The sequence below is a fragment of the Cupriavidus sp. USMAA2-4 genome, from assembly GCF_001854305.1.
Taxonomy (GTDB): domain Bacteria; phylum Pseudomonadota; class Gammaproteobacteria; order Burkholderiales; family Burkholderiaceae; genus Cupriavidus; species Cupriavidus malaysiensis.
In genome coordinates this window covers 3,505,155-3,613,017 of the sequence record NZ_CP017749.1, presented here as the reverse complement: position 1 = coordinate 3,613,017, position 107,863 = coordinate 3,505,155, and the positions used below count along the sequence as shown (strand labels likewise).

The 107,863-nt window shown below is 70.3% G+C and carries 118 protein-coding genes and 1 tRNA gene (2 of these 119 only partly in view); 89 read left to right on the top strand and 30 right to left on the bottom strand.

The window, feature by feature from the left end:
* Nucleotides 1-72: the start of a hypothetical protein gene (locus BKK79_RS35840; RefSeq protein ID WP_071040236.1), read on the bottom strand. It extends 291 nt beyond the left edge of the window; the window shows 72 of its 363 coding nt (coding positions 1-72); it begins with the start codon at nt 70-72; its stop codon lies beyond the left edge, outside the window.
* Nucleotides 73-285: 213 nt separating this feature from the next.
* Here BKK79_RS35840 and BKK79_RS35835 point away from each other — a divergent pair, with 213 nt between their 5' ends.
* From BKK79_RS35835 to BKK79_RS35735, 23 genes are all read left to right on the top strand, one after another.
* Complete coding sequence (locus BKK79_RS35835; RefSeq protein ID WP_071040235.1) at nt 286-696, top strand: hypothetical protein; 411 nt, start codon at nt 286-288, stop codon at nt 694-696.
* Nucleotides 647-2,197: a phage terminase large subunit gene (terL, locus tag BKK79_RS35830; protein WP_071040234.1), complete on the top strand. Its 1,551-nt coding sequence runs from the start codon at nt 647-649 to the stop codon at nt 2,195-2,197. Before BKK79_RS35835 ends, terL begins: the two co-directional genes overlap by 50 nt.
* 21 nt (nt 2,198-2,218) lie before the next feature.
* Nucleotides 2,219-3,664, top strand: a complete 1,446-nt coding sequence (locus BKK79_RS35825) for a DUF1073 domain-containing protein (protein ID WP_071040233.1) — start codon at nt 2,219-2,221, stop codon at nt 3,662-3,664.
* Nucleotides 3,661-4,398, top strand: a complete 738-nt coding sequence (locus BKK79_RS35820) for a phage head morphogenesis protein (protein ID WP_071040232.1) — start codon at nt 3,661-3,663, stop codon at nt 4,396-4,398. The genes BKK79_RS35825 and BKK79_RS35820 overlap by 4 nt, the downstream gene beginning before the upstream one ends.
* Before the next feature lie 16 nt (nt 4,399-4,414).
* Nucleotides 4,415-4,924 (top strand): hypothetical protein, encoded by a 510-nt coding sequence (locus BKK79_RS35815; RefSeq protein ID WP_232346406.1) that lies wholly within the window; start codon nt 4,415-4,417, stop codon nt 4,922-4,924.
* A 223-nt stretch (nt 4,925-5,147) separates the two neighbouring features.
* Nucleotides 5,148-6,530, top strand: a complete 1,383-nt coding sequence (locus BKK79_RS35810) for a DUF2213 domain-containing protein (protein ID WP_232346405.1) — start codon at nt 5,148-5,150, stop codon at nt 6,528-6,530.
* 9 nt (nt 6,531-6,539) lie between these two features.
* Entirely contained in the window at nt 6,540-7,046 is a 507-nt protein-coding gene (locus BKK79_RS35805; protein ID WP_071040229.1) for a structural cement protein Gp24, read from the top strand.
* A 68-nt stretch (nt 7,047-7,114) separates the two neighbouring features.
* The gene (locus BKK79_RS35800; protein WP_071040228.1) at nt 7,115-8,203 is read left to right on the top strand and encodes a DUF2184 domain-containing protein; all 1,089 of its coding nucleotides are present in this window, start codon (nt 7,115-7,117) and stop codon (nt 8,201-8,203) included.
* 1 nt (nt 8,204) lies between these two features.
* On the top strand, nt 8,205-8,666 hold the full coding sequence (locus BKK79_RS35795) for an STY1053 family phage-associated protein (RefSeq protein WP_071040227.1): 462 nt from the start codon (nt 8,205-8,207) through the stop codon (nt 8,664-8,666).
* A gap of 39 nt (nt 8,667-8,705) precedes the next feature.
* Nucleotides 8,706-9,089 carry a DUF4054 domain-containing protein gene (locus tag BKK79_RS35790; RefSeq protein ID WP_071040226.1) on the top strand — a complete coding sequence of 128 codons (384 nt, stop codon included), beginning with the start codon at nt 8,706-8,708 and terminating at the stop codon, nt 9,087-9,089.
* 8 nt (nt 9,090-9,097) lie between these two features.
* Complete coding sequence (locus BKK79_RS35785; RefSeq protein WP_232346404.1) at nt 9,098-9,619, top strand: hypothetical protein; 522 nt, start codon at nt 9,098-9,100, stop codon at nt 9,617-9,619.
* A 141-nt stretch (nt 9,620-9,760) separates the two neighbouring features.
* Nucleotides 9,761-10,120, top strand: a complete 360-nt coding sequence (locus BKK79_RS35780; RefSeq protein WP_071040224.1) for a hypothetical protein — start codon at nt 9,761-9,763, stop codon at nt 10,118-10,120.
* Nucleotides 10,117-10,929 (top strand): hypothetical protein, encoded by an 813-nt coding sequence (locus BKK79_RS35775; RefSeq protein WP_157128608.1) that lies wholly within the window; start codon nt 10,117-10,119, stop codon nt 10,927-10,929. The genes BKK79_RS35780 and BKK79_RS35775 overlap by 4 nt, the downstream gene beginning before the upstream one ends.
* The gene (locus tag BKK79_RS40840) at nt 10,926-11,084 is read left to right on the top strand and encodes a hypothetical protein (protein ID WP_157128607.1); all 159 of its coding nucleotides are present in this window, start codon (nt 10,926-10,928) and stop codon (nt 11,082-11,084) included. Before BKK79_RS35775 ends, BKK79_RS40840 begins: the two co-directional genes overlap by 4 nt.
* A 6-nt stretch (nt 11,085-11,090) precedes the next feature.
* Nucleotides 11,091-11,462: a hypothetical protein gene (locus tag BKK79_RS35770; RefSeq protein WP_071040222.1), complete on the top strand. Its 372-nt coding sequence runs from the start codon at nt 11,091-11,093 to the stop codon at nt 11,460-11,462.
* 3 nt (nt 11,463-11,465) lie between these two features.
* Entirely contained in the window at nt 11,466-12,047 is a 582-nt protein-coding gene (locus tag BKK79_RS35765) for a phage neck terminator protein (RefSeq protein WP_071040221.1), read from the top strand.
* A 61-nt stretch (nt 12,048-12,108) separates the two neighbouring features.
* On the top strand, nt 12,109-13,926 hold the full coding sequence (locus tag BKK79_RS35760; protein WP_071040220.1) for a DUF3383 domain-containing protein: 1,818 nt from the start codon (nt 12,109-12,111) through the stop codon (nt 13,924-13,926).
* An 8-nt stretch (nt 13,927-13,934) separates the two neighbouring features.
* Complete coding sequence (locus BKK79_RS35755) at nt 13,935-14,375, top strand: phage structural protein (RefSeq protein WP_071040219.1); 441 nt, start codon at nt 13,935-13,937, stop codon at nt 14,373-14,375.
* 2 nt (nt 14,376-14,377) lie between these two features.
* Nucleotides 14,378-14,896 (top strand): phage tail assembly chaperone, encoded by a 519-nt coding sequence (locus BKK79_RS40835; protein WP_071040218.1) that lies wholly within the window; start codon nt 14,378-14,380, stop codon nt 14,894-14,896.
* Nucleotides 14,854-15,009, top strand: coding sequence for a DUF6889 family protein (locus BKK79_RS42425; RefSeq protein WP_442873312.1), 156 nt, complete (start codon nt 14,854-14,856; stop codon nt 15,007-15,009). The genes BKK79_RS40835 and BKK79_RS42425 overlap by 43 nt, the downstream gene beginning before the upstream one ends.
* On the top strand, nt 14,999-16,753 hold the full coding sequence (locus BKK79_RS35745; protein WP_071040217.1) for a hypothetical protein: 1,755 nt from the start codon (nt 14,999-15,001) through the stop codon (nt 16,751-16,753). The genes BKK79_RS42425 and BKK79_RS35745 overlap by 11 nt, the downstream gene beginning before the upstream one ends.
* Nucleotides 16,750-17,334: a phage baseplate protein gene (locus BKK79_RS35740; RefSeq protein ID WP_071040216.1), complete on the top strand. Its 585-nt coding sequence runs from the start codon at nt 16,750-16,752 to the stop codon at nt 17,332-17,334. Before BKK79_RS35745 ends, BKK79_RS35740 begins: the two co-directional genes overlap by 4 nt.
* Nucleotides 17,331-17,642, top strand: coding sequence for a phage baseplate plug family protein (locus BKK79_RS35735; RefSeq protein WP_071040215.1), 312 nt, complete (start codon nt 17,331-17,333; stop codon nt 17,640-17,642). The genes BKK79_RS35740 and BKK79_RS35735 overlap by 4 nt, the downstream gene beginning before the upstream one ends.
* Here BKK79_RS35735 and BKK79_RS42420 read toward each other — a convergent pair.
* Both BKK79_RS42420 and BKK79_RS35730 read right to left on the bottom strand, forming a co-directional pair.
* Nucleotides 17,639-17,926, bottom strand: coding sequence for a phage minor head protein (locus BKK79_RS42420; RefSeq protein WP_198173377.1), 288 nt, complete (start codon nt 17,924-17,926; stop codon nt 17,639-17,641). The two genes, BKK79_RS35735 and BKK79_RS42420, sit on opposite strands and share 4 nt — an antisense overlap.
* Before the next feature lie 211 nt (nt 17,927-18,137).
* Nucleotides 18,138-18,413, bottom strand: a complete 276-nt coding sequence (locus tag BKK79_RS35730) for an Arc family DNA-binding protein (RefSeq protein WP_084085592.1) — start codon at nt 18,411-18,413, stop codon at nt 18,138-18,140.
* 96 nt (nt 18,414-18,509) lie between these two features.
* Here BKK79_RS35730 and BKK79_RS39670 point away from each other — a divergent pair, with 96 nt between their 5' ends.
* From BKK79_RS39670 to BKK79_RS35715, 5 genes are all read left to right on the top strand, one after another.
* Nucleotides 18,510-18,677, top strand: coding sequence for an Arc family DNA-binding protein (locus BKK79_RS39670; protein WP_084085590.1), 168 nt, complete (start codon nt 18,510-18,512; stop codon nt 18,675-18,677).
* Between the two features lie 169 nt (nt 18,678-18,846).
* Nucleotides 18,847-19,014 carry a hypothetical protein gene (locus BKK79_RS40830; protein WP_157128606.1) on the top strand — a complete coding sequence of 56 codons (168 nt, stop codon included), beginning with the start codon at nt 18,847-18,849 and terminating at the stop codon, nt 19,012-19,014.
* Nucleotides 19,015-19,177: 163 nt separating this feature from the next.
* The gene (locus BKK79_RS35725; RefSeq protein ID WP_071040213.1) at nt 19,178-19,747 is read left to right on the top strand and encodes a hypothetical protein; all 570 of its coding nucleotides are present in this window, start codon (nt 19,178-19,180) and stop codon (nt 19,745-19,747) included.
* Nucleotides 19,748-19,794: 47 nt separating this feature from the next.
* Nucleotides 19,795-20,217 (top strand): hypothetical protein, encoded by a 423-nt coding sequence (locus BKK79_RS35720; protein WP_198173376.1) that lies wholly within the window; start codon nt 19,795-19,797, stop codon nt 20,215-20,217.
* Between the two features lie 361 nt (nt 20,218-20,578).
* Complete coding sequence (locus BKK79_RS35715; protein WP_071040212.1) at nt 20,579-21,559, top strand: phage protein; 981 nt, start codon at nt 20,579-20,581, stop codon at nt 21,557-21,559.
* Here the strand turns inward: BKK79_RS35715 and BKK79_RS35710 are convergent.
* The gene (locus BKK79_RS35710; protein ID WP_071040211.1) at nt 21,556-21,936 is read right to left on the bottom strand and encodes a hypothetical protein; all 381 of its coding nucleotides are present in this window, start codon (nt 21,934-21,936) and stop codon (nt 21,556-21,558) included. The two genes, BKK79_RS35715 and BKK79_RS35710, sit on opposite strands and share 4 nt — an antisense overlap.
* A gap of 12 nt (nt 21,937-21,948) precedes the next feature.
* Here BKK79_RS35710 and BKK79_RS35705 point away from each other — a divergent pair, with 12 nt between their 5' ends.
* The 14 genes from BKK79_RS35705 (at nt 21,949) to BKK79_RS35640 (ending at nt 30,919) form a co-directional block, all read left to right on the top strand.
* A complete protein-coding gene (locus BKK79_RS35705; protein WP_071040210.1) occupies nt 21,949-22,674 on the top strand; it encodes a Gp138 family membrane-puncturing spike protein in 726 nt (241 codons plus the stop codon).
* Between the two features lie 8 nt (nt 22,675-22,682).
* Nucleotides 22,683-23,033, top strand: coding sequence for a hypothetical protein (locus BKK79_RS35700; RefSeq protein ID WP_071040209.1), 351 nt, complete (start codon nt 22,683-22,685; stop codon nt 23,031-23,033).
* Nucleotides 23,033-24,214, top strand: coding sequence for a baseplate J/gp47 family protein (locus BKK79_RS35695; protein WP_071040208.1), 1,182 nt, complete (start codon nt 23,033-23,035; stop codon nt 24,212-24,214). Before BKK79_RS35700 ends, BKK79_RS35695 begins: the two co-directional genes overlap by 1 nt.
* A gap of 1 nt (nt 24,215) precedes the next feature.
* Nucleotides 24,216-24,875, top strand: a complete 660-nt coding sequence (locus BKK79_RS35690; RefSeq protein ID WP_071040207.1) for a DUF2612 domain-containing protein — start codon at nt 24,216-24,218, stop codon at nt 24,873-24,875.
* 56 nt (nt 24,876-24,931) lie between these two features.
* Complete coding sequence (locus BKK79_RS41790; RefSeq protein WP_232346403.1) at nt 24,932-26,311, top strand: hypothetical protein; 1,380 nt, start codon at nt 24,932-24,934, stop codon at nt 26,309-26,311.
* Nucleotides 26,312-26,320: 9 nt separating this feature from the next.
* Complete coding sequence (locus BKK79_RS35680) at nt 26,321-26,503, top strand: hypothetical protein (RefSeq protein ID WP_071040206.1); 183 nt, start codon at nt 26,321-26,323, stop codon at nt 26,501-26,503.
* A gap of 84 nt (nt 26,504-26,587) precedes the next feature.
* Nucleotides 26,588-27,019: a hypothetical protein gene (locus BKK79_RS35675; RefSeq protein ID WP_071040205.1), complete on the top strand. Its 432-nt coding sequence runs from the start codon at nt 26,588-26,590 to the stop codon at nt 27,017-27,019.
* Nucleotides 27,016-27,513, top strand: coding sequence for a lysozyme (locus BKK79_RS35670; RefSeq protein WP_071040204.1), 498 nt, complete (start codon nt 27,016-27,018; stop codon nt 27,511-27,513). Before BKK79_RS35675 ends, BKK79_RS35670 begins: the two co-directional genes overlap by 4 nt.
* 59 nt (nt 27,514-27,572) lie before the next feature.
* The gene (locus BKK79_RS35665) at nt 27,573-27,959 is read left to right on the top strand and encodes a hypothetical protein (protein ID WP_071040203.1); all 387 of its coding nucleotides are present in this window, start codon (nt 27,573-27,575) and stop codon (nt 27,957-27,959) included.
* A gap of 15 nt (nt 27,960-27,974) precedes the next feature.
* Complete coding sequence (locus BKK79_RS35660) at nt 27,975-29,417, top strand: GDSL-type esterase/lipase family protein (protein ID WP_071040202.1); 1,443 nt, start codon at nt 27,975-27,977, stop codon at nt 29,415-29,417.
* Between the two features lie 61 nt (nt 29,418-29,478).
* Entirely contained in the window at nt 29,479-29,829 is a 351-nt protein-coding gene (locus tag BKK79_RS35655; protein ID WP_071040201.1) for an HNH endonuclease, read from the top strand.
* Nucleotides 29,826-30,026, top strand: a complete 201-nt coding sequence (locus BKK79_RS35650; protein WP_071040200.1) for a hypothetical protein — start codon at nt 29,826-29,828, stop codon at nt 30,024-30,026. Before BKK79_RS35655 ends, BKK79_RS35650 begins: the two co-directional genes overlap by 4 nt.
* Nucleotides 30,027-30,077: 51 nt before the next feature.
* The gene (locus BKK79_RS35645) at nt 30,078-30,542 is read left to right on the top strand and encodes a hypothetical protein (RefSeq protein ID WP_071040199.1); all 465 of its coding nucleotides are present in this window, start codon (nt 30,078-30,080) and stop codon (nt 30,540-30,542) included.
* Entirely contained in the window at nt 30,539-30,919 is a 381-nt protein-coding gene (locus BKK79_RS35640) for a DUF1353 domain-containing protein (RefSeq protein WP_084085574.1), read from the top strand. Before BKK79_RS35645 ends, BKK79_RS35640 begins: the two co-directional genes overlap by 4 nt.
* Here the strand turns inward: BKK79_RS35640 and BKK79_RS35635 are convergent.
* The 9 genes from BKK79_RS35635 to BKK79_RS35595 form a co-directional block, all read right to left on the bottom strand.
* Nucleotides 30,916-31,287 (bottom strand): hypothetical protein, encoded by a 372-nt coding sequence (locus tag BKK79_RS35635; RefSeq protein ID WP_071040198.1) that lies wholly within the window; start codon nt 31,285-31,287, stop codon nt 30,916-30,918. The two genes, BKK79_RS35640 and BKK79_RS35635, sit on opposite strands and share 4 nt — an antisense overlap.
* Nucleotides 31,288-31,476: 189 nt before the next feature.
* Nucleotides 31,477-31,572 (bottom strand) — tRNA-Sec (locus tag BKK79_RS40825).
* Nucleotides 31,573-33,540 carry a selenocysteine-specific translation elongation factor gene (selB, locus tag BKK79_RS35630; protein ID WP_071040197.1) on the bottom strand — a complete coding sequence of 656 codons (1,968 nt, stop codon included), beginning with the start codon at nt 33,538-33,540 and terminating at the stop codon, nt 31,573-31,575. It lies immediately after the preceding tRNA gene.
* Nucleotides 33,537-34,967 (bottom strand): L-seryl-tRNA(Sec) selenium transferase, encoded by a 1,431-nt coding sequence (selA, locus tag BKK79_RS35625; RefSeq protein WP_071040196.1) that lies wholly within the window; start codon nt 34,965-34,967, stop codon nt 33,537-33,539. Before selA ends, selB begins: the two co-directional genes overlap by 4 nt.
* Nucleotides 34,957-35,898 carry a formate dehydrogenase accessory protein FdhE gene (gene fdhE, locus BKK79_RS35620; protein ID WP_071019106.1) on the bottom strand — a complete coding sequence of 314 codons (942 nt, stop codon included), beginning with the start codon at nt 35,896-35,898 and terminating at the stop codon, nt 34,957-34,959. Before fdhE ends, selA begins: the two co-directional genes overlap by 11 nt.
* A gap of 54 nt (nt 35,899-35,952) precedes the next feature.
* Nucleotides 35,953-36,594 (bottom strand): formate dehydrogenase subunit gamma, encoded by a 642-nt coding sequence (locus tag BKK79_RS35615; protein ID WP_071019108.1) that lies wholly within the window; start codon nt 36,592-36,594, stop codon nt 35,953-35,955.
* The gene (gene fdxH / locus BKK79_RS35610; RefSeq protein ID WP_071019109.1) at nt 36,581-37,525 is read right to left on the bottom strand and encodes a formate dehydrogenase subunit beta; all 945 of its coding nucleotides are present in this window, start codon (nt 37,523-37,525) and stop codon (nt 36,581-36,583) included. Before fdxH ends, BKK79_RS35615 begins: the two co-directional genes overlap by 14 nt.
* Nucleotides 37,526-37,535: 10 nt before the next feature.
* Nucleotides 37,536-40,604 (bottom strand): formate dehydrogenase-N subunit alpha, encoded by a 3,069-nt coding sequence (gene fdnG / locus BKK79_RS35605; protein ID WP_156811456.1) that lies wholly within the window; start codon nt 40,602-40,604, stop codon nt 37,536-37,538.
* A 154-nt stretch (nt 40,605-40,758) separates the two neighbouring features.
* The gene (locus tag BKK79_RS35595; RefSeq protein ID WP_071040195.1) at nt 40,759-42,099 is read right to left on the bottom strand and encodes an aminotransferase-like domain-containing protein; all 1,341 of its coding nucleotides are present in this window, start codon (nt 42,097-42,099) and stop codon (nt 40,759-40,761) included.
* Nucleotides 42,100-42,226: 127 nt separating this feature from the next.
* Here BKK79_RS35595 and BKK79_RS35590 point away from each other — a divergent pair, with 127 nt between their 5' ends.
* Nucleotides 42,227-42,871 carry a LysE family translocator gene (locus BKK79_RS35590; RefSeq protein WP_071040194.1) on the top strand — a complete coding sequence of 215 codons (645 nt, stop codon included), beginning with the start codon at nt 42,227-42,229 and terminating at the stop codon, nt 42,869-42,871.
* A 115-nt stretch (nt 42,872-42,986) separates the two neighbouring features.
* Nucleotides 42,987-43,322, top strand: coding sequence for an antibiotic biosynthesis monooxygenase family protein (locus tag BKK79_RS35585; RefSeq protein WP_071019119.1), 336 nt, complete (start codon nt 42,987-42,989; stop codon nt 43,320-43,322).
* A 53-nt stretch (nt 43,323-43,375) separates the two neighbouring features.
* Here BKK79_RS35585 and BKK79_RS35580 read toward each other — a convergent pair whose 3' ends face one another.
* Nucleotides 43,376-44,398: a tripartite tricarboxylate transporter substrate binding protein gene (locus BKK79_RS35580; protein ID WP_071040193.1), complete on the bottom strand. Its 1,023-nt coding sequence runs from the start codon at nt 44,396-44,398 to the stop codon at nt 43,376-43,378.
* Between the two features lie 252 nt (nt 44,399-44,650).
* Here BKK79_RS35580 and BKK79_RS35575 point away from each other — a divergent pair, with 252 nt between their 5' ends.
* The 3 genes from BKK79_RS35575 (at nt 44,651) to BKK79_RS35565 (ending at nt 48,118) form a co-directional block, all read left to right on the top strand.
* Nucleotides 44,651-46,447, top strand: coding sequence for an IlvD/Edd family dehydratase (locus tag BKK79_RS35575; protein ID WP_071040192.1), 1,797 nt, complete (start codon nt 44,651-44,653; stop codon nt 46,445-46,447).
* A gap of 3 nt (nt 46,448-46,450) precedes the next feature.
* Entirely contained in the window at nt 46,451-47,170 is a 720-nt protein-coding gene (locus BKK79_RS35570) for a GntR family transcriptional regulator (protein WP_071019125.1), read from the top strand.
* A gap of 114 nt (nt 47,171-47,284) precedes the next feature.
* Nucleotides 47,285-48,118 carry a ProQ/FinO family protein gene (locus BKK79_RS35565; protein WP_071040191.1) on the top strand — a complete coding sequence of 278 codons (834 nt, stop codon included), beginning with the start codon at nt 47,285-47,287 and terminating at the stop codon, nt 48,116-48,118.
* A 145-nt stretch (nt 48,119-48,263) separates the two neighbouring features.
* Here the strand turns inward: BKK79_RS35565 and BKK79_RS35560 are convergent, their stop codons facing one another.
* Nucleotides 48,264-49,190 (bottom strand): DMT family transporter, encoded by a 927-nt coding sequence (locus tag BKK79_RS35560; protein ID WP_071019129.1) that lies wholly within the window; start codon nt 49,188-49,190, stop codon nt 48,264-48,266.
* Nucleotides 49,191-49,477: 287 nt separating this feature from the next.
* Here BKK79_RS35560 and BKK79_RS35555 point away from each other — a divergent pair, with 287 nt between their 5' ends.
* The gene (locus tag BKK79_RS35555; protein WP_071022398.1) at nt 49,478-50,413 is read left to right on the top strand and encodes a LysR family transcriptional regulator; all 936 of its coding nucleotides are present in this window, start codon (nt 49,478-49,480) and stop codon (nt 50,411-50,413) included.
* A gap of 86 nt (nt 50,414-50,499) precedes the next feature.
* On the opposite strand, the gene dinB is transcribed toward BKK79_RS35555, so the two are convergent.
* Together dinB and BKK79_RS35545 are read right to left on the bottom strand one after the other, a co-directional pair.
* The gene (dinB, locus tag BKK79_RS35550; protein WP_071019130.1) at nt 50,500-51,672 is read right to left on the bottom strand and encodes a DNA polymerase IV; all 1,173 of its coding nucleotides are present in this window, start codon (nt 51,670-51,672) and stop codon (nt 50,500-50,502) included.
* Nucleotides 51,673-51,827: 155 nt separating this feature from the next.
* The gene (locus BKK79_RS35545; RefSeq protein WP_071040190.1) at nt 51,828-52,640 is read right to left on the bottom strand and encodes a GntR family transcriptional regulator; all 813 of its coding nucleotides are present in this window, start codon (nt 52,638-52,640) and stop codon (nt 51,828-51,830) included.
* A gap of 198 nt (nt 52,641-52,838) precedes the next feature.
* On the opposite strand from BKK79_RS35545, the gene BKK79_RS35540 reads away from it, so the two are divergent.
* From BKK79_RS35540 to BKK79_RS35510, 7 genes are all read left to right on the top strand, one after another.
* The gene (locus BKK79_RS35540; protein ID WP_084085572.1) at nt 52,839-53,753 is read left to right on the top strand and encodes an isocitrate lyase/PEP mutase family protein; all 915 of its coding nucleotides are present in this window, start codon (nt 52,839-52,841) and stop codon (nt 53,751-53,753) included.
* Nucleotides 53,750-55,147: a 3-isopropylmalate dehydratase large subunit gene (locus tag BKK79_RS35535; RefSeq protein WP_071040189.1), complete on the top strand. Its 1,398-nt coding sequence runs from the start codon at nt 53,750-53,752 to the stop codon at nt 55,145-55,147. Before BKK79_RS35540 ends, BKK79_RS35535 begins: the two co-directional genes overlap by 4 nt.
* Before the next feature lie 2 nt (nt 55,148-55,149).
* Entirely contained in the window at nt 55,150-55,845 is a 696-nt protein-coding gene (leuD, locus tag BKK79_RS35530; RefSeq protein WP_084085715.1) for a 3-isopropylmalate dehydratase small subunit, read from the top strand.
* Nucleotides 55,842-56,456: a YbhB/YbcL family Raf kinase inhibitor-like protein gene (locus BKK79_RS35525; protein WP_083384465.1), complete on the top strand. Its 615-nt coding sequence runs from the start codon at nt 55,842-55,844 to the stop codon at nt 56,454-56,456. The genes leuD and BKK79_RS35525 overlap by 4 nt, the downstream gene beginning before the upstream one ends.
* An 83-nt stretch (nt 56,457-56,539) precedes the next feature.
* Nucleotides 56,540-57,544, top strand: a complete 1,005-nt coding sequence (locus tag BKK79_RS35520) for a tripartite tricarboxylate transporter substrate binding protein (protein WP_071019136.1) — start codon at nt 56,540-56,542, stop codon at nt 57,542-57,544.
* A 155-nt stretch (nt 57,545-57,699) separates the two neighbouring features.
* Entirely contained in the window at nt 57,700-59,169 is a 1,470-nt protein-coding gene (locus BKK79_RS35515) for an MmgE/PrpD family protein (protein WP_083384466.1), read from the top strand.
* 14 nt (nt 59,170-59,183) lie between these two features.
* Nucleotides 59,184-60,179 (top strand): tripartite tricarboxylate transporter substrate binding protein, encoded by a 996-nt coding sequence (locus BKK79_RS35510; protein ID WP_157128604.1) that lies wholly within the window; start codon nt 59,184-59,186, stop codon nt 60,177-60,179.
* A gap of 67 nt (nt 60,180-60,246) precedes the next feature.
* Here the strand turns inward: BKK79_RS35510 and BKK79_RS35505 are convergent, their stop codons facing one another.
* From BKK79_RS35505 to BKK79_RS35495, 3 genes are all read right to left on the bottom strand, one after another.
* Nucleotides 60,247-61,836 carry a benzoate-CoA ligase family protein gene (locus tag BKK79_RS35505; RefSeq protein WP_071040187.1) on the bottom strand — a complete coding sequence of 530 codons (1,590 nt, stop codon included), beginning with the start codon at nt 61,834-61,836 and terminating at the stop codon, nt 60,247-60,249.
* A 125-nt stretch (nt 61,837-61,961) separates the two neighbouring features.
* Nucleotides 61,962-63,518, bottom strand: a complete 1,557-nt coding sequence (locus tag BKK79_RS35500; RefSeq protein WP_071040186.1) for a 3,4-dehydroadipyl-CoA semialdehyde dehydrogenase — start codon at nt 63,516-63,518, stop codon at nt 61,962-61,964.
* 19 nt (nt 63,519-63,537) lie between these two features.
* Nucleotides 63,538-64,005, bottom strand: a complete 468-nt coding sequence (locus BKK79_RS35495) for a DUF4863 family protein (RefSeq protein WP_071040185.1) — start codon at nt 64,003-64,005, stop codon at nt 63,538-63,540.
* 100 nt (nt 64,006-64,105) lie between these two features.
* Between BKK79_RS35495 and BKK79_RS35490 the strand changes: the two genes are divergently transcribed.
* The 4 genes from BKK79_RS35490 to boxA all read left to right on the top strand — a co-directional run bounded on the left by BKK79_RS35490 (nt 64,106) and on the right by boxA (nt 69,946).
* Nucleotides 64,106-65,212, top strand: a complete 1,107-nt coding sequence (locus BKK79_RS35490; protein ID WP_232346402.1) for a helix-turn-helix transcriptional regulator — start codon at nt 64,106-64,108, stop codon at nt 65,210-65,212.
* A gap of 152 nt (nt 65,213-65,364) precedes the next feature.
* On the top strand, nt 65,365-67,023 hold the full coding sequence (gene boxC, locus BKK79_RS35485) for a 2,3-epoxybenzoyl-CoA dihydrolase (protein ID WP_071040184.1): 1,659 nt from the start codon (nt 65,365-65,367) through the stop codon (nt 67,021-67,023).
* Nucleotides 67,024-67,131: 108 nt separating this feature from the next.
* Nucleotides 67,132-68,559: a benzoyl-CoA 2,3-epoxidase subunit BoxB gene (gene boxB / locus BKK79_RS35480; RefSeq protein WP_071019147.1), complete on the top strand. Its 1,428-nt coding sequence runs from the start codon at nt 67,132-67,134 to the stop codon at nt 68,557-68,559.
* Between the two features lie 106 nt (nt 68,560-68,665).
* Nucleotides 68,666-69,946 (top strand): benzoyl-CoA 2,3-epoxidase subunit BoxA, encoded by a 1,281-nt coding sequence (gene boxA, locus BKK79_RS35475; RefSeq protein ID WP_071040183.1) that lies wholly within the window; start codon nt 68,666-68,668, stop codon nt 69,944-69,946.
* Between the two features lie 394 nt (nt 69,947-70,340).
* On the opposite strand, the gene BKK79_RS35470 is transcribed toward boxA, so the two are convergent.
* Nucleotides 70,341-71,858: an MFS transporter gene (locus tag BKK79_RS35470; RefSeq protein ID WP_071040182.1), complete on the bottom strand. Its 1,518-nt coding sequence runs from the start codon at nt 71,856-71,858 to the stop codon at nt 70,341-70,343.
* 170 nt (nt 71,859-72,028) lie between these two features.
* Between BKK79_RS35470 and BKK79_RS35465 the strand changes: the two genes are divergently transcribed.
* Nucleotides 72,029-72,493, top strand: a complete 465-nt coding sequence (locus BKK79_RS35465; protein WP_071040181.1) for a hypothetical protein — start codon at nt 72,029-72,031, stop codon at nt 72,491-72,493.
* A 75-nt stretch (nt 72,494-72,568) separates the two neighbouring features.
* Here the strand turns inward: BKK79_RS35465 and BKK79_RS35460 are convergent, their stop codons facing one another.
* The gene (locus BKK79_RS35460) at nt 72,569-73,498 is read right to left on the bottom strand and encodes a hypothetical protein (RefSeq protein WP_084085570.1); all 930 of its coding nucleotides are present in this window, start codon (nt 73,496-73,498) and stop codon (nt 72,569-72,571) included.
* Nucleotides 73,495-73,803: a hypothetical protein gene (locus BKK79_RS35455; RefSeq protein ID WP_231908099.1), complete on the bottom strand. Its 309-nt coding sequence runs from the start codon at nt 73,801-73,803 to the stop codon at nt 73,495-73,497. The genes BKK79_RS35460 and BKK79_RS35455 overlap by 4 nt, the downstream gene beginning before the upstream one ends.
* Nucleotides 73,804-74,269: 466 nt before the next feature.
* Here BKK79_RS35455 and BKK79_RS35450 point away from each other — a divergent pair, with 466 nt between their 5' ends.
* The gene (locus tag BKK79_RS35450; protein ID WP_071040180.1) at nt 74,270-75,037 is read left to right on the top strand and encodes a LuxR family transcriptional regulator; all 768 of its coding nucleotides are present in this window, start codon (nt 74,270-74,272) and stop codon (nt 75,035-75,037) included.
* Between the two features lie 194 nt (nt 75,038-75,231).
* Nucleotides 75,232-76,860 carry a hypothetical protein gene (locus tag BKK79_RS35445; RefSeq protein ID WP_071040179.1) on the top strand — a complete coding sequence of 543 codons (1,629 nt, stop codon included), beginning with the start codon at nt 75,232-75,234 and terminating at the stop codon, nt 76,858-76,860.
* Between the two features lie 133 nt (nt 76,861-76,993).
* Here the strand turns inward: BKK79_RS35445 and BKK79_RS35440 are convergent, their stop codons facing one another.
* Complete coding sequence (locus tag BKK79_RS35440) at nt 76,994-78,067, bottom strand: hypothetical protein (protein ID WP_157128603.1); 1,074 nt, start codon at nt 78,065-78,067, stop codon at nt 76,994-76,996.
* On the bottom strand, nt 78,064-78,834 hold the full coding sequence (locus BKK79_RS35435) for a hypothetical protein (RefSeq protein ID WP_071040177.1): 771 nt from the start codon (nt 78,832-78,834) through the stop codon (nt 78,064-78,066). Before BKK79_RS35435 ends, BKK79_RS35440 begins: the two co-directional genes overlap by 4 nt.
* Before the next feature lie 59 nt (nt 78,835-78,893).
* Here BKK79_RS35435 and BKK79_RS35430 point away from each other — a divergent pair, with 59 nt between their 5' ends.
* From BKK79_RS35430 to BKK79_RS40820, 3 genes are all read left to right on the top strand, one after another.
* Nucleotides 78,894-80,594 carry a caspase family protein gene (locus BKK79_RS35430; RefSeq protein WP_071040176.1) on the top strand — a complete coding sequence of 567 codons (1,701 nt, stop codon included), beginning with the start codon at nt 78,894-78,896 and terminating at the stop codon, nt 80,592-80,594.
* Nucleotides 80,595-80,808: 214 nt separating this feature from the next.
* Nucleotides 80,809-81,603, top strand: a complete 795-nt coding sequence (locus BKK79_RS35425) for a hypothetical protein (RefSeq protein ID WP_071019165.1) — start codon at nt 80,809-80,811, stop codon at nt 81,601-81,603.
* Nucleotides 81,604-81,760: 157 nt separating this feature from the next.
* Entirely contained in the window at nt 81,761-82,606 is an 846-nt protein-coding gene (locus tag BKK79_RS40820) for a DUF4852 domain-containing protein (RefSeq protein ID WP_071040175.1), read from the top strand.
* A gap of 185 nt (nt 82,607-82,791) precedes the next feature.
* Here the strand turns inward: BKK79_RS40820 and BKK79_RS35415 are convergent, their stop codons facing one another.
* The 4 genes from BKK79_RS35415 to BKK79_RS35400 are packed head-to-tail and all read right to left on the bottom strand — an operon-like array spanning nt 82,792 to nt 86,617.
* Nucleotides 82,792-83,823, bottom strand: coding sequence for a substrate-binding periplasmic protein (locus BKK79_RS35415; protein ID WP_071040174.1), 1,032 nt, complete (start codon nt 83,821-83,823; stop codon nt 82,792-82,794).
* Complete coding sequence (locus tag BKK79_RS35410; RefSeq protein WP_071019170.1) at nt 83,816-84,604, bottom strand: ABC transporter permease; 789 nt, start codon at nt 84,602-84,604, stop codon at nt 83,816-83,818. Before BKK79_RS35410 ends, BKK79_RS35415 begins: the two co-directional genes overlap by 8 nt.
* Nucleotides 84,601-85,533 (bottom strand): ABC transporter ATP-binding protein, encoded by a 933-nt coding sequence (locus BKK79_RS35405; RefSeq protein ID WP_232346401.1) that lies wholly within the window; start codon nt 85,531-85,533, stop codon nt 84,601-84,603. Before BKK79_RS35405 ends, BKK79_RS35410 begins: the two co-directional genes overlap by 4 nt.
* Nucleotides 85,534-85,543: 10 nt before the next feature.
* Nucleotides 85,544-86,617 (bottom strand): ABC transporter substrate-binding protein, encoded by a 1,074-nt coding sequence (locus tag BKK79_RS35400; protein WP_071019172.1) that lies wholly within the window; start codon nt 86,615-86,617, stop codon nt 85,544-85,546.
* 352 nt (nt 86,618-86,969) lie between these two features.
* On the opposite strand from BKK79_RS35400, the gene BKK79_RS35395 reads away from it, so the two are divergent.
* The 24 genes from BKK79_RS35395 (at nt 86,970) to BKK79_RS35280 (ending at nt 107,368) form a co-directional block, all read left to right on the top strand.
* Nucleotides 86,970-87,293, top strand: coding sequence for an ArsR/SmtB family transcription factor (locus tag BKK79_RS35395; protein WP_071040574.1), 324 nt, complete (start codon nt 86,970-86,972; stop codon nt 87,291-87,293).
* Between the two features lie 46 nt (nt 87,294-87,339).
* The gene (locus BKK79_RS35390) at nt 87,340-87,774 is read left to right on the top strand and encodes a YeeE/YedE family protein (RefSeq protein WP_071019176.1); all 435 of its coding nucleotides are present in this window, start codon (nt 87,340-87,342) and stop codon (nt 87,772-87,774) included.
* A 1-nt stretch (nt 87,775) separates the two neighbouring features.
* Nucleotides 87,776-88,231 carry a DUF6691 family protein gene (locus tag BKK79_RS35385; protein ID WP_071019178.1) on the top strand — a complete coding sequence of 152 codons (456 nt, stop codon included), beginning with the start codon at nt 87,776-87,778 and terminating at the stop codon, nt 88,229-88,231.
* Between the two features lie 80 nt (nt 88,232-88,311).
* A complete protein-coding gene (locus tag BKK79_RS35380; protein ID WP_071040173.1) occupies nt 88,312-89,136 on the top strand; it encodes a c-type cytochrome in 825 nt (274 codons plus the stop codon).
* A gap of 309 nt (nt 89,137-89,445) precedes the next feature.
* On the top strand, nt 89,446-89,763 hold the full coding sequence (locus BKK79_RS35375) for a high-potential iron-sulfur protein (RefSeq protein WP_071019182.1): 318 nt from the start codon (nt 89,446-89,448) through the stop codon (nt 89,761-89,763).
* Between the two features lie 977 nt (nt 89,764-90,740).
* Complete coding sequence (locus BKK79_RS35370; RefSeq protein WP_071040172.1) at nt 90,741-91,496, top strand: beta-ketoacyl synthase chain length factor; 756 nt, start codon at nt 90,741-90,743, stop codon at nt 91,494-91,496.
* Nucleotides 91,489-92,265: a lysophospholipid acyltransferase family protein gene (locus BKK79_RS35365; protein ID WP_071040171.1), complete on the top strand. Its 777-nt coding sequence runs from the start codon at nt 91,489-91,491 to the stop codon at nt 92,263-92,265. Before BKK79_RS35370 ends, BKK79_RS35365 begins: the two co-directional genes overlap by 8 nt.
* Nucleotides 92,252-92,521, top strand: a complete 270-nt coding sequence (locus tag BKK79_RS35360) for a phosphopantetheine-binding protein (protein ID WP_071019187.1) — start codon at nt 92,252-92,254, stop codon at nt 92,519-92,521. Before BKK79_RS35365 ends, BKK79_RS35360 begins: the two co-directional genes overlap by 14 nt.
* 39 nt (nt 92,522-92,560) lie before the next feature.
* Nucleotides 92,561-92,818 carry an acyl carrier protein gene (locus BKK79_RS35355; RefSeq protein ID WP_071019189.1) on the top strand — a complete coding sequence of 86 codons (258 nt, stop codon included), beginning with the start codon at nt 92,561-92,563 and terminating at the stop codon, nt 92,816-92,818.
* 56 nt (nt 92,819-92,874) lie between these two features.
* Complete coding sequence (locus BKK79_RS35350) at nt 92,875-93,420, top strand: hypothetical protein (RefSeq protein ID WP_071040170.1); 546 nt, start codon at nt 92,875-92,877, stop codon at nt 93,418-93,420.
* Nucleotides 93,413-95,170: an AMP-binding protein gene (locus BKK79_RS35345; protein WP_071040169.1), complete on the top strand. Its 1,758-nt coding sequence runs from the start codon at nt 93,413-93,415 to the stop codon at nt 95,168-95,170. Before BKK79_RS35350 ends, BKK79_RS35345 begins: the two co-directional genes overlap by 8 nt.
* Nucleotides 95,163-95,945 carry a glycosyltransferase family 2 protein gene (locus BKK79_RS35340; protein WP_071040168.1) on the top strand — a complete coding sequence of 261 codons (783 nt, stop codon included), beginning with the start codon at nt 95,163-95,165 and terminating at the stop codon, nt 95,943-95,945. Before BKK79_RS35345 ends, BKK79_RS35340 begins: the two co-directional genes overlap by 8 nt.
* Nucleotides 95,942-96,943, top strand: a complete 1,002-nt coding sequence (locus BKK79_RS35335; protein WP_083384775.1) for an LpxL/LpxP family acyltransferase — start codon at nt 95,942-95,944, stop codon at nt 96,941-96,943. The genes BKK79_RS35340 and BKK79_RS35335 overlap by 4 nt, the downstream gene beginning before the upstream one ends.
* Nucleotides 96,940-97,356 carry an acyl-CoA thioesterase gene (locus BKK79_RS35330; protein ID WP_071019196.1) on the top strand — a complete coding sequence of 139 codons (417 nt, stop codon included), beginning with the start codon at nt 96,940-96,942 and terminating at the stop codon, nt 97,354-97,356. Before BKK79_RS35335 ends, BKK79_RS35330 begins: the two co-directional genes overlap by 4 nt.
* A complete protein-coding gene (locus BKK79_RS35325; protein WP_071040167.1) occupies nt 97,353-98,006 on the top strand; it encodes an outer membrane lipoprotein carrier protein LolA in 654 nt (217 codons plus the stop codon). The genes BKK79_RS35330 and BKK79_RS35325 overlap by 4 nt, the downstream gene beginning before the upstream one ends.
* Nucleotides 97,999-100,377, top strand: a complete 2,379-nt coding sequence (locus BKK79_RS35320) for an MMPL family transporter (protein ID WP_071040166.1) — start codon at nt 97,999-98,001, stop codon at nt 100,375-100,377. The genes BKK79_RS35325 and BKK79_RS35320 overlap by 8 nt, the downstream gene beginning before the upstream one ends.
* Nucleotides 100,378-100,412: 35 nt before the next feature.
* Nucleotides 100,413-101,651, top strand: coding sequence for an NAD(P)/FAD-dependent oxidoreductase (locus tag BKK79_RS35315; RefSeq protein WP_071040165.1), 1,239 nt, complete (start codon nt 100,413-100,415; stop codon nt 101,649-101,651).
* Nucleotides 101,639-102,319, top strand: coding sequence for a DUF3261 domain-containing protein (locus BKK79_RS35310; protein ID WP_071040164.1), 681 nt, complete (start codon nt 101,639-101,641; stop codon nt 102,317-102,319). Before BKK79_RS35315 ends, BKK79_RS35310 begins: the two co-directional genes overlap by 13 nt.
* A complete protein-coding gene (locus tag BKK79_RS35305) occupies nt 102,316-103,509 on the top strand; it encodes a beta-ketoacyl-ACP synthase (protein ID WP_071019205.1) in 1,194 nt (397 codons plus the stop codon). Before BKK79_RS35310 ends, BKK79_RS35305 begins: the two co-directional genes overlap by 4 nt.
* 20 nt (nt 103,510-103,529) lie before the next feature.
* The gene (locus tag BKK79_RS35300) at nt 103,530-104,096 is read left to right on the top strand and encodes a hotdog family protein (protein WP_232346400.1); all 567 of its coding nucleotides are present in this window, start codon (nt 103,530-103,532) and stop codon (nt 104,094-104,096) included.
* A gap of 5 nt (nt 104,097-104,101) precedes the next feature.
* Complete coding sequence (gene fabG, locus BKK79_RS35295) at nt 104,102-104,833, top strand: 3-oxoacyl-ACP reductase FabG (protein WP_071019208.1); 732 nt, start codon at nt 104,102-104,104, stop codon at nt 104,831-104,833.
* A complete protein-coding gene (locus tag BKK79_RS35290) occupies nt 104,830-106,059 on the top strand; it encodes a beta-ketoacyl-ACP synthase (protein WP_071019209.1) in 1,230 nt (409 codons plus the stop codon). Before fabG ends, BKK79_RS35290 begins: the two co-directional genes overlap by 4 nt.
* 65 nt (nt 106,060-106,124) lie before the next feature.
* Complete coding sequence (locus tag BKK79_RS35285) at nt 106,125-106,574, top strand: excinuclease ATPase subunit (protein WP_071040163.1); 450 nt, start codon at nt 106,125-106,127, stop codon at nt 106,572-106,574.
* A gap of 53 nt (nt 106,575-106,627) precedes the next feature.
* Complete coding sequence (locus BKK79_RS35280; RefSeq protein ID WP_232346399.1) at nt 106,628-107,368, top strand: 4'-phosphopantetheinyl transferase family protein; 741 nt, start codon at nt 106,628-106,630, stop codon at nt 107,366-107,368.
* Nucleotides 107,369-107,436: 68 nt separating this feature from the next.
* Here the strand turns inward: BKK79_RS35280 and BKK79_RS35275 are convergent, their stop codons facing one another.
* Nucleotides 107,437-107,863, bottom strand: the 3' portion of a protein-coding gene (locus tag BKK79_RS35275; protein WP_071019218.1) for an IclR family transcriptional regulator. The gene runs 323 nt beyond the window's last position; the window shows 427 of its 750 coding nt (coding positions 324-750); its start codon lies off the right edge, out of view; the stop codon is at nt 107,437-107,439.

Here is a 107,863-nt window from a genome sequence, read left to right as displayed (position 1 = left end):
TCCCAGGCCGTTGACGTATGCCGCGTGTTTGAGGCAATCAAGCTGCCAGGTCCAGTATTGGTCGAGCAACACGCAGGATGCCTCCAGCGAAGTGGCTGCGTCTTCAGCCTTATTGCCTCTGGACGCATCGAGCCACTTTGACGGCAGCTTGCGCAGGGAGGTGTTACTCGGACGTCTGAGCGGTCGTGGTCGTATTGCCATGGTCTCCTCGCAGTGAATACCGGATTCTTCGGCAGGAGGTGGGAAGTCATGCACCCGCCAGAAGTCGGGTAAGGAAAAATCGACATGGCAGGACGTAAGCCCTTCGAGCCGACGGCGGAAGACCGCAGGCTGGTCAAGGCCATGGCCAGCTATGGGGTGCCGCATGAAGCGATCGCTGTGCACGTCATCAATCCGTCGACCGGCAAGCCGATCGACGAGAAATCACTCCGCAAGCACCTGCGCGCGGAACTGGATGCGGGCAACGCCGCCTCGAAGGCTCTGGTTGCTCAGACCGTGTTCCGGCATGCGACCGGTAAGGGACCAGGTGCGGCGTCCGCAGCAATCTTCCTGGCCAAGGTACGCCTCGGCTGGAAGGAGCCGCCCCAGGGCGTCGAGCTGACCGGCAAGGACGGCGGACCGGTCGAACAACGCACCACCGTCGTCGATGAAAAACAGGTCGCAGCCGCCGTCGCCAAGCTCGAGGACGACTATTGACCCTGCGGTCGAGCGCGCCGTCCTGAAGGCGAAGTGCGAGCGCGATCACCTGTTTTTCAGCCGGTACTTCTTCAAGCACCGGCAAGGCATCAAGTTCCGGGTCAACTGGCACCACGTCCTGATTGCGGACACGGTCCAGCGCGTGATCGACGGCGAGCTGAAGAACGTCGTCATCAACGTGCCGCCGGGCTCGTCGAAGACGGAGCTGGTGGCGATCAACCTGATCGCCAGGGGCCTGGCAGTGAACCCGCGCGCGCGGTTCCTGCACATCTCGTACTCGGACGACCTGGCGCTGCTGAACAGCGAGACGGCGCGCGAGATCGTCCAGTCGGACGAGTACCAGGCTCTCTGGCCGCTGACCATCGCGGCAGACGCCAAGTCGAAGAAGCGCTGGAACGTCGTTTCCGAGGGCAAGAAAGCGGGCGGCGTGTACGCGGTCTCGCTCGGCGGCCAGATCACGGGCTTCCGCGCGGGCCACATGGCGGAGGGGTGGCAGGGCGCCATCATCATCGACGACCCGCTGAAGGTCGAGGACGCCTACAGCAAGACGAATCGCGACAAGGCGAACCGCAAGCTGCTGTCGACGGTGAAGAGCCGGAAGGCCAACCCGGACACGCCGATCATCGTGATCATGCAGCGGCTGGCCGAGGAAGACCCGACGGGCTTTATCAAGGCCGGCAAGGTGCCGGGCGACTGGGAGTTCATCGAGATCCCGGCGCTGATCACCGATGAGTATGTCGATCGGCTGCCCGAGCGCGTGCGCGCGCTGGTCGAGCGCGGTGAGACGGACGACGCGGGCCGGTTTAGCTACTGGCCGTACAAGGAGCCGCTCGACGACCTGCTGGCCAGCGAGAAGGCTGACCGCTACGTCTTCAGCGGCCAGTACATGCAGCGCCCGAGCCCGCTGGGCGGCGGGATCATCCAGAGCGGCAAGTTCCAGCGCTACCGCGTGCTGCCGCAGCTGCGCCATCGCCACATCTACGGCGACACGGCGCAGAAGACGGCCGAGCGCAACGACTACAGCGTCTTCGAATGCTGGGGGCTCGGCTACGACAACCGCCTTTACCTGCTGGACCTGATCCGCGGGAAGTGGACGGCGCCGCAGCTCAAGCAGCAGGCGATCGACTTCTGGAACAAGCACCTGGCCGCCGGCAGTGACGCGAACCTGGGTGCGCTGCGGCAGATGTACGTCGAGGACAAGGCGAGCGGTACCGGCCTGATCCAGGATATCCAGGACGAGGGGCGATTCCCGATCGAGGGCATCCCGCGCTCGACCGACAAGCTCACGCGCGTCATGGACGTGGTGAGCTGGATCGATTCCGGCTTCGTCTGCATTCCAGAAGAGGCGCCGTGGGCCAGCGATTTCACGACTGAGTGCGATGCGTTCACCGCGGACGACACGCACATGCACGACGACCAGATCGATCCGATGGTCGACGCGATCAACGACATGCTCGGCGCTGCCCGGGGCCTTTCGGTCTGGGAGAAGCTGGCCGGGTAGCAACGACAGGACGTTTCCCCCATGGCGCGAAAGAACCGGCCCACCTCCCGCCAGCAGCCGGCCGCGCAGCGCACGAACGATTCGTTCGCGAACTTCCAGGCCCGGCTGGGCTGGGGCGCCGAGAACCAGTCGTCCGCGTCTCAGTACACGCTGACCTACCAGAGCCGAAACCGGATCTGGCTGGAAGCCGCGTATCGCGGTTCCTGGATCGTCGGCGCCGCGGTGGATGCGATCCCCGAGGACATGACCCGCAAGGGCATCGAGATGTCCGGCCTGGACCCGGCCGACATCAACAAGATCGAGCGCGACATGACGCGCCTGGCGATCTGGGAATCGCTGTGCGACAACGGGAAGTGGGCCCAGCTCTACGGCGGCTCGATCGCGGTCATGCTGATCGAGGGCCAGGATATGGCGAAGCCCCTGCGCGCCGAAGGGCTCACGAAGGGCCAGTTCAAGGGGCTCGCCGTGCTCGACCGCTGGATGATCGCGCCGCCCGTCGGCGAGGTCGTGAAGGAACTCGGGCCGGATCTCGGCAAGCCCGAGTACTACGACGTCATCGCCGAGTCGGCCGGGCTGCCGCGGGGGCGCATCCACCATTCCCGCGTGCTGCGGATGGATGGCAAGGAGCTGCCGCACTTCCAGCGCATCAGCGAGAACGGGTGGGGCCTGTCGGTGCTCGAGCCGATGTGGGATCGGCTGATCGCGTTCGACAGCGCGACGGTCGGCGTCGGCCAGCTGGTCTACAAAGCTCACCTGCGCGTCATCAGCATCGAGAACCTGCGCGAGATTGTCGCCATGGGCGGCCCGGCGCTGTCCGGCCTGAAGGCGCAGATCGAGTTCACGCGGCTGGCGCAGACGAACGAGGGCATGACCGTCCTCGATGCGAAGGACAAGTTCGAGACGCATCAGTACACCTTCAGCGGCCTGTCGGACGTGCTGATCCAGTTCGCGCAGCAGCTCAGCGGCGCCACCGGCATTCCGCTCACGCGCCTGTTCGGCCAGGCCCCACAGGGCCTGAACGCCACGGGCGAAGGCGAGATGAAGCAGTACCACGAGAAGGTGCACGGGCGGCAGGAACGCTCGCTGCGCAACCCGATGCACCGGCTGCTGGCGGTGATGTCGATGTCGTCGCTCGGCCGGCCGCTGCCGGAAGACTTTGCCTTCGAGTTCCGCAGCCTGCAGGAGATGTCGGAGAAGGAGAAGTCCGAGATCGGCGAGAAGACGACGAATTCCGTCGCCACGGCGGTCGACGCGAACCTGCTCAGCCGCAGCGGCGGCATGAAGGAGCTGAAGGCATCCGCGCCGAACACCGGCATGTTCGGCAGCATCACCGACGAGCAGATCGCCGAGGCCGAGCAGCAGGAGCGGGACGTGCCGCCGCCCGGGCCAGAGCTGGCGTTGCCCGACGTGGGTGCACTGGCGAACACCAAGGACTCGTTCCTTCGCCGATTCTTCACGAAGCGATGATCTTCACCCTCGACCGCAAGCGCAAAGGCAACCCGGTCAACACGCGCGGCGCAGAGAAGCGCTACGGCTCGGCGCTGAAGAAGGTCGCGGCGCAGGTGGGCACGATCATCCAGCCGTTCACGCCCGGCGACCTCAGCCAGGTGCCGACGATCGAGCGCCTGCTGAACGCCTACGCCGACATGCTGCAGCAGTGGGCGACGATGACCGCCAGCAACATGCTGATGGACGTCGCGCTGCGGGATGAGCAGAACTGGAAGGTGCTGGCCCGCGACATGGGCCGGTCGCTGCGGGACGAGATCCGGAACGCGCCTACGGGCGAGGTCATGCGCCAGTTGCTGGCCGAGCAGGTCGACCTGATCCAGAGCATCCCCCGCGAGGCTGCGGTGCGGGTGCACCGGCTCACGCTGGAAGGCATCGAGAACAGCAGCCGGGCCAGCGCGATCGCGGCCGAGATCATGCGCTCGGAAGAGGTCTCCGCGAGCCGGGCGCTGCTGATCGCGCGGACAGAGGTCACGCGCACCGCGACCACGCTGACGCAGGCCCGCGCCACGCACGTCGGGTCGAAGGGATACATCTGGCGCACGGCTGGCGACGGTGACGTGCGGAAGTCCCATCGGGAGATGAACAGCGAGTTCGTCCCCTGGGATGAGCCGCCAGAGCTAGACGGCATGACCGGCCACGCCGGCTGCCTGCCGAATTGCCGGTGCTACGCCGACCCGGTACTGCCGGACTGAATTGATGCGACGGAATTTGCATATCCACATCCACGTGCGTGATGCACAGTGGGAGGAAGAGAAGCACCCGCGCGCCAAGAACGGCCAGTTCGGTGCTGGCGGCGCCGGCGGCGCGCAGGCTGCGAGCGGCGAGCATGCGGTCACGGTCCGCGGCGACGAACTTGGCGACTACACCAGCATGAAGGAGCTGCGGCAGAAGGCGCTGGCACACGCCGAGCAGTTCATCGGGAAGTCGTTCAGCAACCGCGCGACGGGCAACAAGATCCTGGTGACCAAAGCCGGCGTGAAGCACACGGTCTCTGGCGCATCGGACGTGCTGGTGCGCACGGTCCCGGCGATTCCGGCTTTGCTCGAGGAAGCGAAGTTGGTGGCGTCGGCCCCGGACAAGCGCGGGGACGTGAACATCCTGGCGGTGGAGACCTACGAGGCGCCGGTCATGATCGACGGCCAGGCCCACAGGGCGATCTTGACCGTGAAGAAGTACTCGGATGGCCGTCGCTACTACGACCACGGGCTCGTGAAATGAAAAGAGACCGGCGTTTAAGTAAGGTACCTCGCACGCTGCCAGGGCGGGATGGTTTGAACCTCCGTCGGTCTCAGCGGCGATTATAGCGCCGATCTCGCGCCGCGTTTATCTGTGTCGAATCAAGCACTTACCAGCCCGCCCAGCGCGGGCTTTTTTGCGTCTGACCATGACCGCTCCATGCCAATGCGGCCGCTGCCGGCCGAAGACCGCCACCCAGGACGCCGTGAGCGCCTCGGGCTTCTTCACGTCCCAGCAGCTGGGCCCCAAGCAGTCGTTCACGCCTGAAGGCTTCCTGCTGTGCGAAGAGGTGCCGATCGCGCGCATCGGCACGCAGGACTACGCCGAGTTCGAGCTGCCGGGCCTGGTGGGCAAGGACGGCGTGATCGTGGTCGAGCGCACGGCCGACGTCGTGTTCAGCCCGGAGACGATCGCCAGCTTCGCCGGGAAGCCCGTCACGATCAACCACCCGTCGGATGGCGTGACACCGGACAACTGGTCTGCGGTGGCCAAGGGAACTGCCCACAACATCCGGCGCGGCGCCGGCGCGCTGAGCGACTTCCTGCTGGCCGACCTGCTGATCACCGACAAGGGCGCCATTAATGAAGTGCGCACCGGCCAGCTGCTCGAGGTGAGCTGCGGCTACGACTCCGATTACGAGCAAATCGCGCCTGGGCGGGCGCGGCAGGTGACGGTGATGGGAAACCACGTCGCGCTTGTGAAGAACGCCCGCTGTGGCCCCAGTTGTTCGATTGGGGATAGCAAAGCCAACCTGACTGGAGAAAGCGATATGGCAACCAAGAAGAAGCCGGCGCCGTCGAGCCTGCTCGACAAGCTGCGCAAGGCCTTCATGACTCGCGACTCGGAGGCCTTCGAGGCCGCCGCCAACGAGATGACGGGCGACGAAGACGAGTCCGGCGAGCAGCACATCCACATTCACATGCCTGGTGCCGCCGGCGCGGAAGGCGCCACCGTCAAAGACGGCGGGGAGGGCGCTGGCGGTGGTGCCGGTGCCGGCGGCGGCGCTGAGCCCATGGACAAGGTGCTGGGCGCGATCGCCGAACTGGGCGAGGCGGTCAAGGCCATCGGCGACCGCGTCGCGAAGCTCGAAGCCGGCGGCACGGCCACCGGAGACGGAGACGGTGATGGCGAGGATGGCGACGGTGATGGCGACGGGGAAGACGATGGCGCCGGCGAAGGTGGCAAAGGGGCCAAGCCGACCGCCGACAGCGCCGGCCTGCGCGACGAGTTCCAGGACGCGCTCTCGCGCGCCGAGATCCTGGCCCCGGGCGTCCGGCTACCGACCTACGACTCGAAGTCGGACCGCAAGAAGACCGCCGACTCGATCTGCGTGCTGCGCCGCCGCGCGCTGCGCGCCTCGCTGGCGAACGAGAACGCCGACCTGGTCCAATCCGTGACCGGCGGCGCCGACGTCTCTAAGCTGACCTGCGACGCCGCCAAGGTGGTGTTCAACGCGGCGTCCGAGCTCGTCAAGCAGCGCAACAAGATCGCCCTCCAGTCCCGCACCGGCGATGGCCATGGCCAGCAGCCGGCGGAGAAGAAGGACATCAACCAGATCCACGCGGAATTCTGGAAAACCCGGAAGTAAGGAGCCGACATGCCCTCGTTGCAAGCCTATACCTATCGCATGCCGGCGGGCTTCGCCGGTGACCTGCAGCGCGCCGAAGTGGCGACTGTCGAAACGCAGCAGATCGACTCGTCCGCCCCGCCCACTGCCTTCGGCGTCGCCGTGAAGCTGGTGAGCGGCAAGGTGCAGCCGATCAACAGCGGCTCGGACACCGCCGCCGCGGTGTACGGCGTCAACCTGCGCGCCTACCCGATCCAGACCAACGGCAGCGACCCGCTGGGCACCTCGACGCCGCCCGTGGCCGGTCTGACCGACATCCTCAAGCGCGGCTACGTCAACGTGCAACTGAACGGTGCGACTGCCGCGGCGAAGGGCGGCACCGTCTACGTGCGCGTGGCCAATGCCAGCGCCGGCAAGCCGATCGGCGGCTTCGAGGCGGCGGCCGACGGCGCCAACACCGTCGCGATGCCGGCCAGCTGGTACTTCACGGGGCCGGCCGACGCCTACAGCATCACCGAGATCGCGATCAACATCTGATCCTTGGCGCCGGACGGCGCATCAACCAGCCCCGCCGAGGCGGGGTTCTGTTTTTCCGGAGCCAACACATGGATATGTCCGAACTGAAGCACCTGCAGCGCGTCGCCGCGGCAGGCAGCCGCAGCGAGATCGCCGATGCGACTCGCCGCCTGATCCGTGCGCGCACGCACGACGGCATGATGACCTACGACCAGGCCACCATCGACTCGACCGGCGTGTTCCTCGTCGGCCAGCTCGAACGCCTGGACCCGACGCTGAACGAGCCCCTGGTCGAGTACACCTGGTCGCGCGACGTCTACATCCGCCCCGACGTGTCGGCGGCCGACGAGATCGCGTCGTTCACCAACTCGGCCTTCGGCATGAGCGGTGGCATCAACCCGAACGGCCTCAACTGGATCTCGAACGAGGGCAACGCGCTCGCCGGCCCATCGGTCGACATCGGCAAGACGCCGCAGCCGCTGCGCCTGTGGGGTGCCGAGGTCAAGTACACGGTGCACGAACTGGTGAAATCGCAGCGGCTCGGGATGCCGATCGACGCGCAGAAGGTCGAGGCCATGAACCTGAAGCGGAACATGGACATCGACCAGATCGTCTACTACGGCGACTCGCAGCTTGGCTTCACCGGCCTGGTCAACTCCAATTCGGCAGTCGGCAGCGTCTCCAACGTCGGCAACGGCATCGGCGGCACGCCGCAGTGGACGACCAAGACGCCGAGCGAGATCCTGAAGGACGTCAACGAGCTGCTGACCTCTGCCTGGCAGGCCTCCGGCTGGAAGGTGAAGCCGAACCGCCTGATGCTGCCGCCGGCCCAGCTCGGCTATGTCGCGTCGCAGCCGGTCAACACCGCCGCCCAGAAGTCGATTCTGACCTACATCCTCGAGAACAACATCTGCACGCAGCAAGGCGTGCCGCTGGAGATCCTCGAGCTGAAGTGGCTGATCGGCGCCGGCGTCGGCGGCACCCAGGGCCAGCTGGGCACGGTCGACCGCATGGTCGCGTACAACAACGACAAGAAGTACGTGCAGTACCCGATGACGGACCTGCAGCGCACGCCGCTCGAGTACCGCTCGCTGTTCCAGATCACGACCTACTGGAGCCGCCTCGGCCAGATCGAGTGGCGCTATGGCGTGACGGCGGCCTACCGCGACGGGATCTGACATGCCGAAGATCTACATCAAGACCCCGTTCACGCTCACCCACGACGACGGCGCCAAGGTGCATTTCGTCGTCGGTGAGCAGGAAGTCGACCAGGCCCTCGCGGATCACTGGTACGTCAAGGCGCATACCGGCGAGAAGCCGGTAGCCGGGGCGCCGGCGTCGGCCGAGGGCGCCCCCGCGGGCCCCACCGAGGCCGACGGCCTGGCCGAGCACCGCGCGGCGCTCGACGCTGCCGCCCAGGCTCTGGCCAGCCGCGAGCAGGAACTCGACCAGCGCACGGCCGACCTGGCCGCCCGCGATGCGGCGCTCGCCGCGCGCGAGCGTGCCGTCGCCGACCGGGAAGACGCGGCCGACGAGCGCGACGTCACGCTGCTGAACCGTGAGAAGGCGATCGCCGAGCGCGAGCAGGCAGCCGAGAAGGCCACGGCGGAAGCGCCGAAGGCGTCGAAGCAGTCGAAATGAGGGGTATGATGCCCCGAGAGGGGCATCGCCATTCCTGCCATGACACCTGAACAGTTCCGCGCCGACTTCCCGGAGTTCTCCGACACGACGAAGTACCCGAACACGCTCATCCAGATGTGGCTGACCGTGGCGACGTCGCTGGTGAATCCCGTCCGCTGGATGGAACTCACCAATCTGGGGTTGGCGCTCGTCACGGCCCACCACCTGGTGCTGGCGCAGCGGGACGGCGCCACGGCCGACGTGGGCGGCACGCCCGGCGAGGTCAAGGGGCCGACGTCGTCCAAGTCGGTCGACAAGGTGTCGGTCTCCTACGACACGGGCGCCGTGGCGCTGTCGGACGCCGGGTTCTGGAATATGACGTCGTATGGCATCCGGTTCCTCAACTTCGCACGCATGATGGGCGCCGGGGGGCTGCAGCTATGACCGTCAAGATGACCGTCGACAAGCTCGGCGCGGTCATCAAGGCGATCAGCCAGTTGGCCACCAAGGAGGTGCTCGTCGGCGTGCCGCAGGCGAATGCCGAGCGGGACGACGACCAGCCCATCAGCAACGCGGCGATCGGCTACCTGATGGAAACCGGTTCGCCGGCGAACAACATCCAGGCGCGCCCGCACCTGGTGCCCGGCATCCAGGACGTCCAGGACGATGTCGCTCGCCGGCTGCGCAAGGCCGCGACCGCCGCGCTGACCGGCTCGCCGAGCGGTGTCAACGCCGCGCTGAACGCCGCCGGTATGGTCGGACAGCGGGGCGTGCGCGCCAAAATCACCGATGGGCCGTTCTTGCCGCTGGCCGAGTCGACGCTGCGTGCACGCGCGCGGCGTGGCCGGAAGGGCGCTGCGAAGGAACTGGCCAGCCGCGCCGCCGGCAACACCCCGGACAACGCGAACGCGAAGCCGCTGATCGACAGCGGTCAGTACAGGCAGGCCATCACGTACGTGGTCCGCCAGAAGTAACCCGTCACCACTGAAACCTGAGGGCCGCCGCGTGCGGCCCTTTTCCATTGGGCGTTTCCCCGCCGGTCAGCCTCGATCGGCCCCTCGGCCAGTCTCTGGACTGCCGCAGCCACCCCGCACCCCTGATTCCCGAGGACTCAAATGCAACGCTTGATCAATGGCGATCTCGTGGAGGTCAGCGCAGGCCTGAGCTTCTACCCGAGCGGCGCCACGCAGAACCCGCCGACCGCCGGCGCGGCGCTGGCCGTGACCGCCGCGGTCCAGCAGATCAGCCTGCCGGCCACGCTCACGCGCGCCGCGACGGTGCGCATCGTCAACTACGGCACGCAGCCGATCGCCTTCGCGTACGGCACTGCGCCGGGGCTGACCATGGCAAACGGCGTCTTCATGATTCCCAATACGGTCGAGACGTTCTATCTGCCGGCCGGGACGTCGAAGCTCAGCCTGATCGCGCCGGGGCCTGGCTCGACGGTGTATGTCAGCGTGGGGGACGCGCAATGACGATGCGAGCTGCGGTAACCAGCGCCGTTCCAACGGTAGGCCTCGCGGGCGGCGCTATCCAGACCGCCGCTTACACCTGGGCCGCCGGCGACCTGGGCAACTGCCTGATCCTCAACCCGGCCTCCGCCATCTCGCAGGCCCTGCCTACCCCCACGGGGTCGTCCGGCAACTTCGCGAACGGCTGGAACGCCAGCGTGGAGAATGTCTCGGGCAGCGTGGTGACGCTGACCGCGCCCTCGGGCGTGAGCCTGGACGGCGTGAGCAACGGGTCGGTCACGCTCTACCCGAACACCGGGTGTCGATTCTTCACGGACGGCACGAACTGGTACACGACTCGCGGCCTGTCGAACGGCGGCGGCGTTGGACTGAAGGCGCCGGGCGTCCTGTACACATCGTCTGCGGCCAGCACCTTGACGGGAACCACGTCGCAGACGGTCATGGCGACGGTGGTGATACCAGCCAATGCGATCGCTGATGGCGGCAAGTTGGAGGTCGACGGGATCGTGAGTGCAAACACGAGCCCGGCGGGTACACGGCAGTTCACGCTGGCGCTCAACGGCATTTCGTGCCTGACCACGACGCTCGCGACTACAGCATTTGGGTCGTTCCCCTACATGGAGTTCTACCGGCGCGGCACTTCCATGGTGCACGCTACATCCATCGTGCCGGCGACATCCATCACCGCAGGCCTGCAGACGCGCGCCGTAGACCCGACGCAAGCGATCACCCTGACTATGCTCATGCAGTTGGCCAACGCAGCGGACAGCATCACGCTGGACGCTATGACCGTTAAGGTGTTGAACAAATGATTACCGTGCCAGTCGTGATCGTTCAAACCGATTCCGGACCGGTCATCGCGCCGGCCTCGCCGCTTCCAGACAACCGGATCTACACGGTCTGCGACGGCGTGAACTACACCGTCTACGAGCCGGGCGACACCGTGCCGGCGCAGGCGCAGGGGTAATCGACCATGCCGCTACTCGACGTCTCCGATGTCCTGCTGGACCCGGACTTCCTCGACACCACGCTGATCGTGACCCGCAACGCGCAGACGGTGGGCAGTGACGGCATCGCAGTCGACACGCCGATGACCGGCCCCTTCTACGGCGTGGTCACCAGCATGGGCGGCGCCGTCCTGCAGCGCGTGGCGGAAGGCGCACGGATCACCGACACGATCACCATCCACACGCAATTCCAGCTGATCCCGGGCCAGGAAGGGTTCGACGCCGATATGGTGACGTGGTCCGGCCGGCAATGGACGGTGACCAACGTGAACAGCTACAGCTCGTACGGCCGTGGCTTCATCGCCGCGACGTGCACGCTGAAGAAGCTCGCAGGGTGACCCATGAACGACAGTTCCACTGGCGGCTACCTCTCGCCGGCAGCGGTGTCGCCGCCGCTGGAGGATGCCGAACTCGACGCGGTGTTCCAGCAGATGGTCGTCGGCATCACCGGACTGCCCGGCAACATGGTTCGCCCGCGCTGGCAACCGACGGTGCCGAAGCAGCCCGAGCCGTCGGTCAACTGGTGCGCGCTCGGCATCACGGTGCAGACGTCGGACGCCGGCCCGGCGATCTCGCATGATCCGGCCGGCGAGGGTAGCGACACCTCGGTGCGCCATCAGGAGATCGACGTCCTGGCGTCGTTCTACGGCCCCAACGCCAAGCAGTACGCGCAGCAGCTGGTGGACGGCCTCGGCATCCCGCAGAACCTCGAACAGCTCAAGGCCAACGACATGCAGTCGGTCGCTGAGGGCTCGATCCGCGGCGCGCCGGATCTGCTCAGCGAGCAGTGGGTTCGGCGCTATGACGTCGTGCTGAGCTTCCGCCGCAAGATCACGCGCACCTACGCCGTGCTGAACGTCAAGTCCGCCGGTGTGGAGGTGCAGACGCCCACCACCACGGCGCCAGTCAGCGTCACCCCGTAATTCCCGATTCACCCCTTCGACAAGCCCGCCGCGCGCGGGCTTTCTGCATTTGGAGCGGTCCATGCCGAATACTCTGCCGGTCTCGCGGCTTATCAACGTCACGATCAACATGTCGCCGCAGGCGGCCCAGGGCGCGAATCTGAACACGGGCCTCGTGATGGGCGCGTCTTCGGTCATCGACCCGGGCGAGCGGTTCCGGGCCTATGCGTCCGCCGCGGCCGTCGGCACCGACTTCGGTCTGAGTGCGCCGGAATACCAAGCGGCCGCGCTGTACTTCAACCAGACCCCTCAGCCGCAATCGCTGCTGGTGGGCCGCTGGGCGAAGACCGCCACGTCGGCCAAGCTCAAGGGCGGCTTGCTGGCCGCTGCCGCCCAGGCCATGGCGAACTGGACCGTCATCTCGAACGGCGGGTTCAACGTCACGGTCGACGGCACCCTCAAGACCGTCACCGGGCTGGATTTCACCGCGCAGACGAACCTGAACGGCGTGGCGTCCGTGATTTCGACCGCCCTCGGCGCGGCCGCCAGCTGCGTCTGGAACGCGAACTACAGCCGCTTCGAGGTCACCAGCGCGTCGGCCGGCGCCGGCACGGCCGCCGGCGGCACCATCACGCTGACGGGCAATCCGGCCGCCAACGACACGGTTACCATCGGTGGCACGGTCGTCACCTTCGTGAGCGCCAACCCGACCGCCAACCAGGTGCTGCTGGGCACGACCGCCGCGCAGACCGCCGCCAACCTGCAGGCCTTCCTGCAGGCGTCCGCCGACGTCAACCTCAGCAAGGCGCGGTACTCGACGACGCTGGGCGTGGTGACGGTCACCTACGGCGCGCTGGGCACCGCCGGAAACAGCTTCACCCTGGCCAAGTCCTCGACGAACATCACCCTGTCCGGCGCGACGCTGTCCGGCGGCGTGAACGCCTCGACGATCACCTACGCCACGTCGCCGGCAGTGGGCACCGACGTCTCGGCGCTGCTGGGGCTGACCACCGGCGTCGCGTCGGCGCCGGTCAACGGCGTGGCCGCCGAGCAGCCGGTCGACGCGGTGAACGCCATGGTGACCAACTTCGGCCGCCAGTTCCTGGGCATCACGTTCGCCGACACCACGGTCACCAACACGCAGCATCTGGCGGTGGCCGCCTTCGTGGAGGCCGACCAGGCCCACCTGTATGCGGTGACCTCGCAGGAAGCCGCGGCGGTCGACCCGACGCAGACCTCGGACATCGGCTACCTGCTCAAGCAGCTCGGCTACAAGTACAGCTTCCCGCAGTGGTCGAGCACCAGCCCGTACGCGGCCGCGTCGCTGCTGGGCCGTCTGTTGACCGTGAACTTCAACGGCAACCGGACGACCATCACCCTGATGTACAAGACCGAGCCGGGGGTGGTGGCCGAGTCGCTGAACACGACCCAGGCCAACGCCCTGGACGCCAAGAACTACAACTACTACGTCAACTACGACAACAGCACCGCGATCATCCAGAACGGCGTCACGCCGAGCGGGATCTTCATCGACTCGATCTACAACGCGATCTGGTTCCGCAACCGGGTGCAGACCGACCTGTACAACGCGCTGTACACCAGCCCGACGAAGATCCCGCAGACCGATGCTGGCAACCAGGTGCTGGCCACGACCATCGAGTCGTCGTGCGCCGCCGCAGTGAACAACGGCTATCTGGCGGCGGGGGTCTGGAACCAGGCCGGTTTCGGCGCCCTGAACCAGGGCGACACGCTGTCGAAGGGCTACTACGTCTACACGCCGCCGATCTCGTCCCAGTCGACGTCGGACCGCCAGGCCCGCAAGTCCGTCCCGTTCCAGGTCGCAGCCCTGGAAGCCGGCGCGATCCACTCGATCTCGCTGACCGTGAATGTCCAACGCTAAGGTGAACCATGGCCTCGTATAGCTTCAAAGACGTCTCCGCGACGCTCGTCGGCCCGACCGGCGCGATCTCGCTCGGTTACGGGTCCGCCGTCGCCGAGGAGGGCATCGACGTGGCGGCGGCCGGCGACAAGAACACCATGACGGTCGCCGCGGATGGGGAGGGCATGCACAGCCTGCATGCCGACAAGTCCGGCCAGATGACGGTGCGGCTGCTCAAGACCAGCCCGATGAACCAGAAGCTGATGGTCGCTTACGACGCGCAGTCGCTGAGCGCAGCGCTCTGGGGCAAGAACATCATCACGATCTCGAACACCGCGGTGGGCGACCTGCATGTCGCGCGCGAATGCGCCTTCAAGAAGAAGCCCAACATGAAGTACGCCAAGGACGGCGACATCATCGAATGGGTGTTCGACTGCATCAAGATCGACTCGGTGCTTGGCACCTATTGAAAATGGCAAACGAGATCGAACTGAAGGGCGTCCGCTACTCGATCGGGCGCATGGCGGCGATGACGCAATTCCATGTGAGCCGGCGCTTGGCGCCGGTGCTGGCCCCGATCGTCACGGCCTACTTGCAGCTCACCAAGGTCGACGGGCCCTTGAACGAGGCGTTGCCGCAGGTGGTCGCCGACATCCAGCCCGTTCTCGATGTGGTCGCAGCCATGAAGGACGCGGATGTCGAGTACGTGATGAACGCGTGCCTGGCGGTCGTGCAGCGCAACCAGATGAACAACTGGGCACCGGTGTTCGTGCAGGGCGGCGGCGTGATGTTCGACGACATCGAATTGCCGGGGCTGCTGCAGCTCGTCACGAAGGTGCTGGTGGTGAACCTGGGGCCTTTTATGCCAGACCTCGATATGAGCCAGCTGGAGGGTCTGGAGGAGACGCAAGCTGGCTCCGAAGCCTCCCCGGAGAGGAAGACTGGCTCCTGGCTCCAGTCCATGCTGGCCTCTGCCGGTATGAGTCACTGATCGATGGCACGCTCGGCCTCGCCGATGTCGCGCTGATGAACGACTCGCTGCAGGTGAGGGCTGATAACCAGGCGGAAGCCGAACGACGACAGAGAGTGCAGCATGGCCGATAGCAGCACAATCCGCGAGTTCCTGGTCGGCTTGGGATTTCGAATCGACGAGGCCGGCCAGAAGAAGTTCAAGGACGGCGTCGAGGACGCGACCAAGCAGACTGAGAAGCTCGACAAGGCGAATCAGGAGGCCGGCAAGACCATCCTGCGGTTCGGCGCGAGCTTCCTGGCCGTCGGGGCGATGGTCAGTCGCGGCGCCCTGGATTTCGCCGGCAAGCTGGAAGACCTGCACTTCGCTTCCCGCCGTGTTGGCGCCTCGGCCAGCAATCTCCGCGCGATGGCCAATGCCGCCAAGGACGTGGGCGTTTCTGCGAACGAGGCCTTGAGCAGCGTGGAAGGGGTGGCGCGCTTCATGCGCAACAACCCCGGGGGCGAGTCCTTCATCCAGGGCCTGGGGGTACAGACCCGGAAGGCGAACGGTGAGCTGCGCGACACCGTCGACATCGTCAACGACCTCGGCAAGGAGCTGGCGAAGCGCCCGCAGTGGCTGGCGCAGAGCTACGGCAGCGAACTCGGCATCAACGAAACCCATCTGCTGGGCATGCGGAACCCCGAGTACTGGAAGGAGTTCGAGAAGTCGCACGAGAACTTCCAGCGCAGCGGTATCGACAGCCAGTCCGACAAGGCCCACGGCCTGATGAAGCAGTGGCGCGACTTCACGGAGAACATCGAGGGTACGCTCGGCCCCACCGGGAAGTGGGCGGCTGGTACGGGACTCGGCGTGGTCGGCAGCGTGCTTGCCTACTTTGCCGCGAAGTCGGCCGTCCAAAGCGCAGTCGGCGCCGCGCTTGGCGGTTCTGCTGGCACCGGCACCGGTGCTGCGGCGGCTGCGGCCGGCGGCGCGGCCGGAAATGCTGCCGGTGCCGCGGCAAGCGCAGCGGGCGGCACTGCCGCCGGTGGGGCGGCCACAAGCGCCGGCGTCCTGAGCCGGGTGCTGCCGTGGTTCGGCCGACTCTTTGGGGGTGCGGGCCTGATGCTCTATAGCCGCGGCACCAACGAGGGCGAAGCCGAAGAGCTCGCCAAGCGGCGCGACAAGGGCCCCACGATCAGCACTGGTTCGCAGCTGGCGTCATCGGAGTTCGGTCGGCTTATCGCGAAGGGCGAAGGCGACTACAACAGCGTGAACCTGGGCAAGCGCGGAGGGTACCGGGCCGGCACCGCCGACCTGGAGAACATGACCCTGGACGAGGTCATGAAAGCCCAGCGTGAGGGCAGATTCAATGCGGCGGGGCGGTATCAGGTCGTGAAGGACACGCTCCTGGAGGCGGCCAGGAAGATGGGGCTGGGCGGTTCCGAGAAGTTCGGGAAGGAGCTGCAGGACCGCATCTTCGAGTACCTCGTCACGAGCAAACGCAGCGCCATCGGAAACTACCTCACAGGGAAGGGATCGAGCCTAATGGAGGCCATCGGAGCTGCCGCCAAAGAGTGGGCGAGTGTCGCCAATCCCGCGACCGGCCGCAGTTACTACGACGGGGTCGGCAGCAACAAGTCCTCGATCACCGTCGAGCAGATGGAACGAGCGCTTTCGAATACGCGTGCGCTACTCTCGTCTGGAAGGGACATCGCGGCGCGCGAGGTGGGGCTGTTGGCGAGAGACGGGAAACCGCAGACGGTGAAGTTTGAGCAGAAGACTGAGATCAAGGTGATCGGGGCGTCTAATCCGGCGCGCGTGGCTACAGAGGTCGCCCAGCGCCAGGGGGACGTGAACGAGGAACTGTTCCGCAACTTCGAGAGTGCATCGTCATGAGTTTCCTTGACATGGTGCTCGTCACCAGCAAGCAGATCGGAAATATCACGATCACGGTATCGATCGAAGAGACGGCCATCGACGAGCTGGAGGTGACGGAACACCCCGTTGCGCGCGGCGCCCCGATTACGGATCACGCCTTCCGCCGGCCGGCCGAGCTGATCATGCAGTGCGGTTGGTCGAACTCGGACCTGAGAGCGCTGCTCGCCAACACCCAAGTCCAGTTCGCCGGCGGGGCGGCGAATGCCGATTACGTCTCCGGCGTCTACAGCCAGCTGTTGGCGCTGCAGCAGTCGCGCAAGCCCTTCGACGTGGTCACCACCAGGCGCGTGTACAACAACATGCTGCTCACGGGGCTGACCACGGTCACGGATGCCAAGACGTTCGCGGTGCTGATCGTCAAGGCTACGCTGCGCGAAGTAATCATCGTCGATACCGCGGAGACGACGCTTCCGCCGAGCGAGAACCAGGTCAGCCCGGAGAAGACCGCCGAGATGCAGAACGCGGGGACAAAGGCGGCGATTCCTGGGAACCCGGTGCCGGGCGGCGCGGTGCCGTCGACGCAGTGGGGTAGCCCATGAACATCTATGAGGTGCCGCTTTCCCCGACGCCGCAGACATTCCTCATCACGCTGGGCGGCGTGGACTATCGCCTCACGCTGCAATATCGCGCCGTGGGTGATGCTGGCTGGGTGCTGGACATCGCAGACGCGAGCGGCAACCGACTACTGTCAGGGGTGCCGCTGACGACGGGGGCGGACTTGCTCGCGCAGTACCGCTATCTAGGGTTCGCCGGCAGCCTGTGGGTGCAGGGAGCTGAGAGTCCGGACGATGTGCCGACGTTCGATGATCTGGGTGTCGGCAGCCATGTGTTCTGGGTCACCAGTTAGTGCTTCGGCAACACTGGTTCGGCGTTGCATCTGCAATACCCATCATTGGCGCATGCGCAATATCCAGGGTGGCCGTGAGGCGGCGCCTTATGCCAGGAGAATCTCTTGCCATCGTTCTTTTTGCAGATGGGGCAAACATCCCCATCCCCGCATGAACGCCAGATGTACTGCTTTGAGCCGATGGCCAGGGCATTGGCCTTGTCTCTTTCGAAGGCCGCGATGTGATTTTTCCTAACTTCAGTGGCAAAGCGCTGCTGTGCGACTTCGCGTTCTTCTGGGCTCATGCCCTTTGTTCGGGGGCGCTGCACCCTCTTGAGAGCGACGGGAGGGGGTGGTTCGACGGTGCGTTCGCGTTGTCTTCTACTGCGCGCCCGGTGGAGCAGCGCGAGCAGTATGGCCGCAGCCAGAGGGACGACGATCCAATTGCTCAGTAGCGTCATGGCGATCGTGAGGAAAGCTTAGATCAGGCTGCTTGGTTCCATGCGGTTCGGAGGGTCAGTCCTCTTCGTCGTCGTCTGTAGCGCCTCGGCCGATCCGTATGGAAATCAGGCCTGGCGGGTAGCGGTCCATCAACTCAGAAATGAGCTCGCCGGTGCGAATGTCCTTGACGTTGGGGGATGCCTCTGCCGTCTGCGTTGCCCCGAACGACCGCTCAAGGCGGTTGACGATCTCCGACGTGAGAGAGCGGCCCGCGTCTCGCGACGCCTGTTCGAGGCGGTCCTTGAGATCGGCCGGCATGCGGAGATTTACTTGGGGGTCACTTCTAGCCATGTGCAGAGAATAATGCATCACGGTGCTTGACATCAATGAAGCACGGTACTACATTGGCATCAATGAAGCACGGTGCTTCAAATAGCGGAGAAGGTGATGAAGGGATCGCGAGACTTGGCGTCGTCGCCGGTGCGACTGCCGGTTGATCTGAAGAACTGGCTCAAGCACAAGGCTATCGACAATGGGCGCTCGTTCAACAGCGAAGTGGTCATGCGGCTGCAGGAGAGCCGTCAGCGCGAAGAGGCGGCGAAGAACGCAGCCTGAAATGGAAAACGCCCCAGCAGTTGCAGCTGCTGAGGCGTCGGATTTGAAGTGACCCTCGGAAAAGGAACACATCGAAATGGATCTTAGCACGCAAGACCGGGAATGCAATCCCGACGCCAAGGGGAGGGTGCAGTTCGCCAGCGACGTCCTCTCAGAGGAAAGCCGATTCATGAAGGCGATCTTCGCCGCGATCTCGGAGCTGGCACCGCGCCCCGATATGACGAAGACGGTCGTTGAACTGGCCAACTGCGGCCAGTGGATCTCCGACAACCTGAACTGCAACGTTGACTACTGGACTGACCAGGTCATCAGCAAGATGCGCGGGGTGGCAGCATGAGAACGATCCCTGTCGACTTTGCGCGGGACTTCCCTGTCTGGCAGAACAGGCCCCACTGGTTCAATGCCTCGGCGATCGAGGTCCTTCTGCCGCCGAGTAGTCTGCCGGAACAGAAGAATGGCAACCGGGCCGAGCGTCGTGCCGCCACGAAGGGAGCTCGGTGATGGAACTCCTCAAGCTCAAGATCGTGGGCACCTCGCCCCTGATGATGCACAGCGACCGCCTGGCGAACCCGCTGCTGCCGGAGACGAAGGCGCACAAGGCGCTGACCGCCAAGCGCAAGAAGACCGACGAGGACCACGTCGCCATTGCGCGGTCCGAGTTCCTGGCTGGGCTGTACTGGAGCGAGCGCGACGGCGTGTTCGTCCCGGGGCAGAACTTCGACGCGACGTTCCTCGCTGGCGCCAAGCTGCAGAAGCTCGGCACGCACTGGAAGCGCGGCGCGGTCGTGCTGACGGACAAGGCGAAGCTGTTGTATGACGGCCCGAGCGAGCCGGAGGCGATCTGGTGCGATCCTCGCTTCGTCGACTGCCGCGGTGTGAAGGTGGGCACCGCCAAGGTGATGCGGTACAGGCCGTTCTTCATCGAGTGGGCTTGCGAACTGGAACTGGCCTTCAACCCGGACGTGCTGAACGAGGAGGAGGTGCGCAAGGCAATCGCCGACGCAGGCGCGTTGATCGGCGTCTGCGAGTACCGGCCCCGATTTGGGCGGTTCAGCGTTCGTTACGCGTGAGGGTGATCATGAGCGAAATCACTCTCTATCCGGTGTGGCGCCAGGCCGTGAAGGACTTCATCGACGCGGGCATTTCCGATGGCGACATCCTGCCGCATTCCTGGCTGGAAGAGCGCTTCGGGATGAAGGCGCTGGACGATGACGACGTGCTGACGCCGGCGGCGTTCCAGGATCGCCAGTTCGCATGGCTGCGCAACCTCGAAGCCTTCCGGGCGCAGTTGCTGGAGAAGCATCAGATCTTCCTGCAGAGCGTGCACGGGCGCGGCTATCGCGTGGTGCCGGCGCGCGAGCAGACGGCGGCCGCACAGGAGAAGTTCGAACGCGAGGCCACCAAGGCTTTCCGCCGGGCGGCCACCACGCTCAAGAATGTTCGGTTGGATGAGCTGTCCGACACCGAGCGGAAAGAGAACACCGACGCGATCGCGAAGCTGTCCATGCTGCGCGGGATGCAGCGCGGGGCGTTGGAGTAGGGCTGGCTTAGGCTAGGCACGGCCCGGCGGGGCCTGGTAAGACATGGGCTGTCAACAGCGGGGTGCGCCTTCGACGAGGGCGCACTTCGATGGTGAAAGCCATCTAAGGCTCGACACGGTTTGGTAAGGTCCGGCAGGCCCCGGAACGGCAACGCAAGACTTGGTCGGGTATGGCGTGGGCTGCGAATGCAGCGGGTAGGCGGTTCTCTGAGCCGTCCTCCCGGTGCGCTTGCGCATCATATGGCACCGCGTGGCGCGGCAAGCTTTGGTTAGGTCCGGCCTGCCTCGGCCCGGTTCGGCGCGGTGCGGTATGGGCAGTACGGCGGCTCCCTTCGGGGAGCCGTTTTCATAGGGGACTCGAATGACGCAGCAGTACCTCCGCAAGGCTTCCCTCATCATCGGCGAGGACGGCGGCAAGGCCATCGACCTGTCGTCGCTGCGCTTCCAGTTCGACATCCGGCGGGGGGACATGCAGACCCCGAACTCAGCCCGCATCCGCGTCTACAACGTGGCGCCGGAGACAGCCAACCGCGTGCGCGATGAGTTCACGCGCGTGGTGGTGCAGGCTGGCTACGAGGGAAACTACGGGATCGTATTCGACGGAACATTGATTCAAGCCCGGTACGGCCGCGAGAATGTCACCGACAGCTGCTTGCATCTCACGTGCGCTGATGGAGACCGGCCGTACAATTTCAGCGTCGTGAGCGCAACGCTTGCGGCGGGCTCCACGACCGATGACCACGTCAATGTGTGCCTCAGGTCGATGGAAAACTATGGCGTCGGAACAGGCTACATCGCGCCTGCGGTTGGCAAGCCGCTGCCGCGCGGCAAGGTGATGTTCGGGATGGCCAAGGACTTCCTGCGGCTGGCGGCCAAGACGACGTCGAGCGTCTGGTCGATTCAGGACGGGAAGCTGAACATGTACCCGGAGACGGCCTACATTCCGGGCGCGATCCCGAAGATTACCCCCAGCAGCGGCCTGGTCGGTTTCCCCGAGCAGACGCGTAACGGAGTGTCGTTCCGCATGCTGCTAAACCCCAGCATCAAGATCGGCCAGATCATTGAACTCGACAACTCGACTATCCAGCAGTACGAGTACGGCCTGTCGCGGGCCGAGCAGGTGGACAACGCGCGCATTCAGCAGCAGAACGGGCTGCAGGGCGCCGGCTTTTACTATGTGATGCGGGCCGATCACGTCGGTGACACCCGCGGCAATGCATGGCACACCGAAGTGCTGTGCATCGCAGCGGATGGGACGGCGATACCGACCTTTCAACTTGAAAATAGCTCGACAATGGGTGTAACCGCGCCCGTCCCGAACGCGATCAAATCGTGGGTCTAGCGCTTCTTGCGCGCGTTGGCGGAGAGCGCTGTGATCGTTGCCGAGCCGTCTTCCCGCACATCGGCTTTGTGCAGGGCTTCAAGGGGGGCTGTGAATGATTCGGCATGCGGCACGACGGTGAACAGCATGTTTTCGATGGTCATCCCCCAGCAGCCAACCTCGTTGGGGCCGTCCTTGCCCCGATAGAACATGAAGCGCCGCATGTCCTTGGCATTGACCAAGGGCAGATCGCACTTTCGCTTCAGATAAAAGATCCCTTTGCTTTCCAGGCGCGTCTGTTGCCCTACGGCGGACTCGCCGCTGGGCGTGATCAAGGCCTCCTCGGCCAAAACCGGCAGCGCGACCAGCGCGGCCACAGCGAACGCAAGCTTCCTCATTCAGACCTCACCATGGATAGACGACAACGATCGGACGATCAGGAGACCGCCATGCGGGCGGCCTTCGACGGGCTGCGAAGCGGTCTCTGGACGGCGATGCCCGGCATCATCCAGTCCTTCGAGGCTTCCGCCGACCGGCCGCCAACCGCGACCGTGCAGCCGGCCATCAAGATCCCGATCCGTGGCGCCGACGGCACGATCACCAGCGTGGCACTGCCGCTGCTAGTGGATTGCCCGGTGCAATTCCCATCAGGTGGGAATTGTACGCTCACGTTCCCGGTGGCCCCGGGCGACGAGGCACTGGTCGTTTTCAGTAGTCGGTGCATCGACGCCTGGTGGCAGTCGGGCGGTATTCAGGAACAAGCCGAGCTGCGCATGCACGACCTGTCGGACGGGTTCGTGCTGCTGGGCTTCCGGTCGAAGCCGCGCGCGCTCGCCAGCGTGAGCACCAGCACCACCCAGCTGCGCAGCGACGACGGCGCCACCTACGTGGACCTGGACCCGGCCGGGCAGGTCGTGAAGGTCAAGGCGCCGGGCGGCATGGTGCTCGACACGCCGACCGTGACGGTCACGGGGGTGATGACGGTGGAGAACGCCGAGGGCGCGCCGACTGCCTTTTCGATTAGCGGCAAGACGCAGTTCACGGGCCAGGTCTGGGCGAACGGCCGGCGTATCGACGAGACGCACGAGCACACGGGCGTACAGCACGGCACCGACACATCCGGCCCGGTGGCCTAGGAGTCCGCATGCGATACCGGAAACTCGACGCCGACGGCGACTACGTCTTCGGCAACCAGCAGGCGGACTTCTACGTGAACAGCCCCGACGCGGTCGCCCAAGCAGTCGTGACGCGCCTGCGGCTGTGGCAGGGCGAATGGTTCCTGGACACAACCGCCGGCACACCTTGGAACCAGGTGCTGGGCAAGTACGCCGGCGGCACGTATGACGCCACGATCCGGCAGCGCGTTCTCGGCACGCAGGGCGTGCAGGCGATCACGGATTACTCGAGCACGGTGGACAGCGAGGCGCGCACGCTGACCGTCTCGGTCACGATCAATACCATCTACGGCACCACCCCGGTGCAGGTGACGCTCTAATGACCATCACGACGACCGCGCCGACGATCGACGAAAGCGGCATCACGGCGCCGACCTACGCCGACGTGCTTGGCTACCTCAAGTCGAAGTACCAGGGCATCTATGGACAAGACACCTACCTGGAGGAGGACAGCCAGGATGGACAGATGCTGGCGGTGTTCGCCTCGTGCATCAACGACGCGAACTCGGCCGCGATCTCTACCTACAACGGTTTCTCGCCGGCCACGGCGCAGGGCGCGAACCTGTCCAGCGTAGTCAAGATCAACGGCCTGCGGCGCAATACGCCGAGCAACTCGACGGTCGACCAGATCATCGTCGGCGTGGCGGGCACCGTGATCACCAATGGCGTGACGCAAGACGCCAATGGCAACAAGTGGGCGCTGCCGACGGCGGTAACGATCCCGCCGAGCGGCACCATCACCGTGACGGCGACCTGCCAGACGGCCGGCGCGGTGCAGGCTGGGGTCGGCGCGGTCAACCAGATCGCGACGCCGACACTGGGTTGGCAGTCGGTCACCAACGCGAGTGCCGCCCAAGCCGGCGAGCCAGTCGAAGCCGATTCCCAGCTGAAGGCGCGACAGGCCACGTCGACGGCGCTGCCGTCGCGGACGGTCCTGGAGGGGACGGTCGGGGCGGTGTGGGCGGTGCCAGGCGTGACCCGCATGACGCCCTATGAGAACGACACGAGCGTCGTCGATGCCAATGGCATTCCCGCCAACAAGATCTACCTGGTGGTGGAGGGCGGCGACGCCACGGCAATCGCCCAGGCCATCGCCGCCAAGAAGGGGCCTGGCTGTGGCACCTACGGTACGACGACCATCTACGTGACGGATGCCTACGGCATCGCCCACCCGATCAGCTTCTACCGGCCGACGTACGACGCCATCACCTGCGCGATCACGTTGAAGGCGCTGGCCGGCTACACGTCGACCGTCGGCGCGGCGATCCAGGCCGCGGTGGCCGCATACATCAACTCGGTGGTGATCGGCGGCGCGCCAAGTGGCTTCGTTGAATGGGATTCCGCTCTGGCGGCCGCGAAGACCGTGGCTGGCAGCAGCACGTTCCGCATCACGTCGCTGACGCTGAGCGGGCCCGGCGGCGTCGGCGCGCCGGACGTGCCGCTGGCCTTCAACCACGCCGGCCAGGCGACACCTGCGAGCGTGACGATCACGGCGACATGACATGGCACAGGCATCCGACTACACCGCGCTGATCACCACGCAGCACGCGGACAAGCCGAAGTTCATGGCCATGGTGGCCGTGGTCGCGCAGTGCTTTTCCGACCAGATCAATGTCATGCAGTCAATCCCGGCGGCGTTCGACCTGGACAATGCCGTCGGGGTGCAGCTCGACGCCGTCGGCCTGTGGGCCGGCATCAGGCGGCAGGTCCGGACGCCGCTGAACGTCTACTTCTCGCTCGACACCGTCGGGCTCGGTTTCGACCAGGGAAATTGGCAGGGGCCGTTCGATCCCAGCACCGGCCTGACGTCGCTCGACGACGGGACGTACAGGACGCTGATCCGCGCCAAGATCGCGGCGAATAGCTGGGACGGAACGGTGCCCGGCGCCGCTGGCGCCTACGCGAACCTGTTCGCTGGGTCGGCCAGCAACATCTTCATCCAGGACAACCAGGACATGACGATGACGGTGGGTGTGTCGGGGGAGATCCCGAGCGCGCTGCTGCGCGCACTGTTCTCCGGCGGCTACCTACCGCTCAAGCCGGAAGGGGTGCTTGCCAACTACGTCGTGCCGTCCGCCAACAATACGCCGCTCTTCGGGTTCGACGTTTCCAACCAGTACATCGCCGGCATGGACGCCGGCTCGTGGGCGGTCCCCGCCTGACCTCACTGCTGCCACACAAGCCGCCTTCGGGCGGCTATTTCTTTTCCGGAACCCTAATGCCCATCCAGAACGACTTTCTGCCCTTCGCTGCAGGGGCGGGCGCCAACGTGCTGACGCAGGCCCAGTACGCGGCGCTCACCTCCCTGATCGCCAACGGCTTTTCTGCCGGCGTCGCGCCCTCGGCGCAGCTCAACAAGGTCTGGCGCCAGAGCAGCATCATGACGGCGGTCCTGGCGCAGTTCATCGTTGCCAACACCGGCCAGACGGCCATCGACGATGGCACGACCGCGACGCTGCTGGCCAATCTGGCGACGGCGATCTCGGTGACCGCGCGCCAGAATCCAGTTCTGGCCGACACCGGTGCGGCGAACGCCTATGTAGTGGCCAACCTGGCCGCCTTCTCGGCCTACCCGACGTCGTCCGGGTTGACGCTCGACGTGTCGATCGCCAACGCGAACACCGGCGCGTCGACGCTCAACGTCGACGGACTGGGCGCAAAGCCGATTCTGGGGCTCGGTCTGCAGCCACTTCAGGGCGGCGAGCTGCCTGCGAAGGGCGTCGCATGCCTGCTGTACGTCGTCGCGTCGACCGTCAACGGTGGGAACGGCGCCTGGGTCGTGATGGAGTGCACGGGCGGCGCGCAACAGGTGACCCAGGGGACGCAGAGTAATCACGCTGTGACCGTGGCGCAAGCGGCCGGCGTCGTTGGCCAGGCGCGCAATCTGAAGGTGAACAATGCCGTGGCCTCTGCGACGGCGGCGCTCACGGCCGACGAGATCATCGTCGAGACCGCACTCGGCGGCGCGCGCTACTGCCTGCCGAACTTCAACAAGACCATCAACCTAGCCGCCACCGGGGCCGGCGGCATGGACACTGGCACTGCGCCGGCCTATGGGTACGTGGCGCTCTACGCGATCTACAACCCATCCACCGGGGCGAGCGCGCTACTGGCGGTCAACGCGACCTCTGCGGTCGCCCCCAGCGTCTACGGGGGCGCGAACATGCCGACCGGCTACACCGCATCGGCGCTGGTATCCGTGTGGCCAGTGGATGGCAATGGGAAACTCGTAGCGGGTGCCCAGCTCGATCGCGAGGTGTGGATCCCGGAAGTGGCGATCCTGACGACCTCCACGGTTGCGTCGACGCCGACCTCCGTTTCCGTCAGTACGATCGTCCCTCCGAACGCGCGAGCAGTGCGCGGGACCATGGTCGTCAACAACAACACGGTGAATGGCGGTAGCAATGCCTCCTTCGTTGGCAATGCGCAATCCGTGGGGTCGATCCGCATCGGTACGACCGCGCCCGCGTCGGGTGCGGGCGCGGCATATTCCTTTAGCGGCCTGCCGATTCTCGTGAGTCAAACGATCTACTACACACTCACCAACGTTTCCGGCTCCGGGACGCTGTACGGGTTCATCTCTGGCTATTCGATCTAGGAAGGCGCCATGCTCAACGTCCAATTCTCCGACGGCACGCAGTCGACGATCGTGTCGTACTTCGCGTCCCCGCAAGACAGTTCGGTGTTCGCCAACCTGGGCGAGGTCGATGCGAGCGACGCGCGGTGGGCCGCATTCTATGAGTCGCTGCCAGAGTTGGCGCGGTCTGGGATGCCGGTGCCGACCAAGTAGCCGGCTGATTCGAACGACACAAGCCGCCTCCAAGCGGTCTTCTCATGCCCGCGTCGAGCGGGCTTTTTCATTTTCGGGGGTCAAATGTCCGAACCAATCAGCGGCACCGTCGCAACCGGCGCAGCTGTCAGCGCCACCGCCAAACTCTTCGGCCTGCAGATCGGCGCCGGCGCCGTCGCAGCCGCGCTGGGCTTCATGGTGCTCTGGCCGAAGACGAAGCGGGAAGGGTTCGCCCGGCTCGTCTCGTCCGTCCTGGCGTCGATCGTCTTCGGCCCGGCGCTGGTGGCCTACGTCAATGCCAAGGCGCCGGATCTGTTCACGTCGGCGCGTGCCATGGGCGTGACCTTCGGCGTCCCGCCGGAATTCGGCGTGCTCTACGCCAGCGCGCCGTTCCTGGTCATCGCCGGCCTGCCGGCCTGGTGGGTGATCGGCGCCGTCGTGCGGTGGTTCGAGAAGCGCCGGGGCAAGGACATCGGTGAGCTGATGGCCGATGCCCGGCAGGAGCTGACGCCATGACGACTCCTGTCGCTCCCGAAACGAAGCCTCGCCGCGGACTGGTCGCAATCGTCGGCGCAGTCGCCGCTGCTGCACTGCTGGTGGTGGTTCCCAAGAACGAAGGGACCGTGCTGACGACCTACCGAGACATGGGGGGCGTGCTGACGTACTGCACCGGCGCCACCGAGGATGCTCAGTGGGGCAAGACCTACACGCCAGACCAATGCCGGGCTCAGCTTGACAAGGATCTGGAGCTGCATGCCGAGGGCGTCATGGCCTGCGTGCGCGCGCCGCTGACTGACGGTCAGAAAGTCGCCTTTGTCGACACCGCCTACAACATCGGCGTCTCCGCCTTCTGTGGCAGCAGCATGGCCAGGAAGGCGAATGCCGGCGACATGGCCGGCGCTTGCGCGGCGCTGTCGCTGTGGGTCAACGTCAATGGTAAGCCGGTGCGCGGCCTAGTCAATCGACGCGCCCTGGCGCGCGAGTACTGCGAAGGCCGGCGCGCCGTCTGAGCCGTCCCCACATCACCTGAGAGCCCCGCCTTGCGGGGCTTTCGCATTCCTGGATCCCTATGGCTGATCGCTTGGACTTTCAGATTGACCAGGGCGCCGATTGGAACGTCCAGCTGGTTCTGCAGAACGACGACAGAACGCCGCTGAACCTGACCGGCTGCCATATCTACCTCAAGTGCCGCGCGTCGCAATCGAGCCCGACTGCGCTGATCGACCTCTCGACGAAGGCGGGGACGATCACGCTTAACGGGCCCCTGGGCCAACTGAACTGGACCGTGCCTGGCGCGTCGACAGCGCTCTATTCGGGGCAACCGTACGCCTTGCCGCAGTTCGGGGCGATGCCGTTCGGGGTCTATGACCTTTTCGTCGAGACGCCTGGCGGCGGCCTCATCAAGTACCTCTGCGGCCAGATCCTGCTGGCGCTGAGCGAGACCCCTCCATTCTGATCACCGGAGCTTTGCATGACGGTAATTCTGGCAAGCACGCCCGGCCTGCAAGGGCCGCCCGGTGTTGGCATCAATCCACGCGGCGCGTGGTCGGCGACGACCACCTATGCGATCAACGACTGCGTGACCTACAACGGGTCGGCATACACCGCCCTGACGCCGAGCGTCGGCGCCGAGCCGGACATCACGCCACTGCAGTGGAATCTGCTCGTCGCCGCTGGCCAGCTCAGCCCGGCGGCCCAAGCGTCGGTCGCTGCCGCCCAGGCTGCCGCAAACATCGTTACGGCGTCGCTGTCGATCTCCGGGCAGAAGGTGGGCATCGTTGGCGTTGGTGACAGCATCTCGGCGATCGCCTACTCGGGCCTGACCAACTGGCTGCGCGACCTGTGCTACCTGAGCGGTCAGACGTATCGCTACCGCTACGGCGCGGACTTCGCTGTGTCCGGATCCACCGCCGAACAGGCGCTGGCGACTCAGATGCCGCAAGTTCTGGCGATGAACCCGTTGCCCAATGCGTGCGTGATCGCCTGCGGTTCGAACAACTACGGATCGAGCGCGACGATCGCGAGTGGCTTCGCAGCAGTGACGACCATGATCGAGCAACTGCTGGCGGCCGGCATCCAGCCGATCTTATGGACCGTGCCGCCGCGGGGCAATGTGTCGGGCAGCCAGGCCGGAATCAACAGCTGGAACGCGCTGGTGTACCAGATGCAGGCGCAGTACGGCTTCCCGCTGGTGGATTGCAACGCGGCGTTTCAGGATCCCAACAACCCGGCGTACCTCAATGCGGCGTACACCTTCGACGGCACGCACCCGACCGTGCTGGGTAGTGGCGCCCTGGCGGCCTACGTCTTGGCCGATCCGAAGTTCACAGCTCGCGCGCGCAAGGATGCACCGCCCTGGCTGGTCACCACCAACTCGGACGCGAACAACCTGCTGACCAACGGCCTGTTCAACTCGGCGAGCAACAGCACGACGGTGGCCGATGGTGTCACGCTCGCCAATGGCGTATCCGGTCTGCTGGTCAAAGACTCCCTGGCCATGGGCAACTGGCAGCGCTTCACGCGCCCGGCCAACGCTGGCGCAGTGGGCGCCTCTTCCGTGGCGTTCGGCGGCGTCGTGGCGGGAAGCGTGATCGAGGTCTGCTGCCGCCTGCGAGCCAGTTCGCCGGCCGTCACCTGGGGCACAACTGACGCCATCACCGGCCCGTTCACCCAGATGCTGGGCGTCGCCTGGCAGAACGCGAACTGGAGCCAGACCATCGGCACCGCCTACCTGCGCCAGACGAACACCGGCGCATCCGAGGTCGGTGTCATCTGCGAACGCCTGCTTGTGCCGGCCGGCGCCGCCAACGTCTCCGTTCTGATCGGCGCCTCGAACGCGGGCGGCAATACGCAGGCGATCTCCGTCGACATCGCCCAGTTGTCGTTCCGGCAGATCTCGCCGCCTGCTGTCTGAGCTGCACTACCTCGACCACAAGCCCCGCCGCGTGCGGGGCTTTTGTATTTCTGGAGGGCCTATGCCGATAGTCCAACACCTCATCGATGCCGCGAAGGGCAAACACCCAATCTCCGCCGCGCGCTCCGGGCACTGGCCGGCGGTGCGCGAGCAGCACCTGAAGCTGCAGCCGGTCTGCGCGGTGTGCGGTGGCAAGACGAAGCTGCAGGTGCACCACATCCGGCCGTTTCACCTACATCCGGATCTCGAGCTGGACCCGAACAACCTGATCACGCTCTGCGAGTCGGGGGAGGGCGGCGTCTCCTGTCACCTGCACTTCGGCCACCTCGGAAACTTCCGCAGCTTCAACGTGGACGTGGTGGCCGACTCGGTCGAGTGGCGCAACAAGATCCAGCATCGCCCGCAGCCATGATCCGCGCCGCAGCGCTCGCCGTCCTGCTGCTGCCCGGCTGCGCGGTGGTCGAGCACGTTCAGGTCGTGCCGCTGGTCGACCAGAGCCTGCACGTCAGCTGCTGCCGCGCCTTCGTCGAGATCCCGCCTTCCACCCAGATCACAGCCACCTTCGACCGCGCCGGCCGCCTCGTGATCGGCACCAGCTGGATTTTCTGAGCAGTCCCATCCCGCCGCACCAGCGGCATTCACCTGTAAGAGGAACGTCACATGAAGAAGCTGATGCTGCTGTGCGCGGTAGGAATCGTCGCGCTCGTCTCCCTGGCCGGCTGCGCCGGCGCGCCCCAGGCCGCCGCCGCCTTCCAGGCCCAGGTCGTGAAGGCCTGCGCGGTCGTGCAGCCGACCCTGCAGTCGGTCCAGGCCATGACGGTCGACGATCCGGCCAAGCAGGTCATCCTGGCGCAGCTGGTGAAGGACAACGGCGCCGTGTGCGCTGCCGGCGCGTCGGTTGACGCCTCGAGCGTGCAGTCGCTGGTGAACACGTCGGTGCCGGCCGCCATCCAGGTCGTGGGCCTGCTGCCGCTCGACCCGGCCGCGCGCAGCGGCGTGCAGATCGGGCTGATGGCGTTCCAGGTGGCGCTGTCTGCCGCGCTCGCGCAGTACGCCGCGCCGGCGGCGAGTTCGACCCCGGCGCCGGCCAGTGCTCCGGCCGTGGCCGGCGGGGCGACGTCGTGAGCCAGTTCCTGACCAAGCTGGTCATGGAGAATGTCACAGACCAAGATGACGGTCTGTGGCAACTGGTCGAGCCGCTGGTCTACCAGTCGGACGTGGCCGGGCAGACCTTCGAAGTGCCGCCCGGGTTCGAAACCGATCTGGCGTCCGTGCCGCGGCTGCCGGTGGTCTTCCTGCTGGCCGGCGGCACGTCAAACGAGGCGGCCGTGGTGCACGACTTCCTGTACACCATGCACCCAGTGCCGCGCGCAGTGGCGGATGCCGTGCTGCGCGAGGCCTCGTCGGTCACCGGCGTCCCGGCCTGGCGCCGGTGGCTGATGTACTGGGGCGTGCGGCTGGGCGGTGGGTCGCACTGGGAGCCGGACCAGGCGCGGGCCTAGGGCTCAGGACGCATCTTCCGGTACGGTAGCACGCGCCGCGCCTTCTCCAGCACCCGCCGGTGCTTGTCCTGGGCCTCTTCCCAGGTGGGCGAGCAGAAAATCCTCAGGTCGGTGCCTTGCTGAATGCAGGTCCAGAACTGTGGTGGCCCGGGCTGCATGGGCGACGGATTCCCCGGGAAGTAGGTGCATACCGTGACGTTGTGCTCGGGAATCTTGTCTTCCAGCCGGAAGGCCTTCCCTGGGCCGCTGACCCATTTGATGTGCACGGTGAGATCTTCGACGCGCACGGGCCGGCCAGCCTCATCCAGCACGTAATAGCGGTAGCCGTCGGAGTCGCTTGGCGGGGGAGGCGCGGAGGGCTCGGACATGGGACGGCGATTCGTATACTGTATGGATATACAGTATAACGCGGAGCCAGCCAATGAGTGTGAGCCGGATGCGATGGCCACTTCCGGGGCATCAAGCGGTAGGCGTTCACACGGGAATGGCAGAAAAACCCACACCCCCCTGCCTATTTCCTCTTGCTGCAGCCCCCAGCAAAATGCCTGAAACCCTTGTGGCGGAAAGCAGTAGGAGTCGAACCTACCTGGGAACGGCTGACGCCCCCAACCGGGTTTGAAGCCCGGCCGCATCACCGGATACGCCTGCCTTCCTCATGGCCCTTCGTCGTGAGCGGCTGCGGACGGGACCGCTGCGCCGTTCGCCTGCCCCTGCTGCCACTGGCTGTCGGGGCGCAGCATGCGCGCATTGCCGACCCGGCGAGTGTAACCGACGCGGTCGAGGAACTCCAAAACCTGGATTGCCCGCTTGCGCCCGAGGCCGACGGCGTCGCGGAACCGTGCCGCGTCGACGCTGCCGTGGTGTGCCACCAGCCCGCTCACCAGGGCGGCCAGCGCCTGGACGTGCGCGTGCGTATAGAACAGGTCGCGCACGACCTGGTGCACCTGGCCCTGGCGCGCCAGCTTGCGCAGCAGTTGCCGCATCGCGTCTTCCGGCACCTGGAGCGCGGCGGCGAGGTCGCGTACCCAGGGGGGATCATAGGCGCCGGCCTCCAGCAGCGGCATCACGCGCGGCTGCAAGGCTTGTTCGGCGGCGCTCAGACTGGCGGAGTGCGTGGGCAGTTGCAGCCAGGCGCCCTGGCGGCGCAGGGCGCCGCGCCCGGCCAGGGCGTCGAGCAGGCCGAGCCAGAGCGGGTCCGGCACCGGCGTGCCGGCGAAGGCGATGCGGCGTAGCGTGCCAGCGTCCGGGCCGGGCTCGTCCGGCTGGCGCGCGTGGAAGGCCGCCAGCGCTTCCAGCACGCGCGTCTGCAGGGCCTGCCAGTGCTCGGCGAGGATGAGGCTGGCCTCGTCCTGGGTCGGCGCGCCGATGCGCAGCGCGTCGGCTGGCAGGCGCCAGCCGCCGGGCGCGCCGGCGGCGAGGCAGCGCAGGCGCGCGACCGTGATGCCGCGCGGCGCCTGCGCCAGCAGCGGCGCCAGGCCGCTGCCGCCGGCCATCTGCTGCAGGGCGCGCAGGTAGGCCAGCCGTTGCGGCGCGCGGCGCCGGCGTTCCGGCGCGAACGGGTCCAGCACCACGCCGCCCCCCACGGTGCGGGTGGCCTGAGGATTGCGCGCGATGAAGCGGTCGCCCGGCCAGGCGCAGAGCGGGGCGGCGAACACGAGCTGGGCGAAGGCCTGCGCGCCGGGCTCGATGGTGTCGCCCTCCAGCAGCACGATGTTGGCAAGCCGGTGCGTGGTGCCCAGGTGGATGTGGAGCGGGGCCCAGTGCGTAAGGCGGTGGCCGCTGCCGGGCAGCAGGGCCAGCCGCACGTCGAGGCGCGTGGTGGGTGCCAGCAGGACCGGGTCGAGCACCCAGTCGCCGCGCGCGATGGCGTCCTTGTCGATGCCGGCGAGATTGAGGGCGCAGCGCTGCCCGGCATGGCCGGCCTCGGCCGGCTGCTGCTGGGCGTGGATGCTGCGCACGCGTGCGGGCAGGCCGGAGGGCGCCAGGCGCACGCTGTCGCCGACGCGGACCTGGCCACCGAAGACCGTGCCGGTCACCACGGTGCCGTGGCCGGCCAGCGTGAACACACGGTCGACGGCCAGGCGGAAGGGGCCGTCGGCGGTACGCGGCGGCAGCGCCAGCGCGGCCGCATGCAGATGGGCGCGCAGCGCCGCCACGCCGGCATCGCCGGCCCGGGTGGCGGCCAGCGCGAACACCGGTGCGCCGGCGAAGGGCGTGTCCGCCAGCAAGGCCGAGATCTCCGCGCGCACGGCCTCCAGCCGCGGCGGCTCGACGCGGTCCGCCTTGCTCAGCGCCACCACCGCCGCGCGTACGCCGAGCAATGCGAGGATGGCCACGTGCTCGCGGGTCTGCGGCATCACGCCGTCGTCGGCGGCCACCACCAGCAGGGCCAGGTCGATGCCGCTGGCGCCGGCCGCCATGGTATGGATCAGGCGTTCGTGGCCGGGCACGTCGATATAGCCGAGCACCTCGCCGCCCGGCAGCGGCGTGTAGGCGTAGCCCAGCTCGATGGAGATGCCGCGTGCCTTCTCTTCCTTGAGGCGGTCGGTGTCGACGCCGGTCAGTGCGCGCACCAGCGTGGTCTTGCCATGGTCGATATGGCCGGCGGTGCCGACGATCATGGCCGCAGGGCCTGCCACTGGGCGACGAAGCCGGCCTCCTCGTCTTCTTCCAGGCAACGCAGGTCCAGCCACAGGGCCTGTTCGCCGATGCGGCCGATGACCGGGCGCGGCAGCGCGCGCAGGGCCGCTTCCAGGCGCTGCAGCGGCTTGCCCGCGCCGGCGCGCCGGCCGGCCGCGGCGGCGATGCGCAGGCCGTGGCTGGGGACCTGGCTGAGCGGCAGCGCGCCGCTGCCGATCTGGCTGAACATCGCTGCGGCCTCGATCCGGTACTCCGCGCCCAGCGCCGGTGCCAGCAGCGGGCACAGGCGCTGGGCCTGGGCCTGCAGCGCGGCGGCGGGACGGGTCAGCAGGCGCAGGGTCGGCAAGGTCTGCGCCAGCAGCTCGGGCGCGCGGTACAGCCGCAGCACCGGCTCCAGCGCGGCCAGCGTCAGCTTGCCCACGCGCAGCGCGCGCTTGAGCGGGTTCTTCTTGATCTTGCGGATCAGGTCTGCGCGGCCGACGATCAGGCCGGCCTGCGGGCCGCCCAGCAGCTTGTCGCCGCTGAAGGTGACCAGGTCGGCGCCGGCGGCGATGGTCTCGCGCACCGTGGTCTCGCCGGGCAGGCCCCAGCGGCGCAGGTCGACCAGGGTGCCGCTGCCCAGGTCCACCACCACCGGCAGGCCGTGCGGGCGGGCCAGCGCCACCACCTCGTCCACCTCCACGCTGCGGGTGAAGCCGGTGATCTGGTAGTTGCTGCAGTGCACCTTCATCAGCAGCGCGGTGCGCGCGCCGATCGCGCCGGCATAGTCGTGCGGATGGGTGCGGTTGGTGGTGCCGATCTCGACCAGGCGCGTGCCGGCGCGCTGCATGATGTCGGGAATGCGGAAGGCGCCACCGATCTCGACCAGTTCGCCGCGCGACACCACCACTTCGCGCCGCTGCGCCAGCGTGTTCAGCATCAGCAGCACGGCGGCGGCGTTGTTGTTGACCACCGTCGCCGCCTCGGCACCGGTCAGCTCGCACAGCAGGTCTTCGACCAGGTCGTCGCGGTCGCCGCGGCCGCCGCTGTCGAGATCGAATTCCAGGTTGGCCGGCGCGGTCAACGCCCGTGCCACCTCGGCCACCGCTTCCTGCGGCAGCAGGGCGCGGCCCAGGTTGGTGTGCAGTACCGTGCCGGTCAGGTTGTAGACGGCGCGCAGGCGCGGGCGCGCGGCATCGTCCAGGGTGGCCGTCAGCGCCTGCGCCAGCGCGGCGTCTTCCAGCGCCGGCCGCAGCAGCTGCCCGGCCACGGCACGCGCGCGGCAGTCGTCGAGCAGCCGGCGCAGCGCGGCGGTCACCTGGCTGCGGCCGTAGCGCGCCAGCAGCGGTTGCAGGGGTTCGGCGTTGAGCAGGCGGTCGACCGAGGGGATGTCCACCGGCCCCGCCAGCAACGGCGCGCTAGCGTCCATCGGCGGCCTCCCGGCCCGGCTGCCACAGCAGCGGATTGGCGCTGGCGCGGGCATAGCCGGCCTCGCCCATCAGCACGTCCAGGGTCAGCGTGGCGAGGTCGTCGGCCAGCGGCTCGACCTGCGGATCCTTTTCCATGTAGCAGATCTTGCGGTAGCTGTGGCAGTGGTCGCAGGACTCGGCCTTGACCGCTTCGCCGGCGCCCTCGACGGTGTAGTAGGCGATGCCTTCGGTGGATTCGCAGTGGCTGCACTTGACGCGCACCATGTGCCACTCGCTGGCGCACAGGCCGCAGTGCAGGTAGCGCAGGCCCTGGTAGCGGCCGCCGATGCGCACGATGCTGGCCACCGGCAGCGAACCGCACACCGGGCAGACGCCGGCCACCTCCAGCAGCGGCACGTCCTGCTCGCGCAGCTGCCCAGCCTGGTGCGTCCAGCTGACCTGCAGCGCGGCCATCAGGAAGGGCGCGAGGGCGGCGTCGATGCCGTCGTCGCGTCCGGCCAGCAGGGCCTGGACCTGGTCTTCCAGCTCGCGCGCCGGCAGCGTGCCGAGGCGCGCCAGCGCCTGCCGTGCCGGCGGCGGCAGGGCAGGCGCCTGGTCGAGCCGGCTGAGCAGGCCGGCCAGCGCGCCGCGCCAGGCGCCGTGGCCCTGGCCGCCGGCCGCGGTCAGCGGCGGCATGCCGTGGGCCAGCGCCAGTTCGATGTCGCGCGGATCGGGCGCCGGAACCGCCAGGGTCTGGGCGATTTCATGCTGTGCCGCCGCCAGCACGGCCATGGCTTCGAGGTAGGGGCCGATCGGATTGCCGCCGCTCAACTGCCGCAGCCGGGCGGCGCGGGCGGAGAAGACATCGCCGTGCCGCGGCAGGCGCAGCCTGGCCAGTGCGACGTGGTCGAGCGACTCGATTTCGTGGGGTTGCAGGATGCGCTGCGCCATGGGCGGTCCACCGAGGGGAGGGGAGCCGGCCGGCGCTCGCGCATCCGGCCGGCGCTATTTGTCGCCTTGCCGGAAGACCTCGCGGAACCATCCGCGATGGTGCTTCCAGGCCCATCCGCGCGTCACCGTGCCACGCGTCATCGCTCCGACCGTGCCCTGGATCCACAGCGCCGCATAGATGTGGACAATGATGCCGCAAATCAGCACGAAGGCGCAAACGGCATGCAGCAGCGAAGCGGCACGGATCATGCCGACGGGAAAGTACTGCGAGAAATAGGTGCGCCAGATCACCATGCCGCTGGCCAGCAGCAACAGCAGGCTGATCACCATGACGAAGAACAGCAGTTTCTGCCCGCCGTTGTAGCGGCCGACCTCGGGCAGCGCCTCCTCGCGGTTGTTGACCACGTCGCCCAGGTGCGCCAGCCAGGCGCGGTCGGCGCGCGTCAGCAGGTTGTGGCGCCACATGCGCAGCGCCAGCACGGCGAAGGCCAGCACCATGACGATGCCGAGGAACGGATGCAGGATGCGCGTCCAGGTGCCGCCGCCGAACAGGTTGCTCAGCCAGAACATCGACGGGTGGAACAGCGCCAGTCCCGACAGCGCCAGCAGCACGAAGGCGATGGCGACGATCCAGTGCGTGGTGCGCTCGCCGGCGGTGTAGCGGACGATCAGGCCGGGCTTGTCAGCGGGCTTCATGGTGGTCCTCCCGGTCTTGCTGCGGCCCCGGTTCGCGGCCCTCCAGGGCCTGGCCGGCTGCCTCTTCGTCCTCCGGCCCGGTCTCGTTGGGTCCGACGCGGATGTAGTGGAAGAAGCCCGCCAGCGCGGTCAGCACCATGCCGGCCACCGCCAGCGGCTTGGCCACGCCTTTCCACAGGCCCACCAGCGGGCTGATGCGGGGCTGGTCCGGCAGCCCGTGGTAGAGCGAGGGCTGGTCCGCATGGTGCAGCACATACATCACATGGGTGCCGCCCACGCCGGCCGGGTCGTACAGGCCGGCCTTGTCGAAACCGCGCGACTTCAGGTCCTCGATGCGCTCGGCCGCGTGGTCTTTCATCGCCTCCTTGGTGCCGAACACGATGGCGCCGGTCGGGCAGGTCTTGACGCAGGCCGGCTCCTGCCCCACGCCCACGCGGTCGGAGCACAGCGTGCACTTGTAGGCCTTGTGATCGGTCTTGGACAGGCGCGGGATGTTGAACGGGCAGCCGGTGATGCAGTAGCCGCAGCCGATGCAGTTCTCCTCGTGGAAGTCCACGATGCCGTTGGTGTACTGCACGATCGCGCCAGGCGAGGGGCAGGCCTTCAGGCAGCCCGGATCCTCGCAGTGCATGCAGCCGTCCTTGCGGATCAGCCACTCGAAGTTGCCATTGGGATTCTCATACTCGGCGAAGCGCATCACGGTCCACGACTGCGCCGACAGGTCGGCCGGGTTGTCGTAGACGCCGACGTTGGTGCCGACCTCGTCGCGCAGGTCGTTCCACTCCATGCAGGCCGCCTGGCAGGCTTTGCAGCCGATGCACTTGGTGGTGTCGATCAGCTTGGCGACCTCGCCGGAGGCCGTCTGGCGCGCCTGCGGCGGCGGCGTGGTGGTGGCCGAGCGGCGCTTGATGTCCAGGGATTGCAGTGCCATCGCGCCTCTCCTATGCCTTCTCGACCTTCACCAGGAAGGACTTGAATTCCGGCGTCTGCGAGTTGCCGTCGGCGACGAAGGGCGTCAGCGTGTTGGCCAGGAAGCCGGGCCTGGCCAAGCCGGTGAAGCCCCAGTGGATCGGCACGCCGACGGTGTGCACGGTGCGGCCGTCGATCTGCAGCGGCTTGATGCGCTTGGTCACCAGTGCCACGGCCTTGATATAGCCGCGCTTGGAACTGACCTTGACACGGTCACCGGCGACGATGCCGATCTCCTTGGCCAGCGCCTCGCCGATCTCGACGAACTGCTCGGGCTGCAGCACCGCATTGATGCGGGCGTGCTTGGTCCAGTAGTGGAAGTGCTCGGTCAGCCGGTAGGTGGTGGCCACGTGCGGGAAGGCATCGGCCTTGCCGAAGTTGGCCCAGTCGCCGGGGAAGACGCGCGCGGCCGGATTGCTGACGGCCTCGGGGCGCTTGCCGTTCATCAGGTTGTAGCCGAGCGGGGTCTCGAAGGGCTCGTAGTGCTCGGGGAAGGGGCCCTCGGCCATATTGGCGCGGGCGAAGAAGCGCGCCACGCCTTCGGGCAGCATGATGAAGGGCCCCATGCCTTGGCCCGGGTCTTCGTCGATCTTGAAGTCCGGCACATCGGCGCCGCCCCAGCTCTTGCCGTTCCAGCCGATCAGCTTGCGCGCCGGATTGAAGGGCTTGCCGGCCGTGTCGCAGGAGGCCCGGTTGTACAGCACGCGCCGGTTGGCCGGCCAGGCCCAGGCCCAGTTGAGGGTCTGGCCGATGCCGGTGGGATCGGCATTGTCGCGCCGCGCCATCTGGTTGCCGGCCTGGGTCCACGCGCCGCAGAAGATCCAGCAGCCGCTCAGCGTGCTGCCATCGTCGCGCAGCTCGGCGAAGCCGGACAGCTGCTCGCCGGCGCGGTGCAGGATCTTGGCCGGGTCCTTCGGATCGGCGAGATCGGTGAGCGCGCGTCCCGAATACTCCTTGGCGATTTCCTCGGGCGTCGGGCTGTCCGGCCGGGCATAGGGCCACGACAGCTTGACGATGGGATCGGGGAACTTGCCGCCGTCTTTCCGGTACAGCTCGCGCAGGCGCAGGAACAGGCCCGACATGATCTCGATGTCGGTGCGCGCCAGTCCGGGCGGCTCGGCGCCCTTCCAGTGCCATTGCAGCCAGCGCCCGGAATTCACCAGGGAGCCGTCTTCCTCGGCGAAGCAGGTGGTCGGCAGGCGGAACACCTCGGTCTGGATCTGCGCCGGGTCGACGTCGTTGTATTCGCCGGCGTGGCGCCAGAATTCGGAGGTCTCGGTGGCCAGCGGATCCATCACCACCAGGAACTTCAGGCGCGACAGCCCGCGCATCACCTTGGCCTTGTTCGGTGCCGCGGCCAGCGGGTTGAAGCCCTGCGCGATGTAGCCGGTCATCTTGTCCTGGTTCATCAGCTCCACGACCTGCAGCAGGTCGTAGGGCTTGTCGAGCTTGGGCAGGTAATCGAAGGCCCAGCGGTTCTCCGCGGTGGCGGCGTCGCCCCACCAGGCCTTCATCAGGCTGACGTGGAACTTGCCGTAGTTCTGCCAGTAGCTGAGCTGGTTGGGCCGCAGCGGCTTGGAGGCGCGTGCCTCGATGTACTGGTCGTAGTCCTGCTCCTGCTCGGTCGGCAGTGTCATGTAGCCGGGCAGCAGGTTGGACATCAGGCCCAGGTCGGTCAGCCCCTGGATATTGGAGTGGCCGCGCAGCGCGTTCATGCCGCCGCCGGCGACGCCGATATTGCCCAGCAGCAGCTGCACCATGGCGCCGGTACGGATGATCTGCGAGCCGATCGAGTGCTGCGTCCAGCCCAGCGCATACAGGATGGTCATGGCGCGCGTGGGCACGGCGGTGGAGGCCAGCAGGTCGCACACGGCCTGGAACTTGTCGCGCGGCGTGCCGCAGACCCGTTCCACCATCTCCGGCGTATAGCGCGCGTAGTGCTGCTTGAGCAGGTTGTAGACGCAGCGCGGATGGCCCAGCGTCGGGTCGGTCTTGACGAAGCCGTCCTCGCCCTTCTCGTAGTCCCACGAGGCCTTGTCATAGGTGCGCTTCTCGGCGTCGTAGCCCGAGAACAGGCCGCGTTCGAAGGAGAAGTCCTCGCGCACGATGAAGCTGAAGTCGGTGTAGTTCCTGACGTACTCGTGCTGGATCTTGTCGTTGGCCAGCAGGTAGCGGATCACGCCGCCGAGGAAGACGATGTCGGTGCCGGTGCGGATCGGCACGTAGAGATCGGCCACCGAGGCGGAACGGGTGAAGCGCGGGTCGACCACGATCAGGCGCGCCTTGTTGTGCGCCTTGGCCTCGGTCACCCACTTGAAACCGCAAGGGTGGGCCTCGGCCGCATTGCCGCCCATGATCAGGATCACGTCCGCGTTCTTGATGTCGACCCAATGGTTCGTCATCGCTCCACGGCCGAACGTCGGGGCAAGACCTGCCACCGTCGGGCCGTGTCAGACACGCGCCTGGTTGTCGAATCCCAGAATGCCGAAGCTGCGGACGACCTTGTGCGTCAGGTAGCCGACCTCGTTGCTGCTGGCCGAGGCGGCCAGCATGCCGGTGGTCAGCCAGCGGTTGACGGTGCGGCCGTCGGCCGTCTTCTCGACGAAGTTGGCGTCGCGGTCCTGCTTCATCAGCCGGGCGATGCGGTCCAGCGCGTCGTCCCAGGCGATCGGCTGCCACTTGTCCGAGCCCGGCGCGCGGTACTCGGGCTGCACCAGGCGGCTGGGACTGTGCACGAAGTCGATCAGGGCGGCCCCCTTGGGACAGAGCGTGCCGCGGTTGACCGGATGGTCGGGGTCGCCCTCGATATGGATGATGCTGGCCTTGGCGTTCTTGGCGCCGTCGCCCAGGCTGTACATCAGCAGCCCGCAGGCCACCGAGCAGTAGGGGCAGGTGTTGCGCGTCTCGGTGGCGCGCGCCAGCTTGTAGGCGCGTACCTCGGCCAGTGCGGTGTCGGGCGCGAAGCCCATCAGCGCCAGGCTCGAGCCCGCTAGCGAGGCGCCAGTGACCTTCAGGAACTGGCGCCGGTTCATCATGACCATGGGGACACCTCCTCGTCATGGCGCCTTGGCTGAGCGCAGGCGACATCGCTGATCCAGTATAGGCCAAGTGGCGCAACACCCACTATGGGGATCTGCCCCGACTTCGGCCGCGGCGCGTGCGCCCGGTGCGGTGCAGCATGGCGGGGCGGGAGCGTCAGGCGGCCAGCGCGGCGACCTTGCGCAAGGCGTCCTCCAGCGCCGGCAGCGCGATCGAGCCCAGCGCGAGGCGCAGGGCCTGCGGCACCGCCGGCCCGGCGCAGAAGGGCTCCGCCGTCGTCACCAGCACGCCCTGTCGCGCCAGCGCGGCCGCCACGCCGTCGGCGCGCCGGTCGTCGGAGAGCGCCAGCCACAGGTAGTAGGCACCCGGGTGGGCGGTGATCGCGCAGCCCTGCAGCAGGCGCCGTGCCAGCCGCTGGCGCTGCCGCGCGTCGCGCCGCTTGCGCATCTCCAGCGCATCGACGGTGCCCGACTCGATCCAGCGGCAGGCGAGCGCCACCATCAGCGACGGCGTGTTCCAGGTCGACACGCGGATGGCGCGCTCCAGCGCCGGCACCAGTCCGGGCGGCGCCGCCACGAAGCCCAGGCGCAGTCCCGAGGCGACGCTCTTGGACAGCCCCGACACGTAGAGCGTGCGCTCCGGCGCGTGGCAGAAGACCGGGGCGGGAGCGGGTTCGGCCAGGAAGGCGTAGGCGCCGTCCTCGATGATCAGCAGGTCGTGCCGCCGCGCGATGGCGGCCAGCCGGGCGCGCTCGGCCTCGGGCATCACGTGGCCGAGCGGATTGTGCAAGGTCGGCATGGTGTAGACGGCGCGCACCGGGCGGCGCCGGCACAGCGCCTCCAGCCGGTCGAGGTCGGTGCCGCCGGTGCCGCCGCTGCCGCCGCTGCTGATGGGCAGCGGCGCCAGCTCGAGGCGGCAGGATTCGGCCAGCGTCTTCATGCCCGGGTAGGTCAAGGCGTCGATGGCCAGCAGGTCGCCCGGCCGCAGCAGCGCCATGGCGGCCACTGCCAGCCCCTGCTGGGCGCCGTTGACGATCAGCACCTGCGCGGCCGGCACGCGGATGCCCCGGTTGCGCAGGTGGCGCGCGACGGTCTCCCTTTCGTGCGGGCGCCCGCCCTGCGGCGCCGAGTGCAGCAGGGCGTCGAGATCGCCCGAGGCGGCGATGGCGCGCAGGCCCTCGCGCAGCAGTTCCGCCTGATCGGGCAGCGCCGGATAGTTGAAGGTCAGGTCGACCGCGCCGGAGGGCAGGGGCCGTTGCTCCAGCCCCAGGCCGCGCGGCAGGGAGGTGTCGCGCACGAAGGTGCCGCGGCCGGTTTCGCCCACCGCCAGGCCGGCGGCCTCCAGCTCCGCGTAGACGCGCGAGGCGGTGGCCAGGGCGATGCCGTGCTGCCGCATCAGTTGCCGCACCGCCGGCAGGCGCGTGCCGGGCGGCAATTCACCGTCGTGGATGCGCGCGGCGAAGGCATCGACGATGCTGCGGTAGCGGGGCGGGGCCATGGGTGTCGGCGGGCGAGGGGAGAGCGGGTGAGCGGGCGGGGTGTATCTAGGACAATTTCTTGTTCGTACTGCATCGGGAGTCTACGCTGCGGCCATTCCCTTCGCCACCTTCTTGCGCCGACCCACGATGCCCGATCCCGCCACCCTGTCGCTGTTCTGCGGCGCCGTCCTGATGCTGATGCTCTCTCCCGGCCCCAATACGGCCTTCGTCATGGCGCATGGCGCCGCCTGCGGCCTGCGCGGTGGCGTTGCCGCGGCGCTGGGCATCGCCGGCGCGGACCTGTTGCTCACTGCCTTGACCGCGAGCGGCGTGACCGCCGTGGTGGTGGCCTGGGCGCCTGCCCTGGACCTGATCCGCTACGCCGGCGCGGCCTACCTGCTGTGGCTGGCCGCCAAGGCGCTGCGCCCGGCGCGCGGCGCCGGCGGCGGGGGCGGCACCGCGGCAGGCGCCAGCCGGCCGGCGGGGGCCGCCGCGGTGTTCGTGCGCGGCCTGCTGAACTGCCTGCTCAATCCGAAGGCGCTGCTGTTCTTCCTGGTGTTCCTGCCGCAGTTCGTGGTGTCGGGGCAGGGGCCGGTGGCGTCGCAACTGCTTGTGCTGGGCGCCCTGCTCTCGGCGATCAGCCTGCTCTACCACGCCTTGCTGGGCGCGCTCGGCGCGAGCCTGCGGCGCCTGCCGCGAGCGCGGCCCGGGCTGGCGCGCCTGCAGTCGGTCGCGCTGGCCTTGCTGATGGCGGGCCTGGCGGTGCGCCTCCTGCTGCAGCGCGCGGCATGAGGGCGGACGGGGCGGGCGCGGCTGCCTTGCGGTCACTTCGTCCCCTTCGTCCCCTTCGTCCCCTTCGTCCCGTTCCCGTGAAGTCCTTCCTCTCGTTTCCCGACCCAGGCAGACCATGTATATCGCCGCCTTCATCTACCGGCCCGGACAGGCCGATGACACCTTCCGGCAATTGAGCGCCGTCCTCGACGAAATCGCGGCAGACCTGCCCGGCTTCGCCGGCGCCGAATCCTGGCGCTCGGCCGACGGCATGCTGGTCAACGCCAGCTACTACTGGCACGACCGCGCCGCGCTGGAAGCCTTCGCCCGCCATCCGCGCCATCTCGAGGCCAAGCGCCAGTACCGCCGCTGGTACGAGGGCTACCACGTGGTGGTCTCGCATGTCGAGCGGGCCTACGGCGACGGCACGCTGGCCCATCCGGTGCCGGACAGCCGCCGGGCGGGCGGCTGAGGCGGCCGGGGCCGCGCGCATCGCCCGGGCTCCGGCCCGGTCTCAAGCCGGTGTCATTCGGGCTTGACGCCGGCGTCACGGATGACCGCGCTCCAGCGCGTCATCTCGGCCTTGATCCGGCTGCCGGCCTGCGCCGGCGTGGTCCAGGCGGCGATCGCGCCTTGCTTGAGCAGGGCGGCCTTCACTTCGGGCTCGGCCAGGATCTTCTTCAGGTCGGCGCTGAGGCGGTTGATCACCGGCGCCGGCGTGCCGGCCGGGGCGACGATGCCGAACATCGAGCTGACCTCGAAGTCCTTCAGGCCGGCTTCGGCCGCGGTGGGCACGTCGGGCAGCGTGCTGACCCGCTCGCCGCTGGTCACCGCCAGCGCGCGGATCTTGCCGCTCTTGATGAAGGACTGCGCCGCCGGCACCGTTTCCACCATGCTCAGCACCTGCCCGCCCATCAGATCGGTCATGGCCGGACCGCTGCCCTTGTACGGCACGTGCAGCATGTCGGCGCCGGTCATGCGCTTGAACAGCTCGCCGGCCAGGTGCTGCGGCGAGCCGTTGCCGGCCGAGCCGAAGGTGAGGCTGCCGGGCTTGGCCTTGGCCAGCTCGACCAGTTGCGCCAGCGTGTTGGCCTTGACCGAGGGATTGACCACGAACACCAGCGGCACCGTGCCGACGATGGCGACCGGCGCGAAGCTCTTCTCCAGGTCGTAGGGCACGCGGCTCTTGTACAGGGCGGCGTTGATGGCGTGGCTGGTCAGGGCCCCCATCAGCAAGGTGTAGCCGTCGGCCGGCGACTTGGCCACCAGTTCGGCACCGATATTGCCCGCCGCGCCGGCGCGGTTGTCCACCACCACCTGCTGGCCGAGCGCGGTGGTGAGTTGCTGCGCCAGCGTGCGGCCGATGACGTCGGTGGCGCCGCCGGGCGGGTAGGGCACCACCAGGCGGATCGGCTTGTTGGGATAGTCGGACGCGGCGGCGGGGGCCGGCGCCAGCAGCAGGCCGGCGCACGCGGCCAGCGTGGACACGAGCAGGGCGCGCCGCGCACCCGGGCGCGCGCGGCCGTGCCTGCGCAAGAGGCTGGACATGAAGGTCTCCTGTGCCGGGCTGATTGGATTCGAAGGGAAGGACGGCGGCGTGGGACCGCCGTGCCGATGCCGCCCGGCTCAGCATCGGGACGTAGTGTATGAGGCACCTCTTGATAGAAGAATCAGAATCTTTCTATCGACTGATCTTGTATTTCAATCAATAAACCGAGGCCGTTGCCGGGCTTGCGCACGCGCAGCCACGCAGGCTATGCTCTCGCCCGAGATTATCAATAATATTATTGGAGATCACGGATGTCTTCGTCCGACCGTCCCCCCGTCCCTCCGGCTTCATCCCAGGATTCATCGCAAGAGAGTGGTGGATCACAGCCATCGGCGGAGGGCCTGGCCAAGGGGCTGACCAACTACGGCGATACCGGCTTCTCGCTGTTCCTGCGCAAGGCCTTCATCAAGGGCGCCGGCTACACCGACGACGCCTTGTCGCGGCCGGTGATCGGCATCGTCAACACCGGCAGCAGCTACAACCCCTGCCACGGCAACGCACCGCAGCTGGTGGAGGCGGTCAAGCGCGGCGTCATGCTGGCCGGCGGCCTGCCGGTGGACTTCCCGACCATCTCGGTGCACGAGAGCTTTTCGGCGCCCACCAGCATGTACCTGCGCAACCTCATGTCGATGGACACCGAGGAGATGATCCGCGCCCAGCCGATGGACGCGGTGGTGCTGATCGGCGGCTGCGACAAGACCGTGCCGGCCCAGTTGATGGGCGCGGCGTCGGCCGGCGTGCCGGCGATCCAGCTGGTGACCGGCTCGATGCTGACCGGCGCGCACCGCGGCGAGCGCGTCGGCGCCTGTACCGACTGCCGCCGCTACTGGGGCCGTTTCCGTGCCGAGGAGATCGACGGCACCGAGATCGCCGACGTCAACAACCAGCTGGTGGCCAGCGTCGGCACCTGCTCGGTGATGGGCACGGCCAGCACCATGGCGTGCCTGGCCGAAGCCATGGGCATCATGGTGTCGGGCGGCGCCTCGGCGCCCGCGGTCACGGCCGACCGCATCCGCGTGGCCGAGCGCACCGGCACCACCGCGGTGGCGATGGCGGCCGCGCGCCTGACGCCGGACCGCATCCTGACCGGCAAGTCGATCGAGAACGCGCTGCGCGTGCTGCTGGCCATCGGCGGCTCGACCAACGGTATCGTGCACCTGACCGCCATCGCCGGCCGCCTCGGCATCGACATCGACCTGGCCGGCCTGGACCGCATGAGCCGCGAGACACCGGTGCTGGTCGACCTGAAACCTTCGGGCCAGCACTATATGGAGGACTTCCACAAGGCGGGCGGCATGCCGGCGCTGCTGCGCGAGCTGCGGCCCCTGCTGCACCTCGATGCGCTGACCGTGTCGGGCCGCACGCTGGGCGAGGAGCTGGACGCCGCGCCGCCGCCATTCGCCCAGGAGGTCATCCGCAGCCGCGCCGAGCCGATCTACCCGGCCGGCGGCCTGGCGGTGCTGCGCGGCAACCTGGCGCCGGGCGGCGCCATCATCAAGCAGTCGGCGGCCAACCCCGCCCTGATGGAGCACGAGGGGCGAGCGGTCGTGTTCGAGGACGCCGAGGACATGGCGCACCGCATCGACGACGAGGCCCTCGACGTCAAGGCCGAAGACATCCTGGTGCTCAAGCGCATCGGCCCCACCGGCGCGCCGGGCATGCCCGAGGCGGGCTACATGCCGATCCCGAAGAAGCTGGCGCGGGCCGGCGTCAAGGACATGGTGCGCGTGTCGGACGGCCGCATGAGCGGCACCGCGGCCGGCACCATCGTGCTGCACGTGACGCCGGAGGCCGCCATCGGCGGACCGCTCGCCCTGGTGCGCAGCGGCGATCGCATCCGCCTGTCGGTGGCGCGGCGCGAGCTGGCGCTGCTGGTCGACGACGCGGAACTGGCGCGCCGGGCGGCCGAGCAACCGGTGGTGCGCCCGCGCGCCGAGCGCGGCTACCGCAAGCTCTTCCTGGAAACCGTGACGCAGGCCGACCAGGGCGTGGACTTCGACTTCCTGCGGGCCGGCGGCACCGTGGACACGGTGCCGCGCGAGCGCTGAGCAATGGCGGACCAAGCCCTGGACGGTGCACCCGACGCACCCGACGCGTCCGATGCACCCGACGTGCCCGATGCGCTGCAGCGTGCCATCGACGCCCTGGAAGAGGACATCGTCTTCGGGCGCCTGCATCCGCGTGAGCGCCTGGTCGAGGACGACCTGATGGAGCGCTTCGGCCTGAAGCGCCATGTGGTGCGCCAGGCGCTGTCCGCGCTCGAACAGATGGGCGCGGTCGAGCGCCGGCGCAATGTCGGCGCGCTGGTGCGCGCCTTCGAGCCGGAAGAAGTGGTGGAACTGTTCGGCCTGCGCGAGCTGCTGGAAGCACAGGCCGCCGCGCTGATCCCGCTGCCCGTGCCGCCGGTGCGGCTGCAGGCGCTGGTGGCGGTGCAGCGGCGCCATGACGCCGCCGTCGCCGCAGGCGATGCGCACGCGGTCTTCCGCATCAACCAGCAGTTCCATCGCGAGCTGTTTGCACTGGCCGGCAACACCGTGCTGCTGCAGGCCATCGCCGAGTATGCGCGGCGCACCCATCCGATCCGCTTCGGCTCGCTGGCCACCGCTGCCTACCGCGAGCGCGCGCGCCAGGAACACTGGGCCATGATCGACGCGCTGCGCGCGGGACGCCGCGAGGAGCTGGTCGCGTTGTGCCGGCAGCACCTGCAGCCCTCGCGTGACGCCTACCTCGCCGCCCAGCGTGAGCGCGCCGGCGGCGCGCTCACGCGCTGAGCATCTGCCGCGCCGGTGGCCCGTGCCACCGGTGCCGGCCGGGCCGGGCGGGGGCAGGGCGGAAGGTCGCGGCAGCCTGCTAGAATGGGCGTCTGTTTTCCGATCAGACGCACTATGGGTTTCGAACAACTTGCCGCCTTGAAGGCGCAACTCGTGGCACAGGCCAAGCAGAACGCGGCCGCCGCCAAGCCGGCGCAGCAGGGCAAGCCGCCAGCCAAGGCCAAGGCGCGCCCGGATGCCAAGGCACGCCCGGAAGCGAAGGGCCGCCCGGAAGCGAAGGGCCGTCCCGAGGGCAAGGCCAAGGCCGAGCCGGTCGACCCGGTGATCGAAGCGATCCGGCGCCTGCAGAAGCATTTCCCCAAGGCCTTCCCCAAGAAGCCCGAGCCCAAGCTGCCCCTCAAGCTGGGCATCATGCACGACCTCGTGCAGCAGTCCGCCAAGCTGGGCCTGGATGAAGCGCAGATCAAGGAAGCGCTCGCCACCTGGTGCCAGGGCAGCCGCTACTGGACCTGCATGGTGGCCGGCGCGGCACGCGTCGACCTGCAAGGCAACGCGGCCGGCGAAGTGACGGCGGCACAGGCCCAGCGCGCCAAGTGGCTGTCCGCGCGCCGCCCGCGTGGTGGCAAGGGCGGCGGCAAGGGTGGTGAGAACGGCGGCGAGAAGGGCGGCGAGCGTGGCGAGCGCCGCGCGCGCGGCCAGCGTCGCCCGGCCCAGGCGGGCGGCAAGCCGGCCGAAGGCCAGCCGGTGGAAGGCCAGGAAGCCGCGGCTCAGCCCGCGCAAGCCGCACCGGCCGCGCAGCCGCAGACCGAAACGATGCCCGCAGAGCCGGTGGCCGCCGAGTCCGTGGCACCTGTGGCATCTGTGGCAGACGCACCGGTTGCCGCCGCCGGCGAACCGGCTGTCTTCGAGGCCACCTCCACCTCCACCCCCACCTCCACTTCGGCCTGATCGCGCAAGGGCGCCGCAGGCGGCGCTCTTGGCTGTCGCGCGGCACTGCGGCACGGCACCGCCCTTTGCCGCGGCCCCGCCTTTCCTTCTACCGCTGCCCCGGCACGATTCCCTCGTGCCCGCCGGCCGCGCGGCACCCCTCAAGTCAGGATTCCAGCGCCAGGCCGGCCCGCGGCAGGCGGCGCCAGCGCACCGTCGCCAGCAGCGACGCCCCGACGATCAGCGCGCCGCCGGCCCAGCCCGCCGGCGCGATCCGTTCGCCCAGCCACAGGCAGGCGAACAGGGCGCCGAAGGCGGGCTCGCTGCCCATCAGCAGCGCCACGCGGGTGGGCTGGCTGCGCCGGATCGCGTAGTTCTGCGCGAAGAAGGCAAACAAGGTGCAGGCCCCCACCAGGTAGACCACGCTGGCCCAGAAGCCCGCATGCAGGCTTGGCGCCGGTAGCGCCTGCCATTGGGCGGGCACGCCCAGCAGCACCGCCGCGCTGCCCAGCGCGACCACGCCCGACTGCACGGCGGTCAGCAGCAGCGCGGGCGGCACGGGCCGGCCCGCGCGCTCGCGCATCATGCGCTTGGTCACGCAGACAATGACGGCGCGCAGCAGGGCCGCGGCCAGCATCAGCACGTCGCCGGCCTGCAGGCGCAGCGAGCCGCCGGTGAGCAGGGCGGCGCCCAGCAGCGACAGCGCCACGGCTGCCCACTCGCGCCGCGCCGGCATGCGGCCCAGCAGCAGCCACTCGGCGAACGGCGTCAGCACCACGCACAGGCTGATCAGGAAGGCGGCATGGGAGGCCTGGGTCTGCATCACGCCGAAGGTCTCGCACAGGAAGATGGCCAGCAGCAGCACGCCGGTGCCGAGCATGCCGGCCACGGTGCGGCCGTCGCAGTGCCGCAGGTGGCGCAGCGCCGGCAGCAGCAGCGCGGAGGTGAGGCCGAAGCGCAGCGCCAGCAGGCCCAGCACCGGATAGACGGCGAGCGCGTCCTTGACCACGCCGTAGCTGCTGCCCCAGACGGCGGCAACGGTCAGCAGCATCAGGTCGGGCAGCAGGGAGGCGGTGGCGGTTCTGGCGGACATGGCAGGCAGGACGGACAGGGCAGGATCGGAGGACGCGCGATGGCGCGGGAACGTGGCCGGCCGCCGGGCTCAGGTGCGCAGGCGGGCGGACGGAGAGCATTGTCTTGTATTGCATGGATGGTGATAATCCGGTCGTCGTGCAAATCTTTTATGCCTGTCTCGCACAGATCGGCCAGCCCTGCCGGCGCGCGCGCGTCCCTGGCAGGGACGCCGGAAAGCGCATCGACGCATGCATCGGCGCACGCATCGGCGCATACAGCGGCAAAGAATCCGCCAAGGAACCCGCAATGAACCCCAACGAGCTGTTTGCGCTGCTGCCCGACATGGCCGTGTTCGCCCGCGTGGTCGATGCCGGCAATTTCTCGCTGGCGGCGCGCCAGCTCGGCACCACGCCGTCGACGGTCAGCCGGCAGATCAAGCGGCTGGAAGACGCGCTGGCCACGCGCCTGCTGGAGCGCTCGACACGCAAGGTGCGTGTCACCGCCTCGGGCGAGCAGGTCTACCGCCACTGCCGCGAGCTGGTCGGCGCGGCGGCCGGTGCCGTCGATGCGGCCGGCGCCCTGGCGGCGCGGCCGGCCGGGCGCGTCAGCCTGAGCGCGCCGACCGCCTACGCCAAGACCGTGATCCATCCGCTGGTGCCGGATTTCCTGCGCGCCTGTCCCGATGTGGACCTGCGGCTGGTGTTTTCCGATGCCACGCTGGATCCGCTCGACGACGACCTCGACCTGGTGATCCGCCTGACCGACCAGCCGCCACCCGGCCTGGCCGGCCGGCGCCTGGGCCGCGTCGAGTGGGTGCTGTGCGCATCGCGCGCCTATCTCGCCGCGCGCGGCGAGCCGCGCCATCCGCGCGAGCTGGCCGCGCACGACTGCCTGTTCCTGGGCGAGACGGCCGATGACAAGCGCTGGCGCTTCCGCCGCACGGCGCCGGCCGAGGCGGCGGCACCGGTGAGCGTGGAGGTGCGCGGGCGCTATGCCGCCAACCACGCCAGCGCGCGGCTGGAGGCGGCGCAGCAGGGACTGGGCATCGCCAGCCTGCCGGACTTCGCCGCCGCGCAGGCGCTGCAGCGGGGCGAGGTGGTGCGCGTGCTGGCCGACTGGACCCTGGAGGCGCGCGCCTACGTGGGCACGGTCTGGCTGCTGCATCCGCCCAACCGCTTCCTGCCGCCCAAGGTCAGGGCGCTGATCGACTTCCTGGATGCCCGTTTGCGCGCCCCGCGTTGAGCGGCGGCCAGGAGAGAAAGGCAGAGGGGAGAAAGGCCGGGGTGTGCGGCCGGCCCGCGGCGTCCATGGCCGTGCGCCGGCCCGGCTCAGCCGCCGTCCGCCGCGTCGAACGGCAGTTCGGCCTGGATCGGCAGCGCTGCCAGCCCCGCCGCTTCCTCCACCGGCAGCAGCGCGCTGACGCGCACGCCCAGCAGCCGCAGCTTGCGGTCGAGCGGCACGCGGCGCAGGCATTCGGTGGCCGCGCGGCGAATGGCCGCGCCGTCGGCCGAGGGCTCCGGCAGGGTCAGGTCGCGCGTCACCGTGCGGAAATCGTCATAGCGCAGCTTGATGCCGATGGTGCGCCCGACATAGCCCTTGCGCCGCAGGTCGTCCGCCACGCGCAGGCATAGCCCCGTGAAGGCTTCCGACAGCAGCGGGCGGTCGCGGCGCGGGTGCAGGTCGCGTTCGAAGGTGGTCTCGCGGCTGATCGACTTGGGCTCGGAACTGACCACCACGGCCCGCTCGTCGAAGCCCTGCGCCGTCTGCGCCAGCCAGGCGGTGTAGCTGCGGCCGAAATGCTCCTGCAGCAGCCCCAGGTCGGCGCGCGCCAGCTCGCCCACGGTGCCGATGCCCAGCGCGGCCAGCTTCTCGCTCGCCTTGGGCCCGATGCCGTTGACCTTGCGCACCGGCAGCGGCCAGATGCGCAGCGGCACGTCTTCCATGCGCAGCAGCGTCAGTCCGTCCGGCTTGTCCAGCTCGGAGCCGATCTTGGCCAGCAGCTTGTTCGGCGCCACGCAGATCGAGCAGCTCAGGCCGGTGGCTTCGCGCACGGCCTGCTTGATGCGCCCGGCAACCTCGGCGGCCTCGCCCTGCACCGCGCTCAGGTCGATGTAGATCTCGTCGATGCCGCGGTCCTCGATCTGGTCGGTGAAGCGCGCCACCGCCGCCTTGAACAAGCGCGAGTAGTGGCGGTAGGCCTCGAAGTCGGTCGGCAGCAGGATCGCGTCCGGGGCGAGCTGGGCGGCCTTCATCATACCCATGGCGGAGAACACGCCGAAGGCGCGCGCTTCGTAGGTCGAGGTAGTGACCACGCCCCGTCCGACGTAGTCGCGCAGGCGCGCGAAGCGGCGGCTGCCGTCGGCCAGCACCTCCGGCACGGCATTGCGCCCGCCGCCGATCACCACCGGCTGGCCGCGCAGTTCGGGGTAGCGCAGCAGCTCGACCGACGCGTAGAAGGCGTCCATGTCGAGGTGGGCGATGCGGCGGGTGGCGGACAGCATGACGGCTGGGCGGCGAGGCGGGCGGAGGGGTGCGTGGCAGCATGCGGCCACGGCTTCCAGTTGACTGTATGAATATACAGTATATGGGAAATTTCCCCGCTGGACGATAGGACCTGGCCCAACGCCCCGGCGCCCGCGCCGGCCGCGCCGCGCACTCAGCCCTGCCGGCCGATATCGTGGACGATCTGTCCCGCGCTCAGCGTGTTGATCTTCTCGGAGGGGATGTCCATCAGGATGCGGCTGCGTTCCGGCGACAGCAGCACCGTCAGGTGCTGCACCGGGAGCTCCGCGGGATCGTGCAGCAGGCGCACCAGCTTCAGCAGCGGCGCGCCGACTTCGGTGCGCAGCCAGCGGGCACAGCGGGGATCGGCAGCCTGGGCGCTGATTTCCTGCACCACGCGGCCGAACTTCACCCCTTGCGCCATCAGGATCTCGAACAGCGCATGCTTGCGCAGCGCTGCCGCCGAGACCCGCTTGCCCAGCGCGGCCGGCACCCAGGCGTCGGTCAGCATGACCGGCTCGCCCTGCAGGCTGCGCAGGCGCAGGGCATGCACGGCGTGCTCGCCGGGCGCGAGCTGCAGCAGCGCGGCGATATCCGGCGGCGGCTCGGCCTGGGCCACCTCGAGCACCTCGACCTCGGTTTCCAGCGCCGCGCGGCGCAGGCTGTCGATCATGCCCAGGCTGGGACTGCTGCGCCCCGCCGGCGTGCCGGCGCGCACGAAGGTGCCGAGGCCGTGGCGCCGCTCCACCAGCCCGAGCGCGGCGAGGTCGGCCAGCGCGCGCCTTACCGTGATGCGCGAGACGCCGAAGCGCTCGCAGATCGCCTCTTCCTTGGGCAGCGCGCCGGTCTGCGCGTAGACGCCGCGCGAGATCTCGTCGCGCAGCACCAGGAAGAGCTGCCGGTGCAGGGAGGTACCAGGGATGCGGGGCAGCGGGGCGGGCGTTGCGTCAGCGGTGTTGCGGGGCATGGGGTGATGGATCGGTGGCGTCGGGGAGCATAGCACAAGGGTGGCGCGGATCCCTGGCCGCTCCGCCCGGTTCCGGTTGACCTTGCTGGTTAGTTGTTATTAGAATATAAACACATAAACACAGGCGAGAGGCACACGCTGCCCCGGTCCCCCGTCCCGGGGGCATTCGCCTACCCGCAAGAGGAGACCGCCCGCACCATGCACCCCGCCACCTTGTTGCGCCAGCGCCTGCAGGCGCCCGGCATGCTGATCGCGCCGGGCGCCTATGACGCCATCGGCGCGCGCCTGATCGAGCAGGCCGGCTTCGCCGCCGCCTACATGACCGGAGCCGGGACCTCGGCCGCGCGCGGCTTTCCCGATTTCGGCCTGCTGACCCTGAGCGAGATGGTGGAGAACGCCGCGGTGATGGCGCGCGCCATCGCCATCCCGCTGATCGCCGACGCCGATACCGGCTACGGCAACGAACTGAACGTGACGCGCACCGTGCGCGAGTACGAGAGCCGCGGCGTGGCCGGCATCCATATCGAGGACCAGGTCGCGCCCAAGCGCTGCGGCCACCTCGACGGCAAGGAGGTGGTTTCGCGCGAAGCCTTCGTCTCGCTGGTGCGGGCGGCGGCGCAGGCGCGCCGCACGGCGGATTTCGTCATCATCGCGCGCACCGACGCGCGCGCCGTGCTGGGCCTGGACGAGGCCATCTGGCGCGCCAAGGCGGCGCTCGCCGCCGGCGCCGACATGGCCTTCGTCGAAGCCGCGCAGACGCTGGAGGAAGTGGCCGCGGTGCCGGCCCGCGTGCAGGGCCCCTGCCTGCTCAACGTGGTGCCCGGCGGGCGCACGCCGATCTTCGACCTGCGCGAGGCCGAGGCCATGGGCTACAAGCTGGCCATCCTGCCGGGCCTGATGCTGAAGGCCGCGATCGAGGCGGGCGACCGCGCGCTGGCGGAACTGAAGGCGACGCGCAGCGCGCCGCCGGTGTCGGCGGGCGTGGCGCAGACCTTCCGTCGCTTCGGCGCCGACGAGTGGGACGCCCTGCGCCAGCGCTTCAATGCGGGTGCACCGGCGCTCGCCATTGCTCCCGCCACCCCCGGCAGCAGCGACGCCGCGAGGCCGGCATGATCCCGGCCACGCTGTTCGACAAGCTCTGGGATGCGCATGTGGTGCGCGAACTGGGCGACGGCTGGGCGCTGCTGCACATCGACCGCCACCTGCTGCACGACCTGTCCGGCCCGCCGGCGCTGGCAGAGGTGGCGGCGCGCGGCCTGCCGCTGCACGACCCCGCCCTGGTCTTCGCCACGCCCGACCACGCGGTGTCCAGCCAGCCCGGGCGCGACGGCACCACCTACCTGCCCGGCGCGCGGCTGTGGAGCGCGCTGCGCGAGCGCGCGGCCGCGGCCGGCGTGACACTGTTCGATCTCGGCGAGCCCGGCCAGGGCATCGTGCACGTGAGCGGCCCCGAACTCGGCATCGTGCTGCCCGGCCTGACCGTGGTCTGCGGCGACAGCCACACCTGTACCAATGGCGGGGTCGGGGCGCTGGCCTTCGGCGTCGGCTCGTCGGAGAGCACGCATGCGCTGGCCACGCAGACCTTGCGCCTGCAGAAGCCGCGCCGCATGCGTATCCGCTGCGAAGGCGCGCTGGCGCCCGGCGTCAGCGCCAAGGACCTGGCGCTGCACCTGATCGCCCGCTTCGGCGCGGCGGCCGGGGCCGGCCATGCCATCGAGTTCGCCGGCAGCGCCGTGCGCGCGCTGGAGGTGGAGGCACGGCTGACCCTGTGCAACCTGGCGGTCGAGCTGGGCGCGCGCTTCGCGCTGATCGCCCCGGACGAGCGCACCATCGACTGGCTGCGCGGCCGTCCCTATGCGCCGGCCGGCGCCGCGTTCGAGCAGGCGGCGGCGGCATGGCGCACCCTGGCCAGCGACGCCGGCGCGGTCTTCGACCGCGATGAATGCATCGACGCGGCCGAGGTCGTGCCCACCATCACCTGGGGCACCAGCCCGGAGCACGCCATCGCGGTGGACGCGCGCATCCCCGTGCCCGCGGCCGCCGGCGCCGCCGCGCAGGCCTATGCCGACGCGCTCGCCTACATGGGACTGGAGCCCGGCGCGCCGATCGCCGGCACGCCGGTGGACTGGGTCTTCATCGGTTCCTGTGCCAACTCGCGCCTGTCCGACCTGCGCGCCGCCGCCGCGGTGCTGCGCGGGCGCCGCGTCGCGCCCGGCGTCACCGCCTGGGTCGTGCCGGGCTCGGTGGCGGTCAAGGCGGCGGCTGAGGCCGAAGGCCTGCGCGAGGTGTTCGAGTCGGCCGGCTTCAGCTGGCGCGAGCCCGGCTGCAGCATGTGCGTGGCCGCCAACGGCGAGCAGGTGCCGCCGGGACAGCGCTCGGTATCCACCTCCAACCGCAACTTCGTCGGCCGCCAGGGCCCCGGGGCGCGCACCCACCTGGCCAGCCCGGCGATGGCCGCGGCCGCCGCCGTCACCGGCCGCATCACCGATGTCAGGAGCCTTGCATGAGCCTGCAGCCTTTCACCGTGGTCAGCGGCGCCGCCGTGCCGCTGATGCTCGCCAACGTCGATACCGATGTCATCGTCCGCATCGAGCGGCTGACCAGCCTGGCGCGCGACCAGCTCGGCCCCTGGGCGCTGGAGGCCCTGCGCTACCGCGAGGACGGCAGCGAGGACCCGGGCTGCCTGCTCAACCAGGCCGCCTTCCGCGGCGCGCCCATCCTGCTGGCCGGGCCCAACTTCGGCTGCGGCTCGTCGCGCGAGGGCGCGGTGTGGGCGCTGATGGGCATGGGCGTGCGCTGCGTGATCGCGCCGAGCTTCGGCGATATCTTCTACAGCAACTGCTTCCAGAACGGTGTGCTGCCGATCCGCTTGCCGCTGGAAGCCGTGCAGGCCCTGGCCGCGCAGTGCGCCGGCGGCGCACCGCTGCGCGTGGACCTGGAGGCCGCCACGCTGACCGCGCCCGACGGCGTGGCCAGTCCCTTCCCGATCGACGCGCTGCGGCGCCAGGCGCTGCTGCTCGGGCTGGACGACATCGGGCTGACCTTGCAGGACGATCCCGCCATCCGCGCCTGGCAGCAGCAGGACCGCAGCCGCCGGCCCTGGGCCTGGCAGGTGGCAGGGCAGATGGCAGGGCGGGTGGACGGGCAGGTGCCGCCGCCAGCCCCGGCAACGCAGGCGCAGGCGCAGGCGCGGAGCCTGCCATGACGGCGGACATGCGCCATCCCTGGGTACTGCGCTGGATCGGGCTGCTGCTGCGCGGCCGCCATGCCGGCGACGCCACGCTGGCGCAGGCGGACCCGGTGCTGGCGGCGCTGCCGGCAGCCTTGGCGCTGCACAGCGACAGCTTCGCCGCCGGTGCCAGCCTGGCGCTGCGCCACGCCGGCCGGGGCGTGGGCGGCAACCTGTCGCCGGACTTGCGCTGGCGGGCATTGCCGGCCGGTGCCAGCCACTGGTTGCTGCTGGTGGAAGACCCCGACGTGCCGCTGCCGCACGCCATCGCGCACGCGCTGGCCTGGGGCCCGGCGGCGGTGAACGGGCTGCCCGAGGGCGCCCTGGCGCCGGGCCGCGCGCCGCAGGGCGTGGTCCTGGCGCGCAACGGCCTCGGCGGCACCGGCTACGACGGACCGCGCCCGCTGCCCGGCCACGGCCCGCACCGCTATGTGTTCCAGCTGTTCGCGCTGTCGGCGCCGCCGCCGCCCGGGCTGGCGGCGGATGCGCTGCGGCCGTGGCTGCGTGCGCATGCGATGGCGCGCGGCCGGCTCGATGGCGTGTTCCAGCGTGACTGGCGGGCCCGGGCAGTGGGCGCGCCAGCCTGACCGGCGGCGCGATGGACAAGCAGGACAAGCAGGACAAGCAGGATCCACGAGGATCCGACGACAAGACGATGACAGGAGACAAGATGTCGATACAAGACCCGAAGCCGCGCCGGCCGGCGCGACGGCTCGCCCTGGGCGCGGCCGTCGCCGCCCTGCTGGCGGCGCCCGCGCTGGCGAGCGCCGAGGCAGCGCCCGCCGCGCCGTGGAAGCCCCAGCGGCCGGTGACCCTGGTGGTGCCCTATGTCGCGGGTGGCGGCACCGACGCCACCGCCCGGGCCGTCTCGCGCCAGCTCGGCGCGATGTGGGGGCAGCCGGTGGTGGTGGAGAACCTGCCGGGCGCCGACGGCCTGATCGGCACGCGGCGCGTGATGGAGGCCCGTCCCGACGGCTATACGCTGCTGCTGCAGGTGCCGGGCCTGCTGGCGACGCGCTACACGCCCAGCCTCAAGGGTGTCGACCCGCTCGCCCGGCTGGAGCCGGTCAGCGCTGTCTCGCAGTCGCCCGCCGCGGTGGTGGTCAGTGCCAGGCTGCCGGTCAAGACCTTCGGCGAGCTGGTGCGCTACTGCCGCACCGCGCCGCAGTGCTCGCTCGGCACGGGCGAGAACCTGGCGCGGCTGTCCGGCCAGCAGCTTGCCGACGAGGCGGGCCTGCCGCGCCTGGTGATCGTCAACTACCGAGGTACCGGCGCCATCGTCACCGACCTGGTCGCCAACAACGTGAACATGGCTCTCACCAGCATCGCCAGCGCGCTGCCGCACCACCGGGCCGGCACGCTGCGCATCCTGGCCACGCAGGGCGACCGCCGCGCGGCGGCGCTGCCCGATGTGCCGACGACGGCCGAGGCCGGCTATCCGCAGTTCCGCTCGGTGACCTGGTATGGCCTGTTTGCGCCCAAGGGGACGCCGCCCGCCATCACGCAGGGCATCGTCGCGGCGCTGCGCGAAGCGGTCAAGGACGCCGACGTGCGCAAGGCGATCGCCAACGCCGGTGCCGAGCCGGTGGCGAACACGCCGGCCGAGTTCGCCGAGGAAGTGCGGCGCGACAGTGCGCACGTCGCGGAGCTGGTCAAGCACTATCCGCTCGACTGAAGGTCCGCTTGATCGAGCGCTCGATGCAACGCTCGACCGGAACACGTCTGCCGTGCCGGCCCCGGGTCGGGCACGGACGTCGAATCCCGGGTGCGCTCGCCGGCGCACCCGCTCACCCGCTCACCCGCTCACCCGCTCACTCGCAAGGACCTGCCATGACCTCCCATTCTTCCGTACCGGGTTCCGCCCCGGCGCACGCCGGCGCCACCGGCCAGGCGGCCACCGATCCGGCCGGGCCGACCGGGCGCCTCGCCCACTGGCTGGCCGGCTTCCGCCTGGAGCAGGCCAGCGCCAGCGCGCGCGAACGCGCCAAGGCCCTGATCCTGGACGGCATCGGCTGCGCCATCGTCGGCGCGCAGCTGCCCTGGTCGCGCGTCGCGGCGGGCATCGTGCGCCGTACCGAAGGCGAGGGCGACCGCACCATCGTCGGTTGGGGCGCGCGCACCAGTGCGCCGGGGGCGGCCCTGCTCAACGGTACCTTCATCCAGGGCTTCGAACTGGACGACTACCATCCGCTCGCGCCGCTGCACAGCGCCTCGCTGGTGCTGCCGGCCTTGTGGGCGGCGGCGGAAGGAGAGCCGCGGGTGAGCGGGGCGGGCCTGCTGGAGGCGGCCATGGCCGGCTTCGAGGTCGGCCCGCGCGTGGGGCTGGCCCTGCACGGCGCGCAGATGCTGTCGCGCGGCTGGCATTCGGGCGCGGTGTTCGGCACCCACGCCGCGGCCGCCGCGGTGGGCAAGCTGCTGGGGCTGGACGCGGCCCGCTTCGAAGATGCGCTGGGCCTGGCCGCGACGCAGTCGGCCGGCCTGATGGCGGCCCAGTACGAGGCCATGAGCAAGCGCATGCACCACGGCTTCGCGGCGCGCAACGGCCTCTACGCGGCGCTGCTGGCGGCGGGTGGCTATACCGGCATCAAGCGTGTGTTCGAGCGCGAGTACGGCGGCTTCCTCTCGACCTTCGGCGAGGGCCATGCGCCCGATGCCGGCCAGCTTGCCGACGGCCTCGGCGAGCGCTGGGAAGTGGAGCGCATGGTGATCAAGCCCTATGCGGCCATGGGTGGCATCCACGCCCCGCTCGATGCGCTGTTCGACGTCGGCGCGCAGCGCCCGCTGCGCGCGCCGGAGATCGCGCGCATCGAGGTCGACGTCACGCATGCGGTCTACCACCACGGCTGGTGGCCGCCGCAGCGCCCGTTCACGCCGATCGGCGCGCAGATGCACATCGGCTACGCGCTCGCCGTGGCGGTGCTCGACGGCGCCGCGCTGGTGGCACAGTTCACCCCCGCGCGCATCGATGCCGACGATGTGTGGGCGCTGCTGCCCCGCATCGAGGTGCGCCACGACGCGGCCCTCGACGCCGGCGGTGCCCAGGCGCGCGGGCGCGTGCGCCTGGCGGTGACCTTCACCGACGGCCAGCGCATCGAAGTGCAGCGGCGCGCGTCGCGCGCGATCGAGGCGCCGCAGTCGAACGCGGAGGTCGCCGCCAAGTTCCGCGCGCTTACCGACGGCCTGGTCGCGCCCGCCCGCCAGCAGGCCATCGAGCAGATGGTGGCCGGACTGGAGACGCTCGGCGACGTGCGCGAACTGATGGCCCTGCTGGCGCCGCCGGTCGGCGCCGCCTTCGCATGAGCCGGGAGCGGACCATGGCGACGACCCTGAACAGAAGGCGTGCCTGCCTGGGGATGGTGGCGCTGCTGCCGCTGGCGCTGGCCGGACTGCGCGGCGCGCCGGCGCGGGCCGAGGCGGCCTGGCCGGCGCGGCCGATCCGGCTGGTGCTGCCATTCTCGGCCGGCGGCCCCGGCGATACCAATACCCGCCTGCTGGCCAAGGCGCTGGCGCGCCAGCTGGGCCGGAGCGTGATCGTCGACAACAAGCCGGGCGCCGGCGGGCTGATCGGCGCGGAGCTGGTGGCGCGCAGCGCGCCGGACGGCTACACCCTGCTGGTGGCGGGCAATGGCGCGGTGTCCAACGCCTTGCTGCGTGCCCGCATGCCCTATGCCGACGACGCCCTGGTGCCGGTGGCGAGCATCAGCTCGGCGCCCTCGGTGATCGTCGCCGCGGCGGGCGCGTCCTTTAACGACCTGAAGTCTCTGCAGGCCTATGCCAGGGCCAGGGGCGGCATCGCCTTCGGCACCGCCGGGCTCGGCAGCACCGGCCATTTCGTCGCCGAGATGATGCGCCAGGCGCTGGGCGTGCCGGTCACGGTGGTGCACTACAAGAGCGGCATGGAGACGCTGAACGCCGTCATGGGCGGCCAGATCGACCTGGCCTCCGAAGCGCCGGTCGGCGTGCTGGGATTCGTGCGTGGCGGCAAGCTGCGCGCGCTGGCGGTGGCCGACGGGCACCGCACGGCGGTGCTGCCGGACGTGCCGACCACGGTCGAGCAGGGCTTCACCGCTGTGCGCATGCAGCACTGGGGCGGCATCTACGCGCCGCGCGGCACGCCGGACGCGGTGCTCGACCGGGTGGCGCAGGCGACCGCGCTCGCCTACCGCAGCGATCCCGACCTGCTGGCGCAGATGGCGGCCTACGGCTACCAGCCGGTGAGCGGCTCGCGCGAGGGCTTCGCGCGCTTCCTCGACGACGAGAAGGTCCGCCTGGGCCGCCTCGCGCGCGCGGCGCGGATGGCGGCCGAGTAGCGCAGCGGATGCCGGCAGCCGATCCGGCCGCCGGCGTCCGCCCTGTCGAAGAGAGGCCGCGCCGGCCTCAGTGCCGGGCGGCGTCGAGCTCGCGCAGCTTGAAGCGCTGGATCTTGCCGGTGGCGGTCTTGGGCAGGCCGTCGACGAACTCGATCAGGCGCGGGTACTTGTAGGGCGCCAGCCGGTCCTTGACGAAGGCCTTGAGTTCGCCGTCGCTGGCGCTGGCGCCCGGCTTGAGCACCACGTAGGCCTTGGCGCGGGTCAGGCCGTCGGCGTCCTGCACGCCGACCACGGCCGCCTCCAGCACCGCGGGATGCTGGATCAGCGTGGCCTCCACCTCGAACGGCGAGACATAGATGCCGCTGACCTTGAGCATGTCGTCGCTGCGTCCGGCGTAGCTGTAGCTGCCGTCGGTGTTGTGCAGGTACTTGTCGCCGCTCTTGGTCCACTCGCCGCGGAAGGTGTCGCGCGAGCGGGCGCGGTCGCTCCAGTACATCAGCGCCGCGCTCGGGCCGCGGATGTAGAGGTCGCCCACCTCGCCGTCGGGCACCGGGCCGCCGTCCTCGCCGCGCAGCTCGATGGCATAGCCGGGCACCGGCCAGCCTGTGGTGCCGTAGCGCACGCGCCCCGGCCGGTTCGACAGGAAGATGTGCAGCATCTCGGTGGAGCCGATGCCATCGATGATCTCGCAGCCGAAGTGCGCGGTGAAGCGTTCACCGATCTCGCCCGGCAGCGCTTCGCCGGCCGACGAGCAGAGGCGCAGCGAGACCTCGCCGCGCGCGGGCAGCTGCGGCGAGGCGAGCAGGCCCGCGTAGCCGGTCGGGGCGCCGAAGAAGACCGTGGGCTGGTGGTCCAGCCAGCGCCGGATGGTGGCTTCTGGCGTCGGCCGCTCGGCCATCAGTACCACGGTGGCGCCGACGCTCAGCGGAAAGCTGAGGCCGTTGCCCAGGCCGTAGGCGAAGTACAGCTTGGCGGCCGAGAAACACACGTCCTGCTCGCGCAGGCCGAGCACCGGGCCGCCGTACAGCTCGGCCGTCCAGTAGGGGTTGCCGTGGCTGTGCACCGCGGCCTTGGGGCGGCCGGTGGAGCCGGAAGAATAGAGCCAGAAGCCGGGGTCGTCGGGGCCGGTGGCGGCGGGCGCGGGCAGCGGCGCGTGCGCGGCCAGCAGGTCGTCGAGGGCGGCGCAGCCGGGCGCGGCCGGCGCCTCGCCGCGCGCCACGATCACGCTGCGGACCTCGCAGCCCCCCTGGGCCGCTGCCAGGTCGATGGCCTGCCGCAGTACCGGCAGCAGCGACGCCGAGGCCAGCGCGGCCTGGGCGCGGCTGTGGCGCAGCATGTAGGCGTAATCGTCGGCGGTCAGCAGGGTATTGACGGCGACCGGCACGATGCCGGCGTACATCGCGCCGAGGAAGCACACCGGCCAGTCGTTGCAGTCGTGCATCAGCAGCAGCACGCGCTCCTCGCGATGCACGCCGGCCGCCGCCAGCGCCGCCGCCAGCCGGCGCACGCGCTCGTCCAGCGCGCCGTAGCTGAGCGTGCCGTCGTCGTCGACGTAGGCGGTCTTGGCGGCGCGCGTCGCGTTGCGCGCCAACAGGTGATGGGCAAAGTTGAAGGGCGTGCCGGGCGGTTCCACCGGCGCTTGCGCTTGGGCGCTCATGCTTGTCTCCCCAATCTCGATCGGACAGGTACTGGCTTCAGGGTCTTCGGTTCGTGCTCCCGCTGACGGGAGGGAGCGGCGCGCGCCGGTCTTGCCGCCGTGCGCGCGCGCCGCCCGGGCCATGCTCAGAGGCGCTCGCGCACGGCGGCGCCGGCCTGGATGGCGCTGCGGCGGTGGTAGAAGCCGAGCGCGCGCAGGCCGCCCAGTTCCTCGCCGCCGCCGGCCCGGCCGGGGCCGCCGTGTATCGATTGCGGCATCACGTTGCCGTGGCCGGTGTGGCTCTGCGCCACCTCCGGCGAGACCACGTGGACACGGCCGTGGCTGTCGGCCAGGGCCAGCGCGGCGTCGCCGAGCGCGGCGGCGTCGCTGCCATAGAGCGAGGCCACCAGCGAACCCTGGCCGCGCCGCGCCAGTGCCAGCGCGTGGGCGCTGTCGCGGTAGGGCAGCAGGGTGGCGACCGGGCCGAAGACCTCGGTGTCGTGCACCAGCGCCGCGCCGTCGGCGTCGCGCGTGCCGAGCAGGGTGGGGCCCACGCAGCAGGCCACCGCCGGATCGGCGTCGACCAGGGCGTGGCCGGCGCCGTCGTGCAGCACGCTGGCGGCCGTGCGCAACCGTGCCAGGCCGCTGCGAACCGCCTCCAGCTGGGCACGGCTGACCAGGGCGCCCATGCGCACCTCGGCCTGGCGCGGATTGCCCACCGTGACCCTGGCCAGGCCCGCGCCGATGGCCTCGGCGGCGGCATCGTAAAGGGCTTCCGGCACGAACACGCGGCGGATGGCCGTGCACTTCTGGCCGGACTTCACCGTCATCTCGCGCACGACCTCCTCGACCAGCAGGGCGAAGGCCTCGCTGTCAGGCGCCTCGCCCGGCAGCAGCAGGGCCGAGTTCACGCTGTCGGCCTCGATGTTGACGCGCACCGAATGCCGGCTCACGGCCGCATGCGCGCGCAGTTGCGCGGCGGTGTCGGCCGAGCCCGTGAAGGACAGCAGGTCGAAGGGCTGGAGCTGGTCGAGCAGGCCGGCGGGGCTGCCGCACACCACCGACAGCGCGCCCGGCGGCAGCACGCCGGCCTCGACCACGTCGCGCACCATGCGCTGGGTCAGCCAGGCGGTGGCGGTGGCCGGCTTGACGATCACCGGCACACCGGACAGCAGCGCCGGCGCGGCCTTCTCCCACAGGCCCCAGCCCGGGAAATTGAAGGCATTGATGCACAGCGCCACGCCGCGCGCGGGGACCAGCACGTGCTGTGACTGGAAGGCGGGATCCTTGCCCAGCCGCGCTGCCTCGCCATCGAGCAGCGTGCGCCGGCCGCCCATCGACTCCGCCAGCGACTCGCCCAGCCGCGCATAGGTGGACAGCGTGAAGATGCCGCCGTCGATATCGACCGCCGAATCGCCGGCGACCGTGCCGCTGTTGGCGGTGGCGATCTCGTAATAGGTGCCGCGATTGGCCTGCAGCACCTTGGCGGCGGCGGCCAGCAGGCCGGCGCGCTCGCGGTAGCCGAGCGCGCGCAGCGCGGCGCCGCCCTGTTCGCGGGCGAAGGCGAAGCCACCCGCAAGGTCGAGTCCGCCGGCGTCCACACGCGCCAGTTCGGTGCCGAGCACGGGGTCGAAGAGCGGGGTGCCGGCGCCGCTGCCGGCCTGCCAGCGCCCGCCGAGATAGTTGGAAAGCCGTTCGCTCATGGCGTGTCTCCCCGTTGGCTTACTGGCGCGTGAATTCGATGCGCCCGGCGGGCAGCAGGTAGAGCACCAGCGCGCGTCCGCCGCTGACGGTGGGGCGGTGCGCGCTGCCCGGAGGGCACACCAGCCAGCCGGCCGGGCGGCCGTCGAAGCGGGCCGCGCCGTCGAGCGGCAGGATCAGGTCGATCTCGCCCTCGGGGTGGACGTGGTGGGGGCCGGCGATGTCGCACATGTCGACCACGTCGACCGAGAAGCCGTGCAGGTCGTCGGCGGGCTTGAAGATGCGGCCGTAGCGGATGCCGCCGCCTTCACGGTCGCACAGCCAGCCGGCGGCGACGCCGGCCTCGCAGGCGGCCTTCAGCTCACGGTAAGTGGCGCTGCCGGCACCGTGCTCGGCATTCAGCCAGGCGTCGAGGCTATCGTCCAGGGGGCGGCCGGCGAGCTGCGCGGTCAGGCGCGCCAGCAGGGCGCGGAATTCGGTGGGAGACATGCTGGGGGACACGGTGGGGCTCCATCGGGCATGGCCGGCTTGCATGCCGGCGATTCATGCATTATTGTGCATGAACGAAACATAGAGCCGGCTGAAAATCATGTCAAGCACTATATTGCATGGATCGGGGTTAACGCTGCCCCAGCCGCTGCCCCAGCCGCTGGGGCAGTCGCCGGGGCCGGACGCAGAGGCGGCTGGCGCCGCTCCCGCTCCCGTGGCCTTGCCGGGCGCCGCCGGCGCCGCTGCGGCGCCGACGGCGTCCCGCCCGCCCGGCGCGCGCCAGCGCGCGGGCGCGGCCACCGGCGCGCCGGTGGCTGGCGAGGGGCGCAGCCCGCTGCTGCAGGCGCTCGGCGAGCGGGTGCGCGAGCTGCGCGCCCGGCGCGGCCTGACGCGCAAGGCGGTGGCGGCGGCGGCCGGGGTTTCCGAGCGCCACCTGGCCAATCTGGAATACGGTGACGGCAATGCCTCCATCCTGGTGCTGCAGCAGGTGGCGGGGGCCTTGCACTGCGCGCTGGCGGAACTGCTCGGCGACGTGACCACCTCCAGCCCGGAATGGCTGCTGCTGCGCGAACTGCTGGAGCACCGCGACGAGGCCACGCTGCGGCGCGTGCGCATCGCGGTGGGCGAACTGCTGGGCACCGGCGGGCAGAACGGTCCGGGTGCGGGCGGGGCGGCGCGCAGCCCGCGGGTGGCGCTGATCGGCCTGCGCGGTGCCGGCAAGTCGACGCTGGGCGCGATGCTGGCGGACGATCTCGGCGTGCCCTTCGTCGAACTGAGCCGCGAGATCGAGCAGTTCGCCGGTTGCAGCGTGTCGGAGATCCAGGGGCTGTACGGCATGAACGCCTACCGGCGCTATGAGCGGCGCGCGCTGGAGGAGGCCATCCAGATCCACCCGGAGGCAGTGATCGCCACGCCCGGCGGGCTGGTCTCGGACCCGGCCGCCTTCAACCTGCTGCTGGCCCACTGCACCACGGTCTGGCTGCAGGCCACGCCGGAAGACCACATGGGCCGCGTGCGCGCCCAGGGCGACCTGCGGCCGATGGCCGCCAGCCGCGAGGCCATGGATGACCTGCGGCAGATCCTGGCCGGGCGCGCGGCCTTCTATTCCAAGGCGGAGTTCAACCTGGATACCAGTGCCCAGCCGCTCGAGCCGACGTTCCAGGCGTTGCGGGAGATGGTGCGGACGGCCCTGCAGCTACCTTTGTGAGCACTCCCGGGGCGCCGCGCCGGGAGCGCTCACGGTAAGCAGTGGCGACACGCAAGATAATTCTTGACCCTGGATTCATGGATGCACTATAGTGCTTTTACTGAATCGAAACGAATGCACTATCCTGCGTTAAAGCTGAGGAGACAACGATCATGAGCATCGCCCCCCGCGTCGAATACCAGACCGACCCGTCCCAGTACCACCACCTGAAGCTGGCCTTCGACGGCCCGGTAGCCACGCTGTCGATCGATATCGACGAGAACGCCGGCCTGCGTCCCGGCTACAAGCTCAAGCTGAACAGCTACGACCTCGGCGTGGACATCGAGCTGAACGACGCGCTGAACCGCATCCGCTTCGAGCATCCCGAAGTGCGCACCGTGGTCGTCACCAGCGCCAAGGACAAGGTGTTCTGCTCGGGCGCCAATATCTTCATGCTGGGCGTCAGCAGCCATGCCTGGAAGGTGAATTTCTGCAAGTTCACCAACGAGACGCGCAACGGCATGGAGGACTCCTCGCGGCACAGCGGCCTCAAGTTCCTGGCCGCGGTCAATGGCGCCTGCGCCGGCGGCGGCTACGAGCTGGCTTTGGCCTGCGACGAGATCCTGCTGGTGGACGACCGCTCCTCGGCCGTCAGCCTGCCCGAAGTGCCGCTGCTGGGCGTGCTGCCCGGCACCGGCGGCCTGACCCGCGTGACCGACAAGCGCCACGTGCGGCATGACCTGGCCGACATCTTCTGCACCACCACCGAGGGCGTGCGCGGCCAGCGCGCCAAGGACTGGCGCCTGGTCGACGACATCGCCAAGCCCGCCGTGTTCGCGCAGCGGGTGCGGGAACGCGCGCTGGCGCTGGCGGCCGGCAGCGACCGCCCGGCCGGCGTGCCCGGCGTGGCGCTGCCGCCGCTGGCGCGCACGGTCGAGGCCGATGCGCTGCACTACCGGCATGTCAGCGTGGTGATCGACCGCGCCGGGCGCACCGCCAGCTTCACCGTGCGCGGTCCCTCCGGCCCGCAGCCGGCCACGCCGCAGGCCATCGTCGAGGCCGGCGCCGCCTGGTATCCGCTGCAGCTGGCGCGCGAACTGGACGACGCCATCCTGTCGATGCGCACCAACGAGCTCGACATCGGCACCTGGCTGATCAAGACCGAAGGCGATGCCGCCGCCGTGCTCGGCGTCGATGCCACGCTGCAGGCGCATCAGGACCACTGGCTGGTGCGCGAGACCATCGGCCTGCTGCGCCGCGTGCTGTCGCGCCTGGACGTGTCCTCGCGCAGCCTGTTCGCGCTGGTCGAGCCGGGTTCCTGCTTCGCCGGCACCTTCCTGGAGCTGGCGCTGGCCTGCGACCGCATCTACCACCTGGCGCTGCCCGACGACGAGGCGCGCGCGCCGAAGATCACGGTGGGCGAGGCCAATTTCGGCCGCTACCCGATGGCCACCGGGCAGAGCCGTCTCGGGCGCCGCTTCTACGACGAGGCACCGGCGCTGGAGGCCGTGCGCGCCAAGGCCGGCCAGGCGCTCGACGCCGATGCCGCCTTCGCGCTGGGCCTGGCCACGGCCAACCCGGACGATATCGACTGGGCGGACGAAGTGCGCATCGCCGTGGAAGAGCGCGTGTCGATGTCGCCCGACGCGCTCACCGGCATGGAAGCCAACCTGCGCTTCAATGGCCAGGAGACCATGCTGACCCGCATCTTCGGCCGCCTGACCGCATGGCAGAACTGGATCTTCCAGCGTCCCAACGCGGTCGGCGAGAAGGGGGCGCTGAAGGTCTACGGCAAGGGCGACAAGGCCGCCTTCGACTGGAACCGCGTCTGAGGGGCGCGCGCCGACTTCCCCCCCAGCATCGTCCTGCCGCGCGGGTCCGCGTGGCGCGCGGCAGGGCCATTCCATCCACCCGGAAGCAAGACAGCGACGGAGACAACGATGTCCGGCATCAACTACAGCGACAAGATCCCCAACAACGTGAACCTCAGCGAGGACCGCACGCTGCAGCGCGCGCTGGAGCAATGGCAGCCCAACTACCTGAGCTGGTGGAACGACATGGGCCCGGACGGCTCGCACGGCTTCGATGTCTACCTGCGCACCGCCATCAGCGTCGACCCGCAGGGCTGGGCCCACTTCGGCCACGTCAAGATGCCGGACTACCGCTGGGGCATCTTCCTCAACCCGGCCGAGGCCGGCCGCAAGATCCACTTCGGCGACCACAAGGGCGAGGACGCCTGGCAGGACGTGCCGGGCGAGTATCGCGCCAACCTGCGCCGCATCATCGTCACCCAGGGCGACACCGAGCCCGCCTCGGTCGAGCAGCAGCGCCACCTCGGCCTGACCGCGCCCAGCATGTACGACCTGCGCAACCTGTTCCAGGTCAACGTGGAAGAAGGGCGCCACCTGTGGGCCATGGTCTACCTGCTGCACAAGTACTTCGGCCGCGACGGCCGCGAGGAAGGCGAGGCCCTGCTCGAGCGCCGCAGCGGCGAGCAGGACAATCCGCGCATCCTGCAGGCGTTCAACGAGCAGACGCCCGACTGGCTGTCCTTCTTCATGTTCACCTACTTCACCGACCGCGACGGCAAGTTCCAGCTCTGCGCCCTGGCCGAGAGCGCCTTCGACCCGCTGGCGCGCACCACGCGCTTCATGCTGACCGAGGAAGCGCACCATATGTTCGTCGGCGAATCCGGCGTGTCGCGCGTGATCCAGCGCACCTGCCAGGTGATGAACGAGCTCAAGACCGATGATCCGGGCAAGCTGCGCGCGGCCGGCGTGATCGACCTGCCGACCATCCAGCGCTACCTGAACTTCCACTACAGCGTCACCATCGACCTGTTCGGCGCCGACGAGTCGTCCAATGCCGCCACCTTCTACAGCACCGGCCTCAAGGGCCGCTACGAGGAAGGCAAGCGCGCCGACGACCACCTGCTCAAGGGCGACAGCTACAAGGTGCTGCAAGCCGCCGGCGGCCAGCTGGTCGAGAAGGAAGTGCCGATGCTCAACGCCCTCAACGAAGTGCTGCGCGACGACTACATCAAGGACAGCATGGCCGGCGTGGAGCGCTGGAACAAGGTCATCGACAAGGCCGGCATCCCGTTCCGCCTCAAGGTGCCGCACAAGGCCTTCCACCGCAATATCGGCGCCCTCGCCGGCGTCAAGGTCTCGCCGGACGGCCGCGTGATCTCCGACGCCGAGTGGGCCGCCAACGCGCCGCAGTGGCTGCCGACGCCGGAAGACCGTGCCTTCGTCGCCAGCCTGATGGGCCGCGTGGTGGAGCCGGGCAAGTTCGCCAACTGGATCGCGCCCCCGGTGATGGGCATCAACCGCCAGCCGGTCGACTTCGAGTACGTGCGCTTCAACTGAGCCCGGGCCGTCCGAGACACCACGGAGACACGGCGGGCGCCGCCACCGCGCCCGCCCAGAACGAAACGCCCCGCATCCGAGGGACGCTCACCGCCAGGAGACAGCCATGGACATGGCCGACACTCACGTCATCAAGCAGCATCTGATCGACCCCGAGATCTGCATTCGCTGCAACACCTGCGAAGCCACCTGCCCGGTGAACGCTATCACGCACGACTCGCGCAACTACGTGGTCGATGCCGACAAGTGCAATTTCTGCATGGCCTGCATCTCGCCATGCCCGACCGGCTCGATCGACAACTGGCGCGTGATGCCGCGCGCCAAGCCCTATAGCCTCGACGACCAGCTCGGCTGGGACGAACTGCCGGTCGAGCTGAGCGAGCAGCAACTGGCGGAGCAGGGCGTGGCGCCCGGCGCGCCGGCCCTGCTCGAGCCGGCCCTGACCGAGCCGCCGGTGGCCACCGCCGGCCAGGAAACCTTCAACAGTGCGCGCTATGGCGCCACGGTGCCGCCGTGGTCGGCCGCGCGTGCCTTCACCAACCTGTACGGACCCAAGGCCGAACGCAAGTCGGTCACCGCCACCGTGGCCGGCAATGTGCGCGTCACCGAGGTCGGGCGCGAGTACGACACCCACCATATCGTGCTGGACTTCGGCGCCATGCCGTTCCCGGTGCTGGAGGGCCAGTCCATCGCCATCGTGCCGCCGGGCGTGGACGCGCAGGGGCGCGCGCATCACCCGCGCCAGTATTCGATCGCCAGCGCCCGCAACGGCGAGCGGCCCGGCTACAACAACCTGTCGCTGACCATCAAGCGCGTGCTGGCCGACTACCAGGGCAATCCGGTGCGCGGCGTCGCTTCCAACTATATGTGCGACCTGCAGGTGGGCGACAAGGTGGAGGTGATCGGCCCCTTCGGCGCCAGCTTCCTGATGCCCAACCATCCGCGTTCGCACATCGTGATGATCTGCACCGGCACCGGCAGTGCGCCGATGCGCGCCATGACCGAATGGCGCCGGCGCCTGCGCAAGGGCGGCCGCTTCGAAGGCGGCAAGCTGATGCTGTTCTTCGGCGCGCGCAGCAAGGAAGAACTGCCGTACTTCGGGCCGCTGCAGAACCTGCCCAAGGATTTCATCGACATCAACCTGGCGTTCTCGCGCACGCCAGGACAGCCGCGCCGCTACGTGCAGGACGCCATGCGCGAACGCGCTGCCGACCTGGCCGTGCTGCTGGCGGACCCGGACAGCTACTTCTATGTGTGCGGGCTGAAGAGCATGGAGGAGGGCGTAGTAATGGCGCTGCGCGACGTGGCGCGGCAGGCCGGGCTGGACTGGGACGCGATCGCGGCCTCGCTGAAGGCGGAGGGGCGGCTGCACCTGGAGACGTATTGACGGGGCAGGGGGGAGAGGGCAGGCGCCGGCTGACCGCGGCGGCCGGGATTACACCATCGGCTTCGTTTCTGTGCTTGCGTGCCGGACCATACCGTTGGCTTCGTTTCTTGGCTCGTGTGCTGGATCACACCGTCGGCTTCGCTGGATGTGGCGCCTTGCTAAACCACCCCTCTCCCCAACCCTCTCCCCAACCCTCTCCCCAACCCTCTCCCCAACCCTCTCCCCAACCCTCTCCCCAACCCTCTCCCCAACCCTCTCCCCAACCCTCTCCCCAACCCTCTCCCCAACCCTCTCCCCAACCCTCTCCATGCGGGGAGAGGGAGCCAAGACCTCGTGCTTGGCGCTCGGTGTTGGTGCTCAGCGCTCGGTGTTGGCGTTCGGCCGCCCCCCATCCTCACCGCAACGACCGCTGCGCCACCGCCACCAGCGCGATCACCACGCAGGCCACCGCCAGCAGCGCGAACAGGTTGCCGCTGGCGATCAGCAGTGCTTGCTGGTCGATCTGGCGCGACAGCCGCAGCAGGGTGCCCTGGTCGGGTTCCTGCGCAAAGGCGAACGGCGTGATGTTGCCGACCAGCTGGGTGCGCGCCATCACCTCGCCGTACTGCAGCCACAGGCTGGCCATGCCGGTGCCGCCGGCGGTGGCCACCTGCCGCACGATGTTCTTGAACTGGTAGGCATGGGCGAAGCTGTCGACGCTGAGGTCGGCATAGGTCAGGCCGGCCACCAGCATCAGCACGAAGGGCACGGTCAGGCTCTGCAGCGTCAGCGCCGGCAGCAGCACGGTGATCGAGGCGCCCGGCATCATGCGCTGGGACAGCAGCCAGGCCGCCCCGGCGAACATCAGGTAGCCCAGTGCGATATAGCGCCGCTGGCCGACCAGCTTCGGTCCGCCGAAGGTGAACAGCAGCGCCGCGCCGAAGCCGGCCAGTCCGGTGGTGGTCAGCACCGCGCCGGCGGTCTGGAAGGTGAAGTCGAGCCCCGACTGCAGCGTGGTCGGCACCACGTAGCCCCACAACCCGCCCAGGAAGTAGTACAGCGCGTAGAACGACAGGCCCGCGATATAGCGCCGGCCCAGCAGCAGGCGCGGATTGAGCCAGGGGTCGGGGTGCCGGTGCTGGTGGACGAACACGGCGGTGACGCAGGCGAGACCGAGCAGCGGCGTCAGCGCCACGCTCGGCGAGTTGGCGAATTCGTAGAAGCGCAGGTCGCCCAGCCCGTGCAGCAGGATCAGCGCCCCGGCGCCGAGCAGGATCACCGTCAGCCAGTCGAGCTTGCCGACCTCGATCTTCCACGGCGGCAGCGTGGCGCGCATGCGGCGCGGGTAGGCCGCCAGCACGAAGGCGAAGGTCGCCAGCGCCAGGGCCGCCTGCAACAGGAAGATGGTGCGCCAGTCGGTGTTCTGCACCAGTTGGGCCGTGACCCAGGGCGCCAGCGCCGGCATGCCCAGCGCACCGATATTGAAGCCGAGGAAGAGCGGGCGGCGTTCCTCGCGCTCGGCGGCGAGCTGGATGATGATGCGCGAGGCGGAGAACAGCCCGCCCGCGCCCAGGCCCTGCACGGCGCGCGCGAGGCTGAGCTGGAACGGCGTCTCGCAGAGCGCGCACAGCAGCGCGCCAGCGGCGGCGACTGCCAGGCTCAGCAGGGTGTAGCCGCGGTAGCTGATGTCTTCGGCGATGCGCCGCAGCACCAGGTTGGCCACCACCGCTGCGGCCGCATAGGAGGTCAGGCTCCAGAGGAAGTCCTCCGGCGAGGCGAAGACGCCGGCGCGGATGTGCGTGCCCGCCACTCCCATCATCGACGAGGCGACGAAGTCCACGCCGGTCGCGCAGCCGAGCGCCAGCCCGAACAGGTGGACCTGCAGCGACGTCAGGTCGGGATGCGCCTTCAGCATGACCGCGCCTTGCTTCATAGTGCCCTTCCAGGTGGGATGAACGGGGCCCTGCGTTGGCTATCTGCTGCCTACCTGCTGCACACCGACAATGATTGTGCGAGCGCCTGCCCGCCGTCAAGGACCGCAGGCAGGGCAGGGTCCGGGACTCCCCCCGCAAAGCCGGCCTTGCCCTGCAGGCATCCTCTTCCATGAAGCTCGACCAGTTGCGCGCGCTTGCCGCGGTGGCCGACACCGGCAGCATGCAGGAAGCCTCGCGGCGCGGGCATCCGCTGGCCGGCGCGCGCTCGGTGCGGGAGTTGCTCGACGCCGACTGGCTGACGCTCGACCCGCTGGCCGATGCACAGTCTCCCTTCCATGCCCTGTTTGCCGCCAGCGGCCTGGCGGCGCCGGCACGCGTGATCGAATGCGCCTCGATGAGCCGGGCCTTCGAACTGTGCTGGCGCAGCGAAACGCTGGTGCCGCTGTCCGGCGAAGCGCGCCGCCGCCCCTTCCGCAGCCCCTTCATCACGCAGACCATGGCCTTCCCCGAGGTGCGGGAACCGGTGCCGGACCGCGCCATCTCCTTGCTGACGCACTTCCACGACGCGCTGATTCCGCTCGGTGCCGCCTGCTGGGTGGCGCTGGCGGAAGGCTTCCTGGCCGCCGCCGGCTGACTGCAGCCGGCGCGCAGGCCGGGCTGCCGTGGCGCTGGCTGCCGTGACGTGGCCACTACGCTGCCATCACGGCTCTCACGGTTCGTCGGTGGCGTCGAGCGCCTCGATCGACGTGGTGTCGATGCGCTGGACCTTGCCGTTCTCCTCGACGTCGGAGCGCATCACGAAGCCCTGGCTCGGGCAGTACCAATCGGTGATCTGCATCACGGTAGGCTGGGTCGGTATCGCGTCGCCGGCCACCTGCAGCGGGCCGAGATCGGTCACGCGCTCGTAGCGGATCGGCACGCATTCGATGCTGCCCAGCGCCGTATCGATGTGCTGCCGCTTGCCGACCCGGCGCGATGCCACCTGCAGCGTGGCGTGCGGCATCTCCAGCCGGCCTACTTCGTCGCCGGAGTCGCGCGCGTAGATGACGAAGCTGGCGCGGGACGTGACCGACTCACCGCCGAGTTCCTTGCCCTCGCTCAGGTCCTGGTGCGCGTAGTCGAACACGCCGCGGCCCATGCTGCGGGTCTCGCCGTGCAGGCGCACGTAGTGGCCGCTGGCATCGACCACGGCGCCGCCTTCGACGTGGCCGGGCGCGCCGCCGCGCGGTGGCACGATGACCACGGCGTACTGCTGGTCGGTGGTCACGGGGGGTTCCATCAGGGCCGCCAGGGCCGTTTTCGAATGGATCTGCAATTGCGTGGTGCAGGTGTCGCCGCTGACCTGTGGCCGCTGCTGCACCGTATGGCGCGACATCGGCATGGCGCCATCGGCTTCCATCTGTACCTTGGCGCCGTCACGGAACCATACGGTGGCGCAGGGATCGTCATCGCGGCGGGCGAGGCGGGCCGCGGCCGGCGGCGGTGCTGCCGCCGTGGCGGCGGATGATGGGACGGGAGCGGGATCGGCCCAGGCCGGGAAAGCCAGCAGTGCCAGCGCCAGGCTGGCGCACCGCGATGCCGCGCGGCGGCGGCCCGCCGCGGCGCGGTGGTCGCGGCGGGAAGACGAAGAAGCGATCATGCGCCTTGGAAGTAGGGGTTGCGGCGGTCCTGCGCGCCGGAGGAGGGGTCGAAGGGGTAGTCGCGGTTGATGGTGCGCGCGCCCTCGCCATAGGGATCGCGCGTGCCGGTGTTGGCTCCCTGCGAGTACGGGTCGCGTGGCGGGCTCACGTCGCTCGGGGCCAGGTTCTGCTGGGTGGACTGATTCGCCCCTTGCGAATAGGGATCGAACTTATCGCCGACGCGCGCACCCTGCGAGTAAGGATCGCGGGCACCACTGTTGGCGTCCGCGCCGCTGGTGTACGGGTCGGGTTGTTTCGGCTGCATCTGAGCATGCACGGCTCCGGCGCTCCCCAATGCCAGGCATGTCAGAAGAAATGCAAGCTTTTTCGACATGATCATGGTGTCCGGTTGACAGTCACGGGGCCAAGGCTCCGCCTGGTGGAACAGCGGCCAGGCAGACGCATTGGACGGCACATGGCGGCGCCGCTCCGGGGGAAGATCGTGCCGCGATGCCCTTCCAGCATAGTGCGGCAGCGCACAGGCGCAAGCGGCGAGGCGGCGCGCAATCCGTCGCGAATTTCCCGCAACTTCGACCGGGATCGGCCTGGAAACCCTGCGGATGCGGCGTGCCCGCGGTCCGGCGATGCCAGGCGCGCACCTTGGCGGGGCAGGCTGCCCGGAATTAATTTTTACAAATCTCCCGCCGTGCAACGTTGACCGCTCAGAAGCCGGACCGGCCGCCGCCGCGCAGGGTGCGCGAGCGCCGCCGTTCCGCTGACCGGAACCAACGATGCCCCAGGATCTCGCGTTTCTCGACACCTTGCTGCACGCGGACTCGCGCCGTGCGCTGATCGACCACACCAGCCGCTGGCTCGACGGCCTGGGCTTCCATTGCTTCCTCTATGCCGAGCATCGGCCCGTACGCGCCGACGGCAAGCGGGCGCGCTTCGTCTTCGATGGCATCGACGGCAGTGCCGCGGCGGGCGCCGCCTGGCACCGCCTGTCGACCCTGCCACCGGCCTGGGCGCGCCATTATCGCGCGGCCGGCTACCTGGCGCTGGATCCGCTCGTGCGGCACGCGGCCACGGCGGGCCTGCCGCTGCCGTGGCACCGGCGCGGCGCGGACAGTCCGGCGGCGGCGCAGCTGTTCGCCGAAGCGCGCCAGCATGGCCTGGCCGGCGGTATCGTGGTGCCGCTGCGTGGCGCGCACGGCGCCACCGCCCTGCTCAATGCCGCCACCGCGCACGACGGCGAGGCCGCGCGGCGCCGCCTCGACCAGGTCGTCGCGCGCGTGACCTTGCTCGGCCTCTACCTGCACGAAGCGGTGCGCCGCCTGTCACCACCGCCCCGGGCCGGCGCGCCGGCCCTGACCGCGCGCGAGCAGCAATGCCTGGCGCGCGCTGCCGCGGGCGGCTCCGCGCGCGAGATCGGCCGCCAGCTCGGCATCAGCGAGCGCACCGCCGTCTTCCACCTGGCCAATGCCGCCCGCAAGCTGGGCGCGCGCAACCGCCGCGAGGCGGTCGCCCGCGCGATCCTGGCCGGGCTGGCGGTGCCATGACAGGCGCGTGCTACGCACCTGATACGCACCTGATACGCACCGCATACGCGCACAGCGCGGGCCCACCTGTCAGTCCTGACAGCTAGGCGGACCGTGCCGTGCCTTGTTCCAATCCCCGTGCCCGCGTGCCAAGGCCTGGCCGCGCGGGCAGACAGCAACGGGTCCGTGGGCCATCATCATCATCGAGGAATCGCATGTACAAGAACAACAGGAAGGGAGTCACGCTGGCCTGCGCGCTGAGCGTGTCTCTGCTGCTGGCCGCCTGCGGCGGCGGCAGCGACGGCGGCAGTGCCGCCACCGGGGCGGGCAGCGCGGCACCGCAGGCGCCCCAGGTGGCGCAAGGCATCTTTGTCGATGCCCCGGTGGTGGGCATGGCGTACCGCTCGGGCGATCTCAGCGGCGTCACCGACGACAGCGGCCATTTCTCCTACGTACCGGGGCAGCCGGTCACCTTCTCGGTGGGCGGCGTGGTGATCGGCACGGCGGCGGCGCAGCCTGTGATGACGCCCGTGTCGCTGGTGCCTGGCGCGGCGGACGAGACCAACGACACCGTGACCAATATCGGCAGCTTCCTGCAATCGCTGGACAGCGGCGGCAATCTCGCGCAGGCCATCCGCATCGCGCCGTCGTCGGCGCAGGCGCTGGCGGGGCGCAGCCTGAACTTCCAGCAGGCGCCCTCGGCCTTCGCCGCCGATGCGGCGGTGCTGGCCGCGGTGCAGGCGGCCTCGCCGCAGGGCAAGCTGGTGCCGGCGGTGAGCGCGCAGGCGCATCTGCGCGGGCAGTCGCTGTGCCTGTACGCCGGCACGTGGCGCCTGAACGGCCCCAGCCACGTGGGCTACGCCTTCGACGTGACGGTCAGCGAGATCGACGGCTCGGTGTCGGGCACGCGCATCCTGTCCGACGGCAGCAAGTACGTGGTCGGCGGGCAGGTGCGGCAGACCGCCAGCGGGTGGCAGATCAGCGGCAGCGTGACGGAGAAGCTGGCGCAGAACAGCTTCGCCACCGTCGAGCTGTTCAGCGGCGAGTTCACCGACCTGAACCATGTCGGCGGGGTCTACGGCACGCAGGTCAACGCTACCTTCAAGGGCGGCTGGAACGGCTCGCGCCTGAGCGGCGCGCAGGCCTGCGGTGGCAGCGCTGCGTCCACCGTGCCGGCCGGCGCGGTCGGTTATGCCGACTTCCACTACAACGCGGCCGGCATGGCGCCGCTGCAGGCCTCGGTGCTCGACAAAGGCATCGGCCAGTCCGGCGTGCTGACGCTCGGCGGCAACCGCATCACGGTGGTGCCGCAGGCGGACGGGGGCTACCAGTGGGGCAGCCCGGTGCAGTACGGCATGAACTTCCACCAGCTGCTGCTCGCGCCCGACCTGCCGGTGGCCTCGATGGTCTGCCTGGCCGCCAACGTCAACGATGGCACCGACGGGCTGAAGTCGACGGACGTGCTGGTGGCGCAGAACGCCATCCGCATCACCTCCGCCCAGCAGCTCGCCGGGCAGAGCTTCAGCCAGTATTGGGAGGACTGCCGCCGCGACGGCCTCAGCAGCAGCGCGCCGGTGCCGCAGGCCTATTCCAGCCTGAGCGTGGACAGCGCCGGCAAGGCCACGCTGACGCTCGCGGGCGCAGCGCCGGTGACACTGAGCGCGGACCAGTTCAGCGCGCTGCTGGCCGGCACCCCGACCGACCAGCTGGGGCTGCCCGGCTCGGGCAGCTGGTTCCAGGCCTACGGCGCGGCGACGCCGGACGGCGTGCGCTACGTGCTGGTCGAGCATGGCGTGCAGGCGACCGATGCCTCGCGCGGCTACGTGGGGGTGTGGGTGCGCTGAGCCGGCGCGCGGCGCGCCGCTGACAGGCGAGGCCAGGGTGCACGCGCAGGCGTGCACCCTGGTTTCGTTTTGCGCTGCTTTCTGCGCCGCGTTCGGCGCTTCGTGACGTGCCGGAGGTTGCCGGCCGGCCCGCTCAGGGCTCCACCCGCGCCAGCGGATTGCCCGGGCCCGGTTGCGGCAGCGCGCGGCCGGTCTCGGCGGACGACAGGGTGTAGGCACCCATGGGGTCCGGCCCCGCCACGATCTGCAGCTTCTGCTGGCGCAGCCAGTCGCGGATCTCGGCCTCGCTGGCCTCGGGGCGGAACAGTACGCGGAATCGCATCCCCTCGGCGCTGCTGCCGCCCCGGTACTGCTGCGCGCCGTCGCCGGTGCGCAGGGCGTCGCCGCTGTCCTGGAAGCGCCATAGCAGCAATCCGGCCTGCACCACCGCCAGCGTGGCGGCCACGGCGGCGAAGCTGCGCAGCCAGCGCGGCTGGTTGGCGGCGGCGCGCGGTGGCGGGGCAGCGGTCTCCGGCACTGCCGGTGGCATGGTGGCATGCGTGGTGGCTAGTTTGGCCGGCACCAGGCCGAAGCGGTCCATGCCCTGGGCCAGCAGGTCCCGGTACGCGTTGCGCGCGTCGTTCTCCCCGGCCAGCGGCGTGCCGGTCAAGGCGTAGCCGTCGGGCACGCCCATGCGGGCGATCACGCCGGGCCGCGGCAGGTTGCCGGCGGCCGCGCCGCGGTCGCACTCGCCCAGCCAGCGCACCGCATCCAGCCGCGCCGGCGGCAGCCGGCCCAGGCAGTCGCCGAGCTGGGCGGGAGCGGCCAGCAGCGGCAGCGCGCAGCAGACCATGCCGGCGCGCGGATCGAAGGGGCCGTCGCGCGCTTCCAGCACGAGGTCGGTGGAGCCGGCGTAAGCAGGGTCTGGCGTGACCAGCCAGCCTTGCCACTGCTGTGCCTGCGGCAGCCATCGGTCCAGCAGCACGGCGCCGAAGGCGGGTGCGTCGCGCAGGGCGTGGATCTGCCCGGCCGCCAGCGCCTGCTCGCGCAGCGCGCCGGCCGCCGCCGCACGTTCGAAGGCGGCCGCCAGCGCGGCGGGAATGGCGCGCTCCGACCAGGGTCCGGCGCCGGCCGGGTCCGCCGCGGCGGGATCGCCGGTGGCCGGGGCGGCGGCGCCGCGCTGCAGGCGCGCGGCCACGATGTGCAAGGGAGGGGTCAGGGCGCTCATGCGGGAGTCGGGTCGATGGCCGCGGGGTTCTGCCCCGCTAACGCGACCGCACAGAGAATATCCAAAAGGGCCTGGGCGGCGCCCACGTCGCCGGCGTCGCCGGGGTCGAGCTCGACCGGCGCGGCGCCGCGGCCCAGCGTGCGCATGACCCAGCGCTCGATCAGCGTGCCGCGGTGCGCGGCCGAGGCCAGCTGGCGGCCGGCGCCTTCCTTGTCGCTGCGGCGGCGGTGCACCAGGCCGAGCTGGCCGGAGCGGTAGTGGGCCGAGGCGATGCGGTCGGCGAAGCTGCTGACGGCGGCGTCGCCGCAGCCGCAGAAGCGCAGCAGCATCAGCATGTCCTCGGACAGCGTGGCGACGAAGGCGGCCGCGGCATCGCGCGCGGCATCCAGGCTCAGGCCGAAGCGCTGCAAGGCGGTGCGCTGGGCCTCGGCCGAGCCGGGCTCGCATTGCAGGTTGTCGTCGACCGGCTCGCCGACGGTACCGGCGGCGCGCAGCAGGTCGAGCAGGAAATGGCGGAAATAGAGCCGCAGCGCGCCGGCATGCTCGGGGCCGTTGCTGCCGCGGCCCGGCATGACGCGCTCGACGAAGAACTGGTGGCAGAGGTCCGGCAGCGGGTCACCCAGCGCGCCGGCCTCGCGCGGCCGGTAGCCGGCGAGCACGTCCATCACGCGCCGGTAGAGTTCTTCCCACTCCGACCGGGAGAGGGCCTCGCGCCGGTTCCACAGCACCTGGATCCTGGGGAAATGGTCCGGATGATCCGAAGACAAGACGGCTGCTTCCTTGTGAGGGGGTTGGGGCTTGCAAGTTGGCGGGGCGGCGGCGCAAGATGTCGGTCGCCGCCCGCGGCGTGCATTGTATCGCCGGCGCGCGCGCCATGGTGGCGCTGCCGCAGCGCGCGGGCGCACGCCGCAACGGATTCCTCGATCGGATGTCATCGCACCATACCCTGCCGGGCGGCGCCTCCCGCCCGCACGTCCCGCCCGTCCCGCACCGCCGCGCGCGGCCGCGCCTGCCAAGGCTGGCGCGCCGGCTGGCGGCGCTGGCCCTGGCCGCGGCCGCCGGCCACGCCTGGGCCGCCGGCCGCTACGCGCTGGTCATCGGCAATGCCGCCTATCCACAGCCGCTGGTCAATCCCGTCAACGATGCCCGCGCGCTGGGCGACCGCCTGCGCCAGCTCGGCTTCGAAGTCGACCTGGAGCAGGACCTCGACGCCGCCCGCCTGCGCGAGGCGCTGCGCGCTTTCGCCCGGCGCGGGCGCGGCGCCGAGGTGGCGCTGGTCTACTACGCCGGGCACGGCGCGCAGGCCAATGACAGCAGCTACCTGCTGCCGATCGGTGCCGAGGTCGGCCACCCCAGCGCGCGCAGCATCGAGGACCAGGGCGTGCCGCTGGACGAGGCGCTCGGCGAGCTGCAGCGCGCCGATGCCCGCAGCAGCGTGATGATCCTGGACGCCTGCCGCGAGATCTACCTGCGCGGCGGGGCGCCGGCGGGGCAGGTGGCCAACCAGGGTTTCGCGGCGGCGCCCGCGCCGCGCGGGCTGGTGATCGCCTATTCGACGGCGCCCGGCGCGCGGGCGCGCGACTACTGGTCGCCCGAGGTGCGCAACAGCCCCTACACCGCCGCCCTGGTCGAGGTGCTGGGCGAGCGCGGGCTGAATCTCGGCGATGTCTTCGCGCGGGTCTCCGAGCGCGTCGCCTTGCTGACGCACGACACCCAGCGCCCGCACGTCAGCTTCGGCGAAACGTCGGTGCGGCTGGTGCTCAACGATGGCCGGGCCTGGCCGGCCGGGGCGCCGGGTTCGGCGGCGCGGCTGGCGCAGGGCAGCGCCAGCGGCGATGCGCCGGCGCCGGCCGGCCGCGCCGCCACGGTGCCGGCCGCGACCTGGGCGGTGGCCCAGGGCGGGGGCCGGCCAGCGGTGCCTCCAGGGCCGCCGTCCGGGCGCTCCGCTGCGCTCACGGCGGCCGGCGCGGACAAGGCCGGCGCGGACAAGGCCGGCGCGGACAAGGCGGGCGCTTCCGGCGCAGGCGCCGCGGGGCGCTGGCCCGGTTACGTGCTGCAGGACCTCAACTACGAGATCCGCCAGCTGGTGGCGCAACGGCCGTTTCCGCGCCAGGCGCTGGAACGGCGCGCACGCGGCGGCGACGTGGTGGCGCAGACGGCGCTGGGCCGCGGCCTGCCGCAGGACGGCGCGCCCGGGGCGCAGGCGCGGCGCTGGGCCGAGAGGGCCGCGGCCAAGGGCTTCCCGCCGGCGCAGACCGACCTGGCGGAGCGCCTGATCCTGGCCGGCGACGCGGCCTCGCTGGCGCGCGCCGCGCCGCTGCTGGATGCCGCCGTGGCCGCCGGCTACGCGCCCGCCCATGCCTACCAGGCCGACCTGGCGCTGCGCCGCGATGGCGATTCCGCGGCGGCGGCCCGCCACCTGTTGCAGGCCATGGGCGCCACCATGCGCGATGTGACCGAGGCCACCTCGGCCTATCAACGCGATATTCAGGTCCGGGCCGCCTCGGCGCCGGCCGCCCCGCGCTGAGCCTGGCGCCGCCTTCCCGGCGGCGCGCCGCCGTACCGATGTGGCCCTCGATGCCGATGCAGCCGATGCGCTCGCATCGGCGATTTTTTTTGAAATTCCTCCGCTACCCCCGTTGAACGGCATGAGAGCCGGCGCAGCCCGCCGGCCGCCGCCGCGCCTTGCCACCGATGCATGGCGCGGCACCGATTCACGCAGGCTTCACAGGAGGAAAGCCATGGCCCAGCGCGGTCGCATCATCGTCTACCAAGCCGACGGCAAAGGTGCCGTCAACCTCGACGGCAAGATGCTCCAGTTCGATGTCATGCAGCACTGGCGCTCGCCCGGCGTGCCGGTGCTCAATGCCCACGTCGAGGTCGAACTCGATGCCGGCGGCGCGCTGCGCGCGCTCAGTACCGTGCCGCCCGCGCAGCTCGCGCAGGAGGAGGCCGCGCGCGCCGCCGCGCTGGCCGGCGCCCAGGGGCGGCGTTTGTGGCAGCAGGCGCGTGCCGCGCTGGGTGTGCCCGTGCTGGCGGCGCTGGGCGTGCTGGTGCTCGGCGCCTTCGCTTTCGAGGCCGTCGGCGTGCGCTTGTTCGGCGCCGTGTCGCTGAGCTACTGGCAGTTGCTGGGCGTCGATGCTTCCACCTTGCAGCAGTTCTCGGCCGGCGCGCGTGGCGGCTTCACGCTGGCCCAGGCGCTGTTCCTGCTGTCACTGGCGGCGTGCATGGCGAGCTGGCCGCTGCGCGCCCCGCAGGCCGCGCTCGGCAAGTGCGCGCCGCTCGCGGTGGTGGTGCTGCATGCGCTGGTGGCCTGGTCGCGGCTGTCCGCTGCCGTGACCGACGCCGGCAAGCTCGCCGGTGCCTTCGGCGGCCCGCAGGCGCAGGCCATGGCCAGCCAGATGGCGCGCGAGATGACGGCGCAACTGCTGGGCGCGCTGCATCCCGGCCTGGGCCTGTTCCTGGTGCTGGGCGCCAGCGCGGCACTGGCCTGGCTGGGCTGGCGCGAGTTCCGCCTGCGCGCCGCCGCGATCTAGGGGCGGCCAACCGGCCCGATCCCGATTTCCGATCCCCGATTTCCGATTTCCGATTTCCGATCCCCCGATTTCCGATCCCCCGATTTCCCGATCCGAACCTGACATGAGCGATGGCGCCGCGCCACAGCGTGCGCCACGCCGACCTGGAGAACCGACCATGAACCGTTCCGACATCCGCCTGCCCGCCACCGCATCCCGTATCGCGGCCGCCGATCCCGCCACCGGCTTGCTCGCCTCGCTGCCGTCGCGCCGTGCGCTGCGCGGCGCTGCCGCCTTGCTGGTGGTAGCGGCCACGGCATTGGGCGGCTGCGGCAAGGAGGCGCCGCCGGCCGATGCCGGCATCAAGGCCGATGCCGCCGCACCGGCCGCGCCCGATCCGGCCACCCTGGCGGCGAGCGCGCACGCCAAGGCCGAAGCCGCGGCGTTGCCGCGTGCCGACGCGGCGACCCCGGCCGCGCAGTACCGCGAGATCGACAGCGGCAACCAGCTGATGTTCGCCTACCTGGCGCTGTCCGGCATGCCGCCCGACTATCCCGCCATCGCGCAGCGCCTGTCGCGCGAGTACGCCGGCACCGGCGACGCCTTCCGCAAGCAGGAACTGCTCAATGCGCTGAAGCCGCAGATCGACGCCAAGGTGAAGGCCGCAGCCAGCGAGCGCTACTTCAAGTACCGCCTCAACGGCAGCGGCATGCTGCAGGCCTACGACCTGGACAAGGGCGCTTTTCCCAGCAAGCTGGGCGAGGCCGGCACCTACTACTACCTGTTCGACAACGGCGAATACCAGCTCGCCTTCACCAACGGCGAGGCCTTCGCCCAGCTCAAGGTGCCGGCCGAGGCCGCGCGCGCGATCGAGGCGGCGCGCAGCAGCTATCGCAATTTCGATGTGGTGGTGTACGGCTTCGCCCAGGACGCGGATATCGCCAGCAAGCGCGTGCGCGCGCAGATCGTGCGCGTCGGCATCCGCGTGAACGGCACCGAGACGCTGGTGGAGGCGGCGGGCTGAGCCAGGTGCGGCCTGGTCCGCTGAATCGTTGAAATGGGAGGTGAAGGAGATGCCATGCGGGAATCCGCGCCAGGCGCATAGCGCAGCCATCGCACGGCGATGGCGAGCCCTTGCAACGACGCGATGAGTCCGCATGGCAGGGCAGGCACCGACCGATTGCGGGGAACCAGTGGACCAGTGTCCTGCTAGTTGTGGCAGACCAGCCCGTCCTGCAGCTGCCCGGCCTCGAAGGCGAGGTCGGCGGCGCGCCGTTCGCGCGCCTGCGCCAGGGCGCCGCCGCTCTTCCAGTAGCGCACGGCGCGCTCGACATAGGCGGCCGAAAGCGGGTCGCCGGCGCGCAGCACGATCTGGGCGGCGCCATTGTCGGGCGCGACGGCGCCGTCCAGCGCGCGGTAGAAGCGCCACTCCGGCAGGCGAGCCAGGCGCGCCAGCGCCAGGGTGTCGTCAGCCAGCCCGTCGCACTCGCCGGCGAGGAAGGCCGACACCGCGCGGATCGCCGAAGCATAGGTGCGCGGCAGCGCGCCGTAGCGGGCCGCCAGCGTGTGCGCATAGGGGCTGCCTTGCGCCACGCAGACGCTGCGCCGCGCCAGGTCGGCAGGATGGCGATAGGCGCTCTTGCGCAGCACCAGCACCTGTCCCATGCCGCCGGTGTAGGCGGTGGGCACGCGCGCCGCCGCCGGTGCCGCAGGCACCGCGCCGGCGCCGGCCAGCAGCAGGTCGGGGCGCGGCCCGGGCAGCAGGGCAGGGGCGTTGCGCGGGTCGCCGGGGTTGCCCGCGTCGCCCAGCAGGCCGACCAGGCGCAGGCGCAGGCCGAGGTGGGCGGCGAGCTGGCGCGCCAGGCTGGCATCGAAGGCGTCGGGTTCGGCGGGAGCCGGTGCGCCGGGCGGCGCGGGCCGCGCATAGGCGCGCACGCCGACCACCAGCACGCCGCGCCGGCTGGCCTCGGCCAGCACCGGGCCGAGCCGCAGGGCATGCCAGTCGGGCGGTGCCACGCGCTGCGCCAGCCAGTGCTGCAGCGGCGCCGGCAGGCGCTCGGGCAGGTGCGGCAGGCGCGCCAGCAGCGGTGGCAGCGCCGCCGTCGCCAGCATGCCCGCGAGCACGGCGGCTGCCGCGGCGGCCAGCGACAACCGGATGCGGCGCGACAGCAGCGGCAGCCGCGGCAGCGCTTGCCTTGGCGCCGGGGCCGGCAGCAGGTCCAGGTCGAGCGGCTCAGGCATTGAGCGTCAGCCCGCGCCGCCAGCGCGTCAGGCGCCGCTCCACCAGCGCCAGCGCGTAGTTCATGGCCAGGCCCAGCAGGGCCAGCAGCAGGATGCCCGCATACATGGTGGGGATCTGGAATACTTCCTGCGCATTGAGCGTGAGGAAGCCCAGGCCCGAATGCGCACCGATCATCTCGGCCGCCACCAGCGCCGTGACGCAGTAGGTGCCCGCCAGCCGGATGCCGGTGAAGATCGACGGCGCCGCCGCCGGCAGCACCACCTTGCGGAACACGAAGGCGCGCGAGGCGCCCATCGAGCGGGCCGAGTGGATCAGCAACGGGTCGACCTGGCGCACGCCGCTGATCGTGCTCAGCAGCACCGGCCAGAACGAGGCCCAGAAGATCAGCGCCACCTTGGACAGTTCGCCGATGCCGAGGAAGAGGATGAAGACCGGGAACAGCGCGAACGCCGAAGTCTGCCGGAACAGCTGCAGGATGGGGTCGACCACGGTCTCGAAGCGCGCGAACCAGCCCATCAGCAGGCCGAGTGTCACGCCCAGGCCGATGGCGAGCGCCAGGCCGTACAGCGAGCGCTGCAGGCTGGCGGCCAGGTGCTTGGCGAGGGCGCCGCTGGCGAGCAGCTGCCAGATCGCCTCGGCGACCTGTGAAGGCGGGCTCAGGTAGGCCTGGCTGACGATGCCCAGGCGCGGCACGGCCTCCCACAGCAGCAGGAAGGCGGCGATGCCGGCCAGGCCGAGCGCATGTTCGCCGAGGCGGAGGGATCGCTTGCGGGCGCTCATGGTGCGGCCTCCGCCGCCGTGGCGGATACAGGCCGGCCGGGTGCCACCGGTGGCGGCGCGGCCACTGTGGGGGGCACCGCCGCCGCCTCGCCGCGCTCGCGCGGGTCGGCGGTGGCGCCGAGCGGCCGCGGCGTCGCCGCCGGGCTGGCGAACTGCACCTCGTCCTTGAGGATGTCCCAGGCCTGCTGGCGCAGGTGGACGAAGGCTGCGGCATTGCGCAGCTCAGGCAGGCGCGGGCGCGGCAGGGGCACGTCGAGGATCTGCTTGACGGTGCCGGGCCGGCGCGTCATCACCGCGATGCGGTCGGACAGGAAGATGGCTTCGTCGAGGCTGTGGGTGATGAAGACGATGGTCTTGCGGTACTGCTCCCAGATGCGCAGCAGCTCGCCCTGCAGGATCTCGCGCGTCTGCGCATCGAGCGCGGCGAAGGGCTCGTCCATCAGCAGCACGTCGGGCTTGTAGGCGAGCGCGCGCGCGATCGCCACGCGCTGCTTCATGCCGCCGGAGATCTCGTGCGGATAGCGGCTGCCGGCGCCCGCCAGGCCGACCAGTTCGAGATACTCCTGCGCGATGCGGCGGCGCTCGGCCTTGGCCACGCCGCGGATCTCCAGGCCGACCTCGATGTTCTCCAGCACGGTGCGCCAGGGAAACAGCGCGTAGCCCTGGAACACCACGCCCTGGTACGGGTTGATGCCGGCCAGTGCGCGGCCGTCGATGCGGATGCTGCCGCCGGTGCGCTCGGTCAGGCCGGCCAGGATGGAGAGGAAGGTGGACTTGCCGCAGCCCGAGGGGCCGAGGATGGAGAGGAACTCGCCCTCGCGCACGTCGAGGTCGAAGTCGCGCAGCACGGCCACCTCTTCGGGCTGGCCGGCGTCGTTGCGCACCGCGTAGTCCATGCGCACGCCACGCGCGCTGATCTTGCCGGACATGGGGTTTCCTTCAGGCCTTGGCCGGCGCGGCGCCGCCGCTGGCGTAGGGGTTGAAGGCGTTGGTGTAGATCTGGTGCGCGGCCACCTTGCCGCGCGCCAGCTTGCCTTCGCGCTCCAGCACGTCGATGTAGTACTGGATCGGCGGTTCGGTGATGACGAGGTCCTTGACGTAGGCATAGCGGTCGACGTACTGGAGGTCGAGCTTGATGCGCTGGGACACCAGCTTGCGGGCGTCTTCCGGATTGGCGTTGACCCAGTTGGCGGCCTTGGCCAGCGCCGTCACCACGTCGCGCACGGCCTCCGGATGCTCGCGGATGAACTTGCCGTGCGCGCTGTACGGCGCCATGCCGCCCAGGCCGCGGTCGAGGTCGTAGTCGCTCCACAGCCGCACCAGGTTGGGCGCATGGTCGGCGCGGCCGGAGTAGGGCGCGTGGATGATGGCGAGGTCGGTGTTGCCGGTGGCCAGGGTCTGCTCGGCCTGGTCGTCGGGGATCACCACGAAGTTGATCTTGCTGACGTCCACGCCCTTCTGGCGCAGGAAGGTCTTGGTGACGAATTCCGCGCAGGCGCCGAAGCTGTTGAAGCCGATGGTTTTGCCTTCCAGGTCCTTGGGCTGGCGGATGCCCGAGTCCTTGCGCACGAAATACTTCATGTGCGGCGCCGCTTCCAGCGTTTCACCGCCGGCCGCCACCACCTGGATGTCGGCGCCGCTGGCGAAGGCCGAGATCACCAGCGGCACCATGCGCGAGCCGAAGTCGATCTCGCCGGTGCCCACCAGCGGGATGATCTGCGGCGCGGCCACCTTGCCGATATAGTCGGGGCGCGTATTGCTGCCGTCGAAGTAGCCGAGCTGGTCGGCCAGGTAGACCAGGTCGAAGCTCGGGTTGTCGGGATACTTGAAGCGGACCTTGTCGCCGGCCTGCCGGATGACGGCGGGAGCGCCGCCCGCGGCGGCCTTGCCGGGCGCCTGCGCGTCTTCGCGCGAGCAGGCGGCCAGGCCGAGCCCGACGCCGCCGGCGGCGAGCGCGGCGAGTTGCTGGAGTGCGCGGCGGCGCGCGTGGGAAGGCGTGGCGTTGGCTGGCATCGGGTGTTCGGTCCTGGCTGGCCTGCCGGCTGGGAGGAAGGAGGGCGCGGGCGCCCTGTGGCGCGTCCGCCCGGCAGGGCTGGCAACTAGTATTGGGGAAGGCCTTGCACCTCACAACGAAGCTTTTCGCCTATTCATATCGGCTGGGGAGGCCGGGCGCGCTGGCTGGAGAGAGGCGGGAGACGAGCCGCATCCCAGGCCTGGGGTCTTGCTATCAATATACAAATATATATAATATCGACCGGTAAAGACTGAGGAGGAGTGCCCGATGGACGGCTTGCCGGAGCACCTGCCTGATGGTGGGGATGGCGCCGAGAGCGCAGAGAGCGCCGCGGACATCGAGGTCGATGCCATGCGCGGCGCGGCTGCGCGCGCCTGCGGCTTGCTCAAGGTGCTGGCCAATCCGGACCGGCTGCTGCTGATGTGCCAACTGGCGCAGGGCGAACTGCGCGTGGGCGACCTGGAGGCGCGCCTGGGCATCCGCCAGCCGACCCTGTCGCAGCAGCTCGGCGTACTGCGCGACAGCGGGGTCGTGTCCACGCGCCGCGAAGGCAAGCACATCTTCTACGCCATTGCCAGCCCGCAGGCAATGGCCGTCATGCAGACCTTGTACCAGCACTATTGCGCAGAGCCCGGCGACCCCGGCGCCATCGGCGACCTGGCCGCGCCGCGCTAGCGGGCCCGGCCCGCGCCCACGAATATCGAGACTTGCAGGAGACACCATGCTGATCGACCTTGGAAACTTCACCCCCACGCTGTCCTTTTCGGGCGGCGTGATGATCGGCGCCGCCGCCGCGCTGCTGGTCCTGTGCAACGGGCGCATCGCCGGCATCAGCGGCATCGTCGGCGGCCTGTTCGCGCGGCCGCGCAAGGACGTGGCCTGGCGCGCGGCCTTCCTCGCCGGGCTGGTCGGCGCGCCGCTGCTGGCGGCGCTGTCCGGCCATGCGGTGCACCCCGACATCGAGAGCGGCTGGGGCGAGGTGCTGCTGGCCGGCCTCCTGGTCGGCCTGGGGACGCGCTTCGCCAGCGGCTGCACCAGCGGCCACGGCGTGTGCGGCATCGCGCGCGGCTCGATCCGTTCGCTGGTGGCGACGCTGACCTTCATGGTGGCGGGCTTTGCCACCGTCTTCGTGACCCGCCACCTGCTGGGAGCCTGAGATGCCGATCCTGACTGCGCTGATTTCCGGCCTGCTGTTCGGCATCGGGCTGATGGTGTCCGGCATGGCCAATCCCGCCAAGGTGCTCGGCTTCCTCGACCTGGCCGGCGAGTGGGACCCGTCGCTGGTGTTCGTCATGGTGGGGGCCATCTGTGTCAGCTTCTTCGCCTTCTTCCTGGCCAAGCGCCGCCAGCGCTCGCTGCTCGGGCTGCCGATGCAGCTGCCCGCCAGCAGTGTGATCACGCTCCGGCTGGTGCTGGGCAGCGCCGCCTTCGGCGTGGGCTGGGGCCTGGCCGGATTCTGCCCCGGCCCCGCGCTGGTCGCGCTCGGGGCCGGCTATGCCAAGGCCTGGGGCTTCGTCGCCGCGATGCTGGCCGGCATGCTGGTGTTCGAAGGCGTCGAACGCGTCGGCGCGGCCCGGCGTGCGGCGCAGCCGGCGGCGGCCGGCAAGTCCTGAGCGGCGGGGCGCATCAGCACCCACAACAGAACAGAACAGAATACAAAACAACACCACACGACATGGAAGAGAGAAGACACATGCGGATTCCCCTGAAGATGGCCGTTCCCCTGGCGCTGGCCCTGGCGCTCGCCGCAGCGTTGCCGGCGCGCGCGGCGCAGGACCAGGTCCCCTTCGTCGTGCCGGACCCGGCCAGCGTGCCGAAGGGCGCGGTGGGCGAAGCCATCCTGCGCGGCAAGGCCTTGCTCAGCGATACCCGCAAGCTGTTGCCGGGCAACGTCGGCAACGGCTTGAACTGCACCAACTGCCACCTGAACGGCGGCACCGTGCCCTACGCCTCGCCGTGGGTCGGGCTGACCGCTGCCTTTCCCGAGTACCGCGCACGCAGTGGCAAGGTGATTTCCCTGCAGGAGCGCGTCAACGACTGCTTCCAGCGCTCCATGAACGGCAAGCCGCTGGCGCCCGATTCCGGCGAGATGAACGACATCCTGGCCTATATGAAGTGGCTGTCCACCGGCGTGCCGGTCGGCCACGACGTGGCCGGCCGCGGCTTCGAGAAGATCGATACGGCGCTGGTGCCCGACAGCAAGCACGGTGCCGCGCTCTACGCCGCCCAGTGCGCGTCCTGCCATGGCGCCGAGGGGCAGGGCATGTCCAATCCGGCCGGCGGCTATGTGTTCCCGCCGGTATGGGGCAAGGATGCGTTCAATGTCGGCGCGGGCATGGCGCGCTTGTACACCGCGGCGGCCTTCGTCAAGCACAACATGCCGCTGGGCCAGGGCGGCACGCTGTCCGCGCAGGACGCGGTGGACGTGGCGGCCTACTTCACGCAGCAGCCTCGCCCCGACTATGCGGCACGGGCCAAGGACTGGCCGCTGGGCGGCAAGCCCAAGGACGCGCGCTAGGCGCGGCGGGACGGGGTGCGGCAATCTGGCGCACCCGTGGCGCCACGGGAATTTGCGCCAGGTCATCGTGGCGGCGCACGCTTCCGGTAGAGTCGACGGGCGGCGGTGCGGCGGCCGCCCATTCCGCATCCATGATGCCGGCCATGGCGCCCCGGGGCGCCATGACCATTCTCCCTTGGACTAGTATGGATGGGCGGCGGCCGCCGGGCCGTCCCCGCGCGCGGCATCGCCCATGCGGCACGCGGCGGTCGCCGTCCTACAACAACGATGTGCAGTCCTACCCCCCCCCCACATAAAGAAGGAAGCATCATGTCCAATCGTCGTCAGTTCCTGAAGACCATCCCGATCGTTGCCGCCGGCGCCATGGCCGTTTCCACCTTGGCGCGTGCGCAAGCGGGTGGCGCCATGGTGGACGAGAAGGATCCGCAGGCCGTCTCGCTCGGCTACAAGGCGGACACCAACAAGGTCGACAAGGCCAAGTACCCCAAGCACGAAGCCAGCCAGCACTGCGGCAACTGCCAGCTGTACCAGGGCAAGGCCGGCGATGCCAAGGGTCCGTGCCCGCTGTTCGCCGGCAAGCAGGTGGCGATGAACGGCTGGTGCAGCGCCTGGGTCAAGAAGGCCTGATGACGGGGCGTGGGCGGCGGCAGGACGCCTCGCCCACGCCGCCGGGCAGCGCATCGTGCGCAGGCCCGGTCCCGGTTTGCCGTGGCGGGCTGAGCCGATGCCGCCCGGCACCGCACCGATGCTTTCCCTCTCGCGCAGCCCGCATCTTCGCGCTACGCTCTCGATTCCCGCTTGTTTTTCCGCTTTTCTGCGCCGATCCCCGCCGTGTCGGGTGAGCAGCGCGCCGCCCGCGCTGCGGTCCCGGTGCCGCGCCGTCCTGTCTTGGCCGCCTTCAGCCAGCCTTCAGCCAGCCTTAAGCCTGTCCGCCTAGCCTGAGGGCAGATGGGTGGCGCCGCGCCCCGCGGTCCCGCCTGCCTGCCCAAGGAGAAGCGGATGACAGAACCGGCCTGGTACCGTCGCCGATGCGGCCGTCCGCCGCTGGCGGCACGTCCTGCCAGACAGCGTGGCCGGACATGCGGGCGGCGCGCCCGGCCGCAGCGCGAGCGTGCGCTGTAGCCTCGCCCCGCGCCCTGCCGGCTTGGTCGTCCGGCCTGGACGTGGGCGCAGTGAGCCGGCCGCAGGCCGACACCGATGCTGACACTCCGAAACTGGCGCCCGCGGGCCGGATTGTGAGAAAATCGCGCCCCAATAAGAGAAGAAAGCGGCTAAGGCCGCCTTTTCCGGCCAGCCATGGCATGGCCGGGAAGTGGCCGCGCGCAGGTTCAAGGACAACGGCGGATTGCCGTTAAGGGTGTGGCGGGACGTTGGCATGGTAGCTGCCGGCATCCTTGCCGGTCCTGGCTGTCGCGCGGCATCAGGAGAGGAAGAAACAGGGAAGGCGACGGCGGCCACCGGTGTGCCGCCAACCTCGGACGGTGCCGGTCTGGCGCCGGTCCATGACAAGCAATCGCACTTATCTGCCACGACAGCGCCCCGCAACGGCCGGCGCGCGCTGGCGCGGGTGCAATACGGAATCACGATCACCCAACGCGCACGGCATGGCAATGGAATTCGGTATTCGTGCCTGGTCCGCCCGGGCTGGCGGACTGCAGGCGGAGCAGGCATGGCGGGACTGGTGCGCGACGCCGTGGCTGCCGTCCGCCACGGCCGCCGCGGCCGACCTGGCGCTGGAGGCCATGGCGCCGATGCTGCGCCGTCGCGTCGTGCCGCTCGGCCGCGTCGCGCTCGCGCCGGCCTACGAATGCCAGGCCCAGGGTGGCGGCATTCCCACCGTGTTCGCCTCGCGCCATGGCGACGTGCAGCGCGCCTACGACATGCTCTCCGACCTTGCCGCCGAAGGCGGGGTCTCGCCGACCGCCTTCGGCCTGTCGGTGCACAACGCCATCGGCGCCCTGTATGCCATCGACCGCAAGGATGTCGCCTGCCAGCAGGCTGTCGCCGCCGGACGCGACACGGTCGAGGCGGGCGTGGTGGAAGCGTGCGCCCTGCTGGCCGACGGCGCGCCGGAAGTCCTGCTGGTCCACTACGAGGCGCCCTTGCCCGAGGCCTATGCGGGCTTCGCCGACGAGCCTGCCGCGCTGTACGGCTGGGCCTGGCGCCTGGGCCGGCCGCGCGCCGGCGAGCCGGTGTTCTCGCTGGCGCCGATCTCTCCCGCCGTGCCCGCCGCACCTGCATCCGGCCCAGCGCCCGCGCTGCCGCATGGCCTGGAGGTGCTGCGCTTCATGCTGTCGGGCGAGGCCGGGCTGATCCACCACGGCGAGCAGTGCGCCTGGCAGTGGCGGCGCCATGGTTGACCGCATCGACCGCGCCTGGCGCGTCTGCGCCACCGGCGTCTGCTTCTCCACCTTCGGGCTGGGCGGGCTGCTGCTGCGTATCGTGGTGTTCCCGCTGATGGCGCTGCTGCCCGGCCCGGACCTGCGGCGCCAGCGTGCCTGCAAGCAGCTGGTGCACCATGCCTTCCGGCTGTTCCTGCTGCTGATGCGCGGGCTCGGCGTGCTGCGCTACGAGATCCGGCATGCCGAGCGGCTGCGCCGCAGCGGGCTGCTGATCGTCGCCAACCACCCCTCGCTGATCGACGTGGTCTTCCTGATCGCGCTGACGCGCCGTGCCGACTGCGTGGTCAAGGCCGGGCTGGCGCGCAATCCGTTCACGCGCGGACCGGTGCTGGCCACCGGCTACGTGTGCAACGACGCTGGCGCGGCCATGGTCGACGATTGCATCGCCTCGCTGCGCGCGGGCAACAACCTCGTGATCTTTCCCGAGGGCACGCGCACGGTGCCGGGCGCGCCCATGCGGCTGCAGCGCGGGGCGGCCAATATCGCCGTGCGCGGCGGCTTCGCGCTGACACCGGTGGTGATCCGCTGCGAGCCGCCCACGCTGGCCAAGGGCGAGAAGTGGTACGCGGTGCCGCTGCGGCGGCCGCGTTTTGTCATCGAGGTCAAGGATGATATCGACCCCGCCGCCTGCCTGGCGGCCGGCGTCGACGATGCCCTGGCCGTGCGCCAGCTGACACAGGCGCTATCAGAATATTTTTCCAGGGAGGTGGGCCGTGAAGGCGCTTGAAGAAGACATCAAGGAACTGATCATTGCATCGCTGTCGCTCGAAGACCTGAGCCCGGCCGACATCGACGCGCAGGCGCCGCTGTTCGTCGAGGGGCTCGGCCTCGATTCGATCGACGCGCTCGAGCTGGGCCTGGCCCTGCAGAAGCGCTTCGGCGTCAAGCTCGACGGCGACAAGGAAGCGGTGCGGGCACGCTTTGCCAGCGTCTCCGCGCTGGCTGCCTTCATCGCCGCGCAACGCAGCGAGGCGGCGGCCTGAGCCGGCCGGCGCCCCGATCTCATTGAGGAGGAATCGAACATGACCCACGAGGAAATCTACGCGCGCGTCGCCGCGGTGCTGCAGGAGAGCTTCGAGATCGACGCCGCGCGCATCCGCCCCGAGGCGCTGCTCTACGACGATCTCGACATCGACAGCATCGATGCCGTCGACCTGCTGGTGAAGCTCAAGCCGATCCTGAGCACGCCGCCGAAGCCCGAGCATTTCAAGTCCGTGCGCACCGTGCAGGACATCGTCGAGGCACTGGCCCGCCTGATCGACTCGCCGACCCCGGCCTGAGGCCGGTCCGCCATCCCGCCATCCCGCTATCCCGCTATCCCGCCGACCCGACCACCATGTTGCGCAACACCCTGCTGGCCGTCCTGCTGCTGTGCTATCCGGTGCTGGCCTATTTCGGCCTGCAGCACTGGTCGCCGCGCACGATGGCGCTGGTGCTGCTGGCGCTGGCGCTGCTGCGCGCCTGCGCCGGACGCCGCCAGGGCTGGTGGCCGATGGCCGCCGCGGCAGCGCTGCCGGCGCTGGCCGGCCTGGTGTCCGACCGCGCGTTGCCGCTCAAGCTCTATCCCGTGATGGTCAATCTCGTCATGCTCGCCGTGTTCGGCTGGAGCCTGCTCGGCCGGCAGAGCCTGGTCGAGCGCATGGCACGCCTGCGCGAGCCCGACCTGCCGCCGGCCGGCGTGCGCTACACGCGCCGTGTCACCCAGGCCTGGTGCCTGTTCTTCGTCGTCAACGGCACACTGGCCGCGCTCACCGCCTGCTTCGCCAGCGACCGTGTCTGGGCCCTGTACAACGGCGGCATCGCCTATGTGCTGATCGGCGCCATGTTCTGCGGCGAGTGGCTGCTGCGGCGGCGCGTGATGGCAAGGAGCGACCATGCGTGAGTGGCGCGGCGTGAGCGGCACGATGGCGGCGCTGGCAGGACTGCCGGCGCCGGCACGCGCGCGTCCGGTGGCGGGGGCGGGCGCGGCAGGGTGGGATGCCGACACCTTCCTCGCGCGTGCCCGGGCCTGGCGCCAGGCCTTTGCCGCCCGGCCCGGCACGCGCTGGGCGCTTTACCTGGACGGCCATGCGGAGTTCGCCGCGGCATTGTTCGGCGCCTGGCATGCCGGCAAGCATGTGGTGCTGCCCGGCGACGCGCTGCCGGCGACGGTGGCGGCGCTGCGTGGCGGCGCCGGCGCGGTGGATGGCCTGGCGGGCGAGCTGCCGGGCGGGCTGCTGCCCGCTCCCGCCGGCCTGCCGGAGGCGGCCGGCAGTGGCGAGGCGGCGGCCTGGCCGCCGCTGGACGCGCGGCACTGCGGGCTGACCCTGTTCACCTCGGGCTCGAGCGGCGTGCCGCAGGCCGTGCCCAAGCAGCTGCGCCAGCTGGAGGCGGAGGTGGCTGCGCTGGAGGCGGCCTTCGGCGCCGCGCTGCCGGATGGCGCGCAGGTGCTCTGCACGGTCGTGCCACAGCATATCTACGGGCTGCTGTTCTGCGTGCTGTGGCCGCTCGCGGCCGGCCGCCCGATGCCCCTGGCGCGCCTGGCCTTCCACGAAGAGCTGGTGGCGCAGGCCGCCGCGCTCGACGGCCCGGCGCTGCTGGTCAGCAGCCCGGCACACCTGCGCCGCCTGCCCGAAGAGCTGGACTGGGCGCCGGCGCGGCGCGCGCTGCGTGCCGTGTTTTCCTCCGGCGGCCCGCTGCCGGCGCAGGCCGCCTCGGATGCCCTGCGCCACCTCGGCCAGGCGCCGATCGAGGTCTTCGGCAGTTCCGAGACCGGCGGCATCGCCTGGCGCCAGCAAGCGCGCCAGCAGGAACGCTGGAGCCCCTTGCCGGGCGTCGACTGGTGCCTGCGCGACGGACTGCTGGCGGTGCGCTCGGACCACCTGCCGGACGCCGGCTGGCATGTCTGCGCCGATCTGGCGCAGCCGGCCGCAGACGGCGGCTTCGTGCTGGCGGGCCGCGCCGACCGCATCGCCAAGATCGAAGAGAAGCGGGTCTCGCTGAGCGCGGTGGAGCGTGCGCTGGCGGCGACGCCGCTGGTGCAGGAGGCGCGTGTCACGCTGCTGGAGCTGGCGGTGGGAACGCGCCTGGCAGCGGTCGTGGTGCCCGCGGCGGCGGGGCAGGCCGTGCTCGCCGCGCAGGGCCGCGCCGGCCTCGCCGCCGCGCTGCGCGAGGCCCTGGCCGATACCGTCGATACGCTGGCGCTGCCGCGCCGCTGGCGTTTTCCCGCCGCGCTGCCGTGCAATGCGCAGGGCAAGACCAGCGATGCCATGCTGCGCGCGCTGTTCCGGCGCGTGCTGCCCGAGGTGCGCTGGCTGGACGGAGACGGCGACGGTGCCACGGCGACGGCCGAGCTGTACATCGATGGCGAGCTGGCCGTCTTCGACGGGCACTTTCCGCGCGCGCCCATCGTGCCCGGGGTGGCCCAGGTCGAGTGGGTCATGCAGCTGGCGCCGCAGCGCCTGCCGGTGCCGCCGCGCACCGCCTTCCAGCGCCTGGACGTACTCAAGTTCCAGGCGGTGATCGTGCCCGGCAGCACGGTGGCGCTGGCGCTCACCTGGCAGGCCGAGCGCGCCACGCTGGCGTTCCGCCTGAGCTCGGCGGCCGGCACGCACGCCAGCGGCCGCATCGTGTTCGGAGCCACACATGACTGAGCGTGCCGCGCAGGCCTTCCGGCCGGTCGTGCTGGTGCCGGTCTACGACCACGAGCGCGCCATCGGCGCCATGGTCGACGCCATCCTGGCCGAACAGTGCCATTGCCTGCTGGTGGACGACGGCAGCGGCCCCGCCTGCGCGCAGGTGCTGCGCGCGCTGGCCGCGCGCCATCCGCAGCAGGTCACCCTGATCCGCCTGGCGCAGAACCAGGGCAAGGGCGGCGCCATCATGGCCGGCTTCGAGGCGGCCTGGCAGCGCGGCTATACGCACGCGCTGCAGATCGATGCCGACGGCCAGCACGATGCCGGCTGCATCCCGCAGTTCCTGGCGCTGGCGCGTGCCCACCCGACGGCGATGATCTGCGGCCATCCCCTCTATGACGACTCGGTGCCGCGCGTGCGCAAGCTGGCGCGCTACCTGACCCATGTGTGGGTCTGGATCAACACCTTGTCGCTGGCCATCCGCGATTCCATGTGCGGGCTGCGCGTCTATCCGCTGGCGCCGGTGCGGGCGCTGCTGGCGCGGCAGGCGCTGGGCAAGCGCATGGAGTTCGACACCGAGATCCTGGTGCACCTGGTCTGGCGCGGCGTGGCCATCGTCAATGTGCCGACGCGCGTGACCTATCCCGCCGACGGGGTGTCGCACTTCCGCGTCTGGCGCGACAACGTGCTGATTTCCTGCATGCATGCGCGCCTGTTTGCCGGCATGCTGCGGCGCCTGCCGTGGCTGCTGTGGCGCAGATTGCCGCGCGCGGCCGGCGGAGCCCGGCCATGAGCACGCCGCAGGCACCGCGCCATTGGAGCACCATCGGCGAGACCACCTCGGTGTGGGGCATCTGGTGCCTGTACGCGCTGTACCGCGTGTGTGGCCGCGGCCTGTTCCGCCTGGTGCTGTATCCGGTGGTCGCCTACTACTGGCTGGCCAATCCGCTGGCGCGCCACGCCTCGCTCGACTATCTGCGGCGCGTGCAGGAACAGGGCGGTGCCACCGGGCTGCCCGCCGGCACGCAGCCCGGGCGGCGCCACAGCCTGCGCCACCTGCTGTCCTTCGGCGAGACGCTGCTGGACAAGCTGCTGGCCATCGGCGGGCGCTATCCCTTCGGCGCGGTGCGGCGCGAAGGCGAGGCGGTGCTGCTGCGCCAGATCGAGTCGGGGCAGGGCGGCATCATCGTCACCGCGCACATGGGCTGCCTGGAGCTGTGCCGGGCGCTGGCCGGCCAGCGTGCCGGGCTGCGCCTGACGGTGCTCGTGCACACCGCCCATGCCGAGCGCTTCAACCGCATCCTGGCGCGCCTGGATCCGCGTTCCGGCCTGCAGCTCTACCAGGTCGACGACCTCACGCCGGCCAGCGCCGCGGAACTGGCGGCGCGGGTGCGTGCCGGGGAGTTCGTCGCCATCGCCGGCGATCGCGTGCCGGTGCACGGCGGGCGCGCGGTGCGCGTGCCCTTCCTTGGCGCGCCCGCGCGCTTTCCCGTGGGCCCGTACGTGCTGGCGGCCTTGATGGAGTGTCCGCTGTTCGCGCTGGGCTGCGTGCGCACGCGTGGCGGCCACCTGCTGCGTTTCACCGAGCTGGCGCGCGACGTGCGCCTGCCGCGCGGCGGGCGCGAGGCCGCGCTGGCCGCGCATGCCGCCGGCTTTGCCGCGTGGCTGCAGGCGCTGCTGCTGGCCTCGCCCTACGAGTGGTTCAATTTCTACGACTTCTGGGCCGGCGGCGAGGCATCCGCCGCGTCCGGACAGGATGGCGCGACGCGCCCGCAACGGAACGGCCCATGACATCCGAACTCAGCCACGAGATCACCCTGACACCTGCCTTCCACGACCTCGACCCGATGAACGTGGTCTGGCACGGCAATTACCTGCGCTACTTCGAGCAGGCGCGCTGCGCGCTGCTGGCGCGCTACCGCTACGACTATCCCGCCATGCGCGATTCCGGCTACCTGTGGCCGGTGGTCGACCTGCGCATCAAGTACGTCCAGCCGTTGCACTATGGCCAGTCCGTGCTGGTGCGCGCCACCATCACCGAGTGGGAGAACCGCCTGAAGATCGAGTACCTGGTGCGCGACGCGGCCAGCGGGCGGCGCCTGACCAAGGGCTACACCATCCAGGTGGCGGTGGAAGCGACCAGCGGGGAACTCTGCTTCGTCTGTCCGCCGGTGCTGTGGGAGCGCCTGGGGATCAAGCCATGAGGCTGGGCCAGGCGGGCGCCGCCGGCCTGCTGGCGTTGCTGCTGGGCAGCGGCGCGCTGGCTGCGCCGCCGCCGGCGCAGCGCGCGTCCGCCCCGGCGGCCGACGTGCTGGCTGGCGTGGCCGCGCGGCTGGATCCCGCGCCGGTCGTCCACGGCCGCTTCGAGCAGACGCGCCGCCTGGCTGGCTTCGCCAACCCGCTCGTGGCGCGCGGCGACTTCGTGCTGGCGCGCGGGCGCGGCGTGTCCTGGCAGACGCGCGAGCCCTTCGTCTCCAGCCTGCTGGTGACGCCCGAGCGGCTGGTGATGCGCGGCGCCGACGGCACCGTGCAGCAGCAGCTGCAGGCCGATGTGCAGCCCGCCATGCGGCAGGTGGCGCAGACCGTGATGGCCATGCTGCAGGGCGACCTGCGCGCCTTGGCGGCACGCTTCCAGGCGGAGGGTAAACTGACCGGCGCGCACGGCTGGTCGCTGTCGCTGGTGCCGGCCGACGCCGGTCTGCGCAGGGCGTTCAGCCGCATCGAGCTGAGCGGCGACCGCTTCGTCCGCTCGGTGCGCTGGGAGGAGGCGGGCGGCGACAGCACGCTGGTGCGGATGATCGAGCCCGGCACGGCGGCCCGCCTGACGCCCGAGCAGGAGCGGCGCTTTGACTAGCCGCGGGCCCGCGAGCGCACGCGCGCTGGCCTTCGCCTGGCTGCTGCTGGTGCTGGCACTGGTCGTGCACCAGGTGCAGTTCTGGCGCGATGCCCGGCTCGACACCGACGTGATGGCATTGCTGCCGGCCGATGCGCGCAGCGCGCTGGCGGACCAGGCCCTGCGCCAGTTGGCCGACGGCGCCTCGCGCGAGGTCGCCGTGCTGGTGGGGGCGCCGGCCTGGGAGCAGGCGCGCGCCGCCGCGCGCCGCTTCAGCGCCGCGCTCGGCGACGGGGGCGGCCTGCTGCAGCCGCAGGACCGCTTCGCCGCCTTCGATTTCGATGCCGCGCTGGATTTCTACCGCCCGTGGCGCGACCGCCTGCTGACCGACGGGCAGCGGCAGATGCTGCGCGCCGCCGATGGCGAGGACCTGGCGCGGCAGGCGCTGGCGCGCCTCTACCAGTTGTCGGCCGGCCCCCGCCTGACGCAATGGAGCGAGGACCCGCTCGGCCTGTGGCCGCAATGGTGGCTGGCGCGCGCCGGCGCCACGCGCGTGCAGGAACGCGACGGCCTCGCTACCGTCGAGGCCGACGGGCGCCACTGGGTGGTGCTGAGCTACCGCATCACACGGCCGGCCTTCAGCGCCAGCGGCGCGACCGACTATGCCGACCTGCTGGCGCGCGCCCGCGCCGCTGCGCAGGCGGACCCCGCCGGCGCGGTCGAGGTCATCGCCGCCGGCATCCCGCTGCACGCCGAGGCCGCCGCGGCGCAGGCCAACCGCGAGATGAACGTGATCGGACTCGGCTCGCTGGCGGCGGTGCTGCTGCTGGTGTGGCTGGCCTTCCGCTCGCTGCGTCCGATCGTGCTGGTGGCGCTGTCCCTGGCGATCGGCACGGCGGCCGCGCTGTCGGTGACGGCGCTGGTGTTCGAGCGGGTGCACTTGATCACCCTGGTGTTCGGCGCCAGCCTGGTCGGGGTGGCCGAGGACTACGGCATCCACTACTTCGTCGCGCGCCAGGCCGAGGGCGGTGCGCCGCCACGGCGCGTGATGCGCGCGCTGCTGCCCGGCATGGCGCTGGCCCTGGCGACCAGCGTGGTGGCCTACCTGGCGCTGGGCATCGCGCCGTTCCCGGGCCTGCGCCAGATGGCGCTGTTCTCGGCCACCGGCCTGGTGGCGGCCTGCCTCACGGTCGTGCTGTGGTTCCCCTGGCTGGACCGCGGCGGCCTGCGCCCGACCCCGCTGTCGCAGCGGCTGGCCGCCAACCTGGCGCGCTGGCCGCGCGTGGGCGCCAATCGTGCCACGGTGCTGCTGGCGCTTGCGCTGGCGGTGTGGATCGTGCCCGGCCTGATGCGGCTGCAGGTGGCCGACGATGTGCGCCAGCTGCAGAGTTCGCCGGCGGCGCTGGTGGCGGCGCAGCGCGCCGCCGGCCGCCTGCTGGCGGCGCCCAGCCCCGCGCAGTTCGTGCTGGTGCGGGGTGGCTCGCCCGACCAGGTGCTGGAGCGCGAGGAAGCCGCGCGCGCGGCGCTGGCGCCGCTGCTGGCGCGGCAGGAACTGGCCGGGCTGCTGGCCTTGTCGGACTGGGTGCCGTCGGCCCGGCGCCAGCAGGCGGACGCTGCGCTGGCGGCGCCGCTGGAGGCGGCCGCGCGGGCGCGCGTGGCGCAGGCCCTCGGCGGCGCGGCGGTTGTGCCGGCGCGCGCACCGGCGGGCAGCCCGCTGCGCCTGGAAGACTGGCTGCGGCACCCGGTGTCCGCCATGCTGCGCCCGCTGTGGCTGGGCCGGATCGATCAAGGGTATGCGAGCGTGATCCTGCTGCAGGGGCTGGAGCGTCCCGGCACGATGCGCGCGGTGGCGGATGCGGTGAGCGGGCTGTCTGGCGTACAGTGGGTGGACCGCGTGGACGGCATGAGCCGCCTGCTGCGCCACTACCGCCAATTGATGAGCTGGCTGCTGCTGGCCGGTGCCGCCGGCGTCGCCCTGCTGCTGGCGTGGCGCTATGGCCGCGCCAGCTGGCGGGCGCTGGCGCCGACGCTGCTGGCGGCGCTTGCCGCGCTGGCGCTGCTGGGCTGGCTGCAGATGCCGCTGCAATTGTTCTCGGTGCTGGCGCTGGCCTTGCTGCTCGGCGTCGGTGTCGACTACGGCATTTTCCTGCTGGAGCACCCCGGCGACGGCGCCTCCTGGACCGCCGTGGTGCTGGGCGCGGCGAGCACGCTGCTGGCCTTCGGCCTGCTCGCGCTGTCGGCGACGCCGGCGCTGCGCGTGTTCGGGCTGACCATGCTGGCCGGCGTCGGCACCGTGTGGGGACTGGCGCCATGGTTCCGTCCGGCGCAGGCGCCGGGCGGGGCACCAGGAGATCGAGGCTTCGTGCCAGCGCACCCGCGGGGGGCGCCATGACGGGGCAGGAATTCGAGAAGGATGGAGTACGCTGCATGACAAGCGAACAGGTAGAACAGGTCGATGTGCTGATCATCGGCGCGGGCCCGGCGGGCTCGGTCGCCGCGGGGCTGCTGCGCCAGCGCGGCATCCAGGTGCTGGTGCTGGAGAAGGAGACGTTCCCGCGTTTCTCGATCGGCGAGAGCCTGCTGCCGCAGAGCATGGCCTATATCGAGGCGGCAGGGATGCTGCAGGCCGTGGTGGAAGCGGGCTTCCAGTACAAGAACGGCGCCGCCTTCTCGCGCGCCGGCCGCCATACGGCCTTCGATTTCCGCGACAAGTTCTCGCCGGGCTGGGGCACCACCTACCAGGTCCAGCGCGCGCACTTCGACGACGTGCTGATCCGGGAAGCCGCGCGCCAGGGCGCCGAGGTCCGCTTCCGGCACCAGGTGCTGGCCGTCGACGTGAGCGGTGCCCGCCCGCTGGTGACGGTGCAGGCGCCGGACGGCGCGCGCTACCAGGTGAGCGCCGGCTTCCTGCTCGATGCCTCCGGCTTCGGCCGCGTGCTGCCGCGCCTGCTGCAGCTCGAGTCGCCCTCCGGCTTCCCGGTGCGCAGCGCGCTGTTCACCCACGTCGAGGATCGCATCCCCAGCGGCGAGTTCGACCGCAACAAGATCCTGATCAGCGTGCACCCCGAGCACGTCGACGTCTGGTACTGGACCATTCCCTTCTCCAACGGCCGCTGCTCGCAAGGGGTGGTCGCGCGCAAGGAATTCCTCGACGGCTACGCCGGCGACGAAATGGCGCGCCTGCGCACCCTGGTCGGCGAAGAGCCGGGCCTGGCGCGCTTGCTGGCCGATGCGCGCTGGGATACGCCGGCACGGCAGATCGCCGGCTACTCGGCCAACGTCAGCTCGCTGTGGGGCAACGGCTATGCGCTGCTGGGCAACGCGGGCGAGTTTCTCGACCCGGTGTTCTCCTCCGGCGTCACCATCGCCTTCAAGTCGGCCAGCCTGGCGGCGGACTGCCTGGCACGCCGTTTCGCCGGCGAGGCGGTCGACTGGGAGGCCGAGTTCGCCCGGCCGCTGAAGGCCGGCGTGGATTGCTTCCGCACCTTCGTCGAAGCCTGGTACGAAGGGCGCTTCCAGAAGCTGATCTTCCATCCCGACGCCACCGACGAGATCCGCCGCATGATCAGCGCCATCCTGGCCGGCTACGCCTGGGACCGCGACAACCCCTTCGTCACCGAGTCGCGCCGCCGCCTCAACGTGCTGGAGCAGTTTTGCGCCGACTGAGCCCCGACCGCCTGGCGTGGCGTGATGCCATGCCGGCGCTGGTGTCCGCCCTGGTGACGGCATGGGTCTCTGCCGGCTGCGGCACGTCCGCGCCGCCCGCCGCCAGCCCGGCCGTGGCGGCTGCGTCGCCCGCTCCGGCCGCTGCGGCCGCCGCCACGCCGCTGCTGCGGCTTGCGCCGGCCGCGCTGGGGCGCACCCTGGCCTGGCAGCAGCAGATCCGCGTGCGCTTCCGCGATGGCGCCGGCGCCGACCACGTGCGCGAACTGCAGGCCCTGCTCGAGGCCGATGCCGGCACGACCCGGCTCGCCGCGCTGGCGGGCGGGCAGGTGCTGGCGCGCCTGGCCTGGGACGGCACCCGCCTGCAGGTGTCGCGTTCGCCGTGGGCTCCGGCCGAGCTGGTGCCGGAGCGCATCCTGAGCGACCTGCAGCTGGCGCTGTGGCCGTCGGCCGCGGTGGCGGCGGCGCTGCCGCCGGGCTGGACCCTGGCCGAGGGGCCGGGCTGGCGCGAGCTGCGCCAGGGCGCCGAAGCCGTGGTCGCGATCGGTTATCCGGGCGACCCGGACAATCGCGGCGACCGGCTCATTGCGCTGGCCCACCGGCGCGATGGCTACACGCTGGAGATCCGCAACCTGGCTGCGGCGCCGGCCGGCGATGGAGTCCGCCCATGACCGTATTCCTCAACCAGATGGGCGTGGCGTGCGCGCTCGGCATCGGCGCCGAGGCCGTGCGCGCGGCGCTGTGGCGCAGCGATGGTCCCGCCGGCGGCGAGCTGACCGAGCGCTACACCCCGGGCGAGTGCCTGCACCTGGGCACGGCGCCCTTGGCCGCCGATGCCGCCGCCGCGTTGCCGGCGGACACGCCGGTGGCGCAGCGCACGCGCAACAACGCCATGCTGCTGGCCGCGCTGGAACCGCTCCGCGCCGCTGTCGACGCGGCGGTGGCGCGGCACGGTCCGGCACGCGTGGCGGTGGTGCTGGGCACCAGTACCTCCGGCATCGCCGAAGGCGAGCGCGCGGTGGCGGCGCGCGCGGCGTCCGGCACGTGGCCGGCAGGCTATGTGTACGGGCAGCAGGAACTGGGCTCGCCCGCGCACTTTCTCGCCCGCCTCACCGGCGCGCGCGGGCCGGCCTATGTGCTGTCGACCGCCTGCTCCTCCAGCGCCAAGGCGATGGCCGCCGCCGCGCGCCTGCTCGCCTGCGGCGCCGCCGATGCGGTGCTGTGCGGCGGCGTGGATACCTTGTGCGGCTTCACCATCGCCGGCTTCCGCGCGCTGGAGTCGGTCAGCCCGCAGCGCTGCCTGCCGCTGTCGGCCAACCGCGCCGGCATCCACCTCGGGGAAGGCGCGGCGCTGTTCCTGATGACGCGCGAAGCGGGCCCGGTGCGGCTCGCGGGCTGGGGCGAAAGCGCCGATGCCTACCATATCTCGGCACCCGAGCCGGGCGGGCAGGGCGCGCGCACGGCGATGGCGCAGGCGCTGGCCCGCGCCGGCATCGACGCGCGCGCGGTCGACTACGTCAACCTGCACGGCACCGCCACGCCACAGAACGATGCCATGGAACTGCCTGCGGTGGCAGCGCTGCTGGGCAGCGACGTCCCGGTCAGCTCGACCAAGCCGCTGACCGGCCATGCGCTCGGTGCCGCCGGGGCGATCGAAGCCGCACTGCTGTGGCTGACGCTGGTGGACAATCCTCAGGGCAGGCTGCCGCCGCACTGGTGGGACGGCGTGGCCGATCCGGCCTTGCCGCCGCAGCCGCTGGTGGCGCCCGGCGACGCGCTGGGGCGGGCGCCGCGCTACCTGATGAGCAATTCCTTCGCCTTCGGCGGCAGCAACGGCGTGCTGCTGCTGGACCAGGGCTGAACATGATGGAGACAGCGCAGATGACTGACAGCCAGGATGCCGGCATCGCCGGGGTGGCGGCGAGCCCTCTCGCGGCGGCGCCCGAGGTGCTGCCGCCGGTGGCCGAGGTGGTGCCGCACGCCGGTGCCATGCTGCTGATCGACGCCTTGCTGCATGCCGGCGAGGACGACGCGGTGGCGCGCGCCACGGTGCGCGCCACCCAGCTCTTCGTCGACGAGGCCGGCATGCCGGCCTGGGTCGGCGTGGAGTACATGGCGCAGACCATCGCGGCCTGGGCCGGCATGCGCGACCGCCGCGCCGGGCGGGCGCCGGGCATCGGCTTCCTGCTCGGCACGCGCCGCTACGAATGCGCGCAGCCTTCCTTCGCGGTCGGCAGCGAACTGACCATCCGCGTGCGCTCGGAGCTGGCGGGCGACAACGGACTGGGCATGTTCGCCTGCACCATCGAGCAGGACGGCCGCATGCTGGCGCAGGCCAACCTCTCCGTCTACCAGCCCGACGACGCGCAGGCTTTCCTGCAGGCGCAGGCGGGCACGCGGCCAACGACACAACCTGAAGCGACACAAGCAGGGAAATTCCAAGGGTAACAAGCATGAGCAACCTCAACGTACTCGTCACCGGATCCTCGCGCGGCATCGGCCGCGCGGTGGCGCTGCGCCTGGCGCGCGACGGCTACGACATCGTCGTGCACTGCCGCGCGCGGCGCGATGAAGCGGAGTCGGTCGCCGACGCCGTGCGCGCGCTCGGCCGCAGCGCGCGCGTGCTGAGCTTCGACGTGGCCGACCGTGCCGCCAGCAGCGCCGCCCTGCTGGCCGACATCGAGGCGCACGGCTGCTACTACGGCGTGGTCTGCAACGCCGGGCTGGCGCGCGATGCCGCGTTCCCGGCCATGAGCGGCGAGGAATGGGACGAGGTGGTGCACACCAACCTGGACGCCTTCTACAACGTGCTGAACCCGGTCGTGATGCCGATGGTGCAGCGCCGCGCGCCGGGCCGCATCGTCACGCTGTCCTCGGTCTCGGGGCTGGTGGGTAATCGCGGCCAGGCCAACTACAGCGCGGCCAAGGCAGGCATCATCGGCGCCACCAAGGCGCTCGCGATCGAACTGGCCAAGCGCGCCATCACCGTCAACTGCGTGGCGCCGGGGCTGATCGATACCGACATGGTCGAAGCGCACGTACGCGAGGAGGCGCTGAAGATGATCCCGGCGCGCCGCCTCGGCACGCCCGACGAAGTCGCGGCGGCGGTGGCCTTCCTGATGTCGCCGGACGCGGCCTACATCACCCGCCAGGTGATCTCGGTCAACGGAGGGATGATCGGATGAAGCGTGTCGTGGTCACCGGCGCCGGCGCGGTCTGCGCGCTGGGCAACGATTGGGCGGCGGTGCGCGCGCGCCTGCAGGAAGGGCGCAGCGCCGTGGTGCGCATGCCGGACTGGGCCAGTTTCCGCGGCCTGAACACCCAGCTCGCGGCACCGGTGCCGGACTTCGAGCTGCCGGAGCACTACACGCGCAAGCGCACGCGCGCGATGGGGCGGGTGGCGCTGATGTCGGTACTGGCGGCGGAGGCCGCCCTGCGCCAGGCCGGGCTCGAAGGCGACCCGCTGCTCGGCAGCGGCCGGCTGGGTATCGCCTATGGTTCCTCGACCGGCACGCCGGCGGCCGTGGCGGACTTCGGCCGCATGCTTACCGAGCGCTCGACCGAGGACATCACGGCCACCACCTATATCCGCATGATGCCGCACACCACGGCGGTCAACATGGGGGTGTTCTTCGGCATCACCGGCCGCATCATCACCACCTCGAGCGCCTGCACCTCGGGCAGCCAGGGCATCGGCTATGCCTACGAGGCGATCCGCGCCGGGCGCCAGGTGGCCATGCTGGCCGGCGGGGCGGAAGAACTCGACCCGACCGAGGCCGCGGTGTTCGACACCCTGTTCGCCACCAGCACGCGCAACGATGCGCCGCACACCACGCCGCGCCCCTTCGACGGCGCGCGCGACGGGCTGGTGCTTGGCGAGGGCGCCGGCACGCTGCTGCTGGAAGAGCTCGAACACGCGCAGGCGCGCGGCGCGCGCATCCTGGCCGAGATCGTCGGCTTCGGCACCAACAGCGACGGCGCCCACGTGACCCAGCCCAAGGCCGACACCATGGCCCAGGCCATGCGGCTGGCGCTGGAGGACGCCGGGCTGGAGCCCGCGCGCATCGGCTACGTGAATGCGCACGGCACCGCGACCGAGCACGGCGACATCGCCGAGGCGCAGGCCACCCACGCGGTGCTCGGCGACGCGGTGCCGGTCAGCTCGCTGAAGAGCTACATCGGGCATACGCTGGGCGCCTGCGGCGCGCTCGAGGCATGGATGACCATCGAGATGCAGCGCGACGGCTGGTTCGCGCCGACGCTGAACCTGGCCACGCCCGATGCGCGCTGCGCGCCGCTCGACCACATCATCGGCGCGCCGCGCCGCCTCGACGCGGAATTCGTCATGAGCAACAACTTCGCCTTCGGCGGCATCAACACTTCGCTGGTGTTCCGCCGCTGGCCGGCCTGATTCCACCGGCGGCCGCGCTGGCGGCCGCCTTTTTCCACCATCCTTACCGAGCAGGAGGAATTCCCATGAAGTTCACGCTGTCCATCGCCGCCGCCGCCCTGTGCGCCACCGCGCTGCATGCGACCCCGGCGCTCGCGCGCGACACCAGGTATCTGCTGCCGCTGCAGGAGGTGCTGGACATGCCGGAAGCCAAGGAAAAGCTGGATGGCTCCGTGCGCTTCTTCCTGAGCGGGCAGAAGACCCCCAAGGTGCTCGAGACCAAGGACAGCGACGTCTCCAACCGCAAGACCAACGGCGTGGGCAAGAGCGACGAGGACGCCTGCCGCTGGGCCGCGCTGTCGGCCCTGCTGGCGTTCCAGGACAAGGCCAGGGAAAACGGCTCCAATGCCGTGGTCAATATCGTCAGCTACTACAAGAAGAACGAGATGGCGAGCGCGACCGACTATGAGTGCCACGCCGGCGCGGTGGTGGTGGGCGTTGCCCTGAAGGGCACCTACGCCAAGGTCGCCAACTGAACGGCACCGGGCGGCCAGGGCGCGGGCGCGTGCGCGGGCAGGTGAGCGGGCAGGTGAGCGGGCAGGCGCCGGCCTCCACACCCGCAGCCCTGCGCGTGACCGTGCTGACGGACACCGTGGACGGGCTCATGCGCGCGCTGCCGCCGCCGGCCGGCTGGCTGTCGCCCGCCGAGCTGGTCCGCTTTGCCGCCCTGTCGGCCGGCCGGCGCCGCGCGCAGTTCGTCGCCGGCCGCTGGCTGGCGCGCCAGGCGCTGGCCCGGGCCATGGGCGGCGGCTGGGGCGACTGGACCCTGTCGGCGGGAGGCGAGGGCCCGCCGCTGGCGAGCGGGCCGTATCCGGCCTGGATTTCGCTCTCGCATTCGGCCGACCGCGTGGCCTGTGCGGTGGCCGCCGCGCCGGTCGGCCTGGACCTGGAAGCGATCCGGCCGCGCCGCGGCCTGGCCGCGCTGGCCGAGGCCACCAGCAGCGCCGCCGAACGCGCTGCGCTGCCCGACCTGGTGCGCGCGGAGGCGGACGAGCCGGCACGGCTGCTGGCCTTCCTGCACGCCTGGACCCTCAAGGAAGCCTGGCTCAAGCGCAACGGTGGCAACCTGTTCGCCGCCATGCTCGGCCGCGAGGCCACGCTGCGCGCCGTGTCCGCCGCGCAGGCCGATGCCTGCACCTGGGTCGCCCATGGCGCGGTGTTCGCCCTGAGCAGCGGCGGGCCGGCACAGGTGGATGGCGCCGCCGCGCGGACGCTGCGCCACTGGTGCCAGCAGCCGCCGGCCGGCGCGCAGGATGGCGGCGGCAACTGACATCCGCGATGCGGACGGAGCTCGAGCCTAGCCTAGCCTAGCTTGGCCCTCGGGCCCGTACGCCCGCCTCAGGCGAACATCGCCGCGATCACGCCGCCCATCTCATGGCGCCGGCTCGCCGGCATGCGCGTGGTGGCGGAGACGATGCTGATGGCCGCATCCGGCCCCATCGGCGGTGGCAGCACGTAGCCGATGCCCGCCACGCCTTCGGCACCGGCCAGCGCGTAGCCCAGCCGGCGGCAGCGCTCGACGCCGCGCTGCAGCTTGAGCAGGCTCAGTCCGCCGGCCTCGTACTCGCCGCGGTGGCGGGCGAAGTGCGCGGCGATCTCGCTGTTGTCCAGCCCGGCCAGCAAGGCCATGCTGCCGGTGCCCTGGCCCAGCAGGCGCGAACTGCCGGTCAGCATGTGGAAGGACTTGATGCGGTGGCTGCCTTCCTCGGTGTGCAGGCAGTGGCCGTGGTCGCCCAGGCGGGCGATCAGGAATACGGTGTCGCCG

Excerpts from the sequence above, each read along its gene's own strand:
- BKK79_RS35500 (WP_071040186.1), bottom strand. The coding sequence starts at position 63,518 with ATGAGCGAACGGCTTTCCAACTATCTCGGCGGGCGCTGGCAGGCCGGC.
- BKK79_RS35575 (WP_071040192.1), top strand. The coding sequence starts at position 44,651 with ATGTCTTCGTCCGACCGTCCCCCCGTCCCTCCGGCTTCATCCCAGGAT.
- BKK79_RS35515 (WP_083384466.1), top strand. The coding sequence starts at position 57,700 with ATGACCTCCCATTCTTCCGTACCGGGTTCCGCCCCGGCGCACGCCGGC.
- selB (WP_071040197.1), bottom strand. The coding sequence starts at position 33,540 with ATGATCGTCGGCACCGCCGGCCATATCGACCATGGCAAGACCACGCTG.
- BKK79_RS35645 (WP_071040199.1), top strand. The coding sequence starts at position 30,078 with ATGAAGAAGCTGATGCTGCTGTGCGCGGTAGGAATCGTCGCGCTCGTC.
- BKK79_RS35395 (WP_071040574.1), top strand. The coding sequence starts at position 86,970 with ATGCGCGGCGCGGCTGCGCGCGCCTGCGGCTTGCTCAAGGTGCTGGCC.
- BKK79_RS35770 (WP_071040222.1), top strand. The coding sequence starts at position 11,091 with ATGCCGCTACTCGACGTCTCCGATGTCCTGCTGGACCCGGACTTCCTC.
- BKK79_RS35775 (WP_157128608.1), top strand. The coding sequence starts at position 10,117 with ATGACGATGCGAGCTGCGGTAACCAGCGCCGTTCCAACGGTAGGCCTC.
- BKK79_RS35745 (WP_071040217.1), top strand. The coding sequence starts at position 14,999 with ATGGCCGATAGCAGCACAATCCGCGAGTTCCTGGTCGGCTTGGGATTT.
- BKK79_RS35315 (WP_071040165.1), top strand. The coding sequence starts at position 100,413 with ATGACAAGCGAACAGGTAGAACAGGTCGATGTGCTGATCATCGGCGCG.
- BKK79_RS35385 (WP_071019178.1), top strand. The coding sequence starts at position 87,776 with ATGCCGATCCTGACTGCGCTGATTTCCGGCCTGCTGTTCGGCATCGGG.
- BKK79_RS35465 (WP_071040181.1), top strand. The coding sequence starts at position 72,029 with ATGAAGCTCGACCAGTTGCGCGCGCTTGCCGCGGTGGCCGACACCGGC.
- BKK79_RS40830 (WP_157128606.1), top strand. The coding sequence starts at position 18,847 with ATGAAGGCGATCTTCGCCGCGATCTCGGAGCTGGCACCGCGCCCCGAT.
- BKK79_RS35825 (WP_071040233.1), top strand. The coding sequence starts at position 2,219 with ATGGCGCGAAAGAACCGGCCCACCTCCCGCCAGCAGCCGGCCGCGCAG.
- BKK79_RS35455 (WP_231908099.1), bottom strand. The coding sequence starts at position 73,803 with ATGCAGCCGAAACAACCCGACCCGTACACCAGCGGCGCGGACGCCAAC.
- BKK79_RS35835 (WP_071040235.1), top strand. The coding sequence starts at position 286 with ATGGCAGGACGTAAGCCCTTCGAGCCGACGGCGGAAGACCGCAGGCTG.
- BKK79_RS35555 (WP_071022398.1), top strand. The coding sequence starts at position 49,478 with ATGAACCCCAACGAGCTGTTTGCGCTGCTGCCCGACATGGCCGTGTTC.
- BKK79_RS35380 (WP_071040173.1), top strand. The coding sequence starts at position 88,312 with ATGCGGATTCCCCTGAAGATGGCCGTTCCCCTGGCGCTGGCCCTGGCG.
- BKK79_RS35425 (WP_071019165.1), top strand. The coding sequence starts at position 80,809 with ATGGCCCAGCGCGGTCGCATCATCGTCTACCAAGCCGACGGCAAAGGT.
- BKK79_RS35670 (WP_071040204.1), top strand. The coding sequence starts at position 27,016 with ATGACGACTCCTGTCGCTCCCGAAACGAAGCCTCGCCGCGGACTGGTC.
- BKK79_RS35335 (WP_083384775.1), top strand. The coding sequence starts at position 95,942 with ATGAGCACGCCGCAGGCACCGCGCCATTGGAGCACCATCGGCGAGACC.
- BKK79_RS35495 (WP_071040185.1), bottom strand. The coding sequence starts at position 64,005 with ATGTCTCCCACCGAATTCCGCGCCCTGCTGGCGCGCCTGACCGCGCAG.
- BKK79_RS35665 (WP_071040203.1), top strand. The coding sequence starts at position 27,573 with ATGGCTGATCGCTTGGACTTTCAGATTGACCAGGGCGCCGATTGGAAC.
- selA (WP_071040196.1), bottom strand. The coding sequence starts at position 34,967 with ATGGACGCTAGCGCGCCGTTGCTGGCGGGGCCGGTGGACATCCCCTCG.
- BKK79_RS35365 (WP_071040171.1), top strand. The coding sequence starts at position 91,489 with ATGGTTGACCGCATCGACCGCGCCTGGCGCGTCTGCGCCACCGGCGTC.
- BKK79_RS35725 (WP_071040213.1), top strand. The coding sequence starts at position 19,178 with ATGGAACTCCTCAAGCTCAAGATCGTGGGCACCTCGCCCCTGATGATG.
- BKK79_RS35790 (WP_071040226.1), top strand. The coding sequence starts at position 8,706 with ATGACACCTGAACAGTTCCGCGCCGACTTCCCGGAGTTCTCCGACACG.
- BKK79_RS35590 (WP_071040194.1), top strand. The coding sequence starts at position 42,227 with ATGCCCGATCCCGCCACCCTGTCGCTGTTCTGCGGCGCCGTCCTGATG.
- terL (WP_071040234.1), top strand. The coding sequence starts at position 647 with ATGAAAAACAGGTCGCAGCCGCCGTCGCCAAGCTCGAGGACGACTATT.
- BKK79_RS35570 (WP_071019125.1), top strand. The coding sequence starts at position 46,451 with ATGGCGGACCAAGCCCTGGACGGTGCACCCGACGCACCCGACGCGTCC.
- BKK79_RS35445 (WP_071040179.1), top strand. The coding sequence starts at position 75,232 with ATGTACAAGAACAACAGGAAGGGAGTCACGCTGGCCTGCGCGCTGAGC.
- BKK79_RS35695 (WP_071040208.1), top strand. The coding sequence starts at position 23,033 with ATGACCATCACGACGACCGCGCCGACGATCGACGAAAGCGGCATCACG.
- fdxH (WP_071019109.1), bottom strand. The coding sequence starts at position 37,525 with ATGGCACTGCAATCCCTGGACATCAAGCGCCGCTCGGCCACCACCACG.
- BKK79_RS35820 (WP_071040232.1), top strand. The coding sequence starts at position 3,661 with ATGATCTTCACCCTCGACCGCAAGCGCAAAGGCAACCCGGTCAACACG.
- BKK79_RS35680 (WP_071040206.1), top strand. The coding sequence starts at position 26,321 with ATGCTCAACGTCCAATTCTCCGACGGCACGCAGTCGACGATCGTGTCG.
- BKK79_RS35325 (WP_071040167.1), top strand. The coding sequence starts at position 97,353 with ATGAGGCTGGGCCAGGCGGGCGCCGCCGGCCTGCTGGCGTTGCTGCTG.
- BKK79_RS35660 (WP_071040202.1), top strand. The coding sequence starts at position 27,975 with ATGACGGTAATTCTGGCAAGCACGCCCGGCCTGCAAGGGCCGCCCGGT.
- boxA (WP_071040183.1), top strand. The coding sequence starts at position 68,666 with ATGGACATGGCCGACACTCACGTCATCAAGCAGCATCTGATCGACCCC.
- BKK79_RS35370 (WP_071040172.1), top strand. The coding sequence starts at position 90,741 with ATGGCAATGGAATTCGGTATTCGTGCCTGGTCCGCCCGGGCTGGCGGA.
- BKK79_RS35730 (WP_084085592.1), bottom strand. The coding sequence starts at position 18,413 with ATGGCTAGAAGTGACCCCCAAGTAAATCTCCGCATGCCGGCCGATCTC.
- BKK79_RS40820 (WP_071040175.1), top strand. The coding sequence starts at position 81,761 with ATGAACCGTTCCGACATCCGCCTGCCCGCCACCGCATCCCGTATCGCG.
- BKK79_RS40835 (WP_071040218.1), top strand. The coding sequence starts at position 14,378 with ATGGCAAACGAGATCGAACTGAAGGGCGTCCGCTACTCGATCGGGCGC.
- BKK79_RS35300 (WP_232346400.1), top strand. The coding sequence starts at position 103,530 with ATGACTGACAGCCAGGATGCCGGCATCGCCGGGGTGGCGGCGAGCCCT.
- BKK79_RS35690 (WP_071040207.1), top strand. The coding sequence starts at position 24,216 with ATGGCACAGGCATCCGACTACACCGCGCTGATCACCACGCAGCACGCG.
- boxC (WP_071040184.1), top strand. The coding sequence starts at position 65,365 with ATGAGCATCGCCCCCCGCGTCGAATACCAGACCGACCCGTCCCAGTAC.
- BKK79_RS35580 (WP_071040193.1), bottom strand. The coding sequence starts at position 44,398 with ATGTCCAGCCTCTTGCGCAGGCACGGCCGCGCGCGCCCGGGTGCGCGG.
- BKK79_RS35535 (WP_071040189.1), top strand. The coding sequence starts at position 53,750 with ATGATCCCGGCCACGCTGTTCGACAAGCTCTGGGATGCGCATGTGGTG.
- BKK79_RS35565 (WP_071040191.1), top strand. The coding sequence starts at position 47,285 with ATGGGTTTCGAACAACTTGCCGCCTTGAAGGCGCAACTCGTGGCACAG.
- BKK79_RS35340 (WP_071040168.1), top strand. The coding sequence starts at position 95,163 with ATGACTGAGCGTGCCGCGCAGGCCTTCCGGCCGGTCGTGCTGGTGCCG.
- BKK79_RS35355 (WP_071019189.1), top strand. The coding sequence starts at position 92,561 with ATGACCCACGAGGAAATCTACGCGCGCGTCGCCGCGGTGCTGCAGGAG.
- BKK79_RS35490 (WP_232346402.1), top strand. The coding sequence starts at position 64,106 with ATGTCAAGCACTATATTGCATGGATCGGGGTTAACGCTGCCCCAGCCG.
- BKK79_RS35635 (WP_071040198.1), bottom strand. The coding sequence starts at position 31,287 with ATGTCCGAGCCCTCCGCGCCTCCCCCGCCAAGCGACTCCGACGGCTAC.
- BKK79_RS35305 (WP_071019205.1), top strand. The coding sequence starts at position 102,316 with ATGACCGTATTCCTCAACCAGATGGGCGTGGCGTGCGCGCTCGGCATC.
- BKK79_RS40840 (WP_157128607.1), top strand. The coding sequence starts at position 10,926 with ATGATTACCGTGCCAGTCGTGATCGTTCAAACCGATTCCGGACCGGTC.
- BKK79_RS35460 (WP_084085570.1), bottom strand. The coding sequence starts at position 73,498 with ATGATCGCTTCTTCGTCTTCCCGCCGCGACCACCGCGCCGCGGCGGGC.
- BKK79_RS35780 (WP_071040224.1), top strand. The coding sequence starts at position 9,761 with ATGCAACGCTTGATCAATGGCGATCTCGTGGAGGTCAGCGCAGGCCTG.
- BKK79_RS35345 (WP_071040169.1), top strand. The coding sequence starts at position 93,413 with ATGCGTGAGTGGCGCGGCGTGAGCGGCACGATGGCGGCGCTGGCAGGA.
- BKK79_RS35430 (WP_071040176.1), top strand. The coding sequence starts at position 78,894 with ATGTCGGTCGCCGCCCGCGGCGTGCATTGTATCGCCGGCGCGCGCGCC.
- BKK79_RS35560 (WP_071019129.1), bottom strand. The coding sequence starts at position 49,190 with ATGTCCGCCAGAACCGCCACCGCCTCCCTGCTGCCCGACCTGATGCTG.
- BKK79_RS35675 (WP_071040205.1), top strand. The coding sequence starts at position 26,588 with ATGTCCGAACCAATCAGCGGCACCGTCGCAACCGGCGCAGCTGTCAGC.
- BKK79_RS35505 (WP_071040187.1), bottom strand. The coding sequence starts at position 61,836 with ATGAGCGCCCAAGCGCAAGCGCCGGTGGAACCGCCCGGCACGCCCTTC.
- BKK79_RS42420 (WP_198173377.1), bottom strand. The coding sequence starts at position 17,926 with ATGAGCCCAGAAGAACGCGAAGTCGCACAGCAGCGCTTTGCCACTGAA.
- BKK79_RS35800 (WP_071040228.1), top strand. The coding sequence starts at position 7,115 with ATGGATATGTCCGAACTGAAGCACCTGCAGCGCGTCGCCGCGGCAGGC.
- BKK79_RS35400 (WP_071019172.1), bottom strand. The coding sequence starts at position 86,617 with ATGCCAGCCAACGCCACGCCTTCCCACGCGCGCCGCCGCGCACTCCAG.
- BKK79_RS35785 (WP_232346404.1), top strand. The coding sequence starts at position 9,098 with ATGACCGTCGACAAGCTCGGCGCGGTCATCAAGGCGATCAGCCAGTTG.
- BKK79_RS35415 (WP_071040174.1), bottom strand. The coding sequence starts at position 83,823 with ATGCCTGAGCCGCTCGACCTGGACCTGCTGCCGGCCCCGGCGCCAAGG.
- BKK79_RS35700 (WP_071040209.1), top strand. The coding sequence starts at position 22,683 with ATGCGATACCGGAAACTCGACGCCGACGGCGACTACGTCTTCGGCAAC.
- BKK79_RS35330 (WP_071019196.1), top strand. The coding sequence starts at position 96,940 with ATGACATCCGAACTCAGCCACGAGATCACCCTGACACCTGCCTTCCAC.
- BKK79_RS35450 (WP_071040180.1), top strand. The coding sequence starts at position 74,270 with ATGCCCCAGGATCTCGCGTTTCTCGACACCTTGCTGCACGCGGACTCG.
- fabG (WP_071019208.1), top strand. The coding sequence starts at position 104,102 with ATGAGCAACCTCAACGTACTCGTCACCGGATCCTCGCGCGGCATCGGC.
- boxB (WP_071019147.1), top strand. The coding sequence starts at position 67,132 with ATGTCCGGCATCAACTACAGCGACAAGATCCCCAACAACGTGAACCTC.
- BKK79_RS35390 (WP_071019176.1), top strand. The coding sequence starts at position 87,340 with ATGCTGATCGACCTTGGAAACTTCACCCCCACGCTGTCCTTTTCGGGC.
- BKK79_RS35715 (WP_071040212.1), top strand. The coding sequence starts at position 20,579 with ATGACGCAGCAGTACCTCCGCAAGGCTTCCCTCATCATCGGCGAGGAC.
- BKK79_RS35470 (WP_071040182.1), bottom strand. The coding sequence starts at position 71,858 with ATGAAGCAAGGCGCGGTCATGCTGAAGGCGCATCCCGACCTGACGTCG.
- BKK79_RS39670 (WP_084085590.1), top strand. The coding sequence starts at position 18,510 with ATGAAGGGATCGCGAGACTTGGCGTCGTCGCCGGTGCGACTGCCGGTT.
- BKK79_RS41790 (WP_232346403.1), top strand. The coding sequence starts at position 24,932 with ATGCCCATCCAGAACGACTTTCTGCCCTTCGCTGCAGGGGCGGGCGCC.
- BKK79_RS35755 (WP_071040219.1), top strand. The coding sequence starts at position 13,935 with ATGGCCTCGTATAGCTTCAAAGACGTCTCCGCGACGCTCGTCGGCCCG.
- BKK79_RS35705 (WP_071040210.1), top strand. The coding sequence starts at position 21,949 with ATGGATAGACGACAACGATCGGACGATCAGGAGACCGCCATGCGGGCG.
- BKK79_RS35520 (WP_071019136.1), top strand. The coding sequence starts at position 56,540 with ATGTCGATACAAGACCCGAAGCCGCGCCGGCCGGCGCGACGGCTCGCC.
- BKK79_RS35740 (WP_071040216.1), top strand. The coding sequence starts at position 16,750 with ATGAGTTTCCTTGACATGGTGCTCGTCACCAGCAAGCAGATCGGAAAT.
- fdhE (WP_071019106.1), bottom strand. The coding sequence starts at position 35,898 with ATGGCGCAGCGCATCCTGCAACCCCACGAAATCGAGTCGCTCGACCAC.
- BKK79_RS35410 (WP_071019170.1), bottom strand. The coding sequence starts at position 84,604 with ATGAGCGCCCGCAAGCGATCCCTCCGCCTCGGCGAACATGCGCTCGGC.
- BKK79_RS35285 (WP_071040163.1), top strand. The coding sequence starts at position 106,125 with ATGAAGTTCACGCTGTCCATCGCCGCCGCCGCCCTGTGCGCCACCGCG.
- BKK79_RS35375 (WP_071019182.1), top strand. The coding sequence starts at position 89,446 with ATGTCCAATCGTCGTCAGTTCCTGAAGACCATCCCGATCGTTGCCGCC.
- BKK79_RS35585 (WP_071019119.1), top strand. The coding sequence starts at position 42,987 with ATGTATATCGCCGCCTTCATCTACCGGCCCGGACAGGCCGATGACACC.
- BKK79_RS35765 (WP_071040221.1), top strand. The coding sequence starts at position 11,466 with ATGAACGACAGTTCCACTGGCGGCTACCTCTCGCCGGCAGCGGTGTCG.
- BKK79_RS35655 (WP_071040201.1), top strand. The coding sequence starts at position 29,479 with ATGCCGATAGTCCAACACCTCATCGATGCCGCGAAGGGCAAACACCCA.
- BKK79_RS35710 (WP_071040211.1), bottom strand. The coding sequence starts at position 21,936 with ATGAGGAAGCTTGCGTTCGCTGTGGCCGCGCTGGTCGCGCTGCCGGTT.
- BKK79_RS35735 (WP_071040215.1), top strand. The coding sequence starts at position 17,331 with ATGAACATCTATGAGGTGCCGCTTTCCCCGACGCCGCAGACATTCCTC.
- BKK79_RS35540 (WP_084085572.1), top strand. The coding sequence starts at position 52,839 with ATGCACCCCGCCACCTTGTTGCGCCAGCGCCTGCAGGCGCCCGGCATG.
- BKK79_RS35650 (WP_071040200.1), top strand. The coding sequence starts at position 29,826 with ATGATCCGCGCCGCAGCGCTCGCCGTCCTGCTGCTGCCCGGCTGCGCG.
- BKK79_RS35440 (WP_157128603.1), bottom strand. The coding sequence starts at position 78,067 with ATGAGCGCCCTGACCCCTCCCTTGCACATCGTGGCCGCGCGCCTGCAG.
- BKK79_RS35545 (WP_071040190.1), bottom strand. The coding sequence starts at position 52,640 with ATGCCCCGCAACACCGCTGACGCAACGCCCGCCCCGCTGCCCCGCATC.
- BKK79_RS35760 (WP_071040220.1), top strand. The coding sequence starts at position 12,109 with ATGCCGAATACTCTGCCGGTCTCGCGGCTTATCAACGTCACGATCAAC.
- BKK79_RS35290 (WP_071019209.1), top strand. The coding sequence starts at position 104,830 with ATGAAGCGTGTCGTGGTCACCGGCGCCGGCGCGGTCTGCGCGCTGGGC.
- BKK79_RS35510 (WP_157128604.1), top strand. The coding sequence starts at position 59,184 with ATGGCGACGACCCTGAACAGAAGGCGTGCCTGCCTGGGGATGGTGGCG.
- BKK79_RS35595 (WP_071040195.1), bottom strand. The coding sequence starts at position 42,099 with ATGGCCCCGCCCCGCTACCGCAGCATCGTCGATGCCTTCGCCGCGCGC.
- BKK79_RS35795 (WP_071040227.1), top strand. The coding sequence starts at position 8,205 with ATGCCGAAGATCTACATCAAGACCCCGTTCACGCTCACCCACGACGAC.
- dinB (WP_071019130.1), bottom strand. The coding sequence starts at position 51,672 with ATGCTGTCCGCCACCCGCCGCATCGCCCACCTCGACATGGACGCCTTC.
- BKK79_RS35525 (WP_083384465.1), top strand. The coding sequence starts at position 55,842 with ATGACGGCGGACATGCGCCATCCCTGGGTACTGCGCTGGATCGGGCTG.
- BKK79_RS35405 (WP_232346401.1), bottom strand. The coding sequence starts at position 85,533 with ATGTCCGGCAAGATCAGCGCGCGTGGCGTGCGCATGGACTACGCGGTG.
- BKK79_RS35615 (WP_071019108.1), bottom strand. The coding sequence starts at position 36,594 with ATGAAGCCCGCTGACAAGCCCGGCCTGATCGTCCGCTACACCGCCGGC.
- BKK79_RS35350 (WP_071040170.1), top strand. The coding sequence starts at position 92,875 with ATGTTGCGCAACACCCTGCTGGCCGTCCTGCTGCTGTGCTATCCGGTG.
- BKK79_RS35805 (WP_071040229.1), top strand. The coding sequence starts at position 6,540 with ATGCCCTCGTTGCAAGCCTATACCTATCGCATGCCGGCGGGCTTCGCC.